The organism is Pseudomonas lalucatii (assembly GCF_018398425.1).
Taxonomy (GTDB): domain Bacteria; phylum Pseudomonadota; class Gammaproteobacteria; order Pseudomonadales; family Pseudomonadaceae; genus Aquipseudomonas; species Aquipseudomonas lalucatii.
Map to the genome: position 1 here is coordinate 798,701 of NZ_JADPMV010000001.1, position 115,343 is coordinate 914,043.

Genomic DNA, 115,343 nt, shown 5'->3' on the forward strand with positions numbered 1-115,343 from the left:
GCGGGCCAGGTAGTCGTCGTCCGGCACCGAGGACTTGAGCAGGGCCTCCTTGAGGTCGATCTTGCTGTAGGAGATCAGCACCGACAGCTCGGCTCGGGTCAGGCCGTTGCCGCTGGCCGCGCGTTCGGCCAGCTGCTCGTCGCTGGGCAGGTACTCCAGGGCGCGGTCCAGCTTGCCGGCCATCTCCAGCGCGCCGATCAGCCGGCGGTACTCGCCGATCCGCTCGCGCGCCCGGCGCTGGGCCAGGGACAGCGCCTGGGTCTGCTTATAGTTGTTGCCCAGCACCAGGTTGCCGACCGCATCGGTCATCTCGGCCAGCAGCTTGTTGCGCTGCTTGCCGGTCATGTCGCCGGCGGTGACCACCTCGTTGACCAGGATCTTGATGTTGACCTCGTGGTCGGAGCAGTCCACCCCACCGGCGTTGTCGATGAAGTCGGTGTTGCTGGCGCCGCCACTGAGGCCGAACTCGACGCGGCCGAGCTGGCTCATGCCGAGGTTGCCGCCCTCGCCCACCACCTTGGCGCGCAGTTCGTTGCCGTTGACCCGCAGGGCGTCGTTGGCCTTGTCGCCGACATCGGCGTGGCTCTCGCTGCTGGCCTTGACGTAGGTGCCGATGCCGCCGTTCCAGATCAGGTCGACCGGTGCCTTGAGCAGGGCATTGAGCAGCTCGGTCGGGGTCAGCTTGTCGGCCTGGATGGCGAAGCGCTCCTTCATCTGCGGGCTGATGGCGATGCTCTTGGCGCTGCGCAGGAAGATGCCGCCGCCGGCGGAGATCAGGCCGGTGTCGTAATCGGCCCAGGACGAGCGCGGCAGGTTGAACAGGCGCTGGCGTTCGACGAAGCTGCTGGCGGCATCCGGATTGGGGTCGATGAAGATGTGCTGGTGGTTGAAGGCCGCCACCACCTGCAGCTGTTCGGACAGCAGCATGCCGTTGCCGAACACGTCGCCGGCCATGTCGCCGATGCCGATGACCGTGATGTTGTCCTTCTGCACGTTGATGCCGCGCTCGCGGAAATGTCGCTGCACCGAGACCCAGGCGCCCTTGGCGGTGATGCCCATGCCCTTGTGGTCGTAACCGGCGGAGCCGCCGGAGGCGAAGGCGTCGCCGAGCCAGAAGCCGTAGTCGGCGGCGATACCGTTGGCGATGTCGGAGAAGGTCGCGGTGCCCTTGTCCGCGGCGACCACCAGGTAGGGGTCGTCCTCGTCGTGGCGTACCACGTGGGCCGGCGGCACCAGGGCACCCTCCTTGAGGTTGTCGGTGACATCCAGCAGGCCGCTGATGAAGATGCGGTAGCAGGCGATGGCCTCGGCCTGGACCTCGTCGCGGCTGCCGCCCAGGGGCAGGCGCCGCGGAATGAAGCCGCCCTTGGCGCCGACCGGCACGATCACCGCGTTCTTCACCTGCTGCGCCTTGACCAGGCCGAGCACCTCGGTGCGGTAGTCCTCCTCGCGATCCGACCAGCGCAGGCCGCCACGCGCCACCTTGCCGCCACGCAGGTGCACGCCCTCGACCCGCGGCGAGTAGACGAATATCTCGTACTTGGGCACCGGCTTGGGCATCTCCGGGATGGCCCGCGGGTTGAGCTTGAAGCTGAAGTAGTCCTTGGCCTTGCCCTTGGCGCCCGGCTGGTAGTAGTTGGTGCGCAGGGTCGCCTTGATCAGGTCCAGATAGCGCCGCAGGATGCGGTCTTCGTTGAGCACCGCGACACCGTCCAGAGCGGTGAGGATGGCCTGCTCGAGCTTCTGCTGCTTGTCTTCCAGGTCCTCGGCGCTGAGCTTGCGCGCCAGGTAGAAGCGGGTCTTGAACAGGCGCACCAGCTCGCGGGCGATGTCCACGTGGTTGACCAGGGTGCTGGCGATGTAGCCGAGGTCGAAGCCCAGGCGGATCTGCTTGAGGTAGCGGGCATAGGCCCGCAGCAGCGCCACGTCGCGCCAGGCCAGGCCGGCGGTCAGCACCAGGCGGTTGAAGGCGTCGTTCTCCGCCGCGCCCTGGCTGATGCTGACGAAGGCGTCCTGCAGGTTGTCGTTGAGCTCCTGGATATTGACGTCCAGGTCCTCGGCATGGGTGAAGGAGAAATCGTGAATCCAGTACTCGCGGCCGTCCCGGTTGCGCATATGGAAGGGAAACTCGCCCAGCACGCGCAGGCCGAGGTTCTCCAGGATCGGCAGCACATCCGACAGCGGCAGCGGCGTATCGGCATGGTAGAGCTTACAGTGCAGCTGCCGGTGCCCCTGGGCCAGGGGCTGGTAGAAGCTCATCACCAGGGGCCGCTGCGCGCTGAGGTTGAGCAGATGCTCCATGTCCACCACCGCCGAATGCGGGGCGAAACGCTCGCGGTAGCCGGCCGGGAAGCCGCTGGGGAAGGCGGCCAGGACGTTGGTGCCCTGGGCCTCGCCGAAGTTCTCGACGATCAGGCTGGCATAGTCGTCCTTCCAGGAACGGCACGCCTGCACCACCTCCTGCTCGAGGCGCTGCGGATCGATCTGCACCTTGCTCTTGGGGTCGACCCGCAGGATGAACTGCACCCGCGCCAGCACCGACTCGGAGAAGAAGGTCCAGAACTCGCAGTCGCTGGCCTGCAGGCGCTCCATCAGCACCTGCTGGATCTTCTGGCGGATCTCGGTGGAATAGACGTCGCGCGGCACATAGGCCAGGCAGTAGCAGAAGCGGCCGTAGGGGTCCTTGCGCACGAACACCCGCAGCTTGTTGCGCTCCTGGATCTGCACGATGCTCATGGTGGTGTTGAACAGGTCGTCCACCGGGGTCTGGAACAGGTCGTCGCGCGGCAGCACTTCCAGCACCTGCTCGAGTTCCTTGCCCTGGTGCCCCTTCTTGTCGAAGCCCGAGCGCTGAATGATCTCGGCAACCTTGTGGCGGATATAGGGGATGCGATTGACGCTGGCGGCGTACACCGAGGAGGTGTACAGGCCCATGAAGCGGCACTCCTTGACCACCTGCCCCTTGTTGTTCAGGGCGCGGATGGAGACGAAGTCCGGATAGGCCGGGCGATGCACGCGGCTCGGCTGCGAGGCCTTGGCGAAGGACAGCAGCAAGGGCTCGCGCAGGTAGCTGACCGCCTCCTGCTCGATATGCAGCTCGTCGCTCTTGAGCCCGCTGCGCAGGGTCTTGGACAGGCCCAGCAGGGACTTCTCGTCATACACCAGGGCGCCGCCACCGGCCTGGTCGACGACGGTGAACTCCTCGTAGCCGAGGAAGGTGAAGTTGTTGTCCAACAGCCAGCTCAGGAATACCTTGACCTCCTCCACCTCGCCGGCGTCCACCTTGAGCTTGGCCTTGTCCAGCCAGGCCAGCAGCTCGTGGGCCTTGGCCTTCATCGGCTCGAAGTCGGCCACCGCCAGGCGCACGTCGCCGAGCACCTCCTGCAGGGCGGCCTCCAGGGTATGCAGCTCGGCCTGGCTGGCGCAGCGATCGATCTCCAGATACATCAGCGCTTCCAGGCCCATGTCGTCGGCCTGGGCGCCCTTGGGCAGCAGTTCCAGCAATTCGCCGGCGGCATTGCGGCGCACGTTGAGCACGCTGTTCTGCAGGGTGTGGATGCTGTAACCGCGGCGATTGAGTTCCATGCGCACCGAGTCGACCAGGAACGGCTGGTCGCGGTGCAGGACCTCGACGGCGGAGTGAGTCGACTGCCAGCCGTGGCGCTCGTAGTCGGGGTTGAACACCCGCACTTCGGTCTGCGCGGGTTCGAAGCGCTCCAGCAGGCGCCAGGCAGACAGCGTGCAACCGACCAGGTCGGAGAGGCGTCGCTCGGTGAGTTCCTCGAGAGAGATGATGCCGAAGAATCTTTCGGCGAACAGGCTGATCTGAGGCAGGGCTTGCTCGCTGACGTGCTGCGCCAAGGCCGCTTGCAGTTGTTGCTGGAAGTCGGCTTTGCTGGCAGCCGTGAAGAACGCCATGGTTGTGCTCCATTTGGCTTGTGATTCGACTAGGGCAGCCGTGGGCCGTGACTGACGCCGCAACGCTGTAGTTCAACGTTAGTTCATGAAGCGCCCACGACCCCAACCGGGCGACTTCGGAACACTGGCCAGACCCAAGACTTACTGGTCACATTTGCCCGACGAGCTTAACGAGGCAGGCCCGTGCAGCGCTTCTGGCGCTGCGACATTTTCTTTCACGGCTGCCCCCGACCAGGGCCATTCCGGCCCTGGCGGCGCAGGCGGGCGCCGAGTGCGCGTCGAGGCCCAGGGCTCGCCCCGCCTCGCCAGGCTCAGATACCGCGCATGGCCTGGGGAAGCAGCAGCACGATCTGCGGGAATGCGGTGATCAGAATCGCCGCCAGCACCAGCAACAGGAAGAACGGGAAGCTGGCCTTGGCCACTTTCCACATGTCGTACCCGGTCAGGTTCTGAATGACGAACAGATTGAAGCCCACCGGCGGGGTGATCTGCGCCATCTCGACCACCAGGATGACGAAGATGCCGAACCACAGCAGGTCGATGCCCGCGGCCTGCACGGCCGGCAGCACCACCGCGGTGGTCAGCAGGATGATCGAAATGCCGTCGAGAAAGCAGCCCAGCACGATAAACAGCAGGGTCAGAGCCAGCAGCAGCAGATAGGGCGACAGTTGCTTGGCGATGATCCAGTCGGCCAGCGCCGAAGGCAGCCCGGTGAAGCTCATGGCCGAGGTCAGGTAAGCGGCGCCCAGCAGAATGAAGAAGATCATGCATGAGGTGCATACCGCCCCCATCAGGCTGGCCATGAAGGTCTCGCGCGACAGCGAGCCCGAGCACAGGGCGATCAGCAGCGCCCCGACCACCCCGACCGCCGCAGCTTCGGTGGCCGTGGCGAAGCCGGCGTAGATCGAACCTATCACCGCGACGATCAACAGCACCACCGGAATCAGCAGCTTGGAACCACGCAGCTTTTCCAGGAACGGCAGGGCCTGCGTTTCTTCCGGCAGCTTGTCGCGATTGAACATGGCCCAGAGCATCAGAAAGCCGCTGAAGATGGCCAGCAGCAGCAGGCCCGGCAGAATGCCGGCGATGAACAACCGGGAGATGGACACCTGCGCGGCCACGCCATAGACGATCATCATGATCGACGGCGGGATCAACAACCCGAGCGTTCCGGCGCCCGCCAGCGAGCCCATGGCGATCTTGTCCGGATAGCCGCGTGACTTCAGTTCCGGCAGGGAGATCCGGCCGATGGTCGCCGCCGTGGCGGCCGAGGAGCCGCTGACCGCGGCAAAGATGCCGCAACCGAACACATTGACGTGCAGTAGCCGCCCCGGCAGGCCACGCATCCACGGCGACAGGCCCTTGAACATATCCTCGGAAAGCCGCGTGCGATAGAGGATCTCGCCCATCCAGATGAACAGCGGCAATGCCGTCAACGTCCAGCTGGCGCTGGATGCCCAGCTGGTGGAGGCGAGAATCGAGCCTGCGGGGGCGCCGCCGAACAGCTCCATGCCGATGATACCGACGCCGATCAGCGACAGTGCGACCCAGACGCCCCCACCGAGCAGCGCGAACAGCGCCAGCAGCAGGGTGATTGTAATTATCGTGTGTTCCATGACTGTCTCACTGATGCGCAGCGGCAGGACCGCAGGAAAGAAGGGGGGCCCGGACGCCGGTCACTCACTCAGCGCGGTGCTGACCTCGGCGACCTCGAAGCGGCGGCCCAGACAGACCAGCACCAGTCGCTCGAGCATCGCCACGACCAGGATCAGGGTGCCGAGCAGCATCGGCAGCTGCGGCAACCACATCGGAATGGGCAGCAGACCGGAGGACACCTCCTGGAACTCGTAAGACTCGATCACGAACAGCGCGCAGTACCAGGCCAGGTAGGCGGCGATCAGCAGGCCGACCAAGGTGCTCAGCCCATCGGCGAACCGACGTCCGCGCGCCGGCAACAGCCGCCACAGCAGTTCGACACGCACATGTGCCCCCCGCTGCAGGGCATAGGGCAGCGCCAGGAACCCCGAGGAGGCCATGGCGTAAGCGGCGAATTCATCCGCCGAGGGCACCATGGTGCCCAGCTGGCGCGAGACGATCTGCGCCACCACCAGCAGGCAGATCAGGACGAGAAATACGCCGGACAGCCATCCGGATAAGGTGTAGAGCTTATGCAGCGGCGTCATGGTCGACGGACTCCCCTGATCGCGAGTGAATACCGGGAACGACGCACACTGGCGCACAGCTGCGCGTCACCCCCGACGACATGAGAGGAAGACGTCAGTTTCTGTAGGCGTCGATGATCGCCCGGCCATCGGCGCCGGACTTCTCCAGCCACTCGTCGACCATGGCTTGCCCGATCGTCTCGAAACCGGCCTCGACCGCCTCGGGGGCGCTGTCGGCGACCTGCATGCCGTTATCGGCGAGGGTCTGTACCAGGGCGCTGGTCTCCTCCTGGGCGATCGCCCAGCCGCGGGTCTCGGCCCGAACAGCGGCGTCCAGCAGCGCCTTCTGCGAGGCCTCGGGCAGGCGCTTGAAGGCGCGTGCGTTGACGATCACGAAGTTCTTCGGGATGAACGCCTTGACGTCGTAGTAGTAAGAGGCGAAGTCCCAGGCCTGGGAGTCCACCCCAGTGGTCGGCGAAGTCAGCATGCCGCTGATCATGCTGGTACTGAAGGCCTGGGGGATTTCACCGGTCTGGATCACCGTCGGAATGGCCCCCATCAGCTCGACCATGCGCGAGGTCGCCGGGTTGTAGGCACGAAACTTCATGCCCTTGAAGTCGTCCATGCTGGCGATCGGCGTCTTGCTGTAGATGCTTTGCGGCGACCACGGCATGGCGTACAGCAGCTTGATGCCCTGCTTGGCCAGGCGCGCCTCCACCGCCGCGCGGCTGACTTCCCAGAGCTTCTGTGCCTGCGCGTAATTGCGCACCAGAAAGGGCACGCTGTCCACTTCGTAGATCGGGTCTTCGTTGCCCAATACCGACATCAGCACGTCGCCGACCTGAACCTGGCCGGTCTGCACCGCGCGCTTGACCTCGGGGCGCTTGAACAGCACCGAATTGGCATGGATGCGGATCTGCAACTCACCGGCGGTGGCCGCTTCGACGTCCCTGGAGAACTCGTGGGCCACCGTGGTGATGAAGTTGCCGTCGGGCTGTTCGACCGTCATGTTCCAGCGCTCGGCGGCCTGCACGGAAAACGCACTGATGCCCAAGACACAGGTCATAGCCGACAGGGCGACGCGAATGGAAGTGTTCTTCATGAGCTTCTCCGGATTGTTGTTGTAGGCGCTATGGTCTGTGCCGGCGCTAGAGGGAAAACACCCCGAGTCTTGTTTAACGGGCAAAGCCTGTCCAACTAGAAAAACCGGGAGCGCATGATCGGAAATTGTTATGGGGCGAAACACTGCGAAAGCCGGACGCACCATCGATCTGGATGAACCACACAGCAGCGTGCAACCGCACTGCCCGAGACAACGCGCGGATATCCGCGCAACGGCGCTTCGCAATTGACGACGCCGGCCTCGTCGACTCAGTCGGCGTCCTGCTCCACAACGGGGATCATCAGCGTCACCATGGCCTCCCCCATCTGTCCGGCGTACTCGCAGAGCACCTCGCAGGCGAGTGAGACTATGTCTTCGCTGAGCTCAAGGCCGGCGCCGGTGCGCCACGTGGCAACCATGCCCAGAGGGGTAGGCTGCGGCACATCATCGAGGATGGTCAGCACCCCCTGTTTCAACTCTTCGCTAACCAAGGCCGCCGGGAGGGCGCCTATGCCGAAACCGTCGCGAACCAGACGCGTCATCGCCGCCACGGAGTTCACGCAACTGATCCGTGGCGCACTGACATTGCCGGCGTGCAGCAGGTTGAGGATGTCCTGATGCGGACGGGAATTCTTCGAGAAGGTGATGATGCGCTCCTTGGCCAACTCGTCCATGGATGCATAGCCGCGGTGGTACAGCGAGCCGGTCGGCACTATCCATTGCACCGGGAAGTTCGCCAGTTCCAGATTGCGCACGCTGTCGCCGTGGACCATCTCGGTCTGCAAGATGATATCCAGATAGCCCTTGTGCAACTGATCGCAGAGATTACGCGCGGTATCGGCGGTCAACTCGATTTCCACCGCCGGGTAGCGCTCCATGATCCTGGTGACGAAGGGACTCAGCCAGGTGTGGATCACCGTGTCCATCGCCCCCACCCGGATACGCCCCTGGACCTTTCCGCTATCGCCGATGGATTGCTTCAGCGCCTGCATGGTGTCGATCATGCGTTCGGCGTACTCGAGCACCTTCTGCCCTTCCGGCGTCAGCGAAACCCCCTTCGAGTCGCGCAGAAACAGGCGCACCCCAACTCGTCCTCCAGCGCGGCAATTCGACTCGAGACAGAGGCCTGGGTGCTGAACAACTTTTCCGCAGTGAGACGAAAGCTCTTCAGTCGCGCCACCCATACGAAGGTCTCGAGAAATCTCAGGTTCATGGCCGACAGGACCCTCTTTGCAATGAAGTTCATCTACGGATAAAGCCAAACGCAATCATGCACTTGGTGCAGTGCCACATGCCAGTTTCGCGCCATTCCCAAAATGGCGTATCGAATTTTCTTATCGCCCGCCCCCTGCTTTTTCTCGTTGGACGCATGTGCCTTCGCCTCCCAAGAATGCCCCGGCGGTATCGCAAGCCCCAATAAAAACAAGCATAGAACTGCGCCCTGCCCAGCAACCGCCGCCCAGCTGCGTGCATGGCGTCCAGGAGATACTCCGGATGAGCCCGAACACTCGTATCGCCGTCCTGCTGCTAGCCGGCAGCCTCCCCGCGCTGGCCAACGCCGAGTTCGTCGGCGACAGCACAGGCAGCCTCGAGCTGCGCAACTTTTACTTCAACCGTGACTTTCGCCAACCCGACGCACGCGACAAGGCGGAAGAATGGGCCCAGGGTTTTCTCCTGCGCCTGGAGTCGGGCTATACCGACGGCACTGTGGGTGTGGGCCTCGACGCCACCGGCCTGATGGGCCTGAAACTCGACTCGGGCGGCGGCACCGCGGGCAGCGGCCTGTTGCCGGCCGACCGTTCCGGCGGCTCGCAGGAGGAGTACTCCAAGCTCGACCCGACCGCGAAATTCAGAGTCTCCCGGAGCACCCTGCGGATTGGCTCCCTGGCCTTTCGCAGCCCGATCGTCTCGTCGAACGACTCGCGCCTGCTGCCCGCATCGTTCCGCGGCGCACTGCTGAATGTGCAGGAAATCGACCGGCTCAGCCTGCAAGGCGGCAAGATCGATCGCATCAAGGCCAACAACTCCAGTGACTACACCGAGCTGAGCGCCAACCGTATCGGCGGCAACAGCGATTCGTTCACCTTCGCTGGCGGCGATTACAAACTAACGCCAGAGCTGAGCCTGGGCCTGCACTACGGCCGTTTGCAGGACATCTACCGGCAGCACTACGGCACCCTGGCCTACCTCAAGCCCCTGGGCGCAGGCCAGTCGCTGAAAGCCGACCTGCGCTTCGCCAAGAGCCAGGAAGACGGCAACTTCCGCGACATCGACAACCAGGCCTTCGGCGCCATGTTCACCTACACCCTGGGCGGCCACGCCTTCGGCGCCGGCTACCAGCGCATGAGCGGCGACGATCCATTCCCGTACATCGCCAGCAGCGACCCCTACCTGGTCAACTTCGTCCAGATCAACGACTTCGCCAACATCGACGAACGCTCCTGGCAGGCCCGCTACGACTACAACTTCGCCGCCATCGGCATACCCGGCCTGACCTTCATGAGCCGCTACGTCTCCGGCGACAACGTACAGCTTGGCGCCAGCAACGCCGGCAAGGAGTGGGAGCGCAACACCGACATCGCCTACGTCGTGCAACGAGGCGCTCTGAAAAATCTCGGGGTGAAATGGCGTAATGCGACCGTGCGCTCGAACTTCGGTAACGACCTGAACGAGAACCGCCTGATTCTCAGCTACAGCCTGGCGCTCTGGTAACGCGCTGCACGGCCGCCGGTCAGGCACCGTCGGCCCTTGGCCCTGCCCTTTTCAGCCGTTACCCGCAACCACCTGCAAGCCACAAGCTAAAAGGTGCGGCCTGTACCCATTGGCCACTCAATCGTTACCGCAACACCGCGTGCGCGAGCCTACGGGGCAGTCGACGGGCCATGCCCCCATCGACTTTTCCTATCTCCGGTGCACGTTTTTATTAGTTGGACGTGCCCAGTACGCCGTTCAAGAATGCTGCACGGCCCATTTTCCATGAACAAGCCCGTGCAGTGGCCACTCAACAGCCGTCGTAGCCTGCGTCTGACAGACCAGAGCATGACGCTCCGCCCAGAGGAACACTTCCGTGAATAGCCTGCTTCTCAACTGCGATATCGGCGAAAGCTTTGGCCCCTGGAAAATGGGCATGGACGCCGAGGTCATGCCCTATATCGACTGTGCCAACATCGCCTGCGGCTTCCACGCCTCGGACCCCAGCACCATGCGCAAGACCGTGGCCCTGGCCGTCAGCCATGGCGTGCGCATCGGCGCCCACCCGGGCTATCAAGACCTGGTCGGCTTCGGCCGTCGCTCGATGGACTGCTCGACGCAGGAGGTCGAGGACCTGCTGCTCTACCAGATCGGTGCCCTCGAAGCCCTCTGCCGCAGCCAGGGCACCCGCGTCAGCTACGTCAAACCGCACGGCGCGCTGTACCAGGACATGATGCGCAAGCCGGACATCCTGCGCGCGGTCATGCGCGCCGTGGCCAGCTACGACAAGAGCCTGCCGGTGATGCTGATGAGCACCCGCGACAATCGCCAGGCGCAAGCCATCGGCGACGAATTCGGCATCACCCTGTGGTTCGAGGCCTTCGCCGACCGGGCCTATGACGCGGCCGGCTTTCTGGTCGCGCGCAGCCAGCCCGGCGCGGTGCACCACGACAGCGACGTCATAGTCAACCAGGCCACCACACTGGCCAAAGGCGCTGCGCTGGTCGCCAGCGATGGCAGCGCCCTGACGCTGACGGCGCACACCCTCTGCGTGCATGGCGACAACGCCGGCTCGATCGCCGCGGTGCGGCGCATCCGCCAGGCCTTCGACGGGCTGGTCCAGGCATGACAGCCCGCGCGCCCGTGCTGCGGCTCGAAGTGGCCGGCATCGACAGCCTGATCCTGCGCCTGTTCGACCGCATCGAAGAAAGCAACATGCCCTGGCTGCTCGCCGCCAGCCAGCGCCTGCGCGACGTTTTCGGCGCCGCCCTGATCGACCTGGTGCCGTCCTACACCACTCTGCTGCTGCACTACGACCTGGAACGCGTCTGCGCGTCCCAGGCCCGCGAGCTGATCACTCAGGCATTCGCCGACCTGCAACCGGCCGATACCACTGGTGGCCGCTGCCACGTCTTGCCGACCTGGTACGACCGTAGCGTCGGGCCGGAGCTGGCGTTGCTGGCGCGTCGCAGTGGCCTCAGCGAAACCGAGGTCATCCGCCGCCACAGCAGCCACGAGTACAAGGTCTTCGCCCTCGGCTTCGCCCCCGGATTCGCCTTCATGGGACTGGTCGAGGAAGCCCTGGCCACGCCCCGCCTGAGCACTCCGCGCAAACGCATCGCACCCGGCAGCGTCGGCATTGCCGAACGCCAGACCGCAGTCTATCCGGTGGTCTCGCCGGGCGGCTGGAACCTGCTCGGACGCAGTCCAGCCGTGCTCTTCGGCCAGGCCATCGACGGCTACAGCCTGCTGCAACCGGGCGACCGGGTACGTTTCGAACCCATCGACCGGGCCGAGTTCATCCGTCTCGGCGGCGACGACAGCCCACTGGAGACGACCCCATGAGCCCTTCCACCACGAGTGGCGGACTGCGCGTCGAACGCAGCACGCCCTTTGTCCAGCTGCAGGATGCCGGCCGCTACGGTGTGCGCCACCTGGGTGTGACCCAGAGCGGCGCCCTGGACTGGATATCCATGTACTGGGCCAACTGGCTGCTGGGCAACGCGCTCGGTGCCGCGGTGCTGGAGATCACCCTGGGCAACCTCGAGCTGCTCTGCGACCAGGACGGCTGCCTGGCCCTGGCCGGCGCCGACCTCGGCGCCAGCCTCGATGGTCAGCCCCTGGCGCCCTGGCGCAGCTTCAGGGTGCGCCGGGGTCAGCAGCTCAGGTTCGCCCAGCCCCGTCATGGCGCCCGCGCCTACCTGGCCGCTCCCGGCGGCTTCGCCGCCCCGCACGTGCTCGGCAGCTGCGCCTGCATCGCCCGCGAGCAGCTGGGCGGCCTGCAGGGCAACGGTAAGCCGCTTTCGGCCGGTGAGCGGTTGACCTGGTCCTCGGCCGAGCCTCGGCAGCGCACGATGGATGAACGCCTGATTCCTGAATTCAGTCCTGCGCCGCGCCTGCAACTGGTCATGGGCGCGCAGATCGGCGATTTCAGCGGACAGAGCCTGTTCGATGCATTCAACACCAGTTGGAAGATCGACTCGCGCTCCGATCGCATGGGCATGCGCCTGCTCGGCCCCAGGCTGCAATGCCGACGCACCAGCATGGTTTCCGAAGGGATTCCACTGGGCGCCGTGCAGGTGCCGCCGGATGGCCAGCCGATCGCCCTGCTCAACGATCGCCAGACCATCGGCGGCTACCCGCGGCTCGGCGCCCTCAGCCCTCAAGCGGTGGCACGCCTGGCGCAGTGCCTGCCCGGGGAGGAGCTGCGCCTGGCGCCCGTGCCGCAGGAGTCGGCGCAGGAGGCGCACCTGCGCCTGCTCGACCAGTGGCGTCGGGGCTGACCCCGACTCGCCCACTCGTTTGGTATACCTCGCCTCGACGCGCCAGCCAGATTACTATCCGTGCGCGATTTCCGCGCCGCGCCGGATTCAGGCGCGGGCGGCGCAGACAGCACTCAAGTTGTCAGATGACCGGCCGATGTCAGCAGCAGATGCCCGAAGGAGGTGAGGAGTACCATGCAGTTCTTCCTGTCCTGGAAACAGAAGTTTCGCTTGCTTATCGTGATTATGCTGCTCAGCCTGGCGCTGATGGCAGCCTCATCATTCTGGGCGAGCCAGCGCCTGAGCAACGCACTGCAGGCCCGCGAGAATGCCACCGCCTACGCCGGCGCCTCCTTCGCGCTGATGAACGATTGGCTGAAGCTGACCCCGCAGCGCCAGGCACTCACTCCCGAAACCAAGGATATCTTCCCCCAGCGCCTGAGCGCCCTCGACCAACGCACCGGACAGTTCGTCGCCCAGGCGCAGGCGCTGGGACACGGCGAGATCGCCGAGCGCGCCCTGCAAATCGAGCAGTTGCTGCGCAGCGACACTGAGTTGCAGCGGCAATGGCTGGCGCTGAGCGAACAACTCGGACTGAGCCCGCTCGAAGGCAAGCGCCTCGCCCTGGCGAGCGCCGCGGAGAAGCTCGAGTCGATCAACATCAGTCTGATCCGCCCTTTCATTGCCACCGCGCTCAACAACCAGCGCGACTACCTGGCCACCTTCGACAACAGCTACGCAGCCAAGACCGAGACGGCCATCGACGAGCTGCAGGCCGAGATTGACGAGCTGGACTGGCGCGATAACCAGATCGGCCAGTCCGTCGCCAGCTTCGCTGAGGCCTTCGCCCAGGCGCATGCGCTGATCCAGGAGATCAGCGATATAGGCACGCAACTGACCAGCCTGGGCTGGCAGATCGAACAGCAGGTCGAGGAGCAGAACCTCGAGCTGCAGGATGGCCTGCTCGCCAGCACGTCCCTCAAGGCGCAGCAGGTGCGCCGCTCCTCACACTGGATCATGGGCCTGAGCTTCGCCGGCGTCGCGCTGTTCCTGCTGCTGACCCTGAGCCAGGCCTCGCGCGCCCTGATGGCGCAGCTGAACGGCGTCACCCGCCTGCTCAGCCAGGTCGCTTCCGGCAACCTCACCGGCGCCCTGCCGGTCGGGCGCAACCCCAAGGATGAGTTCAACCAGCTGGGCGAGGCCTGCAACCGGATGATCCAGGGCATCGGTCAGATCGTCCGCCAGGTGATCGAGGCCAATCGCGAACTGGCGCAACTGCACAGCTACCTCAGCGAGGCCATGCGCCACCTGGGCGAGAACAGCAGCCAGGTGGAAGCACAGACCGAGCAGGCCGCCTCGGCCTCCCAGCAAATCTCGGCGACCGTCAACGAGATGGCGCAGCGCAGCTCGGACGTCGGCGGTGCCACCCAGGCTGCCTACGAATCGGCGCGCCAGGGCAGCCAAATCATCGGCGCCAGCGTCGCCAGCATGGGTCGGTTGTCGCAGCTGATCCAGGCGACCCACGCCCAGGTCGTCCAGCTCACCCAGTCCAGCGGCAAGGTGACCAGCATCATCGACGTGATCAACAGCCTGGCCGACCAAACCAACCTGCTCGCCCTGAACGCCGCCATCGAGGCCGCCCGCGCCGGCGACGCCGGCCGCGGCTTCTCGGTGGTGGCTGACGAGGTACGCTCGCTGGCGCAGAAGACCGTGGCGGCGACCACCGATATCGCGCGCATCGTCGACGAATTCAAGCAGCAGACCCAGAGCATGGACGAGCTGATGACCCGCGGGCTGTCCCTGGCCGCGGAGAGCGAGGGGCATGCCGGTCAGGTGGCCGGGGCCATCGAGAAGATCACCCAGTCGATGGAGCGGCTGACCGGCGAGATGAACCAGGTGGTGGTGGCCATCGAGGAGGTTTCCGCCACCACCGAGGACATCGCCGACAAGATGGAGGAGATCAACGTCCACACCGGTCAGACCAAGGGCCTGCGCCTGACACTGGCGCAGCACACCCAGGGCCTGTCCACCCAGGTCGACACGCTGAGTCGTAGCGCCCAACAGTTCCAGGTCGGCTGAGCGCATTCGCCGCGGACGCGCTCGCACGCTGGCGACGGCGGCGGTGCTGCCTGAATCCCCGCCCATGGCGGGCGGGTGGCGGGGCGCATAGCCGGCGCCTCGGCAAATGCATTAAAGTCTAGGCCGTCGCTGCGCCCGGCACGACGCGCCCCCTCCAGCAAAGAGCCCGACGATGGAACACCGTGAAGCGCTCGTCGCCCTGCGACACTTTCTTGCGAGCCAGATCCTCGGCCAGGAAAAACTCATCGAACGCCTGCTTATCGCCCTGCTCGCCGACGGCCACCTGTTGGTCGAGGGCGCCCCGGGCCTGGCCAAGACCAAGGCGATCAAGGAGCTGGCCGAAGGCATAGAGGCCGAGTTCCACCGCATCCAGTTCACCCCCGACCTGCTGCCCGCGGACATCACCGGCACCGAGATCTACCGCCCGGAAACCGGCAGCTTCGCCTTCCAGCAGGGACCGATCTTCCACAACCTGGTGCTGGCCGACGAGATCAACCGTGCCCCGGCCAAGGTGCAGTCGGCGCTGCTCGAGGCCATGGCCGAGCGCCAGGTCAGCGTCGGCCGCAGCACCTACGAGCTGTCGCCGCTGTTCCTGGTCATGGCCACGCAGAATCCGATCGAGCAGGAAGGCACCTACCCGCTGCCCGAAGCCCAGCTCGACCGCTTCCTGATGCATGTGCGCATCGGTTTCCCGGACGCCGCGGTGGAGCGCAAGATCCTCCTGCAGGCGCGCGGCGAGGCCCTGCACGGCGAGACCAAGCCGGAACAGCGGGTCAGCCAGCAGGCGATCTTCGTCGCCCGCCGCGAGATCCTCGGGCTGTACATGGCCGACGCCGTGGAGGAATACCTGGTACAGCTGGTGATGGCCTCGCGCACCCCGGCCAAGTACGACCTGGAGCTGGCCGAGTGGATCGCCTACGGCGCCAGCCCGCGCGGCACCATCGCCCTGGACCGCTGCGCGCGGGCCCACGCCTGGCTGGCCGGGCGCGACTTCGTCAGCCCGGAAGACATCCAGGCGGTATTGTTCGACGTGCTGCGCCACCGCATCATCCTGTCGTTCGAGGCGGAGGCCGCGGGCGTCGACCAGGATCGCGTGGTACAGCGTATTCTCGATGTGGTCGCCGTCGCTTGAGTCCCATGCAGGTCCTGCCGACGCAACCCGGGGTGCGGGTCAATCTCGCCGAGCTGATCGAGATGCGCCACCGCGTGCGCGAGGTCCAGCTGTTCTCCACCCCGGCGCGGCGCAGCCCGCTGATCGGCCTGCACCACTCGAAGCTGCGCGGCCGCGGCGTGGACTTCGACCAGGTGCGTGTCTACCAGTCCGGCGACGACGTGCGCAGCATCGACTGGCGGGTCACCGCGCGCACCCAGGAGCCGCACACCAAGCTGTTCCACGAGGAGCGCGAACGCCCCATCTATATTCTGGTGGAACAGAGCCCGCGGCTGTTCTTCGGCTCCGCGCTGGTGTTCAAGTCGGTGCTCGCCGCCCAGGCCGCCAGCCTGATCGGCTGGGCCGCGCTGGCCAACAACGACCGCATCGGCGGCCTGGTGTTCGGCAATCACGAACAGCACGAAATCAAGCCGCGGCGCAGCAAGCAGAGCCTGCTGCAACTGCTCAACCGCCTGGCGCGGGCCAACCAGGCGCTGCACGGCGATCAGCTGCCGCGCCGCGATGACCTCGCCCTGGCCCTGCGCCGTGCCCGTGAGGTGCTGCGCCCCGGCAGCCTGGTGGCGCTGCTGTGCGACGAGCGCAGCCTGAACGACAGCGGCGAGCAACAGCTGCAGCTGCTGGCCCGGCACACCGACCTGCTGCTGCTGCCGCTGTCCGACCCCCTCGACCACGCCCTGCCGGCCGCCGGTCTGCTGCGTTTCGCCGCGCAGGATGCGCAACTGGAACTCGACACCCACGACGCCGAGCTGCGCCAGAGCTATCGCGCCCTGGGCGAAGCCCGCCAGGCGCGCTGGCAGCGCCTGGCGCAGAAGCTCGGCGTGCCCCTGTTGCCGCTCAGCACCCAGAGCGAGCTGATCGAACAGCTGCGCCACCTGCTCAATGTGCACCAGCCGAGGAAGCAGCCTTGAACCCGCTGGACCAGCTCGAGCCGCTGATCGCCCCGGCCCCGGTCGGCTGGTGGCCGCCGGCCCCCGGCTGGTGGCTGCTCGCCCTGCTCCTGCCGCTGTTGCTCTGGGGCCTGGCGCGCCTGCTCAAACGCCTTGCACGCAACGGCGGCGCGCCGCGCACGGAGCAGCTCGACCCGCTGCGCCAGGCCGCCCTGGCCGAGCTGGAAGGGTTAGCCAAGCCCTACTACGGCGCCGAGGCCGGCCCCTGGCTGCAGCAGCTCAACGCCCTGCTCAAACGCCTGTGCCGCCAGCGCTACCCGGACAGCCACAGCCATACCCTGAGCAGCCGCGCCTGGCTGGCGTTTCTCGACAACCGTTGCCCGGCGGCCGGGCTGACCCGCTGGATGATCCTGGTCGAAGGCGCCTACCGCCCCCACTGCCGCCTCGACGACAAGGCCATCGACGGCCTCAACCAGGCCGTCGCCACCTGGATTCGCAAGCATGTTTGAATTCGCCTGGCCCTGGCTGTTCCTGCTTGCGCCGCTGCCCTGGCTGCTGCGCCTGGTGCTGCCGGCGGCCGACAGCGGTGAGGCGGCGCTCAAGGTCGGCTTTCTCGACGAACTCGAGGCCCTCGCCGGGCGCCGCGCCCGCGCACGCCTGCCGGCCTGGCGCCAGCAGGCGCCGTTCGCCCTGCTGTGGCTGCTCCTGCTCGGCGCCGCGGCCCGCCCGGAATGGGTCGGCGAGCCGCTGCCATTGCCGGCCAGCGGTCGCGACCTGCTGCTGGCGGTGGATGTGTCGGGGTCGATGGACTACGCCGACATGCGCTGGGAAGACCAGGAGGTCAGTCGCCTGACCCTGGTCAAGCAGTTGCTCGGCGATTTCATCGAAGGCCGCCGCGGCGACCGGGTCGGCCTGATCCTGTTCGGCAGCCAGGCCTACCTGCACGCCCCGCTGACCTTCGACCGCCGCACCGTGCGCATCTGGCTGGAGGAGGCGGTGATCGGCATCGCCGGCAAGAACACCGCCATCGGCGATGCCATCGGCCTGGCCGTCAAGCGCCTGCGCCAGCGCCCGGCCGACAGCCGCGTGCTGGTGCTGATCACCGACGGCGCCAATACCGGCGGCGAGATCGAGCCGATGACCGCCGCACGCCTGGCCGCCGAGGAAGGGGTGCGGATCTACCCCATCGGCATCGGTGCCGACCCGCAGCAAGGCGGCGTGCTCGGCCTGTTCGGCTTCAATCCGGGCCTGGACCTGGACGAGCCGACCCTGCACGCCATAGCCGAGGTCAGCGGCGGTGAATATTTCCGCGCGCGCAGCGCCGACGACCTGCGCCGCATCGAAGCCAGCCTCGACCGCCTCGAACCGGTCAGCCAGCAACCGACCCTGGCCCGTCCGGCACTGGCCCTGTACCCCTGGCCGCTGGGCGCTGCCCTGCTGTTCAGTCTGGCGTTGGTCATCGGCGAACAGGGCGCCGCCCTGGGCCGGCGGCTGCAATCACTGACGCCACGCCGCTGGCGGAAACAACCATGATCGAACTGTCGCCCACCGCCCTGTGGCCGCACTGGCTGCGGCCCTTCTGGTTGCTGCTGGTACCCCTGCTGGCCTGGCTGCTCTGGCGGCTCTGGCACCGCGAGAAACGCGCCGGCCGCTGGCAGCTGCTGCTGCCGGCGGCCTTCCACGCCGCCCTGCTCAGTGGCGGCCAGAGCCGCGCCAGCCGCCTACCCTGGGTGGCCCTCGGCCTGGCCTGGCTGCTGGCCGTGCTGGCGCTGCTCGGGCCGAGCTGGCAGCGCCTGGAGCAGGACACGCTGAAGCCGGCCGACCCGCTGGTGGTGCTGCTGGAGCTGACGCCGGCGATGCTCGCCGGCGACGCCTCGCCCACTCGCCTGGAACAAGCCAGGCGCAAGATTCTCGACCTGCTCGAAGCCCGCCAGGATGCGCAGACCGCGCTCGTGGTCTACGCCGGCAGCGCCCACACCCTGGTGCCCCTGTCCGACGACCTGGCCACCAGTCGCAACCTGCTGGAAGCGCTCAAGCCCTCGATCATGCCCGAACCGGGCCGGCGGGCCGACCTGGCCGTGGCGAAGGCCCTGACGCTGCTCGAGCAAGGCGGCCAGGGTCAGGGCCGCCTGCTGCTGATCGGCAGCGCCCTGGATGAGCGGGAGCGCCAGGGCATCGGCGAGGCACTCGAGGACCGCCGCGAGCGCTTGCACATACTCGGGGTCGGCACACCCCAGGGTGCCCCCATCGTTCAGCAAGACGGCAGCTTCCTCAAGGATGCCCAGGGCGCCATCCTCATCCCGCGCCTGGACAGCGCCGCCTTCAGCCGCCTGGCCCGGGAGGTCGGCGGCGCCTACCGCAGGCTCCGCCTGGACGACGGCGACCTGCGCAGCCTCGGCCTGCTCGACGCCCCCCGGCAGTTGCGCGACGATGGCGATTCGGTACCGCTGCAGGCCTGGGCCGACCAGGGACACTGGCTGCTGCTGCCGCTGCTGCTGCTGGCCGCCTGCGCCGGACGGCGCGGCTGGCTGTTCTGCTTGCCGCTGTTGCTGCTGGCAGTGCCCCAGAGCGGCCTGGCGGCGCCCCTGGACGACCTCTGGCTGCGTCCCGACCAGCAGGGCCGGCGCCTGCTCGAGGCCCAGCGCCCGGCCGAGGCCGCCCAGCGTTTCGACGACCCGCAGTGGCAGGGCCTGGCCCTGTACCAGGCCGGCGACTACGCCGCCGCCGCCGAGCGCTTCGCCCAGGGCGATAGCGCCGCCGCCCATTACAATCGCGGCAACGCCCTGGCCCGCAGCAACGAACTGGAAGCCGCGCTGGACGCCTACGAGCGGGCCCTGGAGCTACAGCCGGAACTGCCCCAGGCGCAGAAGAACAAGGCGCTGGTCGAGCAACTGCTGTCCCAGGGACAAGAGCCGGCGCGCGCCGAAGAGCCGGACAACTCCGCGCCCCAGGACGAGCAGGACGCGACCGCGCCCTCCGGGGCCACCCCGCCCGAGGAGCGCCCCGGCAACCCGTCCCCCGGACAAGCACCCCCGGCGCTCCCCAGGAGCCCGCGGGCGAGGAACGGCCCGGCCCCGGAGACGACGGCGCGCCGCCCCCGGAGCCACCCGCCGCGCCGGGCGCCGACGAGCAGCTGATCGCCGCCGAGCAGGCCCTCGACGGCGAGCGCCGCCAGGCCCTGGAACAATGGCTGCGGCAGATTCCCGACGACCCGGCGGAACTGCTCAAGCGTAAATTCTGGTATCAACAGCAACAGCGTCAGGAACAGATCCGATGACCCGCCTGCTCTGCACCCTGCTCCTCGCCCTGCTCGCCCTCCAGGCCCGCGCCGAGGGCCTGAGCGCCAGCGTCGACCGCACCCGCCTGAGTGCCGGCGAGAGCGTCGAGCTGACCCTGGAATCGAGCGACGTGACCCAGTTCGGCAAGCCCGAGCTGGCGCCGCTCGAGGAGCTCTTCGAGGTCCTCGGCACCCGCCAGTTCAACCGCTTGAGCACCCTGGACGGCGAGTCGCGGGCGACCACCCGCTGGGTCATCACCCTGCAGCCCAAGCGCAGCGGTTACGTGGTGGTGCCGCCTCTGCGCCTGGGCGAGATGCGCAGCCAGCCGATCACCCTGCACGTGCAGGAACCCGCTGCCGACACGGGCGGCAGCCAGATGGCGCCGGTGTTCATCGACGCCAGCCTGGACCAGGAAAGCGTCTATGTGCAGGCCCAGAGCGTGCTGACCCTGCGCATCTACCATTCCGTGTCGCTGTACGACGACAGCAGCCTGACCCCGCTGGAAATGGCCGAGGCCCGGGTCGAAGCCCTGGGCAAGCCGCAGACCTACGAGAAGGACATCAACGGCATCCGCCATGGCGTGATCGAATTGCGCTACGCGATCTTCCCGCAGCGTAGCGGCGAGCTCAGCATTCCCTCGCAGGTGTTCACCGCCACCCTGGTCGACCGCTCGCGCAGCGGCGACTACCAGCCGTTCGGCCCGCGCCCGGGCAAGGTGACGCGGGTGCGGTCGCCGCAGATCCCCCTGCAGGTCAAGGCCAAACCGGCCGGCTATCCGAGCGATGCGCCCTGGCTGCCCGCCCGGGCGCTGAGCCTTCGCGAGGCATGGAGCCCCGAGCCGCAAGGCGCCAAGAGCGGCGACTCGCTGACCCGCAGCCTGACGCTCAAGGTCGATGGCCTGTCCAGCGCCCAGCTGCCGCCCCTGCCGGCCACCAGTGTCGAGGGCCTGCGGCGCTACCCGGATCAACCCCAGCTGGACAATAAGGCCAGCGAACGCGGCCTGCTCGGCAGCCGCGAAGAGCGCGAAGCATTGGTCCCCAGTCGCAGCGGGCAGTTCGCCCTGCCCGCGGTGGAGGTGGTCTGGTGGAACACCCAGGAGGACCGCCTGGAACGCAGCAGCCTGCCGCCCCGTACCCTGGAGATCGCCAAGGACCCCGGCCTGGAGGTCGAACCGCTGCCCTCCGAGGTAGCGGCCCAGCCCCTGGAAGACGGCGCCGCGCTCTGGCCCTGGCAGCTGAGCAGCGCGCTGCTCGGCCTGACCACCCTGCTCGGCTTCGCGCTGTGGTGGCACGCCCGGCGCCAGCCCGCGGTGCTGCGCGGCAGCCAGGCCGGCCCCAGCCCCCGCACCCTGCTCGACGACCTCAAGCGTGCCTGCCTGGCCAACGACCCCCACGCCAGCCGCCATGCCCTCGACGCCTGGGCGCGCCAGCAACCCGAGACCCTGGCCGAGATGACCGCCCGCTTCGTGCCGCTGTCCGATGCCCTGGACGGCCTGAACAGCGCGCTGTACAGCGAAGCCGGCGAGCATTGGCAGGGCGAGGGGCTCTGGCAGGCCATCGGCAGCCTGCCCACGCCGCCGGGCAATGGCGGCCCGGCGGCGGCGGAAGCCGGTCCCCTGCCGCCGCTGTACCCGCGCTAGCCGAACGAGGGCGTCTGGGCGAACGCCCACGCACGCCACGCAGTCGCCCACCGCCCAGCAACCGCCAGTGCACGTGGCCCCTCCAGCGGCAGCAACGGCAGCCTGGCTCCGAAACACGCCAGCGGACCGACACTTACCAGGCAAAAAAAACGCGGCCCGTGGGCCGCGTCTCGCTCTGCTTGCCGGGATCAGGCCGGGGCCACTGCCAGTGCCTTGGCCCGCAGCTTCTCCGGGTTGATCAGGAAGCGTGCCAGGGCCGGCAGCAGCCAGACCGCACCGAGCATGTTCCAGAGGAACATGAAGGTCAGCATCAGGCCCATGTCGGCCTGGAACTTGATCGCCGAGAAGATCCAGGTGGCCACGCCGATCGCCAGGCACACGCCGGTGAACAGCACCGCCTTGCCGGTCGACTTGAGGGTCTCGTAGTAGGCTTCCTGCAGCGACATGCCCTGGCGCAGGTAGGCCTCCAGGCGGCTGTAGATGTAGATGCCGTAGTCGACCCCGATACCCACGCCGAGGGCGATCACCGGCAGCGTGGCGACCTTCACGCCGATGTCCATGTAGGCCATCAGCGCGTTGCCCAGCACCGAGGTCAGCACCAGCGGCAGGATCACGCAGAGGGTGGCGGCGATGGAGCGGAAGGTCAGCAGGCACATGAAACTCACCGCCGCGTACACCGCGACCAGCATGGTGGTCTCGGAGGCGGCGATCACCTCGTTGGTGGCCGCCTCGATGCCGGCGTTGCCGGCGGCGAGCACGAACTGCAGGTTATCCGAGCTGTTCTCCTTGGCGAACGCCTCGGCCACCTTGACCACCCGCTCCAGGGTTTCGGCCTTGTGGTCGTTGAGGAACACCAGTACCGGCGCCACCGAGCAGTCGGCGTTGTACAGGCCTTCGGCCCGGGCGATGGAGTTGTTCAGCACGTCCTGGTTGCGCGACAGGGTTTCCCATTTCAGGTTGCCCTCGTTCATGCCCTTGATCACCTGGCGCGACACCGTGACCATGGAAATCGCCGACTGCACGCCCTCGGTGTTCTCCATCTGCCACATCAACTCGTCCATGGCGGCCATGGCCGGGTAGGTCGAGCAGCGCTCCGTGGCGGTCTTGGCCATCACCACCAGCACGTCGGAGCTGGTCGAGTAGTTGCGGATGACGAAGTCGTTGTCCAGGTTGTAGCGCGAGTCCGGGTGCAACTCCGGGGCGCCCTGGTCGAGGTCGCCGATCTTCAGGTTCTGGCCGTACCAGATGCCGCCGCCGAAGGCGCCGAGGGCGATGACCACGGAGATCGGCGCGACCATCGGGTGGGCGAAGTTGGAGATCAGGCGCCACAGAGGGTGATCCTTGGCGGCCTCCTCGCGACTCTTCTTCACCGCGCGCTGGCCGATGCCGACATAGGAGATCAGCACCGGCAGCAGGATCAGGTTGGTCAGGATGATCACCGCCACGCCCATGGACGCGCCGATGGCCAGCTCGCGGATCACGCCGATGTCGATCAGCAGCAGGGTGACGAAGCCCACGGCGTCGGACAGCAGCGCCACCAGCCCGGGAATGAACAGTTGGCGGAAGGCCATGCGCGCCGCCGACAGGGCATCGGTCGCCTCGCCCGAGGCCATGGCGATGCCGTTGATCTTCTGCACCCCGTGGGAGATGCCGATGGCGAACACCAGGAAGGGCACCAGCATCGAATAGGGGTCCAGGCCGAAGCCCAGGGTGTGCAGCAGGCCGAGCTGCCAGATCACCGCGACCAGGGTGGTCACCACCACCGCCAGGGTGCTCTTCACGCAGTGGGTGAACCACAGCAGCAGGACGAAGGTGATGCCGATGGCCACGGCGAAGAACAGCGCCACGCCGATCAGGCCATCGATCAGGTCGCCGACCTTCTTGGCGAAGCCGATGATGTGCACCTTGACGTCGGGGTTCTGCGCCTGGAACTTCTCGCGGATCTTTTCCTCCAGTTCATGGGAGAACTGCTGGTAGTCCAGGCGCACCAGACGGCTCTGGTCTTCGGGGTCCGGATAGGACTCGAGCAGCGGCACGTCGACGATGCTCGACTTGAAGTTGTTCGCCACCAGGCGGCCGATCTGCCCGGACTTGAGGATGTTGCTGCGCAGCTCCTCCAGGCTCTCGCCGGAGCCATCGTAGGTCTGCGGAATCACCTCGCCGCCGGCGAAACCTTCCTCGGTGACCTCGGTCCAGCGCACGCTGGGGCTCCACAGCGACTTCAGGCCGGAGCGGTCGACCCCGGGGATGTAGAAGACCTCGTCATGGATCTGCCGCAGGGTCTCCATGTACTCCTTGCTGAAGATGTCGCCCTCGACCGCTTCCACCGAGATGCGCACGGTGTTGCCCAGGTTGGCCAGGTCGTTGCGGTGCTCGAGCATCTTCTGGATGTAGGGATGGCCCAGCGGGATCATCTTCTCGAAGCTGGTCTGCGGACGCACCTGCGCCGCCTGGTAGAACAGGAACAGGCTGATCAACAGGCACAGCAGAATCACCGCCGGGCGGTTGTTGAAGATCAGGCGTTCGAGGAGCGACGCAGGTTGGTGTTGATGCTTACTCATGCGGAGGCTCCCGGCTTATTGTTGTGGACCCAGTTCGGCACCGGTCGGCGTGGCGGCATGCACGCCGCCCTGCCCCACCAGCACCAGATTGCCGTTGTCCAGTGCGGTGACCCCGGCCAGGGACAAGCGGTCGGGGCGGTTGGTCAGGCTGAAACTGCGGCCGCTGTCGCTGCTCTTGAGCACGGTGCCGCCATGCCCGACCACCACGATCGAGCCGTCGGCCAGGCGGCCGCCGTCGGCCAGGCCGAATTCCAGCGGACCGTTGTTCGGAGTGTCGATTTCGATCTGCTGCCAGCTGTCGCCGAAGTCGACGGAGCGGAACAGGTGACCGCGCAGGCCGTAGACCAGCAGGCCGCCCGCCTCGCCGGTGTCCAGGGCGCCGAACAGCGAACCCTCGTACGGCCCCTGCAGGGTCTCCCAGCTCTGCCCCCCGTCGCGCGAGCGGAACATCGCGCCCAGCTCGCCGACGATGAACAGGCCGGAATCCTTGACCTCGACGATGGCGTTGAGGTGATAGCCGTCCTCGTTGTCCATGCGCTCGCTGACGTCCTCCCAGCTCGCTCCGCCATCGCGGGTTTCCAGCAGCGCGCCGTAGGCGCCGATGGCCAGCCCCTGGTTGCGGTCCTTGAACCAGAGGTCGAGCAGCGGCGCCTCGCGCTCGCGGTCCTCGAACTGCTTGACCCAGGTCGCACCGCCATCGCGGCTGGCGAGGATCAGGGCGTCGTGGCCGACGGCCCAGCCGTTCTGCTCATCGACGAAGAACACCGCGGTGAGCATCTGCCGCGTCGGCACCTTGGCCTGGACCCAGCTGCTCGCATTGTCATCGGAATAGAGGATGTGGCCGCGGTCACCCACCGCGACCAGGCGCTTGCCGGCCCGGACCACATCCAGCAGCAGGCGCTGCGCGGCCTTCGCCGACTCGATGGCGTAGCGGGTAGCGGGTTCGGCGGCCTGCGCCGGCGCAGGCAAGGTGGAAAGCGTCAGAATGGACAGCACACTGCACAGCGAGAGCACTCTGGCCAGCGGCGAGTGGACGCGCAGCGCCGACATAGACGACAGCCGCGCAACATGTCCGGTGTGGGTGCGCCGCATGACGGGCTCACTCATAAACCTTCCCCCTTGTTGTTATAGGTGGTCCTGCCTGTTGGCAGGCGCCTATGCTACTGAGCTTTGGAAAGGCCTGACAATCGGCGCGTCGTTATGTTTTGTTAAGGGAAACCCCCGTGATTGACGGCCCACTCGACCCGCTGATGCAAAAAGGCCGCTACTTTTGTAGCGGCCTTCGCCTGACACTACGGGAGATTAGCGGGTACCGCGCCGACGCAGGGCGGCCGGCTTGAAGTAGCCGTCGTCCGGAATCGGCTGGCTGAAGTCGATGGTGCTCGACTCCTCGTTGTCCAGGTTCTGCACGTGGTAACGACGCGCCTGCAGGTCATGGAACACATCCAGCGCGGACCAGGTGGTCGGCAGGTCGTAGTAGTTCTTCAGGTAGGCCAGCGATACGCGCCACAGCTCGCCGCGACCGTCGTACTGGTCGACCACGGCGGCCTGCCAGCTGTCCTCGTCGAGGTACAGGGTGCGCTTGGAGTAGATGTGCCGCGCGCCGGACTTGAGCGTACCCTCGACCACCCAGACGCGGTGCAGTTCGTTGCGGGTCAGCGCCGGATTGAGGTGGCCCACCTGCAGCAGGTCGGCGTACTTCACGTCCGGGCTGGTGACGGTGTAGTTGTTGTAGGGGATGTAGATTTCCTTCTTGCCCACCAGCTTCCAGTCGTAGCGGTCCGGCGCACCGTTGAACATGTCGGTGTCGTCGGCGGTGCGCAGGCCATCGGCGGCGGCGATCGGCGTGTCATAGGCCAGGTTCGGGGCACGGCGCACGCGGCGCTGACCGGCGTTGTAGCCCCAGGCCTGGCGCGGCTCCTTGACCTGGTCCAGGGTCTCGTGCACCAGCACCGCGCCACCGGCCAGGCGCGCCGGGCTCTTGGTGAAGGACAGGTAGTAGAACATGATGTTGTTCAGGTCGGCGTACGAACCCTGGGGGGCGTAGAACTTGAACATGGCCTCCTGCTGCGAGGTCACCAGGGAGTAGCTGCCGTTGCGCTGCACCGCCACTTCCGAGGCACGACGCACGATGTAGCTGCCACGGTAGCGGGCGATATGGTTCCACAGCGCCTCGACGCCATTCTGCGGAATCGGGAAGGGGATGCCGCCGTAGGCATCGGAGAAACCGTTGCCGCCGTCCAGCAGCTTGGCGCTGGCGGCGTTCTTGATGCTGTTGTCGTACACCCACTGCGGCGCGGAGCCGGAGCGACGGCTCTGGTACACCGGCATCTGGTAGCTGCTCGGGTAGGCGTTGAACAGGGCGATCTGACCCGGGGTCAGGTTGTCCTTGTACTGTTCCAGGTTGGACTTGCTGATGGTGAACAGCGGCTTGTCGCCGGCGAAGGGGTCGACATGGTGCTGGCCCGGCTTGCTGTAGCCGGCCGGGGCCTGGGTGATCCCGCCGGTCCACTCGGGAATGGTGCCGGCGGCATTGCCCGCCTTCTCGGCGCCGAAAGGCGTCAGGCTGGCGCCCAGCTTGGCCGCCTCCTGCGGCGCCACTGCCGCCAGCGCGCTGCCGGCGGACAGCGCCAGGACAACGGCGGCGCCCATCAAGGTGTGCTTGTTCAGCATCGTATTTCTCCGTAATCAGATTGCGCCGGGCACCTGGCGGCACCCGTAAAATTTCTCGTTAGGCCTAGAAGGAGTACTTGACGTTGACGCCGATGTTGTCGCGGTCGCGCGTCGAGTTGTTCTGCCCGGCGCCATAGAACTCGGTGTACTGCAGCTCGGCCTCCAGGCTGTTGAGGTAGCTGGCGCGCAGGCCGAGGGTGTAGGCCTTGCGCCCCTCGATGAAGTTGCCGGTCTGGTGCGAGTTGCCCTCGAAGTCGTGCTTGTACACGGCGAATGGCGACAGGTTGACCCCGGCGTAGACGTCGTTCCAGGTGCCCGACAGCATCAGGGTGTAGCCATAGGCGTTCTTGTTGACCTGGTCGTCGCGGTCGAAGCCCGAGACATAGGCGCTGTTGGGGCGGCCGGAGTAGTAGCGGGTGCCGTTGCGCGAGTTGTACTGCAGGTCGCTGCCGCGCAGGTGCTCGGAGGCCAGCTCGGCGACGCCGAACAGCGAGTCGAAGCCCAGGGTCGGGCCGAAGTTGTAGATGCTGCCCAGGGAGGCGTTGAAGGCCTCGACGCGCTCGGCGTTGCTGATGGTGTCAGTCAGCACCACGCTCTGCCCGCCGATGTTCACCGTCTGCCCGGCCGCCATGAAGGCCGCCTGGCTCAGCAGGTCGCCGAGCAGGTCGTTGGTGGTGGCGATGCCCACCGGCAGGTTCGGCCGGTAGGACAGCTCGCCGAACACCGAGGCCTCGCCGACCGTGGTGTTGAAGCTCATGCCATACATGCGGATGTCTTCGGCGTATTCCCGACGGCCGATGACGTTGTTGGCCAGATCGACCGCGGCAGCGCCGCCCACCGCGCTGTTCACCGCGCCGCTCAGGGCGCCGGCATAGGCGGCGGCCAGCGCGGGGTTGAGTGCGGGGTTGGCGATCACCGCCTGCAGGGTGGCCAGCGGCACGCCGGCCTGGGCGGCGACCGCCTGCTGGACCTGCGGCGTCAGCGCCGGTGTCACCGCGGCACCGATCGCCGCCGGATTCAGGCCGGCGAAGCTGTCGTCCACCTCGGCGAAGATGGTCGGCTCCTTGGCGTGGTAGTTGACGAAATAGAACCCGAACTCGGTGGAGTTCAGCTCCTCGGCGATATAGCGGAAGGCCACGCCGAACTGGCCGTCGTTGCGCGCGTTGATGTCGCCGCCGATGCTGGCCACCTTAAAGGTGCCGTTGCTGTCGAAGAACTCCGTGCCGCCCAGACCGCCGACGTTGCCCGCTACCAGCCCCTGGTACAGCGGCTGCAGCGAAGCCAGCGCGGGCTGCTCGGTGTAGGCGGTATTGCCGCCATCGGCGAACAGGTCGGTCTCGGAGAAGTAGGTGCCCACCGGATCGATGGCCGATTCCTTCCAGTTGAACTGGTAGAAGGTCTCCATCGACAGGTTGTCGGTCAGGCCGATGTTGAAGTTCAGCGCCTCCACCGGCACCAGCACTTCCTTCAGTTCCGAGCCCGGCAGGCGGAACTTGGCGGCGTCCACCGGGTTGGTGGTGTTGATGCCGCCGCGGTAGAAGATGCCTTCGCCCCAGTTGAACACCTGACGGCCCAGGCGCGCGGTCAACGGCATCTCGCCGATATCCCAGTTGCCGTACACGTAGGCGTCGAGGATCTGCGCGTCGCGACCGGCCTTGTGACGGGTCGCGGAGGTGAAGTGATCGTCGTGCGGGAAGCTCTGGCTCGGCTGCACCGGATCGTTGGCGCCGAGATAGTCGTTGCGCTTGTCCATGATCTGGGTGTCATAGAACGCGCTGCCGCGGATGAAGGCCCCGTAGTTCTGGTAGGTCACTTCCAGGTCCGAGGTGATCTTGAACACCTCGGAGACCAGGCCGGTGTCGAAGTTGCGATTGCCGTCGTTGGTGTTGATGTCGTTGTTGCTCTTGTCCTGCCCTTGCACGCGCCAGAGCTGGCCATAGGAGACGGTGGTATCGATGGAGCCGGCGATCTCGTTGTCGGCGAAGCTGAACTCCACCGCCTGGGCCTGGGCGGCGACCAGCAGCGGCAGGATGCCGGCAAAGGCGAAGCCGGCCTTGGCCGGCGCAAAACGCAACAGGGGCTTGCGGGCATTGATTTCCATCGAGACTTCACTCCGTGGGCAGATCGTTGTTCTTTTCGCACCCCTTCAGCGGGGCACGGCACGGCCGTACTGACGACGGCCTCGGTCGGTTGGCAGGAAACTCCCCCGCGCGCTCACGCGCTGCCCAGCGCACGACATGCACCAATACGGGGGCAAAACCTCGGCGGTTATTGCAACCATGGTGCCAAATCAAACGGTCGTATAAAGATCAGGAAGCACCCCGCACACGATCCGCGCGAGCCACTTTGTGACTGGTCAGCCACTGATCGATGACAATGAGTCTCATCGAGAAACGCGCGATCCTGTCCTACGATCCGACAGCATCTGTCACTCCTTCTTGCGATAGACAGGCGCCATGCACCCGCCCTTGCGGGCAGAGTCAAGGCCCCCTGCGCTATCTAAAGTGAGAAAGCGCATAAGAAAGGCGGTTTAAATTTCTACAGGTAACAAAAAAGTGTTACCCGCCTGGACAGGTAACACTTTTAGGGTGGCGCTGTAGTAGTCGAGCCTCTGGGGCCCTCTCAAACGCTGCAAATACCAGATTCAGCTCATTCAGTGCCGGTCGGCGTTCGCGTTCGCGTTCGCGACTCTTCAGCCTGTAACCCAACTTGGTCAGCACTTTCCGTGCATCCGCCATCGCATGCGGGTCGATCTCGCCCCCCAAGCAGGACGGGTTACGGATAGCACAGCGCCAAGATGAGCCAGGTCGTTGCCTGCAGTCCGAGGCCGGACGCCACCACCCTCGTCACTCATACGCCATAGGGCATAGTCCACCAGCACCTGAGCGCTCACCCGGCGATCCTCGCACTCGCCCAGATAGGTCTTGGCGATAGCCTCGAGAGTCGCCTTCTTGGTCTTGCCGATAGGCCTGGCTTTGCCTCACGATCATAGAGGCCACAGTGGTGCCCGAGCGATTCGCCCGCTCGATAGCACCTGGCGCGTCTCGGTCGCGCGACGCCTGGCCCAGGCTTGCGCGGCCTGCTTGCGGGCGAAAGTCCGCGCTCTTTCGGGCTCGAATGGTTGCCACAGTGGTACGCCCTCCTGGCCGGTGGCACAAGCGATCCTAGCGGTGGTATCGCCGGCTCGAGAAAAACGTTATGCCCCCCCCCGAAAACACGGCGGAAACGCGACCAGCCCAATGCCTCTAGAATCAGCCTCAACACCAGAAACCACGCGCCCTTCCCTGTCTCGCCGCTTCTCCGTAGCGCCGATGATGGACTGGAAGGATCAAAGCCTCTAAGGGCTGGAAATACTGGGCTGCAGGCTTATCCTCTGCCGGCCTCGTACCACCCTTGTACCACCGAGCTGAGATTCCCGCCCTTTACCGCTATTGGCTCCAGCGAAGTATCACTACAGTTACACTGCCTATAGATGTGCTAACCCGCCCCCCGAGGCCGAGCGAGGGACGAGTTAGCGACATGTCAGGCCTTAATCGCCAGTCCGAACTCGGCGCACGCATCCTGCAGCCACAACCAGATGTAATCGGCGAAGCTGCGGCGCACCAAGAGCTCCCAGGTGTCCTCGCCGGTTCGGCGGATCACCAGCTGGGACTTGGCAAAGACAGTACCGACGGCCTTGCCCACCGGGAAGTTGCGCGGGTGCACGTCGTAGGAGCTGGACTTCATCAGCACTTCGCGAGCCTTGGGGCCGCTCAGCTCGACAATGGTCTGGCCGCCACTGACGTTGACCACCTGGTGATGGTGCCCTGCCAGGCCAGCACGCAGCTTGCTCTCCACTTCGAACTCGGAGCCGCCGGGCACGATCAGCAGCCACTCGTCCGGGCCCAGCCATTGCAGCGAGGTCTCGCCGTCGGCCACCAGGGTCAGCGCGCTCGGCAGCTCCAGGCCCAGGGCCTTGTGCACGGCAGCGGAGAACGTGGAATCGTGGCCGTCGCCACGCAGGATCAGGTGGCCGAGCAGTTTCTTCTCGCGCAGGATCACCCCGGCGCTGCTCTTGCCCTTGCGTGCCAGCTCGTCGAGACCGGCGTGGAACAGCGGGGACTCGGCCTTGCCGGCATCGGGGCGCTGCTTGTAGACGTTGATCGCGGTCATGTTGTTAACCTGTCGCTAATGTCTGTTGACCTGGAGGAGCCGGTTGCCCGGCTCCTCGGGTTGGGTGCCGAAGGCTCAGATGTTCTGACGATCGCCTTTCGGGTCGTAGAACACCGGGCTGCAGATCTCCGCCTCGATCACGCTGCCATCGACCAGCGGTGCGTAGACCTTCTCGCCCATGCGCTTGAGACCGCCCTTGACCAGGGCCATGGCGAAGGAGTAGCCCATCGCCGCGCTCATGTAGCTGGAGGTCACGTGACCGACCATGGTCATGGGGATCGCCTGCTTCGGATCGAACACCAGCTGCGCGCCTTCCGGCAGCACCTTGTTCGGATCGACCGGCTTGAGGCCGACCAGCTGCTTGCGGTCTTCGCGCAGGCAGTCCTCGCGGTTCATGCCGCGCCAGCCGATCCAGGAGAACGGCTTGGTGCGACCGACGCACCAGCCCATGCCCAGATCGTCCGGGGTCACCGAACCGTCGGTGTCCTGGCCGACGATGATGAAGCCCTTCTCGGCGCGCAGCACGTGCATGGTCTCGGTGCCGTAGGGGGTCAGGTTGTACTTCTTGCCCGCCTCGGCGATCTGCTCCAGCACGCCCATGGCGTAGTCGGCCTGGACGTTGACCTCGTAGCTCAGCTCGCCGGTGAAGGAGATGCGGAACACCCGGGCCGGCACGCCGCCGACCTTGCCTTCCTTCCAGGTCATGAACGGGAAGGCGTCCTTGTCCAGGTCGATGTCGGTGACCTCGGCCAGCAGCTTGCGGCTGTTGGGGCCGGACAGGGTCAGGGTCGCCCAGTGGTCGGTGACCGAGGTGAAGTACACCTTCAGCTCCGGCCATTCGGTCTGGTGGTAGATCTCCAGCCATTCCATCACCCGACCGGCGCCACCGGTGGTGGTGGTCATGACGAAATGGTTGTCGGCCAGGCAGGCGGTCACACCGTCGTCGAAGACCATGCCGTCTTCCTTGCACATCAGGCCGTAGCGCGCCTTGCCAACATCCAGCTTGGTCCAGGCGTTGCTGTACACACGGTTGAGGAACTCGCGCGCATCCGGGCCCTGGATGTCGATCTTGCCCAGGGTCGAGGCATCGAGGATGCCGACGCTGTCGCGCACGGCCTTGCACTCGCGGGCCACGGCGGCGTGCAGGTCCTCGCCGTTCTTCGGGAAGTACCAGGGACGCTTCCACTGGCCGACGTCCTCGAACTCGGCGCCGTGCTTCAGGTGCCAGGCATGCAGCGCGGTGTAGCGCTTGGCGTCGAACAGCTCGCCGCAGTTGCGCCCGGCCACGGCACCGAAGGTCACCGGGGTGTAGTTCGGGCGGAACATGGTGGTGCCCATCTGCGGGATGCTGATGCCCATGGAACGGGCGGCGATGGCCAGACCGTTGATGTTGCCCAGCTTGCCCTGGTCGGTGCCGAAGCCCAGCGCGGTGTAGCGCTTGACGTGCTCGACCGACTCGAAGCCCTCGCGGGTGGCCAGTTCGATGCCGGCCGCGGTGACGTCGTTCTGCAGGTCGACGAACTGCTTCGGCGCCCGCGCGGTGGACTTGTCGTGGGGCACCTGGAACAGCGCGACGGCCGGCTCCTCGGTGCGCTTCTCGGTCTTCGGCAGGCTGCCGCTGACGGCCTTGAAGCCCGCTTCGGCGGCGGCCGAGGCGCCGGCCTCGAAGCCGTCGGCCAGGGCGTCGCCGAGGGCGAATACGCCGTTGACGGCGCCGGCGCACAGGCGCTTCTGGAAACCTTCACCCGGGACGAAGGCGAGGATGTCTTCGCGCCAGGTCGGCTTGCCGCCCAGGTGCGAGGCCAGGTGCACCACCGGGCTGTAGCCGCCGGAGCTGACGATCAGGTCGCAGTCCAGCACCTCACCGGGGCTGGTGACCTTGTGCTTGTTCAGGTCGATGGCGCAGATGCGCGCACCGGTCACCCGCTTGCTGCCGCGGGCCTCGACCACGGCACTGCCGGTGAGGATACGCACGCCACGCTTGCGCGCTTCCTCGACCCAGGCACCGCGCGGGTTGGGCCGCGCATCGGCGACGGCGACCACCTGCTGGCCGGCGTCCAGCCAGTCGAGCACCACGCGGTAGGCGTAGTCGTTGTTGGTCGACAGCACCAGCTGGCGGCCCGGCGCCACGCCGTAACGGCGCACGTAGGTGGACACCGCGTCGGCCAGCATGTTGCCCGGCACGTCGTTGTTGGCGTACACCAGCGGGCGCTCGTGGGCGCCGGTAGCCAGCACCACGCGCTTGGCCCGCACGCGGTGCATGCGCTGACGCACCTGGCCCATGGGGGCGATCTCGCCGAGGTGGTCGGTGAGGCGCTGGTGGATGGTGAGGAAGTTGTGGTCGTGGTAACCGTTGACCGTGGCCCGCGGCAGCAGGGTGACTTCGCTCATGCCCTGCAGCTCGGCGATGGCCGCGGCGGCCCAGTCGGCGGCCGGCTTGCCGTCGAGGGTCTCGCGGGTGGCCAGCAGGCTGCCGCCGAACTCTTCCTGCTCGTCGGCGAGGATCACCCGGGCGCCGCTGCGCCCGGCGGCCAGGGCCGCGGCCAGGCCGGCGGGGCCGGAGCCGACCACCAGCACGTCGCAGTGCTGGTTCATGTAGTCGTAGCTGTCCGGGTCGTTCTCCCGCGGCGCACGGCCCAGGCCGGCGGCCTTGCGGATGTACTTCTCGTAGGTCAGCCAGAGGTTCTGCGGGTACATGAAGGTCTTGTAGTAGAACCCCGGCGGCATCATCTTGCCGCCGACCTTGCCGAGAATCCCCATCAGGTCGTTGTTGACGTTCGGCCAGCCGTTGGTGCTGGTCGCCACCAGGCCGCTGTACAGCGCCTGCTGGGTGGCGCGCACGTTGGGGATCTGCGCCGCCTCGGTGGAGCCGATCTGCAGCACGGCGTTGGGCTCTTCGGCGCCGGCGGCGACGATGCCGCGCGGACGCGAGTACTTGAAGCTGCGGCCGACGATGTCGACGCCGTTGGCCAGCAGCGCGGCGGCCAGGGTGTCGCCGGCGAAGCCCTGGTAGCTCTGGCCGTTGAACGTGAAGGTCAAAGGCTGGCTGCGATCGACGCGCCCGCCCTGGGAGAGACGATTGACCTGGCTCATACGGTTGCTCCTTGGCCGGCAGTCTTCTTCGCGGCGACGCTGGCCTCAGTCACGCTGGGGCGCTCGCCGATCTTGTAGGTCTCGAGGATTTCGTAGCTCACCGTGTGGCGAGTGACGTTGAAGTACTTGCGGCAGCCGGCGGCGTGCACCCACAGCTCGTGGTGGATGCCGCGCGGGTTGTCGCGGAAGAACAGGTACTCGCCCCACTCCTCGTCGGTGCAGGCATTGGGGTCCAACGGGCGCGCGATGTGCGCCTGGCCGCCGGCGTGATATTCCTCTTCGGAACGCAGCTCGCCACAGTGGGGGCAGAAGATATGCAGCATGGTCGGTACCTCCAGAAAACATTCCTCCCTCTCCCACCGGGAGAGGGGGCCAATATCAGTGCGCCACCCCGGCCGCGCCGTGTTCGTCGATCAGCGCGCCATTGTGGAAGCGCTCGATGGCGAACGGCTTGGCCAGCGGGTGCATCTCGCCCTTGGCCAGGCTCGCGGCGAACACGTGGCCCGAGCCCGGCGTCGCCTTGAAGCCGCCGGTGCCCCAACCGCAGTTGAAGAACAGGTTCGGCACCGGGGTCTTGGCGATGATCGGGCAGGCGTCCGGCGTGGTGTCGACGATGCCGCCCCACTGGCGGTTCATGCGCACCCGCGAGAGGATCGGGAACAGCTCGACGATGGCCTGCAGGGTGTGCTCGATGGTCGGGTAGGAACCGCGCTGGCCGTAGCCGTTGTAGCCGTCGATGCCGGCGCCGATGACCAGGTCGCCCTTGTCCGACTGGCTGATGTAGCCGTGCACGGCGTTGGACATGATCACGCTGTCGATGATCGGCTTGATCGGCTCGGACACCAGCGCCTGCAGCGGGTGGGATTCGAGCGGCAGGCGGAAGCCGGCCAGCTTGGCCATGTGCCCGGAGTTACCGGCGGTGACCACGCCGACGCGCTTGCCGCCGATGAAGCCGCGGCTGGTCTCGACGCCGATGCACACACCGTTTTCCTTGCGGAAGCCGATCACTTCGGTCTGCTGGATCAGGTCCACGCCCAGGGCGTCGGCGGCGCGGGCATAGCCCCAGGCCACCGCATCGTGACGGGCGACGCCGCCGCGACGCTGCAGCGAGGCGCCCATCACCGGGTAACGGGTGTTCTTGCTGCAGTCCATGAAGGGAATCAGTTCCTCGACCTGCTTGGCGTTGAGCACCTCGCCGTCGATGCCGTTGAGGCGGTTGGCGCTGACCCGGCGCTCGATGTCGCGCATGTCCTGCAGGGTGTGGCCGAGGTTGAAGACGCCGCGCTGGGAGAACATGACGTTGTAGTTGAGGTCCTGGGACAGGCCTTCCCACAGCTTCATGGCATGCTCGTACAGCTGCGCCGACTCGTCCCACAGGTAGTTGGAGCGCACGATGGTGGTGTTGCGCGCGGTGTTGCCGCCGCCCAGCCAGCCCTTCTCGATGACCGCGACGTTCTTCACGCCGAACTCTTTGGCCAGGTAGTAGGCGGTGGCCAGGCCGTGGCCGCCACCGCCGACGATGATCACGTCGTAGACCGGCTTGGGCGTCGGGTTGCGCCACATGCGCTGCCAGTTCTCGTGGTGGCTGAAGGAATGCTTGAGCAGGCCGAAGCCGGAATAACGTTGCATAGGGATGCTCCTGAAATCTGTTCCCCGGGCCCTCCGCGAGGAGGGCTAGGGTTGAGGGAACGCTTGCGGGCCTTGGCGTGGCTGCTGCCCGCCGCCTCCCTCATCCGCCCGGCGGACTCGGCGCCCGCCGGGAAAGGGAAAACTCAACGATAGACCGGGTAGTCCGCGCACAGGCCAGCGGCCAGCTTGGCGACCTGGGCCTCGACGTCGGCGTCGCCGAGGTGGTCGAGGACGTCGCAGATCCAGCCGGCCAGGGCGACGCACTGGGCCTCCTTGAAGCCGCGGGTGGTCACCGCCGGGGTGCCGATGCGCAGGCCCGAGGTGACGAACGGCGACTGCGGGTCGTTCGGCACCGAGTTCTTGTTCACCGTGATGCCGACGCGGCCCAGGGCGGCGTCGGCGTCCTTGCCGGTCAGGCCCTGCTTGATCAGGCTGAGCAGGAACAGGTGGTTGTCGGTGCCGCCGGAGACCACGTCGAAGCCGCGCTCGATGAACACCTTGGCCATGGCCTGGGCGTTCTTGATCACCTGGGCCTGGTACTCCTTGAACTCGGGCTCCAGGGCCTCCTTGAAGCACACCGCCTTGGCGGCGATCACGTGCATCAGCGGGCCGCCCTGGGCGCCGGGGAACACCGCGGCGTTGAGCTTCTTCTCGATCTCCGGGTTGCTCTTGGCCAGGATCAGGCCGCCACGGGGGCCGCGCAGGGTCTTGTGGGTGGTGGTGGTGACCACGTCGGCGTAGGGCAGCGGGTTCGGGTACAGGCCGGCGGCGACCAGGCCGGCGACGTGGGCCATGTCGACGAACAGCAGCGCGCCGACCTTGTCGGCGATCTCGCGGAAGCGCGGGAAGTCCAGGGTCTTGGAGTAGGCGCTGAAGCCGGCGACGATCATCTTCGGCTGGTGCTCCACGGCCAGGCGCTCGACTTCGTCGTAGTCGATCAGCCCGGTGGCGGTGTCCAGGCCGTACTGCACGGCGTTGTACAGCTTGCCGGAGGAGCTGACCTTGGAACCGTGGGTCAGGTGGCCGCCGTGGGCCAGGCTCATGCCCAGAATGCTGTCGCCCGCATTGAGCAGGGCCAGGTACACGGCGCTGTTGGCCGAGGAGCCGGAGTGCGGCTGGACGTTGGCGAAATCGGCGCCGAACAGCTGCTTGGCGCGGTCGATGGCCAGCTGCTCGACCACGTCGACGTGCTCGCAGCCGCCGTAGTAGCGCTTGCCCGGGTAGCCTTCGGCGTACTTGTTGGTCAGGCCGCTGCCCTGGGCCTGCATGACGCGCTTGCTGGTGTAGTTTTCCGAGGCGATCAGCTCGATGTGGTGCTCCTGACGCGCTTCTTCGGCGTTCATCGCCGCCAGCAGTTCGTCGTCGTAGCCTTGGATTTGATCTTGTTTGCTGAACATCGCTGATCTCCTGCGACAGAGTGAAGTCGCTCTTGTTGGTATAGGGCCGCCCTGCGCCCGCACGGATTAACTCCCGTCCCCTGCCCCGACGCCCAAGGTGCCTTATAGGGCGCGGCTAGGCGGGGAGCTGGATGGCTAGGACTTGCTGCGATGGATTGTGCGAAATGGCCCGGGGCGCCGTTTGTTCATTTCCGACGCGAAAATGTTCGGCTTGCCCGGCCGATGCGTGCACCACCGATTGCCGAAACAGCCGCTGCAGACGGCTCAAAGTAGCGCCTTGGGAATGATCGATAGGCGCTGGAATGAGTGTAAAATCGACCGCTGGCTGGCCGTTTCAGGCAGCCCAAGAACAACAAGAGCCTCAGTAGACTCCCTTGCGCCTGCGTGCATTGCGCGAAAGGGCGACAGCTACTGCAGTGGAGGTTTTTCAAGTGGCGCAAACGTCAAATACATTGAAGCCGGTCGAAAGCCCGCTCAGGGGGGCGCCGGAACCTCGAGTGAAAACCTTTGGCTTCCTGCTTACCCCCAACTTCACCACCATCGGCTTCGCCTGTGCGATAGAGACCCTGCGCATGGCCAACCTGGCCGCCCGACGCACCCTCTACCGATCGCTGCTGATCGCCACTGACCACGAACTGGTGCGCGCCAGCAACGGCATGTGCGTGGTACCCGATCACTCGATCGCCGATGCGCCGGAATTGGACGCACTGTTCGTGGTGGGCTCCAACCCGATTCCGAGCAAGCACGACCGCAACCTGCTCAACTGGCTGCGCAAGCTGGCCCACCAGGACGTGCCGCTGGGCGGCATCTGCACCGGCAGTCACCTGCTGGCCAGCGCCGACCTGCTGAAGGGCCACCGCTGCACCATTCACTGGGAAGACATCGAGCAGCTCAAGGAGAAGTTTCCCGGGATCATCATCTCCAACCAGCTGTTCGAGTTGGACCGCAACCGCTACACCTGCTCCGGCGGCACCGCCTCCATGGACATGACCCTGCAGCTGATCGCCCGCGAACCCGGTGGCGCGGAGATTGCCGAGCATGCTGCGGAGCTGCTGCTGTGCGATCGCATGCGTGGCTCCCGCGAGCAGCAGCGGGTGCCGCTGCGGCAAAAACTCGGACACGCCCAGCCCAAGCTCAGTCAGATAGTCGCGATCATGGAGGCCAACCTGGAAGAGCCTCTGGAGCTGGAAGAGCTCGCCCAGCTCAACGAGGTGTCGGTGCGCCAACTGGAGCGACTGTTCCACAAGTACCTGGAGCGCAAGCCCAGCCAGTACTACCTGGAGCTACGCCTGAACCGCGCCCGTGATCTGCTGCTGCGCACTGACGCTCAGGTGCGCGACATCTCCCTGTCCTGTGGCTTCGCTTCACCGGCGCACTTCTCCAAGTGCTACAGCCGCCTGTTTGGCCATTCTCCGCGTGACGAACGCAAACAGAGCGCACTGGGATAGCTCTTGAGGCAGCGGATAGCGCCGAGTCATATCTCGCTCACCAAACCTAATTCCTCGCCCCAACCTCGCCTTCATGGCCGGCGCCCTTGCGCAGAGACCGCAAAACGCAAAAGGGCCACTGACTGCGCCGAGTCAGTGGCCACTCCTGGAACTGATGGTTTATCGCGCCCGTTGCGGTAGCGACACCCGAGTCCGGGTCAACATGGAGACGGCGACATAGATGATGGATGAGGCCAGGCAGCCGATCAGCGGCCCCTCGACCCAACCGATATCGGTGCTCAGCAGCAGGCCACCGCTGGTGAAGAAGCCCACCAGCATCGCCACCAGGGCGCCGGCCACGTTGCCCTGCCAAAAGGTGGAGATGAACACCGGGCCGATCATCGCCGCCAGCAGGGTGCCGGAGCCGAGAATACCCAGCCAGGACAGCATGAACGGCGGCGCATACATCATCATCAGCAGCCCCAGCAGCCCGAGCGCCACGACGGCCACACGGTTGACGGTCAGGGCATGGGGCGAGTCCACCTCGGCGTGCTTGTTCAGCGCCAGGCGCAGGTCATGGGAGGTTGCCGACGCCACGGTGTGTAGCATCGAGTTGGCGGTGGACTTCATGGCGAAGATGATGAACAGGGTGATGATCCCCTGCAGAGCCGGATGCATGAACGTCTGCAGGTACATCGGCATGGCGCTGTCCGGGTCGGCCAGTTGCGGACCGAAGGCGCGCATGTACAGGCCAACCAGCGGGATCAGGCTGAGCAGCGCGCCGAGAATCGCCACGTAGATGCCGACCTTGTGCATCTTCACGTTCGGCTTGAAGGCGAGGAAACGGATCGCCATGTACGGCAGCACCGCGGCAAACAGGAAGGCATAGGGCAGAACCAGGAATACCGAACCCTTGCTGGTCCCATAGGGCGCCGCAGTCTCCGGATTGAGCAGGTTGGGATTGATGGTGTTGAGGTTGGCCTGCCACTGGCCCAGGTCGACGCTGGTGAACATCTGGACCATGATCACGATCGCCGCCAACGCCATGCCGCAGACCATCACGGTATCGGTCCAGGCCACGGCGGCCAGGCCGCCGAGCATGGTGTAAAGGATGATCACCGAGATCATCAACCAGGCGCTGCTGGTCATCTCGATATTCAACCAGGACGCGCCGAGCATGCCGACCGCCTTGATCTGGCTGACCAGAAACACCATCAGCAGGATGATGGTCATGAACGCCGCCACGCCCTGCAGCAGGCGCCCACCGGCACCGCCGCCGTGAATCTGGCCGATGTACTCGGGGATGGTATTGCTGCCCATGTGGATGGCGCGATTCTGCATGTGATTGGCGAAGAACAGCACCGCGATCATGATCGCAGGGGCGAAGAAGAAGTTGCCCAGCAACTCGATGGCACCGAACTCGTAAGCCACCGCCGGCGACCCCATGAAACCCCAGCCGCTGAAGCCGGTGGCCACTATGGTGCTCGCACCGACAAAAGCGCCGAGACTCCTGCCCGCAAGCAGGAAGCCACCCTCGTCGCTGTCCTTGACCTTGCGCGAGGAGAGGAAGCCGATCCCGATCATCACCGCGAAGGTGAGGATCAGCAGGCCCCAGTTGAACAGTTCATAGAAGTCCATCGCGCTCACCCTCGCTGCCTGGCTTGTTTTTTGGCAGAGCGGCACAGATAGGTTCCGGCCGCAATCAGGAACATGAGAATGTTGAGCGCTACGAAGAGCGTAATTACCCAGGAATTCATAACAAATGCCTCATTATTGTATTTGTAATAACTGCTGAAGCAGCAACGAAACAACGCAGCGCACTTAACTCGGCCAATGCGTTTCATCACAACTTCACACACTGAGCGCCGTCCGGATGGACGCGATAAAGCCTTCCCTTCGAATTCGTCCTTAAGACTGCTGATCGGCGCCGTATCGAGGCGCTGGTTGAGTCAACTCAGCCGTGGCGCAGCCGTGCCCCGCGTGGAGGGCACGGCTGCGACCGAGCATCACTTGCGAATGATGTTTTTCTCCGGCCCGTACGGGAATTTGGTGATGTTCTCCGCGCCTTGCTCGTTGACGATCAGGATGTCGTGCTCGCGGTAGCCACCGGCACCCGGACGGCCTTCCGGCAGCATGATCATCGGCTCCATGGACACCACCATGCCCGGCTCCAGCACCGTGTCGATGTCCTCGCGCAGTTCCAGCCCGGCCTCGCGGCCGTAGTAGTGGCTGAGGGTGCCGAAGGAGTGGCCGTAGCCGAAGGTGCGGTACTGCAGCAGGTCGTGCTTGAGGAAGATCTCGTTCAGCTCGCGGGCGATATCGCTGCAACGCATGCCCGGCTTGATCAGCTTGAGCCCGGCCTCGTGCACCTCGACGTTGGCCAGCCACAGGCGCAGATGGTCGTCGGAGCAGTGGTCGAGGAACAGGGTGCGCTCCAGCGCGGTGTAGTAGCCGGCGATCATCGGAAAGCAGTTCAGGCTGAGGATGTCGCCCTTGTTCACCTTGCGCGTGGTGACCGGGTTGTGCGCGCCGTCGGTGTTGATGCCGGACTGGAACCAGGTCCAGGTGTCCATCAGCTCGACGTCCGGGAAGGTGCGGGCAATCTCGCGCACCATGGCCTGGGTGGCGTGCAGGGCCACTTCGTATTCCGGCACCTGGTCACGCAGCGCCTCGACCACCGCGGCGCCACCGATGTCGGCGATGCGCGCGCCATGGCGGATCATCTCGTGCTCTTCGGCGGACTTGATCATGCGCATGCCCATGCACGGCGCGGCGATGTCGACCAGCTCGGCGTCCGGGTAGCGGGCGGCCAGCTTGGCGCGGTTCTGCAGGTTGATATGGTCGTACTCGATGCCGATGCGGCGCGCCTTCGGCAGCGCCTGCTGGATGGCAACGAAGTAGTTGTCGCGCTGCCAGTCGGTGTAGACGATGTTGTCGGTACCGGCGGTGCGACGCCACGGCTGGCCACCGTCGATGTTGGCGCTGATGCTGACCACGTCGTCCTGGGTCACCACCAGGGCATAGGGACGACCGAACGAGCAGAACAGGAAGTCGCTGTAGTAGTTGATGTTGTGGTACGAGGTGAAGACTGCGGCGTCGATGTCCTGGGCGGCCATATGGGCGCGCAGCTTGGCCTGGCGGTTGACATACTCCTGGGCGGAGAAAGTGGATTTGACCTTTTCGCCGTTCTGAATCCGGATCGTCTGGGGCATCTGCATGGCGTGAATCCTTTTTGTTTTCCAGTGACTCGACCCGCCGGTTTGGCGAGCCGTTGGAAAGCATTGCACCAGATGCCCCCATGCCTTTTTTGTACATTCCCGACCCGAAATTGGTCAGATCCGCTTCCCTTCTCTGGGCATTTCCAGGCCTGAGCGTTCCTTGGCCTGTCGCGCCTGTCCTGACGCCCTGCCATCAGCCCACACGGTCTCTGTTGCCACAACAAGAAGCACAGACAGCACAAAGCCACGGACTTCTCCAGGTCCGTGGCTTTGTTCTTATGGGCGTTTCACTTTCGGTACCCGAGTGGGTGCCAGTATGGGCACCGTCCTTTTCTGACTCAGTCCTTGGCGATGCTCTCTTGCCGCAATGCCCGCACCAAACTCAGGCACATCAGCAGCATGATCACAGAGAACGGCAGCGCACTGGCGATGGCGGCAGTCTGCAGGGTCGCCAACGAAGCCGCGCCTCCCGCCACCAGCAGCACGCCCGCTACCACGCCCTGCTGCACGCCCCAGAACACACGATGGCGGGTGGCGGTATGCACAGCACCATGGGACATGATGGTGGTCATCACCAGGGTTGCCGAGTCCGAAGAGGTGATGAAGTAGGTGGCAACCAGTACCGCGCCCAACCAGAGTGCCATGGTGCCCAGGCCGCCCAGCGACATGGAGTCGACAGTGGCGAAGAAGGCATTGGCCACATCCTTGGAAACCGCGGCACTGATGCCCCCGTCGGCGAAAAGTTCATTGCTCACCGCGGTGCCACCAAAGGCGACGACCCAGACGAAGGTCAACAGAGAGGACACGCCTATTACGCCGAGAATGAACTCGCGGATGGTGCGGCCACGGGAAACGCGGGCGATGAACACGCCAACAAAAGGCGCCCAGGACAACCACCAGCCCCAATAGAACACCGTCCACCAACCCTGCCAGCTCGATTTCCAGCCTTCCCACTTGGCCGGGTCCTGATGGCTGGCGTCGGTCCAGAAACTCATTTCGATGAAGCTTGCCAGATAATCGCCAGTGGCATCGACCAGCGACATGATCAGGTAACGCGACGGTCCCCAGATGAAGAAGAACAACACGAGCGCCACGGTCAGCCAGATGTTCAGCTCGCTGAGGCGTTTGACTCCTCGATCCACGCCAGACACCGCGGAGACCATCGCCACCAGGGTGATCACGGCGATTATCGCCAGTTGCACCACTACCGAACTGTCCAGCCCGACCAGGCGGCTCAGACCCGCGTTGATCTGCTGCGCACCAAGGCCCAGAGAAGTTGCGACGCCGAAGATGGTGGCAAGAATGGCCATGATGTCCACGGTATGGCCGAGGGCACCATCCATGCGTTTGCCGAACAGTGGCCGCAGCGTGGAGCGGATGGTCAGCGGCAATCCCTTTCTGTATGCGGCATAGGCCAGGGCCAACGCCACGATGCAGTAGATCGACCAGGCATGCAGCCCCCAGTGGAAAAAGGTGATACGCATGGCACTTTCCGCCGCCTCTGCGCTCATGCCCTCGGCCGCAAACGGGTTGCTCTGCAAGTGAAAGATGGGCTCGGCGATGCTCCAGAAGATCAGCCCGATGCCCTGGCCGGCGGAAAACACCATGGCGAACCAGGAGAAATAGCCATATTGCGGTCTCTCGTCGACGCCCCCGAGGCGGATGCTGCCGAAGCGGCTGAACGCCAGCCACCCATTAAAGAACAGGAACAAGGCGGCGATCAGCACGTAGTACCAGGTGAAGTAGTAGGTGATGCCGCTGCGCACCCGGTCGAAGAACGCCGCGGCCTCCTCCTGAAAGCCCAGTACCGCGAAAATCACGCCGACGATAATCGCCAGTGAGCCAAGGGTGACGACTGGGTTCAGGCCCTTGAGCCAGGGACTCTGCGAGATCGCTACACTGGCCTCGTGCAAGTCACTCTTGAAGTCGTGACTCAACAGCCTGGGCGCGGCCTCGACCGCGCATTCTTCTGGTTTCATCTTTCAGCCCTCTGATTGTTGTTGTGGGTGCTGGTCAAACGTATGCGGCGGCCGAATCAGGGAATCGGTTCGAATGCCTCCTGCAGCGCGGCGGCGATTCCCGCGACGCAGACCTCAAGGATCAGTTCCCCCTTTTCCCGGCTGGCGCCGCGCGCGGAGGACAGGGTGCCGGACGCAGGCGTTCGCTGCGGCACAATGGGGAAGACGTCATAGGGGGGGAAACTTGCAGGGGGATGATCGACGACACGGGTCATGTCGACGAGCTCGGGGTACAACGCCAACATCAGCGAGGTCTCGAATACACCGCCATGCTCGATGTCCCAGCCGAGGAAGCCCTCAGGGTAGAGCTGGGCGATAACCTGCGGATCGTTCACGAAGTCCCAGTAGGAGAGCAGTACCACTTTGAAATCGTCGATGCCCGCGTAACGCAGTTCGCGCAGGGCTAGGTCGATACCCTCAACCACGAACATCGAGTTCTCATAGTGCCCGTTCATCAGCACCAGCCTGCGCGCACCATGGCGTGCGAGCTCACGGATGATGTCCTGCACCGTGCCGGTGAGGGTGGCGCCATCCAGGCTGGTAGTGCCTGGAAAGTGATTTCCGCCTCCGGACTTCTGTTGTGACTTGTATCCGTACTGCAGCCCCGGCAGGACCAACGCACCAATACGCTCGGCGACCCGCTGGCATACGGCAGTAGGCAGCAGCACATCGACGTTCATGCACATATGGTGACCGTGCTGCTCCAATGCACCTACCGGCAACATCAGCACGCAATCGCCTCGACTGACCCTGGATTCGTATTCCTTCCAGGTCAGTTCGCCTACAAAAACGCTTCTAGTCATCGATTCATCTCCTGAGAGTGCAGGCACAGATGGCCTCTCACTGCCTGGCATTGCAGCAGAAGCAGCAGTGCCGTTTTTGTACATATCCGACCCTAAGTTGGTCACACTCGCCAGGATGCGGGTCAGCGCGCGCCTATGTGCCGCCTCGTTGATCATCCGCCCGCCCTCCACGGCGCGGCAGCGGCGGCCAGCACCTCCAGCTAATGCCCGTGCTTTAGCTGCCTGTGCGAACAACCGAGTGGCGGCGATGGGGGTAGAACCGCCAACCATTGAGTTGGCAGTACTGACGTAGGCGGCCAAGATGCGGGATCAGGATCAGGCTCCCGCTGCCCGGTTTGCCCCAGACTCACTGCAACCTAACTCGGGATACTGATGAGTCTTACGCCGCCACGACTTCATCGCGGAGTAATTGGGTAGATTGAGAGCGAACCTCTTCATGAACCGATAATAGGATTCGCAGCGCCCTGCATCAGACAGTATTTTTTCCGGGGTGACGCCCAAAATGAATCATGCGCCCCTTGCGCGCACAACACCTGAAACGGGCAAGAAGGCACGGAGGTCTTGGCTCCTCCGCACCTTGTGAGCCAGGAACATCGTAATCAGGCAGCGTTGCACCGCCTGTGACGAACGTTACTTGCGAATGATGTTTTTCTCCGGCCCGTACGGGAATTTGGTGATGTTCTCCGCGCCCTGCTCGTTGACGATCAGGATGTCGTGCTCGCGGTAGCCACCGGCACCCGGCAGACCTTCCGGCAGCATGATCATCGGCTCCATGGACACCACCATGCCCGGCTCGAGCACCGTGTCGATGTCCTCGCGCAGCTCCAGCCCGGCTTCGCGGCCGTAGTAGTGGCTGAGGGTGCCGAAGGAGTGGCCGTAGCCGAAGGTGCGGTACTGCAGCAGGTCGTGCTTGAGGAAGATCTCGTTCAGCTCACGGGCGATATCGCTGCAGCGCATGCCCGGCTTGATCAGCTTGAGACCCGCCTCGTGCACTTCGACGTTGGCCAGCCACAGACGCAGGTGGTCGTCGGAGCAGTGGTCGAGGAACAGGGTGCGCTCCAGCGCGGTGTAGTAGCCGGCGATCATCGGGAAGCAGTTCAGGCTGAGGATGTCGCCCTTGTTCACCTTGCGGGTGGTGACCGGGTTGTGCGCGCCGTCGGTGTTGATGCCGGACTGGAACCAGGTCCAGGTGTCCATCAGCTCGACGTCCGGGAAGGTGCGGGCGATCTCGCGCACCATGGCCTGGGTGGCATGCAGGGCCACTTCGTACTCCGGCACCTGGTCACGCAGCGCCTCGACCACCGCGGCGCCGCCGATGTCGGCGATACGCGCACCGTGACGGATCATCTCGTGCTCTTCGGCGGACTTGATCATGCGCATGCCCATGCACGGGGCGGCGATGTCGACCAGCTCGGCATCCGGGTAGCGGTCGGCCAGCTTGACGCGGTTCTGCAGGTTGATGTGGTCGTATTCGATGCCGATGCGGCGCGCCTTCGGCAGCGCCTGCTGGATGGCGACGAAGTAGTTGTCGCGCTGCCAGTCGGTGTAGACGATGTTGTCGGTGCCGGCGGTGCGGCGCCACGGCTGGCCACCGTCGATGTTGGCGCTGATGCTGACCACCGCGTCCTGGGTCACCACCAGGGCGTAGGGACGACCGAAGGAGCAGAACAGGAAGTCGCTGTAGTAGTTGATGTTGTGGTACGAGGTGAAGACCGCGGCGTCGATGTCCTGGGCGGCCATGTGGGCGCGCAGTTTGGCCTGGCGGTTGGCATACTCCTGGGCGGAGAAGGTGGAGTTGACCTTGTCGCCGTTCTGAATCCGGATCGTCTTGGGCATCTGCATGGCGTGAATCCTTTTTGTTTTCCAGTGACTCGATTCGCCGGTTTGGCGAGCCGTTGGAAAGCATTGCACCAGATGCACTTCTGCCATTTTTGTACGTTTCCGACCCGAAATTGGTCAGATCCGCTGCGCCTGCCTGGCTCGGTTTATTTGTGCAAGGCGCTCCCAAGCCCGGCCTTGGCGATCAGGGCGCTGGCGAGCTTCTCAGCTCGTCCACGCCACTTCCGGGCTCTGTTTAGGCGCCAGCAGGAAAGCCAAGGGCCACAGGTTTCCACTCCCCTTCCCGATTTCCACACGCGCAAAAAAAACCCGTCCTGAGCTGGGACAGGACGGGCAAAAAGGATCGGTTGTCGAGTAGCTCAGTGCACGACCGCGCGCAAGCGTTGCGCACGACCTTGGCGCTCAATGCTGGGAGCTGACCCGAAGTGCTCGCGATAGCACTTGGAAAAATGCTGCGCCGAAACGAAGCCACAACTGGAGGCGATGTCCAGGATCGAAAGGGTCGTCTGCTTCAGCAGCTGGCGTGCCTGCAGCAGTCGCAACTTCAGGTAGTAACGAGACGGCGAACACTGCACGTGCTGGCAGAAGATGCGCTCGAGCTGTCGCCTGGACAGGCCGACAAAGCTGGCCAGCTTTACCAGCTCGATGGGCTCCTCGAGATTCGCTTCCATCAGCCCGATCGCCTCCTGCAACTTCGGTTGGGAGCTGCCCATGGTCTGCCGCAGCGTCAGTCTTTGTGGCACTTGCTCACTGCGAATGCGCTCCAGCACCAGCGTATCGCTGATCGCCTCGGCCAAGACAGGACCATGACTGCGCATGATCAGCTGCAGCATCATGTCTGCCCCGTCGCTGCCGTTCCCCGCGGTGTAGCGGTCACGATCCAGTACGAAATGCCGGGTACTGAGTACGATGCCGGGAAAGGCTTCCTGCATATCGACCCGGTACTCCCAGCTGGTGCAGCATTCATAGCCATCCAGCAGACCGGCGTTGGCCAGAAGCCAACTGCCAGACCCCAGGCTACCCAGGTGGGTGCCTTGATCGGCGTGCCGCTGCAGCAGGCGAATCTGTTCTGGATCGCAGCAGCGCTGGATGTTCTCCGCGCCACAGATGATCAACGCATCCAGATCGTCCTCGGACGTGGCGGCGCCATCCGGCGATACCAGCATGCCGCTGTTGGCGCGCACCGGTCGGCCATCCATCGTCAGGGTTCGCCAGCGATACAGGTCGCTGCCGGAAAACTGATTGGCCCGGCGCAACGGTTCCAGCACCGCGGCCAGCGTGATGAGGCTGAAATTGTCGGTGAGCAAGAAGCCGATCGACTGGATCGCAACCTCTGCCGGCTGCTTCAGCGCCTGGTAAGCGGACATGGGGAAATCTCCTCGGCAACGGCCTGGCAATGGAGCGTCAATCGGCTCACTAACGAATGAATAGCGGGGCTCAGCACTCGACCGCGCTGACCGCCAGGCCACCGCGCGAGGTTTCCTTGTACTTGTCGTGCATGTCGGCACCGGTATCGCGCATGGTGCGGATCACCCGGTCGAGGGAGATAAAGTGCTCGCCATCGCCGCGCAGGGCCATCTGCGCCGCGTTGATCGCCTTCACCGCGGCGATCGCGTTGCGCTCGATGCACGGCACCTGGACCAGGCCGCCGACCGGGTCGCAGGTCAGTCCGAGGTTGTGCTCCAGGCCGATCTCGGCGGCGTTTTCCAGCTGCTCCGGGGTGGCGCCGAGGATCTCGGCCAGGCCCGCGGCAGCCATCGCACAGGCCGACCCGACCTCGCCCTGGCAGCCCACTTCGGCACCGGAGATCGAGGCGTTCTTCTTGCACAGGATGCCCACGGCGGCGGCCGCCAGCAGGTAGTCGACCACGTCGGCCTCGCTCACCGCCGGGCTGAAGCGCACGTAGTAGTGCAGCACCGCCGGGATGATGCCGGCCGCGCCGTTGGTCGGCGCCGTCACCATGCGCCCGCCGGCGGCGTTCTCCTCGTTCACCGCCAGGGCGAACAGGTTGACCCACTCCATGCCGCTCAGGGTCGAGCCGATCACGTTGGGCTTGCTCATCTCCTGCAGGCTGCGGTGCAGCTTGGCGGCGCGGCGCTTGACGTTGAGGCCGCCGGGCAGGATGCCTTCGTGCTTGAGGCCGTTGTCCACGCAGTCGCGCATGGCCTGCCACAGGCGCATCAGGCCGGCGCGGATCTCCGCCTCGCTGCGCCAGGCCTTCTCGTTCTCCATCATCAGCTGGGACACGCGCAGGCCGTGCTGCTTGCACAGGCGCAGCAGCTCGGCGGCGCTGGAGAAGTCATAGGGCAGGCGCGTGCCGTCCTGGTCCAGCTGGCCGGCGGCGGCCTGCTCGGCGTCGACCACGAAGCCGCCACCGATCGAGTAGTAGGTGTCGCCGTGCAGTTCGCGGCCTTCGCCGCAGAACGCGGTCAGGGTCATGGCGTTGGGGTGATAGGGCAGGTTCTCCTCCAGCAGCAGCATGTCGCGCTGCCAGTCGAACGCCACGGCCAGGCGGCCGTCCAGCTGCAGCTGACCGCTGGCGCGCAGCGCCTCGATGCGCGGGGCGATCTGGCTCGGGTCGATGCTGTCCGGCCATTCGCCCATCAGCCCCATGATCACCGCGGTGTCGCTGCAATGGCCGACGCCGGTGGCCGACAGCGAGCCGTACAGCCGTACCTCGACACGCGCGACCCGCTCGAGCAGGCGGCGCTCGCGCAGGGCACCGACGAACAGGGCGGCGGCGCGCATGGGGCCAACGGTATGGGAGCTGGACGGCCCGATACCGATCTTGAACAGGTCGAACACACTAATGGCCAAAGCCGAATCCTCTGCCGCTTGCACACCCTCAGGTGCGTGTAGTGCGGAAGATTGTTGACTGTGGCAGGGAAGCAAAACTGTCTAGCCTCGACCCGAAATTGTTCGAAGTCGTCGCCTCTCACTAGAATCCAGAGCCATGCCAAGCCACCCGCTCGTTTCTATAGCTTTGACTGTCTCGAGCACCCCGCGGCGGCCATTTCCCGCACTACAGACGCAGCTCTCCTGCAGACGCCAGCAAGTACCGACGCGCCGTCCACAGATTCGATAGTGCGAACAGCGTCATCAGCGGCGCGGTATTCCTGTGCCAGTACGTCTGTTATTGGCGTTCCTCAGCAGGGCCAGTGCTTTGGGTAAACCTGGGCTTACCGCCAAAATCCGGTCAGCGTAGCCGGCTGCCGCGTCAGGACGACCTTGCGCCAGGCTATAGACGCCTGCCAACCATAGAAGGTCGAGGTCTTGCGGGTTTTTGCCCAAAGCCTCCTCGACAGTCGAGAGTGCTCGCTCTGGAAAGCGTGACTGGAGGGCCAAGGCTAGGGCAAAAGCATAGCGTGGGTCGTCGGGCGCCAAAATATTCGCGTGCCGTAAGTGTTTGAGCGCTTCTTTGCTGCGCTGCTGCCGCACCAGACCAAGGCCCAGCGAGTAATGCAGCAGCGCCCCCTGCGGACGCATCGCAAGTCCCTGGCGGAGCACGGCCTCGGCCTGCGATTCGCGCCCTGCGCTACGGTGCAGATCGGCAATCTCTAGGTATGCAGGCTGATACAGGGCGTCGAGGCGAATGGCTGCCTCGAGCTGTTCGACGGCCTCCTCCTCACGACCCTGCCGACGACGCAAGCGGGCAAGTTCGCTGCGTGCCTCTGCACGATCGGCGTTCAACCGCAGCTGTGCTTCGTATTCGCCCAGTGCGCGCTCAAAGGTCTTCTTTTGAGCTTGCGGCAGAGGCACGTCCGCGAGCAGGCGCGCCGCCTCGCTGCGCACGCTGCGCACCGGGTCGCTAAGTAACGGCGCCAGCCACTCGCCACGCTCGCCGGCCGGCAACCATTCGAGGGAGCTAATGACCGCCCGGCGAACCAACGGGCTTGAATCGCCAAGACTCTCGCGCAGAGCTAGCCTGTCTACATGGCGGGCCTGAGCGCCCAGGCGCGCGGCTGAGCTGGCGCGCACCAAGGCAGGTTGCGCCGGATCGGTCAGAAGCCTTGCCAGTGCGGCAGCGGCCCCCGGCACGTTTTTCTCGGCCGCCGACCAGGCGACTGCGAAGCGCTGGTTGCCTTCGGCCGGCTGTGGATGGTGCCTGCGTATTGCCTGCGCGGCCCACTCGGCCGAGCGTTCCTTGTGGCAGTCGTTGCAGGCATTGGGCGTCCCCAAGCTGACGCTCAGGTCAGGGCGTGGGATACGCAGGCTGTGGTCGCGCCGCGGGTCGATGACCATGTAGGTAGTCTGCGGCATGTGGCAGTCGACACACTGCACGCCGGCCGAGCCGGCCGGATGGAAGTGGTGAGCAGCGCTGTCGAAATAGTCAGGCGAATGGCACTGCCCGCATAAGGCGTTACCCTGCACGCGCAGTTTTTGCCCATGGGGCTCGTGGCAGTCGGAGCAGGTCACCCCAGCCGCGTGCATCCGGCTCTGTTCGAAGGAAGCAGAGATGAACACCTCTTCGCGCTGCTGGCCGTCGACATGATAAAGGCCTGACTCCAAAAGCGCTGGGCTGTAGTGATCGAGCAGCTGTTTGCCGGCATGATAGCCCTCGGCGAGCTGGCTTCGCCGCGAGTGGCATTGCGCGCAGACCTGCTGCTCCTTGCTCTCCCGTAGAGGCGTGTCGCGGCTGGCGGTGAGCTGCTCGATGGTTCTGCGCCAACCGACGCCTCGGCGTTCGTCGAGCAGCAGCGCCAGACCTTTGTGCGTAGTTTCACCCTCCCCGCGCGCCCATTGCAGGTGATTCGACCCAGGACCATGGCAGGCCTCGCAGCCGACACTGATCTCCGACCAGCTGCTGGCGAAGCGGTCCGCCTCGGCCTCGTAGCCCTTCCGCAGGTTGGTCGAATGGCAGTCGGCGCACATGAAATTCCAGTTCTGCGCCGGCCGGGTCCAGTGCAGCTCGTCCCGATAGCCGACCTGCTCATCCGGATAGAGGTGAAACCAGCGTTGCCCGCCCGCGCTGGCCGGCCGGCCGTCCCAGGCGATGGACAGCGCCTGCAGACGACCGTCGGGGAACTCCACCAGATACTGCTGCAGCGGCTCTACACCGAAGGTGTACCGGATCTCGAACTCGTCCAGCCGACCGTCAGGACCGTCGGTGTGCACGAAGAATTTCCCGTCTCGGCGGTAGAAGCGCGACTCGACTCCGGCATAGCTGAAGGTCGCGCCGGTGAAATCCCCGAGCACCGTCTCGGTCGTGGCGTGCTGCATGGCGCGCGCATGCTGCGAGCCCTGCCAGGCCTGGAACTGCTCCCGATGGCAGCCAGCGCAAGCCTGGCTGCCGACGAAGCCGGGCGTGTCGGCTGGCGGATCGTCGGCCATGGCAGAACGGGGCCCAGCGGCCAGCCCTCTACTCAGCGCCAGGACGGCAGCCAGCAGGAGCAGGCCCAACAACTGTAGAGAGGCGTGTGACGGGCGTGGCGCATTCGGCATGGCAATCATCCAGGCGGGCCTGTCGAGGCAAATGACGCCGCTATGCTGCCGCCACGCCGAAGCAGCGAACAGACCTCACGATCAATAGCTGCGCTGTCACGATACGCATTGCGCGCAGCGGATAACGCCGTGCGTAACGGCTTGGAAATACTGGCCCTGGGGAAACAACAACAAACACCCCCTAAGGAGATTTCCATGGCAGTTACTGTCACGACATCAGTCGCCACTGCACCTGTCGACGCCTCGCGTGCCGCCCCCCCGGCCGGGCTTCGCCGGGCGCAGCGCCCGGGGGCCCTGGCGCCCTGCATCCAGGCCGCCAGCCTATTCGTCTTACTCGCCCCTCTGGCCGCACACGCCGATCTCATAGGCGACAGCCAGCTCAACCTGGGTCTGCGCAACTTCTATCTGGATCGCGACTTTCGCGGCGACGCCGCACCGATCTCCCGCGCGGGCAGCTGGAGCCAGGGCTTCGACCTGCGCTTTACCTCCGGCTATACCGAGGGGCCGCTGCAGTTCGGCCTGGATGCCTCGGCGCAGTATGCCTATCGTCTCGACGGCGGCGGTGGGCGCGGCCCGGACACCGTCCTGCCCTACGATCGCAGCGAAGGTGAACAGGTCCGGGATTACGGTCGCGCCGCGCTGACCGCCAAGGTCCGCCATTCGAAAACCGAACTCACGGTCGGAGAGCATCGACCGATGCTGCCAGTCGCCTTCTTCGACGACAGCCGTCAGTTGGCCAGTACCTTCCACGGCATCCAGATCACCTCCAAGGAGATCGACAGCCTGAGCCTGACGGCCGGGCGCTTCAACGAGATTGCCACGCGCGAATCTGCCGATCACGAGAAGCCCTATCTGTTCACGCGCCCCTTCGGGCCGCGTCATCCCAGCGATGGGCTGAATTTCGCCGGGGGGACCTACACCTTCAGTCCGAAGCTGTCGGCCACCTATTTCTACGGCCAACTGGAAGATATCTATCAGCAGCACTACCTGGGCCTGACCCACAACGCCTCGCTGGCTAACGGCTACAGCCTGAAGACTGACCTGCGTTACTACGACAACAGCACCGATGGCGATGCGCTGTACGGCGAAATCGACAATCACACCTATGGACTCCTCAGCTCGCTCAAGAAGGGCGCACACACCTTCAGCCTGGGCTATCAACGCATGCTCGGCGATAGCGGCTTCCCAACCCTCAATGGCTTCACCCCACAACCCCATTTGGTCAACTGGTCGGCCCTGGCCTTCATCAGGCCGAACGAAAGCTCCTGGCAGCTGCGCTACGACTACGACTTTGCGGCGCAGGGCTTGCCGGGCTTGCGGCTCATGACCCGTTACCTGCGCGGCAGCGGCATCAAGCGTGCCGGGAACCTGAGCGACTCAAGCGAGAGCGAGCGCGACCTGTACCTGAGTTATGTCGTGCAGAGCGGCCCGCTGAAGGGGCTCGGCTTCGGCTGGCTCAATATCGATGCCAAGGTCCAGCACGGCAGTGACTTCAACGAGAACCGGCTGATCACCACCTACACCTGGAAGCTCTGGTAGGGCGGACCACGATAGGCAACCGGACACATCCGATAGACACCCGGAATTCCGCAGGAATCCGGACTATGACCAGGCCGCAATGGCCATCAATAACAACAAGAGGGACTTCACCATGAACCTGAGGCAACTGAGCCTGGCGTTCTGCATTACCAGCCTTGTCAGCCTTTCCTGTCAGGCCGTCGAGAAACCAAACTTCCTGATCATAATCGCCGACGACCTGGGCTATAGCGACTTGGGCAGCTTCGGTGGCGAAATTCAAACACCCAACCTTGACTCCTTGGCACGCGAAGGCGTGCGCCTGACCAACTTCCAGGCCGCACCGACCTGTTCGCCGACCCGCTCGATGCTGCTCAGTGGAACAGACAGCCACCAGGCAGGCCTCGGCAACATGGGGGAATTGCTACAAGAGGACCAGAAAGGCAAACCGGGTTACGAAGGCTACCTCAACCAGCGCGTTGCCAACTTGGCGGAAGTCATGCAAGAGGCCGGCTACAGCACCTATACAACCGGCAAGTGGCATCTGGGCCGGACAGAGGAACTGAGTCCCAAGGCGCGCGGCTTTGACCGCTCGTACATCCTGGTACAGGGCGGCGCCAGCCACTTCGACGACCAGAAGGCGATCATCAGCGTCGACCCCAAAGCCATCTACCGCGAAGACGGCAAGCAGGTGGAGGTCCCCGAGGGCTTCTTCTCCAGCGAGTTCTATACCGATCGTATGATCCAGTACATCGAGGCCGACAAAGCCAAGGGCAAACCATTCCTCGGCGTACTCTCCTACACCGCGCCGCACTGGCCCCTGCATGCTCCGGATCAATGGATCGACAAGTACAAGGGCCGCTACGCCGAAGGCTACGAGGCACTGCGCCAGCAGCGACTGAAGCGTATGCAGGAGCAGGGTATTGTGCCTGCTGGAATCAGTGCCAATACCCCGATGGAAAGCGGGCTGCCGACCTGGGAACAGCTCACCGAGGAGCAACGCCAGCGCGAGGCACGCAGCATGGAGGTGTACGCCGCCATGGTCGACAACATGGATCACCATATCGGCCGCATGCTCGATTATCTGCGCCAGAGCGGCCAGCTGGACAATACCTTCGTGTTGTTCATGTCGGACAACGGCGCCGACGGCAACAGCCCGATCGACCTACCGGGCAACCGTGAATGGATGGCCTCAGACTTTGACAACAGCCTGGAAAACATGGGCCGCAAAGGCTCCTACATCGACTACGGCGCCCAGTGGGCACAGGTAGGCGCTACCCCTTATCCGTTCTTCAAGGGCTTCACCAGTCAGGGCGGCACCACGGTTCCGGTCATCGTCAAGTATCCGAGCCTGGAGAAGCAGGCCGGCCAGATCAACGGCGGTTTCTTCCATGTAATGGACGTTATGCCGACCATTCTTGAACTGGCCGGGATCAAGCACCCGGGCAACCGCTTCAAAGGACGCAGCGTTCAACCCATGCAAGGGCGCTCCATGCTACCCGGGCTGCTCGGCGAGGCCATGCCCGAGCGGGCTGTCGGCTGGGAGCTCTTTGGCCGCCGCGCCGTGCGCAAGGGTGACTGGAAGATGACCTGGATGACCGCGCCCTACGGGAGTGCAGCATGGAAACTGTACAACCTGGCGCAGGACCCGGTGGAAGCGAACGACCTGGCCGAACAGGAACCAGCCAAACTTGCAGAGCTCACCCAAGAATGGGATGACTATGTAAAGCGAAACAATGTGCTACTGGGTCCCGTGAAGATCAAATATGGCTTCGAAACCTGCCTGTACGAGCACTGCTTCGAGTAGCACCAACAACCAATAGCCCCGGAGGAAACTCTGGGGCTTCTTTGTATCACTTAGTTCGTCCTCCCACGCCGAAAAGCCAAGTCATAGATCCACGAATCCGCAATGAGGTCGCGATATGTCTGGCCGTTTAGGACTGCCGTGACAAAGTATGGGACGGCAGTTCGCCGAAGGCCTTCTTATAGGCCGTAGTGAAATGGCTGGGCTGGGCGAAACCCCACCGGAAAGCCAGCTCGGACAGCTGCACCTCGCCCTGACGGTGATGCTGCAACAGTTCGCGTATGGCGCGCAGCCGACAATTCTGGATATAGCGTTGCGGGCTGATGCCCAGGTAACGCCGGAACGCCTGCTCCAGACTGCGTCTGCTGGCGCCACTCACACTCACCAACTGGCTGATACTCAGCGGCTGATCGAGGTGGGCCTGGATGAAGTCCACCACCCGTTTAACCGTACCCGGCAGCAGGCTGCGCTGCGGCAAAGCGCTGAGAGACGGGATGAGGTGCACCAGGTTCTCGCAAAACAGATACTGCATATGCACTTGACCGACAGGGCTGGTGAGCAATCCCGACGGGTTTCCCGTGTCGCTGTCCACCAGGCGCAGAAGGTTGCCGAGACTCACCACAGCAGGGTGCTGGCGACCCATGAGCTGGGCCTGGGCCGGCAAGCGCGTCACCTCGGTCTGATGGTGTTGCATGACATGATCGACTAGCAGCGAGGCATCCAGCGCGAGCACGATCGCCTGAGTCCCCTCATGCCACACAACGTCCACTTCATGCCCCGGCGTGAACATAAGTAGCTCTCCTGCACAGGCCCGTTGTCCGTCCGGGTGACTGCTCACAGCCCCGCGCAGCGGCAGTATGCCGTGCCAGCAGGCGAGCGGCGATGAACTGACACGCACCGCGCGACCGAAGCCGGCGCCGAATAACTTCAGCTGCGGCAGGGATTGCAGGGTGAAATGGATGTCCGTCTGGCCGCGCCCACAAGGCTGCAAGCGGCGCTCCTCGATATGGCTATTGAGCAGCCCTTCGGCCTCATCCAGATCGTGGGAGCGTAACAGTGGAGACGCGGAAAACGGCAGCCGGATGCCCAATTTGGCACTCATTGGCAAAGCAGTCAGTCCGCCGACGGCGGGAATGGAAAGGGCGTTCAGCATCGGCCGCCTCTTATTGATAGGTTGATCCGTACCCTGCACTAGTCGAGGCTCGGCTGCGGGCTGCGGTCATCGGCGGCAGCAGCCAAGTTTACCAGCCTAAATATTGAAATGAGCGACGACTCGACAATGGCGAGGGGCGGCAAAAGACGCCGCCAACATTCGAGAGTGACTGGGGGACAGGAAATTAGCGCCGCATCTTGCTCGCCGGCTCACCGCCGATACCGAAATGGTTCTTCGGCATCTCGGTGATGATTACCCGCACCCGTTCGATCGGCGCGTCCAGCGAACGTGACATGGCTTCACTGACTTCGCGGATCAGGGTTTCCTTCTGCTCGTCGCTGCGACCTTCGAGGATATACAGCTGGGCGATAGGCATGGACTAACTCCTACGATGAACGGCCGGCCCAGGGGCCGGCCGTATAAGGCTTAGATGAAGCGCGCAGACACCGAGCCGAGGCCCTGGTAGCGCACGGTGATGTTGTCGCCCGGCGCCACCGGCACGGCAGCGGTGATGCCGCCGGTCATGATGAAGGTGCCGGCCGGGATGTGTTCGCCGCGCTCGGCCAGCAGGTTGGCCAGCATCGCCACGCTGGACAGGGGATGGCCGAGCACCGCCGCGCCGGCGCCGAGCTCCACCACTTCGCCGTTCTTCTCCATGACCACCCCGAGGGTGCGCAGGTCGACCTCCTCCAGGCTGGCCATGCGCCCGCCGCTGATGAAGCGGGTCGAGGAGGCGTTGTCGGCGACCACGCTGATCAGGTCAAACTTGAAGTTCTCGTAGCGTGAGTCGATCACCTCGACAGTGGGAATCACGTAGTCGATCGCCGCAATCACGTCGCCAAGATGGCAGCCCGGGCCGTGCAGCGGCGCCTTGGTCACTACCGATATTTCTGCCTCGATCTTCGGGTGGATCAGCTTTGAGCAATCCACCACGCCGCCGTCCGGCACGCTGAAGTAGTCGGCGAGGAAGCCATAGATCGGCGTTTCCACCCCCATCTGCGCCATCTTCGCCCAAGAGGTCAGGCCCATCTTCAGGCCGACGATCTTGTTACCGCGAGCCTCCTTGCGCCTACGGATTTCCCACTGCACGTCGTAGGCGTCGGCGAAGGTCATCTCCGGGTAGTCGTTGGTCACCTTGCCGATGTCGTAGGCCTGCAGCTCGGCACTTTCGATGTGCTCGGCCAGGGCCAGCACCTGTTCGTGGGTCAGGGTACGGTTCATGCGCTCACCTTCTGTTGCTGACGGGCCCGGGCCATATCCAGGGCGAGGTCTTCGATCATGTCTTCCTGGCCACCGACGGTGCCGCGCCGTCCCAGTTCGACCAGGATGTCGCGGGCCGACACACCGTATTGCTTCTCGGCGCGCTGGGCGAACAGCAGGAACGAGCTGTAGACCCCGGCATAGCCCAGGGTCAGGGCATCGCGGTCGACGCGAATCGGCTGATCCATCATCGGCACCACCAGGTCCTCGGCGACGTCCATGATCTGGTACAGGTCGATGCCGGTCTCCACGCCCATGCGTTTGCACACCGCGACGAACACCTCCAGCGGCGTGTTGCCGGCGCCGGCGCCGAGGCCAGCGACCGAGCCGTCGATGCGCACGGCACCGGCCTCGATGGCGGCCAGCGAGTTGGCGATGGCCATGCCCATGTTGTGGTGGCCGTGGAAGCCAACCTCGGTGGCCGGGTTCAGTTCGGCGCGCAGCAGACCGATCTTCTCGCCGACTTCATCGGGCAGCATGTAACCGGCCGAGTCGGTGCAGTAAATGCAGTTGGCCCCATAGCTTTCCATCAGCTTGGCCTGTTCGAGAATTTTCTCGGCGCTGAGCATGTGCGCCATCATCAGGAAGCCGACGGTATCGACCCCCAGCTTGCGCGCCATGCCGATGTGTTGTTCGGATACGTCGGCCTCTGTGCAGTGGGTGGCGACGCGGATGGTCGAGACGCCGCAGTCCAGGGCCATCTTCAGGTGGTCGACGGTACCGATGCCAGGCAGCAGCAGAGCCGAGACCTTGGCCTGCTTGAGCTGCGGGATCACCGCGCGCAGGTACTCCTCGTCGCTGTGCGCCGGGAAGCCGTAGTTGATCGAACGACCACCGAGTCCGTCGCCGTGGGTGATTTCGATCAGCGGCATGCCGGCTCGATCGAGGCCGGTGGCGACCGCGACCATCTGGTCCAGGCTGATCTGGTGGCGCTTGGCGTGCATGCCGTCGCGCAGGCTCATGTCGTGCAGGATGACGTTCTTGCCGTGCAGGTTCATGGTGCTACTCCTCAGGCCAGCGCTAGGTCGCGACGGGGCAGTTGAATGGTGCCGGCGGCGATTTCCTCGGCGAACATCTCGCCGGTGCGCAGCGCGGCGGCAGTCATGATGTCGAGGTTGCCGGCGTACTTGGGCAGGTAGTCGCCCAGGCCTTCGACTTCCATGAAGATCGACACGCGGTTGCCGTCGAATACCGGACCGTTCTTCAGACGGTAGCCGGGCACGTACTTCTGCACCTCGGCGATCATCGCCTGGACCGAGGCAGTAATCGCGTCACGGTCCGGCTCGCCCTCGGTCAGGCAGTGAATGGTGTCGCGCATCATCAGCGGCGGCTCCGCCGGGTTGATGACGATGATCGCCTTGCCCTCCTTGGCCCCGCCAACCTGCTCGATGGCTCCGGCGGTGGTGCGGGTGAACTCGTCGATGTTCTTGCGGGTACCCGGGCCAACCGAGCGCGAGGAGACGGTGGCGACGATCTCGGCGTAGGCCACCGGCTGCACGCGGGATACCGCGGCCACCATGGGTATGGTGGCCTGGCCGCCGCAGGTGACCATGTTGACGTTCATCTCCAACTGACCAACGTGCTGCTTGAGATTGACCGGTGGCACGCAGTAGGGGCCGATAGCCGCCGGGGTCAGGTCGACCATCAACACGCCCAGCTCGTTGAGCTTGCGGCTGTTTTCGGCATGCACATAGGCCGAGGTGGCGTCGAAGGCGATGCGGATGTCGTCGTCCAGCACGTGGGGCAGCAGGCCGTCGACGCCTTCGGCTGTGGTTTTCATGCCGAATTCGCGGGCGCGCTTAAGGCCGTCGGAGGCAGGATCGATGCCGACCATCCACACCGGCTCGATCCACTCCGAGCGCAGCATCTTCATCACCAGATCGGTACCGATATTGCCGGGGCCGATAATGGCCGCCTTGAGTTTCTTGCTCATGGGTTCGTCCTCTGCTCGATCAGATGAAGCGCACCGAGGCGCTGCCGATGCCGCCGATCTCGACGCGCATGAAATCGCCGGCCTTGACCGGCTCCAGGGGTACCAGCGAACCGGAGAGGATCACTTCGCCGGCCTTCAGCGGGATGCCGAAACGACCCAGGGTGTTGGCCAGCCAGGCCACGCAGTTGACCGGCGACCCCAGGGCCGCGGCGCCGGCGCCGGTGCTGAGCAGCTGGCCGTTCTTCTCCACCAGCATGCCGCAGGTGACCAGGTCGACCTGGCGTGGCGACACCGCCGTGTCACCGAGCACGAACAGGCCGCAGGAGGCGTTGTCCGCCACGGTGTCCTCGATCTTGATTTTCCAGTCGCGGATGCGCGAATCGACTATCTCGAAGCAGGGCATCACGCACTCGGTGGCGGCCAGCACGTCGGCGTTGGTCACCCCGGGGCCGATCAGGTCCTTCTTGAGGATGAAGGCTATCTCGCCCTCGGCCTTGGGCTGCATCAGCCGCTGGCTGATCGGCATGGCTTCGCCGCTGTTGAACACCATGGCGTCGGTCAAGTAACCGAAGTCCGGCTGGTGCACGCCCAGCATGTTCTGCACCGCCTTGCTGGTGACGCCGATCTTCTTGCCGATGATCTTCTCGCCAGCGGCCAGCCGGCGTTCGAGCATGCGCAGGGAGATGTGGTAGGCGTCGTCGATGCCGATGGCGAAACCGCGTTCGGTCAGTGGCGCGACCGCCTCGCGGTTGAGCATCGCCTGGTACAGCTCGTCGCCGAGCTCGTTGATCAATATCTGGTCCATGCGTGTCTCTCTCTCAGGAAAGGGTGGGCGCCTCGGCGAGGAAATCCTCAACCAGGCGGGCGAAGCGGCCGGCGTGTTCGATCTGGGTCCAGTGGCCGCAGTGGCCGTAGATGTGCAATTGGGCGTTGGGAATCCAGTGGGCCAGGGTCAGCGAAGTCTCCAGCGGGATGATCCGGTCTTCGCGGCCATGCACCACCAGGGTCTGCTGGGACAATGCACGGATCGCCTGCTCGTCGCTACACAGCGCCTCGATCCAGCGCTGGCGCGGGGCCGGGAACATGGCGGCGAAGGACTCCTGGAACCCCGGGCGGATGCTCGCCTGGTAGCGCAGCTCGGCGAGGTCGTCGTTGACCAGGCCACGGTCACAGGCAAACAGGTCGAGCAGCGCACGCATGTTGGCCAGCGTCGGCGTGTAACCCCAGGCCGCGTCCAGGCCCGGAGTCAGCTCGAAGGGCACGCCGACGCTGCCCATCAGCACCAGCCGGCGTACCCGCTCTGGGTGCCGCACGGCCAGGGCCAGGGCAATGGCGCCGCCGAAGGAGTTGCCGACCAGATCGGCCTGGGCGATGCCCAGGGCATCCAGCACACCGAGGGCATGCAGCACCCAGGTGTCGAGGTTGTAGTGCGCATCCGCCGGGCGCTCGCTGTAGCCGAAGCCGAGCATGTCCGGCGCTAGCACCCGCCGCGTCTTGGCCAGCTCGGGCATGACCAGGCGCCAGTTGGCCCAGGCGGTGACGCCGGGGCCGGAGCCGTGGATCAGCAGCAGCGGAAAGCCACTGCCCTGCTCCAGCAGGTTGGTGCGCCAGCCGGCGGCGAGGATCTCGCGGCCCAGCTCGGGGCTAGGTTCCGGCGCCTGCGGGGGGGGCTTCAGGGATGCAGTCATGGCCACCTCAGAGTTTCACGCAGACGTTTTTCAGCTCGGTGTAGAACTCCAGCGAGTGCACACCCCCTTCACGGCCGATGCCCGACTGCTTGCTGCCGCCGAAGGCGGTGCGCAGGTCGCGCAGGAACCAGCTGTTGACCCAGACGATGCCGGCCTCGATCTGCCCGGCGACGCGGTGGGCGCGCGAGCCGTTCTCGGTCCAGATCGCCGATGCCAGGCCGTAGGGCAGGCTGTTGGCCAGTTCGATGGCCTCCTCTTCCGTGTCGAACGGGCGGATATGGCAGCAGGGCCCGAAGATCTCCTCGGTGACTACCGGCGAATCGTCGGCCAGTCCGGTCCAGATGGTCGGCTGCACCCAGGCGCCGCCGGCCAGGTGCGCCGGCATGTCCGGCACACCGCCGCCGGTGACGACAGTGGCGCCGTCATCGACTGCCTGCTGGTAATAGCTGAGGACTTTTTCGCGGTGCTTGAGGCTCACCAGCGGACCGAAGTTGCTGCTCGCATCGTCCGGCGGGCCGATCACCAGGCTCTCGGCGCCGGCCTTGAGTCGGGCGACGAACGCGTCGAAGATCGGCCGCTCGACAAACACCCGCTCGGTGCCCAGGCAGACCTGGCCGCAGTTGGCGAAGGCCGAGCGCAGGGTACCCTCGATGGCCTTGTCCAGATCGCAGTCGGCAAAGACGATGCCCGCGTTCTTGCCGCCCAGCTCCAGCGACACCTGACGCACGCCCTTGGCCGCGGCGCGCATGATCACCTCACCCGTGCCGGTCTCACCGGTGAAGGTGTAGGCGTCGACATCCGGATGCTCGGTGAGGAAGGCGCCGGCCGAGTCACCACCGAAGCCATGCACCACGTTGTACACGCCCGCCGGCACGCCAGCGGCCTGCATCACCTCGCCGAGCAGGGTGGCGGTCAGCGGGGTTTCCTCGGACGGCTTGACCACCACGGTATTGCCGCAGGCCAGGGCCGGGCCGACCTTCCAGGTCATCAGCAGCAGAGGCAGATTCCACGGGCTGATCACGCCGATCACCCCCTTGGGACGGCGCACCGCGTAGTTGAGCGCCCCAGCACCGTCCGGAGTGGCCATCTCGAAAGCTTCGTTGGCGACATTCTTCAGCAGGTCGGCGAACACCTTGAAGTTGGCCGCACCGCGCGGAATGTCGATGTGGCTGGCCAGGGATTTGGGCTTGCCGGTGTCCAGGCATTCGGCCTGGAGAAATTCGTCGAAGCGCGCCGTGATGCCATCGGCCACACGGTGCAGGATCTCCGCGCGCTCGGCCACGTTCATCTTGCCCCAAGGACCCTTGAGCGCGGCGCGGGCAGCCTTGACCGCGGCGTCGACCTCGGCACGCCCGGCCTCGTGGACATGCCCGATCAGCTGGCCGTCGGCTGGGTTGACGTCCTCGAAGGTGCGGCCGCTGGCCGAACCGACGAAGGCACCGTTAATGAAATGCTTGATCTCTTTCATATGCGCAATCTCTGCAATAAGTCGGGCCGGGCCTTCAGGTCAGCACGGTCAGGAAACGTTCGTTGAGTGCTCGGTCGTGGTAGAAAATGGCCTTGCCCAGGTCCTTGGCCAACCAGGTCACCGGCTTGTGATCGGAGTAGTTGTAATCACCACCGCAGAACACCTCGTTCCGGTTACCGGACGGGTCGAAGAAGTAGATGGTCTTGCCGTGGGTCAGGCCGTGACGGGTCGGCCCGATATCAATCGAGGTGTCGGTCATGGAGATCAGGTCGGCGGCACGCAGCACATCCTCCCAGGTCTCGAGGAAGAACGAGGCATGGTGGAACTTGCCCTTCTCGGCATGCTGGATGAAGGCCACGTCGTGGGCCTTGGTCGACAGGCTGAGAAACTGAGCGATCCGTGTGCCGTCGTCGTCGAGCACCTGCTCGGCCAGGTAGAAACCCAGCACCTCGGTGAACAGTTTGTAGGTCGCCTCCAGCTCGTCGCCGTACATCAGGCAGTGGTCGAAGCGCACCGCGCGCATGCCCTTGAGGTTACGTGGCCAAGCCTCGGGATTGACCTCCTCGATGCCCCACTTGCCGGTGTACTCCTTCTCGGCATAGAGCTCGAAGAAATGTCCGGACGGTGCCTGGAAGCGCACCCGCCGACCACAGCCTTTGAGTTCGCCAGCGGCGATGTTCTCGACTAGACAGCCAAAGTTGAGCAGGTCCTCGGTGAGGCGATTCAGGCTGTCCTCGTCGACCACCTTGAAACCCATGAAATCCATACCCGGCTCGGCGGCCTCGCGCAGCACCACCGAGAACTTGTCGACCTCGGTCCAGGCCTTCAGGTAGATGCGGCCCTGCTCGTCGCGATCCATCTCGATCAGGCCGAGCAGATCGCGGTAGTGGGCCAATGCACTCTCCAGGTTGAGCACCCGCAGTTGCACGTGACCGGGGCGTAGTACGCCTTTGTTCATGACGACACCTCTTGCTGGTTCTTGTTGTTGTGGTCGCCGGCGCCAGTTTGGCGCAGGCACTCGATGTTCAAGTCGGACCGCGGAAACACCTGGCAGGCCAAGGCCACCCCCTGGCTCGCCGCTTCATCCGGCACGTGTTTGCAGCTCATCTGGCCGCGCTGGTAGCTACCGCTGAGCACGCGCACCTTGCACAGACCGCAACCGCCGCCACGGCACCCCACCGGCACACAGCGCTTGCCTTGCTGCTCCATGGCCTGCAGCACCGATTGGCCTTCGGCACAGTGGAAGCGCTGGCCGCTGAACACTTCTTGCACCTCGTAGCTGGCGCTGTTCATCGCTCACCTCAGATGCGCTTGAACAGCGCCGAGCGCTGGCTATCCGCGGCGCCGTCGGCCGCAGTGAGAAAGCGCTCCATGAAAATGTCGCGCTCGAACAGGCGGCCCTGCATCAAGGTGCTGATGGCCGCGTCGATCATCGGCGGCGGCCCGCACAGGTAGGCCTTGTGCCCGCCGAAACGGCCATCGAAATGAGCCTTGGCGGCGTCATGCACGAAGCCCTTGAAGCCGCGCCAGCTGGGCTCGTCGTTGGCCTGGCTGAGCGCCGGCACATAGGTGAAATTGGCGTGCTCGCGGGCCAGGCCCTCGAACAGTTCGCGGTTGTACAGTTCGGCGACGTTGCGCGCGCCCTGGAACAGGGTGATCTGGCGGCTGTCGCCTCGTTCGAGCAAGTCGAGGATCATCGACTGCGGGCTGGACAAGCCCGAGCCGCCGGCGATGAAAATCAGGTCGCCCGGCTGCGAGCCGCGCACGAAGAACTGCCCATAGGGGCCGGACAGCTTCAGCCGCTCGCCGACCTTGAGCTGCTGATGGATATAGCCGGTGGCGGCTCCGCCCTCGACCAGGCGCACATGCAGTTCAACTTCGTCGGCTCGGCCCGGCGGGTTGGCCAGGGAGAAAGCCCGGCTGCCGTCGATGCCCGGCAGCTCGAGGTTGACGTATTGTCCGGACTGGAAGGCCATGGGCCGATCCAGGCGCAAATGCACGCCTTTGATGGTCGGCGACAGCTCGACGATGGCAGTGACGGTGGCGTGGAAATCCGCCACCGGATGGCCAAGGAAGTCGGGGTCGACATCGATGTCGGCCTCGATGGTCACGTCGCTTTGCACGGTGGCGCAGCAGGCCAACACCTTGCCCTCCTCGCGCTCGATGTCCATCAGGGCGAAGGGCGACGCGGCGCCAACCTCGACGTCGCCGTCCAGTACCTGCACCTTGCAGGTGGCACAGGTGCCATGGCCGCAGGCGAAGGGCAGCCACACGCCCTGACGCAGGGCAGCCTGAAGAATGGTCTGGCCCTCCTCCACTTCGATCACTTCGCCGGTCGGCTCGATGGTGACGTTGTAAGTCATGGTGCTCACCTCAACTCGCGGAGTTGCCCAAGCCATTCAGGCCGGGTGTTTGCAGTCGCAGCATGTCCTTGTGGCGCAGGCCGTTGGCGTCCAGGCTCGCGGTGAAATCCGGCACCCAGGGCTCATCGTTGAGCAACCAGACGCTGGCCGTGAAATCGACCCGGGCGGTATCCGGGTGAGCGGCCAAGGCTGGCCGCAGCACTTGCTCGCAGAACTCGGCGAAGCCCATGGCCGGGTTCACCGCCATGGCGAGCGGCGAACAGAACATCAGGTGGCGATCCCAGCCCAGGTACAGCAGGCGGTTGCCGTGGAAGTTGGCTTCGCGGTCGAGCGGGGCAAATTCATAAGCCCCGATGGCATTCACAGTCATGTCAGGTTCCTCTTGTTCTTGGTATGGGAAAGCGCGGGACGGTGCGGCCGTCCCGCGCCGGCTCAGCTCGCCTTGGGCAGGGGGGAGACGGCCGGACTCAGACCCTTCCACTGCAGCCAGCGCTGGTGCTCAGGCGAGCCGAGGTACTCGAAGTTGTCCTCGCCGATGTTGATGTTGTAGTAGTCGCGTACCACCGACTCGACGTCGCTACCGCCGCAGTTGCCCTGGTAGATCTGGTGCACCGGCAGCCAGGCCTGGACATACTTCTGCGGCTGGTTCTTGAAGATGTCGCAGCAGCCATCCGAGCAGAAGTGGTAGCGCTCGCCCTCGTGCACATGGCTGCGATGGCTGAGCTTGGTGGCGTCATCCGGCTCGGTGAAGATGGCCGGGATCTGGCACACCTGACACAGCTGCGGCAGGGTGTTGTTGTAGAAGCGCTCGCCCTTTTCCTGCTGCTCGCGCCAGAAGGTGAAACGCTCGCGGTAGTACCGGTCGAAGGTGTTCGGGTACTTGGCCGACAGCCAGTCCATCTCCTCGTCGCTGGGCATCCAGGTGTGGAAATTGGTGGCCTGGCTGTACTGGTAGAAGGTCGCCCAGGTCTGGTGGGAGACGTGCTCCTTGCCGATGGTCGTCTGCTCGACGTACTTCGGCGCGCGGATGCCGTAGCGCTCCAGGTCCTTGAACAGCGCGCCGCCCGCCTCCTCGAAGTAGACCTCCCAGGCTTCGGCCCAGGACATCACCTTGTTCGGCAGCATGTAGTCCATCATCATCCCGACCAGCGACAGCAGGCGGTTGCCACGCCAGAACCACTTGTCGATCCAGCCCTGAATGATCGGCACGTTGTCCTCGTGCTGCTCGAGCATGAACTTGATCACTTCCAGGCCCAGGGTCATGTGCCGGGCCTCGTCGGACTGCGCCGAGAAGCCGAAGGTGACGGTGGCCATGTCGCCGTTGTAGGCCGCGCCGGACATGAAAGGCACGAACAGCAGGTTGGTCAGCACGTACTCGAAGGAGAACGAGATGGCGGTTAGGAACTCGAACGGTCCGGCCGTGCGCGCATCGTCGAAGAACGACTTGGGCACCGAGTTGAACCACACGCGATCGTGCATGTGGGCAAAGTCATGCATGCCGTTGAAGTGCTTGTTGTAGTGACTCATCGCATGCACTTGCGTCTGCACGTGACGCAGCTCGTCGATCGCCTGCATCTGGCAGGCGACCCGCGCTCCGGCGCCGCTGAAATCCCGACCAACCCGAGCGAAGCCCTGGAACGCCTGGTATTCGCAGGGGCTGATGCCACCGAGGAAGAGTTTCAGCGCATTGACGTAGCGGGCATCGGAGATGGTCTGCTGGCCGTTGTTCTGGGCGAAGGCGTCGAGAATGGCGTAGAGCTTCTTCTCCTTCTCGGCCTGGTACTTCCAGTAGGCATCCATGGTCAGGCGGAAGGGGTCCTCCCACTTGTCCCAGTCGGTGATCTTGATGCCCTCGAAATCCTCGTGGGGGAAGATGTCCTTCTTGTCCTGGTAGCTAGGCTCCCAGTCGAGGTCGCGGGTGAGGTAGCGGTACTTTTCTTTGAGGCCGAGTTTTTTCTTGTTCGCGGTCATGGCTTGGCTCCTAGTTTTTCCACTCGAGAACGAAGGCGTCATCGTCCTCGTCGACGTTGCCGCCGATGGTGATCACGTCCAGCAGCATCTCCTGCACGTCCCAGGCGCGGCCGAGCCGCTCTTCCATGGTCTCGCGGCGGATCTGCAGACGGCCTTCTGCCTCGATGCGGATCATCGCCGGCTGGTGCTCGACCACCGCATGGGGGTTGTCATGGGTGATGCCATCCACCAGGTAGTGGGCGTTGTCGTTGTCCTGCAGGACGAGGTAAACGAGCGACATGGTCTGGATCCTTATTGAATGTTCAGGCCGAGCTTGCTCAGCCGGGCGAGGAAGTCCTGATGCACGCTGGCAAGTGCCTCGCCGCCGGCGCTGATCTCGGCCAGCGGTGCCTGCGCCTCGAGGGCACGGGCCAGCCAGTGGCCGATCCAGGCCTCGATCTGCAGACGATTGTTCTCGCTCTCGGCGGCCACGGTCTTGACCATGGCATCGACCCAGCGGCTGCTCTCGGCGTGCCACTGGCGCATGAACTCGGTGAGCATGCCGACATCGCCGGCGCCTTCGGCGCTCAGGGTCTCGTCGAACTTCTGGTAAATCAGCGGAAACAGCAGGCCATCGCTGACCAGGTTCTGGGCCAGGCTCAGCTCGAACCAGTCTTTGATCACGAAACTGTCCTCGACATAGCGGCGCAGGCCCTGCCAGACGGGATCGTCGAGCCATAGCTGTTTGCCCTGTTCCAGCGCCGCAGTGCCGCCGCCATCGAGTAACAGACCGATGCGCGACAGGTACTGGGCGATGCCCAGGCGGTCCATGGCGGTGTAGATATGCATCTGCACCACGGTGGTCGCGCAGCCGTCGGCGGCGATGCCGCTGTTATTCATGTTGGCGCCCAGCTCGGCATGGCGCAGCGGCACCAGCACCCGCAGGATGCGCGCCCGCTGTTCGTCGCTTAGGCGCGCCAGCAGCTCGCGCTTCTCGCAGAATGCATATTCGTGCTCGGTGGTTTCCTGCATGCGTGCGCGGGTCTGCACGTAACTGCCGTAGTAGTACTGGCGCGGATCGCTGACCGCATACCAGTCGCGCATCACCAGGCAGGTGCGGCTGACATCATTGAGCTGCTTGTCCGGCTGCCACTGCGGGCGGTAATGGAAGTTGCTGGTGGCGGCAATGTCGTAGCTGGCCTCCTGATAGCGGCTGGCCGGCTTGTCACCGAAGCGTCTGCGGATATGGCTGAACGTCTGGCGGATCGGTGCCACCGTGTTCGTTTTGATTTCTATGCTCATTTCGACCGTACCTGTTGTTGTTGTGTGTGGCTGCCGTGGGCAATGCCTTAGTCCTGTCGACTCGGCATGCGGCCGCCTGCCTCACCGAAACGCCACTTGACCATGTCGTCATCGACCGCTTGGGCCATCGCCTGGTCCATCACCACCACGCGGTTGTGCTGGCAGAACTGGGTGAACGCCGCTTGCGGCAGAACCAGCTCGACGAACAGATCTGGGCAACCGATGGCGAAGTCGAACTCGACGAAGCGCGCACCTGGCTCGCTGCGCACCCGGATGTAACGCGTCATGTCTTCAAAGCGGGGTTCAAGCGTGTTCATGTTCGGGCCATCTCCCTTGGTGGCGGGTGACAGGCCTATCGCAACGGCTGTGCCAAGTCCTCCATAAAAATTACAAGCTATTGTTTTATAAGACTTTATTCTTAAATACAGGCAATGAAAGGCGCACGCCAGAGAGGGTGATGGCCAAGCCGACGAGGGATCTATTGATGATTTGATCAAACGCCACGGGCCGGCTTGAGCAAATGCTCAGGCACCCGACAGGAGACAATGGGGAGCGGGCCAGGCGAGGCCCATTTCATCAATTGGTGACTTCCACCAGCGCCAGGATCTGGCTATGGTGACTGTCGAGTCGAGCCACGAGGCGCTGGCCTAGAGCCCGCCCGCCAACCATCCAGGCCTTTGCATCGCAGAAGGATGCAGGGGTACGCAGCTTGCTAACCGGCAACCTCAACCCCGTCAGAAATTGGATGGAAACCTGGTCACCGCTTCGACGTGGTTCTCCCCATACAAAAACAATCAGGGGCCTTTGGCCATGGCAATCAGCTACAAGCCACAACTGCAACAATCGGACTTTCAGGACCTGAGCAAACAGATCCGCTTTCAAAGCATGGAAGGCAAGATCTGGCTCGGCGAGCAGCGCATGTTGCTGCTACAGGTCTCGGCCATGGCCGGCTTTCGCCGCGAGCTGGTAAGCATCCTCGGCGTCGAGCGGGCCAAGGGTTTCTTCCTGCGCCTGGGTTACCAGTCTGGCCTGCGCGATGCCGAGCTGGCGCGCAAGCTGCGACCGCATTGCAGCGAGCTGGATATCTTTCTCGCTGGCCCACAGCTGCATTCGCTCAAGGGCATGGTCAAGGCGGTCCCCACCGAGGTGGATGTCGATATCGAGGCCGGACGCTTCCACGTCGAGGTGGAGTGGGTCGACTCCTTCGAGGTGGAAATTTGCCAGAACGAACTGGGAACTATGGACGGTCCGGTGTGCTGGACCCTGCTCGGCTATGCCTGCAGCTACTCGTCCTCGTTCATGGGGCGCGAGGTGATCTTCAAGGAGATCACCTGCCGTGGTTGTGGCCACGACAAGTGCCGGATCGTCGGTAAGCTGGCCGAAGATTGGGACGACGCCGAGACGTTCAAGCAGTATTTCAAGAGCGATCCGATCATCGAGGAACTCTACGAGCTGCAGTCGCAACTGGCCTCGCTGCGCACCAGCCTGCAGCGCCAGGAAGGCCAGTACTACGGCATCGGCCAGTCCCTGGCCTACACCAAGGTCTGCCAGATGATCGACAAGGCCGCCCAAGGCAAGGTCTCGGTGCTGTTACTCGGCGAAAGCGGTGTCGGCAAGGAGGTGATTGCGCGCAGCGTGCACCTGCGCAGCGCCCGCGCCGAGCAGCCGTTCGTCGCAGTCAACTGTGCCGCCATTGCACCGGACCTGATCGAGGCCGAGCTGTTCGGCGTCGAGAAAGGCGCCTTTACCGGTGCACTGCAGTCGCGCATGGGCCGTTTCGAACGGGCCAACCAGGGCACCATCTTCCTCGACGAAGTGATCGAGCTGAGTGCGCGGGCCCAGGCCACCCTGCTGCGCGTGCTGCAGGAGGGCGAGCTGGAGCGGGTCGGCGACAACCGCACGCGCAAGGTCGACGTACGGGTAATCGCCGCCACCAACGAAAGCCTCAGCGAAGCGGTCAAGGCGGGCAAGTTCCGCGCCGACCTGTACTACCGGCTCAATGTGTTCCCGGTGAGTATCCCGCCCCTGCGCGAACGCCTGGAGGATATCCCGCTGCTGGTGGAGCATTTCCTCAAGCGCTTCCACAGCGAATACAGCAAGAAGACCCTGGGACTTTCCGATAAAGCCATGGAGGCCTGCATGCACTACCCCTGGCCGGGAAATATCCGCGAACTGGAGAACGTCATAGAGCGCGGCATCATCCTCACCGAAAGCAACGAGAGCATCGGCCTCGAGGCACTGTTTCCGCAGTTGCAGCTGGAAGAATTGATGGAGAGCCGACTTGCGAGCGACGGCACCTTGCTGCAACCGGCGGCCGAACAGAGCTGGATCGAGCAGGTGTTGGGTTCGGGCCTGAGCCTGGACGCCATTGAAGAGCAGTTGATGCGCGAAGCCATGCAGCGTTCGGGCAACAATGTTTCCGGCGCGGCGCGCACACTCGGACTGACCCGCCCTGCCCTGGCTTACCGATTGAAGAAGATCGGCATCGAGGCCTGAGACGCGGGGAAAGACTCGCGGCAACCGCGCCAATCACGGCTACCGCCAGGCGCCTCGACGCCTCAATCCTTCAGCTTTTCCAGACGATAGGCCAACTGAGCGCGGCTCAGGCCAAGGAGCCGCGCAGCTTTCGAGACGTTACCCGAGGTTTTGCTTATCGCCGTACGCAGCAACCTGATCTCAAATTGTTCGAGATCGAAATCCTCACTGAGTAGCGCTTCGCATAAAGCATCCGAGTCGTTCTCCGGGCTCGTCGAGACTGGTTTCAAGTGACCCGTCGGGTCGATCCGCTCCAGCGGCTGGCCGGCCTCTGCCAGCGACGGGAACAGCGCCGGTAGATCGATCAACTGGTTGTTGTCGGTGAGGATGACGCCGCGCTCGACCATGTTCTCCAGCTCGCGGATATTACCCGGCCAGTTGTATTCCATCAGCGCGCGCATGGCCTTGTCCGACGTCCCCGGGATACGCTTGTTGTAGAGCGCTTGGTATTTGCCGAGAAAATGCTCGATCAACAGCGGGATATCGTCCTTGCGCTCACGCAACGCCGGGATATGCACCGGATAGATATTCAGGCGGTAGAACAAATCGGCGCGGAACTTGCCCGTCTTGACCGCCTCGCCGAGGTTCTCGTTGCTGGCAGCGACCACCCGGACATCCACGCGCCGCACTTCACTGCCGCCGACGCGCTCCAGCTCGCCCTCCTGTAGCACCCGCAACAGACTGGCCTGGGCACGCGGCGTCAGCTCCACCACCTCATCAAGAAACAAGGTGCCGCCGTGGGCCCGCTCGAACTTGCCCTCGCGGCTGGCATGCGCACCGGTAAAGGCGCCCTTCTCCACCCCGAACAGTTCCGCCTCGATCAAATCGGCTGGAATACAGGCGCAATTCACCGCGATAAACGGCTGCCGCGCCCGCGCCGAACTCAGGTGCAGCCCCTTGGCGAAGATCTCCTTGCCCACCCCGGTTTCGCCCTGCAGCAGCACGGTAACCGGGCCTTGGGCCGCACGCTGAAGCAACTGGCAGGCATGCCGGAAACTGGTCGAGCGCCCCACCGAATTGGCAACCAGATCGTCATGCTCAGCGGTCTGCCGCACGCTGTCCTGTAGCTGGCTAAACTGACTCTGCAGCGACAGCAACTCGTCGGCCATGGCGTCCGGCAGCAAAACCCGCTCGAGCTCTTCGCGATCGTCCCATTGCTCGGCAGGTTTGCCGACGATGCGACAGCGCTGGGCGCCGCAGCCCAGGCACTCGACCTCCTTGTAGAAGATCTTGTGGCCCATGTAGTAGGTGGTGAAGCCACTGGCATAGCCGGTCAACAACCAGCACACGGGCTCACTGACCGGGCCGAACTCCTGCAGATGGAGTTCCGCCTCATAGGCATCGAACCACTCGAACTCGGCGTAAAACGCGCCGCTGCCGACGTCGAAGTCCAGCTGCAAGGGTTTGACGTTGACCATCCCCTTGATCAGCGCCAGTTGCGGGCCAGCAAAGAAGGCATCGGCGGTGGACAGTTCGGGGCGCAACTTGCGGGCCAACTCGGCGTCCCGCCATCCTGAGAGGTAGCCGAGGCGCGTCAACAGGCTACGCGCACGGTTGCTACCCAGCGTCTTGATCAGCTCCCTGCGCAAGTTGGCGAACAGGCTGCTGTGCGTCAACAACATGCGCTGCTCATGCAGCCAGATCTTACCGTGCTCGGTATCGAAGCTGATCTGGTCGATCAGGTCCCGGTTGGTCGGGAAATGGGGGTCAGCATTACGGGCCATTTTTATCCTTTCTTATCGTGGCCGAACAAAGGAACTGCAGCTGTACTCAATATCGTGTACCCCATCATGCCGCAGTCCTTTCGGCAGTGCCAATAGCGCGACTGGTACCCGTCGGCGACTTGCTCATTTGCGCTAGTGACTTACGAAAATCATGAAATCGGCTCGCTTTGAAGTCCCTTCCAGATCTCCTAGAACCCTCCTCTCTTCATTTATTTCACATTAGTTATCAATGATTTGAAGTCAATCTCCAGCGCCTTGTAAAGGCTGGCATAGGCGTTGCTCTTGCCCTGCCAACAACAATAAAAAACCCAGAGGTGAAACCATGGCTATCGATGCCGCCAGCACAGCTTTCCTCGGCCAACTGGCCGAGCAGAACACCAAGCCCTTTCATAAGATGGAGCCAGACGAGGCGCGCCAGTTCATGGCCGGGCTGCGCGAGGTGATCGGCAGCGGACCGGACATGCACAGGATCGAGGAAACCATCCTCGGGCAAGGAGCCCAGCGTTTTCGTGTCCGCGTACTCATCCCCGATGCCAGCCCGAGGGGCGTGATCGTCTACTACCACGGCGGCGGTTGGGTGTTGATGTCGATAGACGACCACGACACCTTGGGTCGCTGCATCGCCGCGGAAACCGGCTGCAGCGTGGTGTTGGTGGATTACCGGCTGGCCCCCGAGCATCGCTATCCCGCCGCCGTCGAGGATGCCTGGCTGGCGCTGAACTGGGCCGCAGCCCAGCGCCAGGCGCTGACGGGTGCTGCCGATGCCCCACTGATCGTGGCCGGCGACAGTGCCGGCGGTAACCTTGCCGCGGTGGTCGCCCAGCGCGCAGCACGCAGCGGAGAACCGCAACTGGCACAGCAGGTGCTGATCTACCCGGTCACCCAGCCCGATCTGCACGCCCCGGGTTATCTCGACCCTGGCAACCAAGGCCTGCTCAGCCAGAAAGACATGCAATGGTTCTGGGATCACTACCTGCCGGATCGCAGCCGCCGCCAGGAGACGGATGCCTCCCCCCTGCTGACGGGCGATCTGCGCCGACTGCCGCCGACTGTACTGATCACTGCCGAGCACGACGTCTTGCGCGATGAAGGCGAAGCCTATGCCCTGAAGCTGTCGGAGGCTGGTGTAGCCGTCAGCTGGAAACGCTTTGCCGGGCAAATACATGGCTTCTTCACCCTGCTCAATATCTTGCCGGCCAGCCTGTCCGGGCGTGCTTTCGTCGTCGAGCAGATTATCCGTCAACTGCAAGCGAATGACTCGACATCCGCACCGCTGATGGCGCAGCCACCCTCCGCAAGCGCCGAACACGGCGCTCAATCGTCTCGCGCCGCAGACCGCAGCAACTGAACCCAGGCCCACTACAAGGACAATAAAAATGAGCTCACTCACCGTTACCTTGCACCGCCTCAGCCTTGCCGTGCTCTGCAGCTTCGCCCCCTTGCTGGCGTTGGCCAGCGAAAACGGCGCAACCAACTGGCCGCTGGGGGTCAATACGGTAATTCCGGGGCTGCTGCCGCCACCAGGCGCCACCGAACTGTATGGCTATACCGTTTACTATTCGGCAGACACCCTCAAGGGCAACGATGGCGAATCCGTGCCCATCGATTTCGATCTGGAGGTGTTTGCCCAGGCTTTTCGCGTGGTGCATACCTGGGACATACAGACCGACGCCGGGGTGAAATTCAGCAGCGGCGCCATCCTCTCAGGCGGCCGAAACTCACTGAAAATAGCCGACTTCGGTATCGACGAGCACAAGACCGGCTTCAACCAGCTGTATCTCACCCCGTTGTACCTGACGTGGTCACCGACCCCCGAGTTGCACCTGTTGACGGGGTTCAGTGCCTTCATTCCGCTGGGTGACTACGATCGCAATGACCCGATCAATACCACCAGCAACTATGCCTCCTACGTTCAGGAGTTTGGCCTCACCTGGTTTCCGACCCCGCAATGGGAGTTCTCGGTGTCACCCACGCTGAGCTTCAATGCCGAGAACAGCGACACCGATTACCAATCTGGCAACCTGTTCAATGTCGATTACAACATCGGCTACCGCTTCCCTGCAGCACCGCAATGGCAAGTAGGGCTCGCAGGCCACTACACCAAGCAGTTCAGTGACGACCAACTGGACGGGCACGACATACCGGGAGGCAACCGCCTGAGCAAGTTCGCCATCGGCCCGCAAGTGTTCTACTCATTCGACCAGGCGACTGGTGTTGCCTTCAAGTGGTTGCATGAGACCTCGGTGAAGAACGGGCCCAAGGGCCATTCACTGTGGTTTCAGTTCGCCATCCCCCTCTGACGTCTGCCGGGTCGCTAGCGCCAGGCGGCATGGTGCGGAGTGCTGCAGCCTGGCCGCGGCGTAACCCCTCACTGGTCGTGCGCTTGCGCACGCTGCTTTGGGTTACGCCGCGCTCGGCAAACGCGCCGTTGGCCGACACACGGCCTGCGCCGCTCCCCCAACTGCCTGCCGACGGCACAGCCTTCGCGCCAGCCCTGCGAATAAGCCACTGCCGCAGCCAGTGCAGTCAGGTGACCGTCGTCGAGACACAGGTCATCCTCTCGCTCGAGCATCCGTTAGCCGATCCTCAAGCGCCCTCCCCGAGCGCTCGTCCATAGGCCAACGCCCATTTGCTGCAACGCTTCAGGCAACCAGCCGTCCCGAGTCACCACGCGCCAGCAGCCTCGACAGCAAACGCAGGCCCATGTTCAGTGCCGCCAATGGATGCACAAGATAGCTGCGCACCTGGTCGCTACGGTGCTCGCCATACCGGCACCAGTTGCAGAAATGCTCGCAGTTATTGGTCAGCAGCCGATAACGGCATTCGCCAATCCGCGACCGAGCCCTGCCAACTGCTTCTTTGCCGTCGAAGCGGGGAGCCGCGCGATAGCGAATCCAGACCGGATTGTCCGCGGCGAACTGTGTGAGCGACACTTCCTCGACCGGCCCCGCATGCAGCGACCCACTGAGCCCGGCGTAATGCACCACCCGGCGATTCCCCACGTAGATACCGTGGTGAAAATAGCCCGTACGCGAGGTTATCAAATGGGCACCCAGCGGCGGCTCCGCACCACCATTGCAATCCCAACGTGCATGCAGCACAGCCTGCGGTGCATTTTTCTGTGGTTGTGGGTGAGTGCTGTTCATGACCGCCTCCAACTTGCCACCTCCTTGCCTGTGCGGTTGAGCAAGAATGTGGCCTGTGTTGCCAAAGTCCGTGCATCAACCGCGCCAGATGCGCCAATGGCCTGTTTATGCGGGGTTGGCGCATGGGCGACGGCACGGTCGCGGGGCAGCGTTAGGCAAATGATGAAAGCGCCCTGCGGCGTTGGCGAAAATCATCAAGCGCGGCTTGAGTGGCAGTGACTGGCTCCAGCGAGCGAAGACAAAAAACCCGTTGCCGGTTAACCGGCAACGGGTTTGGGTGGTGCCCTGGTGACGCGTTGTTAATCGACTAACGCGGCGTCCGACTTCTGCCGGGCGCTGTTGTGCGCATGCCCCGCCGTCAGGGTGAAACCCTGGTAACCCTTGGCCACTACCTCATTGCAGATCTGCTTGTACTGTTTTCCTCCCCCCAGATAGACCAGAAAGACCCGCGGTTTCCCCGGAATATTTGCCCCGAGGTACCAGGAGTCGGCCTTGGGCAACAGGGTCGAATCGGCAATCTCCTTGACGTGGGCAATCCACTGATCCTCGTACTCGGTGTTGGCCTCGATAGTCTGCAAACCGTTGCGGTTCATGTGCTCGATGCAGTCGGAAATCCATTCGCAATGCTGTTCGATGCCCAGCGGCATGTTGAACAGCACCGAGGGACTTTGCGGGCCGGTAATCATGAACATGTTGGGGAATCCGTGGGTCGCCAGCCCCAGATAGGTACGCGGTCCGGCAGACCAGCGATCCTGCAGCGACTGACCATTGCGCCCGCGAATATCCATCTTGAACATCGAGCCGGTAAAGGCATCGAAGCCAGTGGCATAGACCAGGCAGTCGAGCTCGTATTCAGCGCTGGCAGTACGCAGGCCGGTCGCGGTGATCTCCTCGATAGGCGCCCGCTTGATATCCGCCAAGGTGACGTTGTCGCGATTAAAGGTCTCGTAATAACCCGTCTCGCAAGGCTGACGTTTGGTGCCATAGGCCTGCCCGACCGGTGGGCACAGCAACTCGGCCACAGCAGGATCGCGCACTTTCTCACGGATCTTGGCGCGGACGAATTCGGCAGCCGTTTCGTTGGCCTCCCGATTGAACAGGATGTCCCCGTAACTGCCGATCCACAGACTGAAACCGCCATCGTTCCAACAGGTAGCGTAGTGCGCCTCACGTTGCGCCTGGCTGTCGTCGAGCGCCGAGGGCTTCAACTTGTCGAAGGGAACACCGGCAAATGATTCCCAGGCCGCGTCCCTGACCTCACGATAGTTGGCCTTGACCTGACGATCGATGTCGGCATTCATGGGCTCATTGACCAGGGGCGCGGCATAGTTCGGGGTGCGCTGGAAGACCGTGAGATGGGCCGCTTCCTCGGCGATCAGCGGTATGGCCTGCATGGCGGTGGCGCCAGTGCCGATGATGCCGACGCGCTTACCAGTGAAGTCGACCCCGTCCTTGGGCCAGTGGCCGGTGAAGTACGTCTTGCCCTTGAAGCTGCCGTGGCCCTTGAACTGCGGGATATTCGCCGAGGACAGGGTCCCCACCGCCAGCACCAAGTACTTGGCCCGTACCCGCCGGCCGGTATCGGTTTCGACATCCCAGCACTGGCTGGCTTCGTCATACACCGCAGCAGTCACTCGGGTCTTGAACTGGATGTCGCGCAGCAGATCGAACTTGTTGGCCACGTAATTGAGGTAGCTGAGGATTTCCGGCTGGGCTGCGTACTTCTCAGACCAGGTCCACTCCTGCTGCAGCTCCTCGGAAAACGAATAGGAATAATGGTGGCTGGGAATATCGCAGCGCGCGCCAGGATAGCGATTCCAATACCAGGTACCCCCCACGCCGTCCGCAGATTCGAAAACCTCTGCTTTAAGGCCGAGCTGGTCACGCAGGCGATGCAACATGTAGAGCCCGGCGAAGCCGGCGCCAACAACGATGGCGTCGACTTGGTTAAGCGATCCGGTGTCAGTATTTACTTGTGTATTTAAGGACATGCTCACTACCTCTTATTGTTGTTAGCCGTTTGTTTGCTTGCTGCTTGATACGCGATATCACTCGCCTATTAGCTATCTGGTTTTCCACCATTACTCAGGCGCTTGCAGATACCATCGGCAAGCTCTGAGGCTGAGCGGCCAAAGGCATCTTCTGGCGGATCGACTTGGCTATAACAAGCTTCATGCCAAGACCCAAAAACAAAAAAAACCTATACAAGTCAACCAATTACAAAAAAACAAACAACAGCTTCACGCGCCCTGATGTGTCCGCAGTGCTTAAAATGATTAATTTTCTCGGATGAATTTACGGAAATCATGAATCCGCTTGCACGACAAACCTAGAGCCTTGGTTTTATCTCAAAGCGGATTCATAGGGCGCCAAGGAGGTGCTGACTTTTTCAGTCATCAAGCAAACGCTCAGTGGTAAAGCCAAAGCACTAGAGCAAGAAAAGCATGTCGCCCAGACCTGTTAAAAAATTGCGAATTTAATAAAGCGCCATGTGCGCAGTTAACCAACAACCGCCCCCAAATGACCGCAAGGATGCGCCCCCAGCAGCCAGGCGAATATGTGCCCAACAACCGCGCCAAGCCAATGCCACGGGGCTGCCGCGGCCCATCAATAAGGCCAGGTGATGCGCAAGCGGCGTACGCCCTGCGGCCCCATCGACTGACACTTCACCAAATGGACAAGCCGCCTGGCAGTTTTACTATTTGCTCAATCGCAGCTCATACAGCACGAGGCTGTTACACGGCCACGTCGCGCTGACGGATTTTTATAAAAATAAATATTAATCAATAACTTAACCTAGAAAATATTCGCGCATCCGGAGTTGGCACAGGCGTTGCTCTAGGGTCATCAACCGCTGCAAGACAACAACAATCCAAGTGGTGACCCGCAATGAGCTTCACTCCCAAGCCGCGTAACGGCCTTACCCGCGCTATTGCCATTCCATGTCCAGCACGCTCCACCCTCGCACTGTTTCTGCTACCCGTGCTGTTGGCCGGCTGCGAGGCCGAACTGAATCTCGCGGGGGTCGGCGAGGCCACCCGCCACGCCAACCTGCGCACCGACCACTACCAGGCGCTGGCCAGCAACTCGACAGCAAGCGTGTTGGTTGGCAACGATGGCGTGATCCTGATCAGCCAGGATCAGGGCTCCACCTGGCAGCGCCGACAATTGCCCGGGCAGCCAGCCCTGATCGATGTGGATGCCTGCCCGGATGGCAGCTTCATCGCCCTCAGCTTCGACAATCAGCTTTGGCACAGCGCCGATCAGGGATTGAGCTGGAATGCCAGGGCGCTGCCAACCCAGGAGCAGATGCTCACCGCGACATGCGCGCCCGACGGTGCCTGGTGGGCGGCTGGCGGCTTCACCACCTTGCTCGAAAGCCGGGACCAGGGCACCAACTGGGATGAAACCAGCCTGGACGAAGACGCCATGCTGACCACCCTGCAGTTCCTCGACGCCGAGCAGGCCGTGGTCACCGGCGAGTTCGGCCTGGTCTTCAGCAGCCGCGACGGCGGGCAGAGCTGGCAAGCCGGCGGCAACCTGCCGGACGAGTTCTACCCTCACGCCAGTCACTTCGTCAGTCTCAACGAGGGCTGGGTCGGCGGCCTCAATGGTTTTATCTACCACACCGTCGACGGCGGGCAAAACTGGAAACGCCAGGCCACCCCATCCGCCGCGCCGATCTTCAACCTCAGCGCCAACCGCGACGGTCTGTTCGCCATCGGCGATCACAGCAGCGTGCTGCGTTTATCCGGCGAGCGCTGGCAGGCACTGCCCACGCCGAGTGCGCCGGTTTACCTGCGTGCCGCCAGCAGCAGCGACGACCATCGCCTGACCGTGGCCGGCGGCCGCGGCCTGCTGCTCAACCTCGACACCCGTCCGGCCCTGGCCGTCCAGGCTCAGTGAGGCTTTGCCCATGTCCATGCATCCTTTCACCCACTTCTTTTACCTGAGCAAGCTCTGGCTGTTCGACCACCCACGCCGGGTGCTGGCACTGATCGTCGCACTGACCCTGTTCTTCGCCCTACAGATCCCGGCGCTCAAGGTCTATACCGACTTCGCCGACCTGCTGCCGCAGCAACACCCCTACATCCAGTTGCACAACAGCATCAAGGACACCTTCGGCGGCGCCAACGTGTTGGTGATCGGCGTCGAGTTCACCGAAGGCGATCTGTTCAGTAATGCCAACCTGGCCACCCTCGACCGGGTCACCCAGGCGGTGGACAGCCTCCCGGGAGTCAACCACAACCTGGTCAGCAGCCTGACCCACCGCAATTCGCGCAAGATCTGGCTGACCGAGGTCGGCAGCATCAACTCCGAGCCCTACTACCAGCCCGAGTTCGGCAAGCTCGATGCCGCTCAGCTGGCGGCGATGAAGGCCGACGTGGTAGCCAACCCGCGGGTCTACGGACCGCTGGTGTCGCCGGACCTCAAGGTGGCGCTGGTCAAGGCGCAGCTGATCGAAGGCCAACTCGACTACGAGCAGACCTTCACCCAACTTCAGGCCCTGCGCCAGGCTGAGGTGCGTGACGGCGTGCGCCTCTACGCCACCGGCCAGCCAGTGCTGGTCGGCTGGGCCTACACCTACATGGAGCAGATCCTGCAGATCTTCGTGTTCACCGTGTTGGCCATGCTGGCTTTGCTGGTGTTCCATTTCCGCAAGGCCTACGGCGTGCTGATCCCGCTCGGCGGAGTACTGATCTCGACCGTCTGGGGCCTGGGCATCATCAGCCTGCTGGGCTACAACCTCGATCCGCTGGGCCTGGTGATCCCCTTCTTGATCGCCGCACGGGCCATGAGCCACGGCGTGCAACTGGTAGAACGCTACTACGCCGAGGTGCGCGAGCGCGGCGACGGTCGGCTGGCCGCGCGTGTCACCTTCGACAGCCTGTTCCGCCCCGGCACCCTGGGTATCGCCTCGGATGCCATCGGCCTGTCACTGATCGCTATCGGATCGATTGCGCTGAACACCAAGCTGGGCATCTATGCCTCGCTGTGGGCGACCACGGTGATCTTCACAGTTCTGATCGGCGTACCACTGCTGCTGTCGATCCTGCCGCAGCCGAAAAACCCCGAAATCAAGGAAACCTTCCTGCGCCACATCGGCGCCAGCTGCGCCGCAACAGTGTCACGTCCCGGCGCCGCCGGAAAGCTGCTGGCAATGGCCGCCCTGGCGATTGGCGCCGGCCTGTGGGCTTCGTCGCAGGTGCGCATCGGTGATTCCGAACCCGGCTCGCCGATCCTCTATCCCGAGCACGACTACAACCTGTCGTCCAAGGAGATCAACGACCGCTTCCCCGGCTCAGAGGAGCTGTACATCATCGCCGAACACGCCGAAAACGGCGGGATCAAGCGCCCGGAAGTACTGCGCGCCCTGCAGTCGCTGCAGGCACACATGCTCGGCGACCCGTCGGTCGGTGGCAGCAAGGGCCTGCCGGACCTGGTCAAGCAGGTCAACCGGCTGATGCACAACGACGACCCGCGCTGGTTCCAGATCCCCCACGACGCCGATTACGTCGGCGGGCTGATGTTCACCTACATGGCCTCCAGCCCGATTCCAGGGGCGCTGGACGAGTTCAACGACACCGACGACCGCATCGCCAACCTGGTGTTCTATTACAAGGACCGCCAGGGCGAGACCATCCGCCGCGCCATGCACATGGCCAAGCAATGGATCGCCGAACATGGCGAGGACGTACCGGGCCTAAGCATCCGCCTGGCCGGCGGCACCCTCGGCGTCGCCGCGGCGATGAACGAGTCGGCGTTCGAGACCAACCTGCTGGTGCTGCCGCTGGTGTTCCTGCTGATCTTCGCCTTCGTCATGGTCTTCTACACCAGCTGGCATGCCGGCCTGATGATGCTGATGGCGATGCTGTTCGCCACCGTGCTGACCTACGCGTACATGGGCCTGGCCGGGATGAGCATCGACATCAATACGGTGCCGGTGATCGCCGTGGGCATCGGCGTGGGCATCGACTACTCGATCTACATGATGGACCGCATCCGCGAAGAGATGGTCAAGAGCGGCAAGCTGTCCGTAGCGGTGCACCGTGCCATCGCCACCACCGGGATGGCGATCAGCTTCACCGCGCTGACCCTGATGGCCGGCATCGTCATGTGGGTACTGCTCTCCGATCTGCGCTTCCAGGCCGACGCCGCCAAGCTGCTGTGCGTGATGATCGTGATCAATGGCATCGCCGCCATGTTGCTGGCCCCGGCCTGGGTGCTGGTGTTCAAGCCGCGATTCATCACCGACGCCTATGTCGACGAAGACGGCGTGATCCACGCCGACCACAACGCCGACCCGTCTACGCCCATTGCCACCGCCCCACTGCCTGACGCCCTTCGGGAGCCAGGCAGCGGACTGCTGTCCCAGACGCGCCAACCGGCCTGAGCCGAAGAGCGCCATCCACCACCACAAGAGGTTCTGCCATGCAGAGAAGAATAAGAAAAAGCCTGAGACACTGGACCCTGGCCACGCTGGCGGGCGCGGGCTGCGGCCTGACCCCGCTGGCCAGCGCCATGGCCGAGGAAGAGATGCAGGTCACCGGTTATGTCGAGAACGCCACCTTCGCCCGCGATAGCGTCGGCTTGTCGAAATTCCGCAACACGCTGCAGGTCAACGCCGATCGCAAGTTCGGCGACCTGGGTCAGCTGAATTTCAAGAACACCGCGTTCCACGCCACCTTCCGCGGCACCTATGACGGCGTCTACGACCTCAACAGCAGCGAATACGGCAGCGGCGCCGGCGGGGCCATCCAGCTGGAGGACACGGGCTCGATCAACCCCGCCGGTTCGGTGCCGCATGGCGGCGGTTTGAAGCTGCCGCACACCTTCAGCGTGGCCAACAATCCCAACGAAGGCATGATCGTGCTCGGCGAGAACCTGCACAAGACCCGCGGCGGAGTGGCCTTCGGCGTGCCGGTGCGGCCCTGTGACAAGGACAGCCGCGGCTGCATCGACGATTACCTGGACGCCAGCAGCAACGACCTGCGCTTCCCCGAGTTCAACGAGCGCCTGGACTTCATTCGCGAGCTGTATGTCGACTTCGACAACGAACTGCCCAACGGCGACATCCTTAGCTGGCGCCTGGGCAAGCAGCAGGTGATCTGGGGGCGTACCGACCTGTTCCGGGTACTCGACGTGATCAACCCGGTCGATTATTCGCGCAATAACATCTATGACGAACTGGAAGACATCCGCATCCCGATGTGGATAGCCAAGGCCGACTGGCGCATGGGCGCCGGCGAGCTGTTCGACGATCTCAACCTGTCGTTCGTGTGGAACGTCGACAAGTTTCGCCCGCACAACCTCGGTCAATGCGGCGGCCCCAACTCGATCCTCGATGCAGCCTGCTTCTTCCGCGGCATGAACAACCTGTGGGAAAACGGCGGCACCGTTTCCAACTTCGCCTTCGGCGACACCGCCACCGACTTCGGCCCCGGCCAGATCGGTATCCGCAAGGCGCACATGCCGTCCTGGAGCCTGTCCAACAGCCAGTTCGGGATCAAGCTGGAAGGCGTCTATGGCGACTTCGGCTTCAGCCTCAACGCCCTGACCTACCGCTCCCAGCTACCTTCGCTGCGCGGCGGCGTGCCGGGGCAGAACGGTTTCACCGGCGAGGTCGCCCCCTGGCCGAGCCTGATCGCCTTCGATATCCACTTCCCGCGGGTCAACCTGCTCGGTGGCTCGATGGACTACTACTCGCAGGCGATCGACACGGTGTTCCGCGTCGAGGTAGCGCATACCGAAGGTGAGGAGTTCGCCAACACCCTGCAGTCGCGGCTGTTCTCCGAGTCCAACGTGACCCGCTACGTGATCGGCGCGGACAAGAACATCTTCATTCCTCTACTCAACCCGGGCCGTGCCTTCTTGTTCTCCGGCCAGCTGTTCGGCCAGCACATCCACGAACATCAGGAGGAGAAACGCGCATTGGGCAAGGTCGGCATGCCGGACTGGCAGCAGAACTGGATCGCCACCCTGCTGGTCAAGGGCTGGTGGATGAACGATCGCCTCAGTCCGCAGCTGCTCGCCGCGCATGACTTCAAGGCCCAGGCCACGGCCATCGCACCGAGTGTCGAGTACCTGTTCAGCGACAACCTGAAGATCACCGCCGGCGCCAACATCAAGGTCGGGCGCGGCGCCCGCGAGTACGACGACTGCCGTAGCTGCAACCCCTGGGACCCCTTCACCGCCGCCGGCCCCGACCACCCCGCGGGCATGAGCCTCGGCCTGTCCGGCTATGAACCCCTAGGTCGCTTCCGCGCCGGCCCTATAGGTATGGCGCAAAAGGAAGACGAACTGCAACTAACCCTGCGCTACAGCTTCTGATCACCACGAGGAAGACCCATGAACAAGCCTTTCCGTTTCGCCGCCCTCGCCCTGGCCATGAGTGCAGGTGTCGCCCAGGCCGACCCGGCCATGATTGATCGTTCCTTCTATCCCTACCAGGCCGAGAAACCAGCCTTTGCCGGACTCGGTGCCGGCCTGACCATTAACAAGGCCAACGTCGCCCAGTTCAAGGACATCATCGATCCGGCCTTCTACGGCTTTATCGAGAATGGCTGGCTGGACATGCAGGTCGGCGAGACCACCTCCTTCGACCTGCACCCCAGCTATGTCGAGGCCACCCGTCAAGGCCATGACAAGGTCAAGCTAGGCGCAAAACCTGGCGAGATCGACGGCTGGGTCGCCGGTCGGCCCTTCCCCCAGGAGCCGGATGCCAATGATCCGCGCGCCGGCGAAAAACTGGCCTGGAACTACAAGTACGGCTACAACTGGGGCGACAGCGCCGCCATCTCGCCGTTCTACTGGAAGTACCGCGACATGAACTCGGCCAAGGTCGAACGCACCATCAAGTTCGACTTTCACTTCCTCAACTTCACCGGCCGGGTCAACCAGCAGCCGCTGCCGGCAATCACCCCTAACCCCTCGCAGCTGTTTCGCGGCATCTACGTCAAGGTGCTCGAGCCCTATGACGTGCGTAACACCCAGTTGCTGATCCACCGCGCCGAGGACGACCTCAAGCGCGACAACTCCTGGCTCTACCTGGGCTTCCAGCGCCGCGTGCGGCGCCTGGCCACCGGCCAGGTGACCGACGCCTTCCTCGGCTCAGACCTGATGATCGAGGACTTCGAAGGCTACAACGGACGTATCTCCGACATGAACTGGAGCTACAAGGGCACCCGGTTCATGCTGATGCCCTTCTACAACCACAACGATCTGGCGCTAGACAGCGAAACCCACCAGGACAGCGACGGATACCGGGTGGTCGCCTTCGGAGGCAAGGGCGGATGTTTCCCGGAGATCACCTGGCAGCTGCGCAAGGTCTACGAGGTCGAAGCCGCGCCGGTGGACGCCAGCCACCCGCTGACCAAGCGCGTGCACTACATCGACGCCCAGACCTTCACCGTTCCGCGCACCATCTCCTATGACCGCAAGGGCTCGCTGTGGAAGACCTTCACCATCGGTCAGGCTCACCCAGACCATCACTTGGCGAAGAACAAGGGCAGCGGCGTGTCGATCGACGACAGCTTCAGCATGATCGACGTGCAGGCAATGCACTGCACCACCGGCCAGTTCAAGGGTCAGGTCGATCCGGAAATGAGCAAGCCGGAAATGTTCAGCGTGCAGCACATGCGCGCTACCGGTAACTGAAGTCCCTCCGCTACGGCCAGCCCTCGGGCTGGTCTTTTGCTCAATCATCCTTTCAACGTCTGCTCCTCTCGATGGCCTTTCGTCGATGGCGGCAGACCGTATGCAGCCGCCCCCATAAGGAAGTGCATCGATGACGCGCGCCACGCCTTCCATCGCAGCGGATCAGCTCCTGCTGCTGACCGACAGCCAGGCCAACATCCTCTATGCCAGCCCGGCCTTGTGCCGTCAGGCTGGTTTCAGCGAAAGCGCCCTGATCGGCCGCCCCGCCTCCTGCCTGCGTCACCCGGACATGCCACTGGGACCGATCAAGGATCTCTGGGCAACCCTCGGCCGCGGCCAGTCCTGGATGGGCATGCTGAAAAACCGCCGGGCCGATGGACAGCCGTTCTGGGTCGACGCCTTCATCAGCCCGGTCCTGGAAGACGGCAAGATACGCGAATACCAGGCCATCTATCGCCAAGCCCAAGACCAGGCGATCCAGCGCGCCGCCGCCATCTACCGGACACGCAGCCAGGGCAGACAGCCGTCGGCATTGCGCTGGCAATGGCTGACCCGCAACCGCGCCCAGACTCTGCTGGCATTAGTGGCCTTCAGCCCGCTCGGCCTGCTCGCGCTGAGCCAGAGCCCGCAGCTTGGCGGCGCCGTACTGTTCGCGTGCGTCAGTCTCTGCTGGCTGCTATTGAGCCTGCATGCCAAGCCCTTTGCCGTGCTGGTGGCGCACAGTCGGCACATCGTTGAGCACCCGATCAAACAGCTGATCTACACCGGACGGATCGACGAAATCGGCCAGTTGCAGCTGAGCAACCGTCTACAGGAGGCGCGTTTGGCGTCCATGGTGGCGCGCATCGGCGATAGCAGCCGCCGGGTCAGCGCCCATTCCGACCACACCAGGCAACTGCTCAGCACCAGCAATCAGGCGGCCGAGCAGCAGCAACAGGCCCTGGATGGCATCAGCGCCGCGGTTGAACAACTCAGCGCGACCATTCAGGAGGTGGCGGGCAACACGCGCAATGCCGCCGAACAGACCCACCAGGCGCAAGCCTTGAGCAACGACGGCCAGCGCCAGGTGGGCAATGCGCACCAGAGCATGGCCGCCCTGGCCGCCACCCTCGAGCAATCGGCCGCGGCGGTCACCGCCCTGAGCCGGCACAGCCAGACCATTGGCGGCATTCTCGAAGTGATCCGCAGCATCGCCGAACAGACCAACCTGCTGGCCCTGAATGCGGCCATCGAAGCGGCGCGGGCCGGTGAGAATGGCCGCGGCTTTGCCGTGGTGGCCGACGAGGTGCGTTCCCTGGCCCAGCGCACCCAGGCTTCCACCGACGAGATCCAGGGCATGATCGCAGCCCTGCGCCAAGGTACGGCGCAGGTGGTCGGGGCCATGCAGCAGGGCCTGCAACAATCGCGGGCCAGCGTCGAACAGGTCGACGCCACCGCCCAGGCCCTGGCGCACATCACCCTGCGCATCGGTGAGATCGCCGACAGCAGCAGCCAGATCGCCGCCGCCGGCCACCAGCAGAGCCAAGCCGCCGAGGAGATCAACCAGAAGATCCACGCCCTGCAAGGACTGGCCAGCCACAGCCTGCAACTGCAGCGCGACACCCTCGAGATCGCCGACCAGGTCAGCAGCCAAGCCAGCCGACAGCGTGCACTGATCGAGCATATGTATGGGCACTGATACGTCGCACACGTATCTGCCTGCAGCACTTCGGCGTGGGAGCGCGGAGCGGGCCGCACAGGTGGTGGCGCAGGCAGGATTATAAAATGGCTATGTACCTGGTAACTGTTGAGCCACCGCAACGCCTTGATTTACCGAGTTTCTGATTTTTCTCTGGCGTCAGTCGTGAGGCTGGTTTGCGAGTCACGCGGAGAAAAGGATAAGGGCAGCGTACGAGCCTGCGGAATATCTAGAGTCGCGTCGCGGGAGGCTGCAGGACTGCGCGGATTGTCTAGACCTGTGGGGGAGTCCGGATCAACTGGATGCGGCAGCGGCTTGCGTACATGCAGTCACTATTGCACAGGGGTCAGTAGGGACAATCTTCACCATGACGCAGGTAGGTCAGGGTATGGGTTTCGCCCTTCGAGTCCTTGTAGATCATGCTGGTTTCCACGACCTGGCAGCCCTGCGGAACGCTTGTCGACAGCACCTCGGCGACATCCAGCGGCATACCGTAGTGGTAGGTCTGTGGCTCATCGGCCATCACCAATGGCGATAGCAACACCCAACTCAACAGCCAAGCCTTGTTCTTCATTTTGCACCTCTAGCCAATGGTTCATGCAGCGATCATAGGCAGGCGTCCGGCTTGGATAAACTGCAACATTGGCAAGGTACTGTTGTATTCAATGTAACAATACCCACGCGGGCATTGGCCGAGCGCGGCCAGGTGATGCCTCAGGGAGTGATTTCAGGCCCAGTAGGACGGGGTTTCCAGGATGGTCTGGTAACCGCTGAAGGCCTTGGGGATTTCCTCCTTGAGAAACTCGACCCAGGTCCTGACCTTGGCATCGAGGAATCGACGCGAAGGGTATAGGGCATATATACCTCGCTCATGCAGGCGGTGCTGGGGCAGTACGCGTACCAGCTTGCCCTGCTGGAACGCCTTGGCTGCAATCAGGTCAGGCAGCAGGCACACGCCCATACCGGCACCTGCGGCCTGGGCCATGGCCTCCGCCACGTTGACCTGAAAGGTCTCGCTCGGGCGTACCTGACGCTCGATGCCCTTGTCGCTGAAGGTCCAGCTGTCGCCAAATACCGGATCGACCAGGCGCAGGCAACGGTGCCCGCTGAGGTCGTTGAGGTGCTGCGGTATTCCATGCTGCTCGAGGTAGGCCGGGGCGGCGCAGACCACGCTGTAGGTGCTGCCCAAGTGCTGGCCGACCAGCTCGGAGTCGGGTAGCACGCGAGCCAGGGTGATCACCACATCGTGCCCTTCTTCGAGCAGGTCGGGGTGGCGCTGGGAAAGGCTGAGGTCCAAATTGACCTCGGGATAAAGTTCGCTAAACCGGGACGCCAGGGGCGCCAGCAGTTGGGTACCTAGACCGGTGATCGAGTGCACACGCAAGCACCCCTTGGGCTTGAGGCGGGCGCCGCTGGCTTCGGCGCTGGCAGCGTCCAGTTCGTGCAGCAGCTGCCGGCAACGCTCCACGTAACGACTGCCGACCCCGGTTAGACTCAATCGTCGCGTGGTGCGCTGTAACAAACGTGCCTGTAGATGATTTTCCAGTTCCGAGACCAGCCGTGAGACCTGCGCAGTGGACAGATCCAATGCCTGAGCGGCAGCGGTGAAACTGCCGGCATCGACCACGCGTGTGAACACCCGCATCGCCTGAAACATATCCATTTCATTATTACTCTTTAAGTAACTGTTATTTGCGCAACCAGCATATTCTTACATCCATTTCAAACAAATATACTCTACCGACGCTGAGGCGGCAGCCTCGCTCTGCACGCACCACCCAGTACACTTCCGCTCCGTGGACGCTCGAGGTTTTCATGACAGCCGATCAACGATTTGCCCGCTGGGTTAAAATCGCTAGCGCGGCCTTGGCCTGTTTTTTCATCTATTACCTCACGGCCGACCTGAGCATGCCGTTGACACCCCAGGCGCAACTGCTAAGGCCGGTATTGAAGATTGCGCCGCGGGTTGCCGGTCAAGTCCACGCGCTGGCAGTCAGCAACAACCAGCGGGTGCAGGTCGGTCGGCTGCTGTTTCGCCTTGACCCGCAACCGTTCGAGCTGGCCGTGCAGCAGGCCGAACTGGCGGTCGAGCAGGCCAGTCAAGACAACGCCGAACTGGATGCTCAACTCGGCGCGGCGCAGGCCAGTGTCAGGGCGGCACGCGCCAGGGCACGGGAGTCCAACGCGCACGCCGAGCGCCTGCGCGCGCTGCTCGGCAGGCAGTACGTGTCGCGCCAGGCCTATGACGCCGCCGACGCCGAGCGCCTGATGGCCCAGGCACAGCTGGCTGAGGCACAGGCCACAGTGCATGAACTCCAGGCGCGGCGCGGCGCTCCGGCGAGTGACAACCTGCGCCTGCGCCAGGCGCGCAATGCCTTGCAGCAGGCCCGTCTGCGCCTCGCCTACAGCGAAGTACGCAGCGCGCGCGGGCGTCGTCAGCAACCTGCAGCTCAGTCCGGGCGCCTACCTGGCGGCCGGCGCGCCGGTGGCGGCGTTGGTGACGGACGAGGTGGACATCATTGCCGACTTCCGAGAAAAGGCCCTGCGTTTCGTCGAGGTCGGCACCCTGGCCGAGGTGGTGTTCGATGGCCGCCCTGGCGAACTGTTCAGCGCCCGGGTCAGCCACTTCGATGCCGGGGTGAGTGAAGGGCAGATCGAAGCCAACGGCGAACTGGCGGCACCGGTGCAATCGGAGCGCTGGGTGCGTGATGCGCAACGCCAGCGGGTCCATCTGGCGCTGGATCGGCCGCTGCCAGCCATGTTGCCGACGGGTGCCAAGGCGACCGTGCAGCTGCGGCCGTTCGACAATCTACCCGTGCGCCTGTTGGCCATGGCACAGATTCGCCTACTGAGCCTGCTGCACTATGTCTACTGAGGGCGCCACCGGGCCGGCCAATGTGCCGGCCAGCGCTGCGCACAAGCGCCGGTTGAACGAAAACGACCTGCGCCAGTGCCTGCGTATCGCCAGTGGTGGCACGCTGGCCTTCTTCCTGTGCAAGCTGTTCGACCAGGAATACGGCGCCTTCTTCTGCGTCTATCCGATGCTGCTACTGGGCCTGGTGCCGAACCTGAATGCCAGCCTGGTGCGCCAGTTCCTGGCCCAGGGCCTGGTGGTGAGCCTGGAAGTGGCCCTGCTCTACGGCCTGTTCGGCGGCCGGCCGAGCCTGATGATCCCTATCGTGTTTCTGCTGTTTCTCTACCGTTTCGCACTGATGGTGCAGGGCGAAGTGTTCCTGTTTGGCGCGCTGGGCTCGGTGTTCCTGTCGACCCTGCTGAACTTCGCCAGCTACCCCCATACCGACGTGATCGAACTGCTCGGCTACAACAGCTGGGCGATTGTCCAGTCCGCGGCGATCGCCGCGCTGATGTTCTACCTGTTTCCGGATGTCCAGCCGCGCCCGTCGCGCACGCCGCGGCAGAAGGATGCCGCCAGCCGCCGCCACGAGACGCTGCTGGGCGCTAGCGTGGCGACTCTGTCGTTCATCCTGTTCCAAACCCTGGACCTGCACGACTCGCTGTCGGCCCAGGTCGCCAGCATCCTGCTGCTATTCCCCATGCACTGGAAAGGCTCGCATTTCGCCGGGCGTATTCGCGCGGTCGGCACCTTGCTCGGGTGCGTGATCGCCCTGTTGATCATGCTGCTGCTGTACAACCACCATGACCTGTTACCGCCGGTGACCCTGCTGTTGTGGCTCGCGGCGATGGTCTGCGCCCGCTGGCACATGCTGGAGAACGGCATGCCCGGCGTCGGTTTCGGCGCCCTGACCACCCTGGCGATCCTCTTCGGCCAGTCGCTGACGCCCAGCCAGGACATCATCTTCGCCATCATGTACCGCCTGAGCTCGGTCACGGTCTCGGTGCTCCTGACCCTGCTCGCGGTATTTCTGGTGCACCGTTTTCTCAACCGCTTCCCGGCCACCCGCCATCACAGCCATTGATCCTGCCCAGGTGCAGTGTGTGCCGAGGCTGTTGCGGCCAGCTCAACGGCTGCGCGCCATCAGTCGCAAGCCTCGCTTGGCGGGTGCTGGCGCGGTGTGCAAGGCGCTGTTCTGCCGGAACGGGCAGGCGGCCGAGCAGCCGGCTTAGAACACTGCAATCGGGTAGTCGATGATCACCCGCAGCTCGTCGATGTATTGGTCCACGGCACTGTAACCTTGGCTAGCTGTGATCTCTCAGTAGGTTGTTCATCTGGGGCATTCCCGGAATTCTGGAAGTGCGACCAACCTAGCCTTCCAGGAGCCCCGGATGAACCTGCATAAACATGCCCGTCTTACCCCTCGCGGTCGAGCCCTTTTGGTTCGGCGCATCCAGCACGGCTTGCGGGTCGAAGAAGCCGCCCAGGCGGCCGGTGTGAGCGTGCGAACCGCCTACAAATGGTTGCGGCGCTTTCGCGAGGAAGGCGAGGCCGGGTTGATGGATCGTTCATCACGTCCGCAACACTGCCCGCATGCCACACCCGGCACCGTGGTCGAGTGCCTGATCGAGCATCGACGCAGCCGCAAGACCTACCGGCAAATCGCGGGAGAATTGGGCTTGGCCGTCAGCACTGTTGCGCGCCGCCTGCGGCGGGCCGGCTTTCATCGACTGGCTGAGCTGGAGCCGGCGCCACCGGTGGTTCGCTACGAGTACCCGACACCCGGAGATCTGCTGCATCTGGATATCAAAAAGCTGGGCCGTTTCTGGCGACCTGGCCATCGGGTCACCGGCGACCGGCAACAGAACTCCGACGGCGCGGGCTGGGAATTCGTCCATGTGGCCATCGACGATGCCAGCCGCATCGCCTTCAGCAGCCTGCATCCTGACGAGCGTGGTCGCAGTGCTTGCCAAGCCCTGCTCCAGGCGCTGCGCTACTACCGCAGCCTGGGCATCCGCTGCACCCGCATCATGACCGACAACGGCAGCTGCTATCGCTCTCACAAGTTTCGGCGCCTGCTCAGACGATTGGGGCTGCGCCATCTGCGCACCAAGCCTTACACGCCACGCACCAACGGCAAGGCCGAGCGCTTCATCCAGACCAGTCTGCGCGAGTGGGCTTATGCCCGTAGCTATGAAAGTTCGGCACAGCGAGCACAGCACCTGACACCCTGGCTACATCACTACAATTGGCACCGGCCACACGCCAGCCTCGGCTACCAGCCACCAATCAGTCGCGTTCCGCTTCCACTGAACAACGTACTGGGTTTACACAGCTAGCGCGGTGAAAGGCTATGCCCCAGTGCCCTGTTCGTCAGGCCAGCATTTTGCCTCGGGCTTGCTTCAGATTCGCAGTCACCTGCGACACCCTTGCCTTCAGCTAACACTTTCCCTTGCCGGGTGTGTAGAGGACTTGCACCTTCAAGTCACCAAGTTAGCCACCACAGCCAAACTGGTTGCGCTTGCGCGCAACGCGCCATGCCTGGCGCACCCAAAAAAAACCGCTCACGAGTGAGCGGCTAAAAAAACGTCGATAAAGGAGCAATCATCCATCAACGTCAAGAGGAGGGGGAGTTGCGTCTATCAGCTATCCCGATGTGCCTGCTTGCTGTGCTCGGCAGCCTGCTGCAGCGATGGCGTAACTGGCTGCTCGGCGACGGCCCGCTCCTGCACGAGGGCCTCACGCTGCTGTTGCAGCGCCATGTTGCGTTCGACGAACGAATGGGATTCCTCGGCCAGGCTGACTTGGGTAAAAAGCAGCGGGAACGCAGAAAAAACCAAGCCAATAATCGAGTTTCTATGCATGTCGTGATCCTCAAGTGGGGAGCTGCTAAAACTTGAGGCCATAGTAGTTAGGGGCTGCCAGTGGAAAAATAGCGGCTCGAGAGAATGACTATTACCTGCCATACAACAATTGACTGAACATTTGACCTGTTGCCCGGCTCGACGTACCGCCGGCGGCTTTTGCCCGCAAACGGCAGCGGCCTCCCAGCCTCCCAGCCTCCCAGCCTCCCAGCCTCCCGGAGGCTTCGCTCATCGTCCTCACGCCGCAAATCGGTAAGCGTAGCGATAGAGGCTCAACGCCCCTCCTGTCGCCCACTCTTCAGGCGAGTGCCCTCGAAAGCTCAATGAAACCTTGTCAGGCTGGAGCAAAGCGGCCGCTCATTGGAATGTTGGAAACTAGGTGCGCTTTATTGCGAGGATGAATACGCCATTCACGACTTCGAGGGCTATCGCCTCGGTGAATACGCAGGCCTGGAGAGCGCCCACGAGATCGCTTGCCTTATCGAGGAATACCCCGAGTTCGGCGGCGCCCTGTTCGTCCACTTCAACGACCTGGAGCAGGCGCGCAAAGCGGCCGAGGAAGACTACTGCGGCTGCTACACGTCGTTGGCCGACTACGCCCAGGACCTCAGAACGCCTGGCTGTAGAACAGTGAATAGGATTCGATGCCTTCGTTCGGCTGGCTAATGCCTGCGTTGGAATAGTGGATCGCGCGCAAGCCGACCTTGCGCTCGCCCGGCAGCTTCATCCCAACCCCCAGCCGGTCCTCGAAGTTGAATGAAGAACCTAGCTGCTGCTCGCCGACGTCCGTCTTGGAGAAGAACGCAACGCCGATCCCCGCTTCGATGTAAGGCGTGTAGCGCAAACCGCTGAATTCGTAGGTTAGTACCGGGCTGAACGACAGTGAGTGCGCGCCCGAAGCTTCGTCTCCACCCTCCCAATAGGTATAGGCGGCATCCCAATAGCCGCCCAGCTGCCCGGTTTCGCTCTGCCACCAGCGCTTGTCCCAGGCTTGCGCCAAGGCAGCTCGAAAGGTCATCTCGCCTTGGCCGGTTGCGCCGATGGCGCCCGAGAATTCGGCTGCCTGAACAGTGGGCCCGGCAAGTCCCAATGCGATTACGCCGGACAGGATGATGTTGCTTCGTTTCAAATCGGACTCCTTCTTTTCCAGTCACGAATATGGCCGCACGGAGCAGCCACTCTTTTCAGTTCGCGAAAGCAACAGGGTCGCCTTGGCGCCAGCCACCACCTAGAGACTTGTACAGCAGGACTTCCCTGTTCAGCTGCAATAGCTGATCACTCAGTAGTTGCCGTTGAGAGGCAAAGAGTTCGCGCTGAGCATCGAGTACGGTCAAGTACGCGTCCACGCCCTCGTCGTATCGCTGGCGCGCGAGCTGATAGTAGGCCTGGTTGTTCTCCACTAGGTCGCGCTGGGCCTTAACCTGCCCCCCAAGATTGTCACGCGCGGCGAGGCCGTCGGCGACTTCGCGAAAAGCGGTCTGGATGCTCTTCTCGTAGTCGGCGACGTTGATGTTCTTCTGCACCTCTGTGTAGTCCAGATTGGCCTTGAGTCGTCCGGCAGTGAAGATCGGAATGTTGATCTGCGGCATCAGGCTCCAGGTCCCCGAGCCTGCGTCGAACAGGCCGCTCAGCTCGCGGCTGGCAGTACCGGCCGCGCCGGTCAGGCCTATGCTCGGGAAGAACGCAGCCCGGGCCGCGCCGATATTGGCGTTGGCGGCGAGCAGGCGGTGTTCGGCGGCGCGAATGTCCGGCCGGCGCAGCAGCAGGTCCGCCGGCAAGCCGGCGGGGAAGTCGGCGAGCAGCTCGATGTTCGGCTTGTCGGCCTCTGGCAGGTCCGCAGGAATGCCGGTGCCGAGCAGCAGCTGCAGGGCGTTGGCGTCTTCGGCGATGCGCCGGGTATACAATGCCTTCTGCGTGCGGGCCTGATCGACTAAGGTGCGCGCCTGGCGCACGTCGAGCTCCGAGGCGGTGCCCGCTTCGGCGCTGGCTCTAATCAGTTCCAGACTCTGCCGGTAACTGTCCAGGGTGGCCTCGGTCAGCTTCAGCAGGGCCTGGTCGGTGCGCCAAGTGAAATAGGCGGTCGCCACATCGCCGACGAGGGCGATTTGCACGCTGCGCTGCGCCTCGGTGGTGGCCATGTATTGCTCCAACGCCGCGCGGCTGAGGCTACGGATGCGGCCGAAGACGTCCAGCTCGTAGGCGACGCCGAGCGACACGTCGTACTGGCTCTGGATGCCCGACTCGCCGGTCCGCGACAGGTCGTCCGGCAGGCGCTGGCGGACGCCGGCGGCGCCAGCGTCGATGGTGGGGAACAGCTCGGAGCGCTGGATGCGATACAGCGCCCGGTAGGCCTCGACGTTGAGGGCTGCATGGCGCAGGTCGCGGTTGTTGTCCAGCGCCACGCCGACCAGCTGGCGCAACGCCGGGTCAAGGAAGAACTGCTGCCAGCCCAGGAGGGCGGCGCTCACGCCGCCCTCCTGGGCCGGGTTGTAGGCCGCGCCCTGCGGCCAGTCGGCCGGAACCGGCGCCGGCGGGCGCTCGTAGTCCGGAATCAGGGTGCAGCCGCCCAGCGCCAGGGCGACCACCACGGTCAGAGCCTTGAGATTCATGCGGTTTCTCCTTCGACAACGACTGGCGACGTCTTGCGGCCTTCGAACAGCTTGACCACCACCACGTAGAACAGCGGCACGAAGAACACCGCGAGCACCGTGGCGGTGAGCATCCCGCCGACCACGCCGGTGGCGACCGAGTGCTGGCTGCCGGCGCCGGCGCCGGCGGCCAGCGCCATGGGCAGCACGCCGAAAGTGAACGCCAGGGAGGTCATGATGATCGGCCGCAGGCGCAGCTTCGCGGCCTCGATCGCGGCCTGCACCAGCGGCAGTCCTTCCTTCTCGTACAGCTCCTTGGCGAACTCGACGATGAGGATCGCGTTTTTCGCCGACAGGCCGACGGTGGTCATTAGGCCGATCTGGAAATACACGTCGGCGGTCAGGTCGCGCCACAGGGTCGCGAGCACCGCACCGAGGATGCCCAGCGGCACCACCAGCATCACCGACACCGGTACCGACCAGCTCTCGTAGAGGGCTGCCAGGCAGAGAAAGACGATCAGCACGGTGAGCGCGTAAAGCATGGGCGCCTGGTCACCGGTCTGGATTTCCTCATAGGAAAGACCGGTGTAGTTCAAACCGATGCCCGGCGGCAGCTCACGCATAATCTCGGAAATGGCGAGCATCGCGTCTCCGGTGCTGTAGCCGGGCGCCGGTTCGCCGAGAATCTCCACCGAGGAAATACCGCCGTAACGCTCCAGCTTCGGCGAGCCGAACACCCACTCGCCGGTGGCGAAGGCCGAGAACGGCACCATCTCGCCGAGAGCGTTGCGCACGTACCACTTGTCGAAGTCTTCCGGCGAGATGCGCGCGGTGTCTTCGCCCTGGATGTAGACGCGCTTGACCCGGCCACGGTCGATGAAGTCGTTGACGTACATGGAGCCCCAGGCCGCTGACATGGTCTCGTTGATCGAGGCGATGCTGACCTGTAGCGCACGGGCCTTCTCATCATTGATGTTGACCTGGAACTGCGGCTCGTCGTCCTTGCCGTTGGGGCGCACCGCGCGCAGCTTCGGATGCTGGTTGGCCAGTTGCAGGAACTGGTTGCGCGCCTCCATTAGTGCCCCGTGACCGCCCCCGGCGTTGTCCTGCAGATACAGGTTGAAGCCCATGGCGTTACCCATTTCCAGGATCGCCGGCGGTACGAAGGCCATTACGGTGGCGTCTTTGATCCCGGCGAAGTGGACGTTGGCGCGCTCGGCAATACTGAATACGTCCTGGCCTTCCTCCGCGCGCTGGTCCCAGTCCTTGAGCATGACCAGGCCCAGGCCGGAGTTCTGCCCGCGGCCAGCGAAGTTGAAACCGTTGACGGTCAGCGCCGAGTTGACCAGTTCGCCTTCTTCTTTCAGCAGGTAGTCACGCACCTGTTCCAGTACCGCTTCGGTGCGCTCGGCCGAAGAGTTCACAGGCATGCGCACCTCGACCATCATCAAGCCCTGGTCTTCGTTGGGTAGGAACGCCTTGGGAATCTGCGTGAACAGGTAGCCAGTGCCGGCAGTGATCAGCGCGAACGCCAACAGGTAGCGCCCGCGGTGCCTGAGCATGCCGCCGACACCGCGCTCGAAGCGGTTGGCGCCACGATCGAAGCTTCGGTTGAACCAGCCGAAGAAGCCTTTCTTCTCGTGGTGACCATCCCCTGTGGGCGCCTTGAGGACCGTGGTGCACAAGGCCGGCGTGAAGATCAATGCAACCAGCACAGACAGACCCATGCAGACCACGATCGTCACGGCGAACTGCTTGTAGATAATCCCGGCCGAGCCCCCAAAGAAGGCCATTGGTAGGAACACCGCCGACAGCACCATGCCAATGCCGATCAGCGCGCCTGAGATCTGCCCCATGGACTTGCGCGTGGCCTCAAGTGGCGAGAGGCCTTCTTCATGCATCAGGCGCTCGACGTTTTCCACCACGACAATGGCGTCATCCACCAGCAGACCGATGGCCAGCACCATGGCGTACATCGTCAGTACGTTGATGCTGAGGCCGAAGTACGGCAGCAGCGCAAAGGCACCGAGCAACACGACAGGCACCGCAAGGGTGGGAATGAGGGTGGCGCGAAAGCTCTGCAGGAACAGGAACATCACCAGGAACACCAGCACGACGGCCTCGACGATGGTGCTGATCACCGAGCTGATCGAGGCTTCCACCACCGGCGTGGTGTCGTAGGGATAGAGCACTTCAATGCCGTCCGGCAAATAAGCCTTCTGCTTCTCCATGACCGCCTTCACCGCTTCCACGGTTTCCAGGAGGTTGCCACCACTGGCCAGCCGCAAGGCCAGCCCGGCCGAGGGCCGGCCGTTGTGCTGGCTGGAGATCGAGAAGTTGTCTGCGCCCAGCTCCACTCTGGCCACGTCCTTCACCCGGATCTGCGCGCCGTCAGCCTTGACCTTGACGAGGATTTCCTCGAACTCGGCCGGCGAGGTCATGCGGGTTTTACCCAGCACGGTGGCGTTGAGCTGCACGCCGCTGCGTGTCGGTAGGCCGCCGAGCTGCCCGGAGGAAACCTGCACGTTCTGTTCGCGTATGGCGGCCGCCACGTCGCCTGGAGTCAACTGGTAGCTGTTGAGCTTGGCCGGATCGAGCCAGATGCGCATGGCGTTGGGCGAGCCGAACAGCAGGTAGTCGCCTACGCCATTGATGCGCGAAATGGGATCCTGCAGCTGCGCGGCGATCAGGTTGCCAAGGTCAAAGTTGCTCATCTTGCCCGTGGTGTCCACCAAGCCAATGATCAGGAAGAAGTTCTTCTGGTACTTCACGACTCGCAGGCCCTGGCGCTGCACTTCCTCGGGAAGCCTGGGTGTGGCCAGTTGCAGCTTGTTCTGCACCTGGACCTGGGCGATGTCCGGGTCGGTACCCTGCTCGAAGGTCACTATGATGGTCATGCTGCCGTCCGAGCTGCTTTCGGCAGACATGTAGCGGAAGCCGTCGAGGCCGCTGAGCTGCTGCTCGATGACCTGCACGACGGTGTCCTGCACGGTCTGCGCGGAGGCGCCGGGATAGGAAACCGCGATGGCAACCGCCGGGGCGGCGATGTTGGGGTACTGGCTGATCGGCATCTTTACCAACGACAGCGCGCCGGCGAGCATGGCGACGATGGCCAGCACCCAGGCGAAGATCGGCCGGTCAATGAAAAAACGGGACATGAACGTTCAGCTCCTCAGTTGAGCACTGCATCGGACTTGGGAGCGAACTCGGCGACCAGATCGACGTTTTCCGCCGCGACCGGCTTCACCGTGACGCCGCTGCGCACCCGATGGATCCCCTCGGTCACCACCTGTTCGCCACTCTGGATGCCCTTGCCGATCAGCCAGGCATTGCCGACAGTGCGCAGGGTCTCGACTTCGCGCAGCTCAACACTATTGTCCACCTTGACCACCCAGACGCTGGGCACACCGCGCGAATCGCGGCTCAACGCCTGCTGGGGCACCAGCAGTGCGTCCTGCTGGGTGCCTTCCTTGAGCAGCGCATGTACGAACATGCCCGGCAGCAGCTTGCGGTCCGGATTGGGGAACTCGGCCCGCAGGGTCACCGAGCCGGTGGTCGGATCGACACTGACCTCGGAGAATTTCAGGGTCCCCGGCAGCGGGTAGGCGCTGCCATCGTCCAGCGTCAGACTGACCTCGGCCTGGTTATCTCCAGAACGTTGCAGACGACCTGATTCCAAGGCGCGACGCAGGTCGAGCAGCTTGGTGATTGGCTGGTTGACGTCGACGTAGATCGGATCGAGCTGGGTAACGGTCGCCAGCTCCTGCGCCTGGCCATTGGTGACCAGCGCGCCCTCGGTGACGACCGAACGGCCGATGCGCCCGGAGATCGGCGCCAGCACCTTGGTGTACTGCACGTCAATGCGCGCGACCTGCACCTCGGCCTGAGCCTGCTTCCACGCCGCCATGGCGTCATCGTATTGCTGGCGGCTGACCGCGCTGGTCTTGAGCAACCGTTCATAGCGCTGGGCCAGGTTCTCGGCAGTGGTCAGGTTGGCCTCGGCGCGCGCCAGTCGCGCCTCGTAGGTGCGCGGATCGATCTGGTACAGCTGCTGCCCCTTCTTCACTTCCGTGCCTTCGGCGAATAGCCGCCGCTGCAGGATGCCCGTGACCTGTGGCCTGACCTCGGCGATGCGGTAGGCGCTGGTGCGCCCCGGCAGATCGGTAGTCAGCATCAACGGCTGCGCCTCGACCCGATAGACCCCCACTTCCGGCGCCGGCGCCGCGGTTTGCGCCTTGTCCGACTCCGCACATCCGGCCAGCAGCAGTGCCGCCAGCGGAACGGAGTGCCATGCGCGCGATTTAGCTTTTCGGTGAATCACCTGTTGTCTCCCCTGATGCACGAAAGGTTGTACCGTATTGCGGTCCAGTGTATCACTATGCGATTCATGACAAACAACTCGGAATATGTAACAGGTCTGAACGAAACGGCCGGCAACTCAGGTCGGCGACCTTGAACAATGCCTGTTCACTCTGGCGAAGCTGCTGGAAAATGCCCGCTGCCCAAGTGGGCGCAGCACATTGAGAGGACGCCATGACACAGACAGACCAGGCCGGTGAAGCCGGCCGGCACGGCGGTATTCAGGTAATCGCCCGCGCAGGAGCGATCATGCGGGCTCTGGGCGACAACCCCCAGGGACTGAGCCTGGCCGCCATCGCGCAGATCGTCGACCTGCCCCGCTCCACGGTGCAGCGCATCATCACCGCGCTGGAGGCCGAGTACCTAGTCGAGACCCTCGGCCCCGTTGGCGGCTTCCGCCTGGGGCCAGCACTCGGGCAACTGATCAGCCAGACCCAGACGGACATCATCACGTTGCTCAAGCCCTACATGCTCGAACTCTCCGAGCAGTTGGACGAGTCGGTTTGTGTCAGCACGCTGGTCGGGAACAAGGCCTACGTGGTCGACCGCGTCGTGGCCGAGCGAGAGCTGCGGGTGGTGTTTCCCATTGGTATCAAGGCGCCGGCCTATGCGACCGCGAGTGGCAAAGCGTTGCTGGCGGCGCTGTCCGATGAATGGATGCAACCGCTGCTGCCCGACCCGCTGCCGATCGTGACCCCCTGCACGCCTGACCGGATTACGCTGCTAGAACAGCTTGGCCAAATCGCTGAGGGCACCGTTGCCGAAGAGCACGGCGAGTTGATCGAAGGTCTCAGTTCGTTTGCGATCACGCTAGAAACCTATCTGGGTCGTTACTCAATTGCAGTCGTCGGACCGACCGCGCGCTTGGTGACTCGTCGTGAGCCATTTCAGCAGGCGCTGCACAGCTGCAAACAGAGCGTCGAGCGGGCCATCGGCCGACGCGCTTCGCATACATCCTGAGGCGAACGCATGGCTAGACGAACCGCTGCTGAGGCGGAACTGACCCGACGCAAGATTCTGATGGCTGCCAATGAAGTGTTCTGGGATGAGGGGGGCGATTCAGATAATGCCGCGCTGGCAACGGTGGTCAAGATGGCGGGCGTGACACGCGGTGCGGTCTATTGGCATTTCAAGGACAAGCACGCCATCTTGGGCGTTGGCGACGGCCGAGCGCATCGGCCACAACAAGGCGGCGGAGGCCCTGGCCAACAAACTGGTCCGCATATGCTGGGCGGTGTGGTGCCACGAACGACGCTTCAGCGGCGACTGGCACAGCGCAAGGCCCGCCTGACGGCGGGGGTAATCAGGAGGGCATGCAGGTTTTCGAGTGGTTGTGGTGAGAGGCGAGACTGTCGGAACAGGCAAGTCATTAATGCAAGAGGATTCGTCACGATGCAGGGGAAACGCTAAATGGGCTACGCGTGACATGGCTACCACCCTCTGGGAACAGGAAGGCACCGGCCGTTTTGGCGACAGTAAACCAGGCTCCCCTAGCGCCTGGTCGCGGGCCCGCCCCCCAGGTCGAGAAGCCGTCAGCGCATTGCCAAGGGATCCACCAAACCAGCGGCGATGGCCATTCCGACCAATTCCGGCAGGGTTTCAGCCTGCATGCGTTTCATCACTCGCGAGCGATACAGGTCGACCGTCTTGACGCTGATATCCAACTGCTCGGCCACCTCTCGATTGGTGTATCCACGCACCAGCGGCACCAGGACATCACGTTCGCGTGGGGTAAGACTGTCCAGGCGAGCCTGCACCTCAGCCAGGCGGGCATCATGGCGGACGGGCTGCGCACTTCTGCTCAACGCCTGCTGCACGCTGTCCAGCAGCAGCTGCTCGTTGTAGGGCTTCTCGATGAAGTCCACCGCCCCCGCTCTGAATGCCCGCACCACGATGGGTACGTCGGCGTGCCCGCTGACGAAGATCAACGGCAACTCGATGCCGCGTTGGCGCAGTTCTTCCTGTACGTTCAGCCCACCCATGCCTGGCATACGCACGTCGAGCAATACACAGGCATTGCGATCAGGCTCGCAGGCGTCGAGAAAGGCGCGGCCACTGGTAAAGGGCAATGCCTTGAGACCGACGGACTCCAGTAGCCAGACGGTGGAGTCAAGCATGCCCTGATCGTCGTCGACCACGTAGACCAGCTGTTCTTGTTGTTGCGGCATCTATCACTCCGGATGTTGTTCTGTTCGGGCCAATGGCAAACGACACTCGAGGCATAGACCGCCACCCTCTCCGGCTAAAGCCTCAAGAGATCCGCCGAAACCCTCGATGATGCTGCGACTCATCGACAGCCCCAGCCCCAGCCCTTCGGCCTTACTGGTGTAGAACGGGGCGAAGATGTGCTCGAGCTCGGCCTCGGCCACCCCACTTCCCTGATCCTGTACCCGAATGCAGAGTTCGCCCGCCACCTCCGCCCCAGACAGCTCAATCCGTGAGGGGTGATCAGGATGGGCCTCGCGGTTGGCCTCGATGGCATTGCGCAACAGGTTAAGCAGGACCTGCTCGAGCAACACCCGGTCAACATAGGCCGGCGGCAGATTGTCCGGGAATTGCTCCTCGATCGCCACCTGACAGCTATTTGCCTCCCATGCGCAGAGCCGCACCGCGCCACGCGCCACCTCACTCAAGTCGAGAGCCTGCATGCGACGCTGGCCCTTGCGCAGAAAAGCGCGCAAACGCTTGATTACCTCGGCCGCGTGATTCGCGTGCTCGGTGATACGGGCCAGCCCCTGGCCTATCCGTTCGCCGGCCTGGGGGTTGTCGCCCAGGCTCTGCAGATAGCGCTGGCTGGCGCAGGCATAATTGACCACCGCCGCCAGCGGCTGATTGATTTCATGAGCAATGCCGGACGCCAGTTCGCCAAGGGTCACCAACCGCGCAGTATGTGCCAGTTCGTCCTGGTGCCGACGCTGCTGAGTCTCGCGCAGTTCACGTTCACTCATGTCCCGCGCGACTAGCGAGTAGTAACGCTCGCCACCGGCAGCACGATGTGCCAGCAGTACCAGCGACACGGGCAATGCAGCACCGCCGCCCGGTGGCTGTAGACGTGAATCGATATTCCACACCCCGCACTGCTCGGCAGTGCTCCAGCCCTCACACGCCAAGCGCGCCCAGTCATCGCGGGGCAGAAACTCGTCCAGCGCAGGTACCGGCTGCTGCTGCTCCAACTGCAGCGCGCGGCGCGCAGCCGGATTAAGGAAGGTGACACGCTTCTGCGAGTCGATGAACAACACCAGATCGGTATTGGCCTCGACCACCTCGGCAAGCCGCCGTCTGTTTTCCTCGGCATGGACCCGCGCGGTGATGTCCCTCGACACGCTGACCACCTCGACAACCGAGCCGGTGTAGGTTTCACGTATGCCCCGGCTGGCAGTCTCGAACCACAGGTAGTGACCGTCTCGGTGACGGATCCGGTAGGTCATGGTGTGGTAGCCGTCTGGTGCGCTGTACCAGGTCTACACCAGCCCCGGTCGGGTCACGGCGATCAACCTGCAGGCCGGCGAAGAGCTGGTCACCGTGGCAGCGGGCGATACCGTGCGCTGGATCGTCGGCGACACCTCCAGCGGCAGCGGCGAAGAACTGCGGGTCAGCGTGCTGATCAAGCCGACCCGAACCGACCTCAAGACCAATCTGGTGATCACCACCACGCGGCGCACCTACCTGATCGAGCTGAGCTCCACCGAGCACGCCTGGATGGCCTCGGTGTCCTGGGACTACCCCAAGGACCGCATGCTCGCACTGCAGCGTCGTGCCAGTGCCGCGCAAGTGGCGGCACCTGTGGGCGCCGGCCTGGCGCTGGAGCAGCTGCGCTTTCGCTATGCCATCAGCGGCGGCAACCCGCCGTGGAAGCCACTGCGCGCCTTCGACGACGGGCGCAAGGTGTATATCCAGTTCCCCGCCGGCATTGCCCAGGGCGAGTTGCCGCCGCTGTTCGTGATCGGCCCGGAAGGTGACGGGCAACTGGTGAACTACCGCTTCCGCTCGCCCTACTACATAGTCGACCGCCTGTTCGGCGCGGCCGAGTTGCGCCTGGGCGCCGACGAGGGCGATGTGGTGCGGATCGAGCGCACCGATGGCGTGGCACGGAGGCCCTGAGCATGAATGCCAAGGACGACAGTCAAACCGCGGCGCCTTCGCCGCTGCCCAAGGAGGCACCGGAGTCGCTGGAGCTGCGGGCGCAACCGCGCCCGGTCACCCGCCTCAATCCGCGCATGCTGGCGGTACTGGTCGGAGGACTGGCCAGCGCGGTGCTGGGCGCCATGCTGTGGTCGCTGCAGCCCCAGCCGCGACGCCAGGGCGCGGAGCAGACCGAGCTGTACAACGTCGAGCGCATCGCCCGCTCCGAGGGCCTGGAGCAGCTGCCCGCCGACTACTCGCAACTGCCTCCCCCCGCCGCACCCGAGGTGCCGCAGCTGGGTCCGCCCCTGCCCGGTGACCTGGGTGGTGCCATTCTCAGGGCCGAGCAGCAGGCGCAGGGCTATGGCTACGGCCAAGCCGGTCCCGACCCGGCCGAGGCCGAACGCCTGGCCAGGCTCAAGGAAGCCGAGGAAGCGGCGCTGTCCTCGGTGTTTTTCCAGACTGGCAGCGCGAGGAAATCGAACGCTGCATCCACTGGGGGCGCCCAACTCGATCCCGAGATCCTGGGTGCAGTGCCGTCAGCCATGGTAGCCGGAGTATCTGGAACACCAGCCCAGCAGGAGCAGAACGAGGCGTTCCTCAGTAAATCCGTAAATGCACAAATCCGTAATTCCGGATTGCTGCAGATGCCCGACTCGCCCTACCAGGTGATGGCCGGCACCGTCATCGCGGCGGCCCTGGTCACCGGGATCAAGTCGGACCTGCCCGGTGATGTGATCGCCACCGTGACCGAGCCGGTCTACGACAGCGCCACCGGCCAGCATGTGCTGATCCCCCAGGGCTCGCGCCTGCTCGGCCGCTACAACAGCCAGGTGAGCTACGGGCAGAGTCGCGTGCAGGTGGTGTGGCAGCGGGTGATCCTGCCGGACACCTCGTCCTTCCAACTCGACAACCTGGTCGGCAGCGACGCCGCCGGCTATGCCGGCCTGGAGGATGGCGTCGACTGGCACTGGGACCGGATCGTCGCCGGCGCAGCCATGACCAGCCTGCTGGGCATCGGTGCCGAGTTAGCGGCGCCTGAAAGTCGCACCGACGGCGACCGCATCATTATCGCCGGACGCGACAGCCTGCAGGACACGGTGAACCAGGTCGGCCAGGAGGTCACCCGCCGCAACCTCGATATCCAACCCACGCTGACCCAGCGCCCCGGCTTGCCCCTGCGCGTGATCGTCAACCGCGACCTGGTGCTGCGCCCCTACCAGTCCTTCTCCACTCAACAGAGGAACCCGCAATGAGCACGCCCAAGCTGCGCCTCGGCCCGCTGCCGAAAACCGAGAGCCTGAAGCTGACCTTCACCTGCCCCGCCAGCCTGAAGGCCGACCTCGAGCGCTACGCCTCGCTGCACTCGCAAGCCTATGGCGAAGAGGTCGATGCCCTGACGCTCATTCCGCACATGCTGGAGGCGTTCATGGCGAGGGATCGGGTATTCAGAAGACGTGGTACCGCGACCTGAAGACCGAGTGTTTTCCCCAGGCAGGCCGCCTGTCACGACTTTCTTCCAGAGAGGCTGATCACAACGATGAGCAGGGCCTTCGCCAGAAAAGCCACTCGGACGAATTTGACCCGAATAAATTAAGAAAAAATCGGTAGAATCGGCATAAGTGAGGATTTTCTTGTCTCAATCAAGAAAATCTGGTGATCCGAGTCAAGCGAAAGGATTTTTGACATGCACCTAGTCGGTTACGCCTGGCTACGCGAAGCCATGCAGTTGTCTGCATTCCCCTTGCGCCTGCCAGCCATTGTGCAACCTGTCACTCGCTTGAAGAAGATAGGCCAGACCTTGGCTGTACCACCTGCCACCGCGCCGGGAGCCGATGATTTGCTCGGCCACATTCTATTTGCCCTGAAGCACGAGGGGATCAATCTTGCCATTCTGGCCCAGGCTCTCCCCAAGATACCAGTCACAACCCTGGAGAATGCCCTGCAAGAGGCGCCCAACGGTATCTACATTCGCAAGGCGTGCTATCTGAGGGAAGCGTTTACTGGCGAGGAGGTTCCTCAGCATGCGCCGGTTCGAGGCGCCTTCGTACCGCTCTTCGATCCCAGGCACTACGTGACCCGCCCGGGAGCGAGAAACTCGCGATGGAGGGTTGAGTTCAACGGCCTCGGCAACATGCACTACTGCGCCACCGTGGAAAGAACCACCAGGCTGAACGAGCTTCAGGAACACGACATTCTTGGCCGGGCAAAAGCCTTCATGGAGTCCCTGCCACCGATCATGATGGATCGGGCGATCAACTGGGCCTATTTACATGAGACCAAGGACTCGTTCGCTATCGAACGCGAAGCGCCGAGCGAGGACAAGTCGCGGCGATTTATTCAACTGCTACGCCAGGCACATGAGCGACAGCCTCTGACCGAGGAGTATCTGGTGGCGTTGCAGAACGCCACAGTATCGAACCCTTATGATCTAGCTGCGGCATTCAGGCACGAACAAAACCACCTCGCAGGAGCGCTTCAGGGGGCTGCGGGGGTAACTTACGTTCCCCCATCACCAGAGCTGTGCCGCGAATTGATGGAAAGCCTCATGCAGTTTGCGAATGAGGCACCCAGCCAGATCGACCCGCTGGTAGCAGCTGGAATCATCTCCTTCGGTTTCGTATTCCTCCACCCCTTCATGGATGGAAACGGACGCCTTTCCCGATTCTTGATCCACCAGGCACTTTGCCGGGCAGGTGCCTTGGAGAACGGCCTTCTACTTCCAGTGTCAGTGGCTATGAAACGTGAGGAGCGCCTGTATCTGGAGGCCTTGCAGGGATTCTCCCGCCCAGCCCGGGATTTTTGGGATGTGCAATGGATCGACTTTGGCAAGTTAACTTTCGACTTCCGAGGCGATGCGGCGATTTACCGCTATTGGGACGCAACTGCCTGCGTCATCTTCACCATGGAAATGGCTCAGCACGCCCTAGAGGTCGAACTCCGGGAAGAAGCCGCTTTCCTAGAGTGCTACGACAAGGTCTACAGGACTGTGGATGAGCGGTTCGACATCCGCGGCAGCGACTTGGCTAATCTGGTGATGATGTGCCTGACCAATGATGGCTTTGTTTCAAAACACCGCCGTAAGCAATACCAGTACACGGTCCCCACTGAAGCCTTCGACTACATCGAACAGATTGCCCAACAAGTACTTTGCGAGCAACGTGCAGCTCAAGAAGAACGCCCATGATCGTATCTACTAAGCCGTAGCTGAGCGGAACAAAAAGTAGACGGAAAAATAACAGTCGGCTCTGCGGAAGCCATCCAGCACTATCTATACGTGGTTTTTAAGAGCTATATTAATAGGATACTACCCACATACGAAAGGAAAGATGCCACATGTCAAAACTTGCCGAATTTCGTGCCCTTGAACAGCAGCTGGCCGCTCAACTGGCAGAACTGGAAGCACTCAAGAAAGACGATGGCCTGAAAAAGGAAATGGAGTTTGAGGAAAAGCTTCGCGCCTTGATGTCGAAATACGACAAGAGCCTGCGCGATATCATCGCCATCCTTGACCCGCAAACCAAAGTTACCAAACCCGCGAAGCAGGATGCCGGGCCGCGCCGACCTCGCCAAGTAAAGCGCTACAAGAATCCCAAGACAGGTGAGGTTGTGGAAACCAAGGGTGGCAACCACAAAATCCTGAAAGCCTGGAAAGAAGAGTTCGGCGCCGACGTGGTTGAGGGCTGGCTGCAGTAGCACCAACACGCCCAAAGGCGCCGTATTTCCTACGGCGCCAATGCCCCGCCTCAGAGACGCCCTTTCCCTCGCCTGCCTGCGACACAGCTGGTTTGCCTCTAGAAACGTTGCCCCTAGGCTGGACCCACTGGAGTTGTGCGGTGGCACGGAGCGATGAAAACACTGTTTTTGCTGATGGCGCAGTACGAAGGGCAGGCAATAGTCCCACTCGATCGAGTTTGTCAGGACTATTTTTCACACCTCAGCCCCGAGATGTTCCAGCGCAAGGCTTTGCAAGGCGCACTGCCCATCCCTATCGTGCGCATGGAACCAAGCCAAAAGTCTGCCAAGGGCGTGCACCTTGAGGATCTAGCCGCTTATCTCGACGCCCAGCGACTAGAGGCGATCAGGGAGCGGGATCAACTCAGCGGCGGCCGCCGCGCCGGGAGAGCCCGTTGAGCGTACGATCACCAAACTTTACGCTTGATGCCAGTACCTTCGGCAACCATTTCCATCCGTTATAGGGATCGCCGCGCCCATTCAGGTGGGTATAGCGTCGCAACGAATTCCAGTCCCTATGACCAGAAACACTTGCCACACGAGGGATATCCCACCCCATTTGGAATAGCCGACTGACGCCGTCGTGGCGAAGGTCGTGAAAGTGCAAGTCCTTAATTCCAGCACACTCGCAAGCTCGACTCCAGGCGGTGGACACCGACTCACTGTTGTAAGGGAAAATTTCGTCGCATAAACGCGGCATGCTCTGCACGATTGACCAGGCTTCGTCAGGCAGATGACACCAGACGTTGTTGCCGATCTTGTCGCCCGGGTTCTTCATGTCCCGCACCATCACCGACTGCCGAGACCCATCGAGATCATCCCAGCGGATACGACAGATTTCCTCCTGTCGCCTAGTGGAAAATATGGCGAAGCATGACACCTTCAACATATTGATAGACGTTGGTCGAGCCTCGAGAACCCTCTCAAACTCTGCAAATATCAAATTCAGCTCATTCAGCGTCGGTCGGCGATCGCGTTCGCGACTCTTCAGCTTGTAGCCCAACTTGGTCAGCACTTTCCGCGCATCCGCCATCGCATGCGGGTCGATCTCGCACCCCCAAGCAGGACGGGCTACGGATAGCACGGCGCCGAGATGGGCAAGGTCATTGCCCGCGGTCTGCGGCCGGACGCCACCACCCTCGTCACTCATGCGCCATAGGGCGTAGTCCACCAGCACCTGAGCGCTCACCCGGCGATCCTCGCACTCACCCAGATAGGTCTTGGCGATGGCCTCGAGAGTCGCCTTCTTGGTCTTGCCGATAGGCCTGGCTTTGCCGTATTCCTCAAGATATCTCTCGATCATAGAGGCCACAGTGGTGCCCGAGAAATTCGCCCGCTCGATAGCACCTGGCTCATCCAATTCGGTCTCGCGACGCTTGGCCCAGGCTTGCGCGGCCTGCTTGCGGGCGAAAGTCTGGCTCTCTTGGTAGACTTGCATGCCGTTTTTCTTGATACGGATCTGCGCGGTATAGCGGAGCGAGCCGTCCGCGCTCTTTCGGGCTCGAATGGTTGCCACAGTGGTACGCCCTCCTGGCCGGTGGTACAAACGAACTTTGCGGTGGTACATTTTACCACCACCTCAAGAAAAACGCTCTGAAAGCCCCGAAAACCCGGCGGAAACGCGACCAGCCCAATGCCTCTAGAATCAGCCTCAACACCAGCAACCACGCGCCCTTCCCTGTCTCGCCGCTTCTCCGTGGCGCCGATGATGGATTGGACCGACCGGCACTGCCGGTTCTTCCTGCGGCAACTGTCCACGCACACCCTGCTCTATACCGAGATGGTCACCACCGGCGCCTTGCTGCACGGCGACAGTGCGCGCTTCCTGCGCCACGACGAGGCGGAATATCCCCTGGCCCTGCAGCTGGGCGGCAGCGTGCCGGCGGAACTGGCGGCCTGCGCCAGGCTGGCCGAGGCCGCCGGCTACGACGAGGTCAACCTGAACGTCGGCTGCCCCAGTGACCGGGTGCAGAACAACATGATCGGTGCCTGCCTGATGGCCCACCCGGCGCTGGTCGCCGAGTGCGTCAAGGCCATGCGCGATGCGGTGAGCATTCCGGTCACGGTCAAGCACCGTATCGGCATCGACGGGCGCGACAGTTATGCCGAGCTATGCGACTTCGTCGGCCAAGTATGCGAAGCCGGCTGCGAGAGCTTCACCGTGCACGCGCGCATCGCCATCCTCTCCGGCCTGTCGCCGAAGGAGAACCGCGAGGTGCCACCGCTGCGCTACGAGGTGGCGGCGCAAATCAAACGCGACTTCCCGGATCTGGAGATCATCCTCAACGGCGGCATCAAGACGCTGGATGAGTGCCGGAGCCACCTGCAGACCTTCGACGGTGTGATGCTCGGCCGCGAGGCCTACCACAACCCCTACCTGCTGGCGCAGGTGGATCGACAGCTGTTCGGCTCAGAGGCGCCGGCACTGAGCCGCTTCGAGGCCATGCAATCGATGCGCGACTATATCGCCGCGCACCTGGCCGAAGGCGGCAGCATGCACCACATCACCCGCCACATGCTCGGCCTGGCCCAGGGCTTCAAGGGCGCACGGCGCTTCCGCCAGCTGCTATCGGTGGACATCCACAAGACCGCCGAGCCCCTGGCGCTGTTCGATCAGGCCGCGCTCTTGCTGCAAGGCCACTAGTCGCCGTTGAGCCGCTCAAGCGGCTCGGGTAAGGTCATGGCATCTGCAACGACAAGGCCGCGTCATGACCTCCAAGCTGGATCAACTCAAGCAGTTCACTACCGTAGTCGCCGACACCGGCGACCTCGATGCCATCGCCCGACTGAAGCCGGTCGACGCCACCACCAACCCTTCCCTGCTGCTCAAGGCCGCGGGCATGCCGCGCTACGCCGAGCTGCTGCGCAGCGCCGTCTCCGCCAGCGATGGCGACCTCGACCTGGCCTGCGACCGCTTCGCCGTGGCGGTCGGCCAGGAGATTCTCAAGGTGATTCCCGGGCGCATCTCCACCGAGGTGGATGCGCGCCTGTCGTTCGACACCCAGGCCACCCTGCGCCGCGCCGAACGCCTGATCGAACTGTACGAACAGGCCGGCATCGGCCGCGAGCGGGTGCTGATCAAGATCGCAGCGACCTGGGAGGGCATCCGCGCCGCCGAGCAGCTGGAGAAGGCCGGCATCCAGTGCAACCTGACCCTGCTGTTCGCCTTCGCCCAGGCCCAGGCCTGCGCCGAAGCCGGAGTATTCCTGATCTCGCCCTTTGTGGGGCGCATCTACGACTGGTACAAGAAGGCCGAGGGCCGCGACTTCGTCGGCGCGGAAGATCCCGGCGTACAGTCGGTCACGCGCATCTACGACTACTACAAGGCCAACGGCTACTCGACCGTGGTAATGGGCGCCAGCTTCCGCAACCTCGGCCAGATCGAGCAGCTGGCCGGCTGCGATCGCCTGACCATCAGCCCGGAACTGCTGCAGCAACTGGCCGACGACCAGGCCCCGCTGCAGCGCATGCTGGGCAGCGACAGCGCCGCCGAGCCCCGCGATTCAATGGACGAGGCCCGGTTCCGCTGGGCACTCAACGAGGACGCCATGGCCACGGAAAAACTCGCCGAGGGCATTCGTCTGTTCGCCCGCGACCAGGAGAAACTGGAAAGCCTGCTGGCCGGCCTGGCCTGAACGTACTGCGGGGCGCCGACTCGCATCGGACGCCCCGCCACAGTGTGCAGAGGGCTCGCGCTCAGCGATGTTCGAGGGCGCTGACCAAGTCGTGGAAGGCTTCGCGATTGGACTCGTTCAGCCCCATGAGGATGCGGTGCGCCTCCAGCACCTTGGCCCGCACGACCTCCTCCGACTGATCCTGCGACGGCAGGTCGGCCAGGCATTCCGGACAGGGGATCGGCTTGTTGACGATATTGAACACCTGATCGAAGCCCATCGACTGCAGCAGGCGGGTGATGTCCGCGTGGGTGGTGACCACGGTCGGCAGCAGGCCGATCTTCTGCCGCGAGAGGATCGACAGCTTCGCCAGCAGGCCCAGGGTCGTACTGTCGATGCTGCGGGTTTCCGTCAGGTCGATGACGATGGCGGAGAAATTCAGCGCGCTGAAGATCTTCTCGATGGTGGCGTCCAGCGCCGAGCAGAGGGTCAAACGCACCTCGCCGACAAACTTCAGGACGAAGGTGCCGTCCTGTTCGGCGAATTGGATTCTACCGGGGCTCATCCCAGGATTCATGCAAGGTTCCTGCTTAACACCAGCAAGGCGATATCATCCGGCATATCCTCCAGATTGGCCAGCCCGAGCACTTGGCGCAACCCGTCCAGGGTGCCCCCCGCCGAGGCGACCAGTTCCGGCAGAGCGGTTTCCTTTTCCTTCAGGGTATCGCCCGGCAACAGATCGAGAATTCCGTCCGACAGCAGCGTCAGGCTGAACGACTCGGGCAGCTCGAGCACATGGTCGCTGTAGTCGGCCTCCTCGAACAGGCCTACCGGCAGGCCGCGGCCGTTCAGGTACTGCGCCTTGCCCTCGCTGAACAGCACCGGCAGCGGCAGATGGCCGCCGATGCTGTAATGCAGCTGGCCGCTCTGCTCGTCGATCACCCCGCCGAGCATGGTCACATGCTTGCCCAGCTTGCAGTTGATCAAGCCGCGGTTGATATGACCAAGTACCTCGGACGGCTTGAACTGGCGCAAGCGCCCACCGCGCCGCGACTCGTAGAGCAGCCGCGTGGTCATGAACTTCAGCAGCACGGTGACGAAGGCCGAGGATGCTCCGTGACCGGAAACATCGGCGAGATAGAAGGCCACGCGTCGCTCATCGACCCGGAAGTAGTCGACGAAATCACCGGACAGATAGAGCGACGGGATGATCTGGTGGGCGAACTGCAGGCCATCGACCTGCCATGGGGTGACCGGCAGCATGTTGATCTGCACCTGGCGCCCGGCGTTCTGGTCCTCCTGCAGCAGGTGCAGGCTGGCTTCCAGCTCGCGGTTGGCGGCCTCCAGCTTCTCGCGGTAGCGCTGGTTCTCCTGACGCAGGTGCGCACGATCCAGGGCGCGGCGCACCGAATGTTCCAGCACCGCGAGGTCTTCCAGGGGCTTGATCAGGTAGTCGGCGGCGCCCAGGCGCAGGGCCTCGACCGCATCGGTCATGACCCCCGCGCCGGAGACCACGATGACCGGCGTCTCCACGCCCAGCGCATTGATGCGGCGGATCAACTCCAGACCATCGACCTGGGGCATGCGCAGGTCGCAGACCACCACATCCGGCTGCTCGCGCTGAAACACTTCGAGGCCCTGAAGGCCATTGGCGGCCTGCAGGACGTTGAAACCACTGTCTTCCAAATAGGCCGCGAGGCTCGCGCGCACTACTTCGTCGTCATCGATGATCAGCAGTGTGGCACTGGTTTTGTGCATGGGATATCCAGGCAAACTGCGCCGGGGATGGAGGTAAACGTCAGGTCGAAACCTGCCCGCGCATACTCGGTTCGCGTTAAGGCGCTGACGGTACTCCCATCCTCTGCCCGATTCAAGCGCGCTCCGATCATCGCCCCGCGACTTTACACCCGAAATCGGCCGAGGTTATAAGGGCGGCAGGAGAGCGCCACAATAAGAGGACGGGCCCATGAGCCAAAGTGATCGTGACTACAGCGAAAAACGCGACTACATCCGCATGCGCCTGGAGGCGCCGGTCACCCTGCATGGCCCCGACGGGGAGATCCCGGCGCTGTGTCTCGACCTGTCGAGCACAGGCATGCAACTCGAGGCCGCGTCGGCGCTGAAGATGGGCGATCAGGTCCGGGTACACATCGCCTCCGAGCACAACGCACTCAAGGGGCTGGATGCCCAGGCCGAGGTCGTCAGGGTCAGCGAGCTGGACAACGGCCGCCAAGCCCTCGGCCTGGCGATCATCTCGATGAACTGAAGAAGAGTCTTTGGCGAGCAAGCAAAAGGCGGCCCAGGGCCGCCTTTTTCAATGCATCCGTACCAGCAAGCTACTCAGAAGTCGTCCTCGACCTGGCCGTCCTGCACCCGGAACTCGCGATTCTGCAGGTAGGCGTTGCGCACGAACAGGTACTTGTCGCCGCTGATCAGTCTCTCGGCGGACAGCAGGCTGGCGCGGGTGTCGATGACGTCCACGCCACGGGTGAGGTTGCGCGTCGGCACATGCCCCATGTAGGGATAGGGCTCCAGGAAGGCGTCCGGCACCTTGCCGGCCGCGTCGCGGATGGTGCTCGGGCCGAGCAGCGGCAGCACTACATAGGGTCCGCTACCCAGCCCCCAGGCGCCGAGGGTCTGGCCGAAGTCCTCGTCGTTTCTCTGCAGCCCCATCTGGCTGGCGACGTCGAAGAAGCCGAGCAGGCCGAAGGTGGTGTTGAAGATCACCCGGCCGGTGTCCACACCGGCATCGTGGAACTTGCCCTGCAACAGGTCGTTGGCCAGGTTGCCGATATCGCCGAGGTTGCCGAAGACGTTATGCACACCGTCCTCGAGAAAGTCCGGGGTCACCGCCTGGTAACCCTGGGCCAAGGGCTTGAGCGCGTAGGTGTCGACAGTGTCGTTGAAGCGGAAGATGGCCCGGTTGAACCCTTCCCAGGGATCCTCCTCGGCCGCTTGCGCCGCCAGCGGAAGCAGCACCAGGCCGGCACACAGCATCAGGCGGCCCAGACGCTCAATCCAGTTCACTCCGAATACACACATCGCAGTCGCTCCTTGAGTACAAAACAGTGGGCAGCCCGCAGGCGGCCATCGAGGCCGCGCAGTATAAGGCCTACACCACCCTATAGGCAGCATAGCGGACCGCGGCCAGGCGAAATCCAGTACCGCCCACCACAGCGGCACGAGACGTCCGGCTCACGCGCTCGCCCACTCGGCGCCGAATGGCACGTCGCAAACCGGTCATCGCCTCGTCATCTTCGGCCGCTAACCTGGACTAGACCATCATCATGGATGACAGCCATGCCTACATCCGCCACCCCTCCCGCCTTCTCCGCCCTGTTGTTCGGCCTGTCCGGCTGCCTGGTCGACTTCGGTGCGCGCACCCTGCCCCTGAGCCTGCAACGCCTGTATCCAGAGGGCGGCGACGGCCAGACGAATCTCGAACAAGTGCTCCGCCGCACGCCGCAGCCCCCTGAGCGCCGAGCCCTTGAGCAGGCGCTCGGCGAAGCGGCCGGCGAACATGCCGAGCCCACGCCCGGGGCGAGTGCGCTGCTCGACGACCTGTACCGACGGAACCTGCCATGCGCCTGGCTCGACGAACTGCCACACGAGGCCAGCATCCGCCTGGCCGAGCCCCTGCCCGGCTGGCTGCCGGGCATCCCGAGGAATGAGGTGATTCGCCCCTGGCCCGCGCCGGATGCCTGCTGGCACGCCTTGATGCGCCTGCAGGTGACGCAACTGGACGGCTGCGTGCTGATCAGCGGCGAGCCGCGCCTGCTGCAGGCCGGCCTGAATGCCGGGCTCTGGACCATCGGCCTGGCTGCCTGCGGCCCCCTCTGCGGCCAGGCCCCGGCGGACTGGCGCGCGCTCGACCCGGTCGAGCGCGACAGGTTGCGCACCCAGGCGACCCTGACGCTGTATCGCCTGGGCGTGCATTCGGTGATCGACCAGCTCACCGAACTGGGTCCCTGCCTGGCGGACCTCAGTGCCCGCCGGCAGAAAGGCGAGAAACCATGACCTTCGTCGCCGCGCACTTCATCGACCAGCTCGACGAGCTCTTCGGCAGACATGGGCATGAGCCCTACGGCGA

General features: G+C 63.9%; 87 protein-coding genes and 8 pseudogenes (2 of these 95 running past the window's edge). 40 read left to right on the forward strand and 55 right to left on the reverse strand.

Annotated elements, in window-relative coordinates; all coding sequences use genetic code 11:
- The 5 genes and pseudogenes from I0D00_RS03450 to I0D00_RS03470 all read right to left on the reverse strand — a co-directional run.
- Positions 1-3,918, reverse strand: partial view of an NAD-glutamate dehydrogenase gene (locus tag I0D00_RS03450; RefSeq protein ID WP_213638359.1) — the 5' portion only. It extends 948 nt beyond the left edge of the window; the window shows 3,918 of its 4,866 coding nt (coding positions 1-3,918); the start codon lies at positions 3,916-3,918; its stop codon lies off the left edge, out of view.
- A gap of 311 nt (positions 3,919-4,229) precedes the next feature.
- On the reverse strand, positions 4,230-5,534 hold the full coding sequence (locus I0D00_RS03455) for a TRAP transporter large permease (protein ID WP_213638360.1): 1,305 nt from the start codon (positions 5,532-5,534) through the stop codon (positions 4,230-4,232).
- A gap of 60 nt (positions 5,535-5,594) precedes the next feature.
- A complete protein-coding gene (locus I0D00_RS03460) occupies positions 5,595-6,101 on the reverse strand; it encodes a TRAP transporter small permease (RefSeq protein WP_213638361.1) in 507 nt (168 codons plus the stop codon).
- Between the two features lie 94 nt (positions 6,102-6,195).
- Complete coding sequence (locus tag I0D00_RS03465; RefSeq protein WP_213638362.1) at positions 6,196-7,182, reverse strand: TRAP transporter substrate-binding protein; 987 nt, start codon at positions 7,180-7,182, stop codon at positions 6,196-6,198.
- A gap of 269 nt (positions 7,183-7,451) precedes the next feature.
- Positions 7,452-8,395: pseudogene (locus I0D00_RS03470) on the reverse strand (LysR family transcriptional regulator).
- 281 nt (positions 8,396-8,676) lie between these two features.
- Here I0D00_RS03470 and I0D00_RS03475 point away from each other — a divergent pair.
- The 11 genes and pseudogenes from I0D00_RS03475 (at position 8,677) to I0D00_RS03525 (ending at position 21,689) form a co-directional block, all read left to right on the forward strand.
- Entirely contained in the window at positions 8,677-9,894 is a 1,218-nt protein-coding gene (locus I0D00_RS03475) for an OprD family porin (RefSeq protein WP_213638363.1), read from the forward strand.
- 355 nt (positions 9,895-10,249) lie between these two features.
- Entirely contained in the window at positions 10,250-11,002 is a 753-nt protein-coding gene (locus I0D00_RS03480; RefSeq protein ID WP_213638364.1) for a 5-oxoprolinase subunit PxpA, read from the forward strand.
- A complete protein-coding gene (gene pxpB / locus I0D00_RS03485) occupies positions 10,999-11,718 on the forward strand; it encodes a 5-oxoprolinase subunit PxpB (RefSeq protein ID WP_213638365.1) in 720 nt (239 codons plus the stop codon). Before I0D00_RS03480 ends, pxpB begins: the two co-directional genes overlap by 4 nt.
- Complete coding sequence (locus I0D00_RS03490) at positions 11,715-12,656, forward strand: 5-oxoprolinase subunit C family protein (RefSeq protein WP_213638366.1); 942 nt, start codon at positions 11,715-11,717, stop codon at positions 12,654-12,656. The genes pxpB and I0D00_RS03490 overlap by 4 nt, the downstream gene beginning before the upstream one ends.
- A gap of 174 nt (positions 12,657-12,830) precedes the next feature.
- The gene (locus I0D00_RS03495) at positions 12,831-14,714 is read left to right on the forward strand and encodes a methyl-accepting chemotaxis protein (RefSeq protein WP_213638367.1); all 1,884 of its coding nucleotides are present in this window, start codon (positions 12,831-12,833) and stop codon (positions 14,712-14,714) included.
- A gap of 172 nt (positions 14,715-14,886) precedes the next feature.
- Positions 14,887-15,846, forward strand: a complete 960-nt coding sequence (locus I0D00_RS03500) for an AAA family ATPase (protein ID WP_213638368.1) — start codon at positions 14,887-14,889, stop codon at positions 15,844-15,846.
- Between the two features lie 5 nt (positions 15,847-15,851).
- On the forward strand, positions 15,852-16,793 hold the full coding sequence (locus I0D00_RS03505; RefSeq protein ID WP_213640209.1) for a DUF58 domain-containing protein: 942 nt from the start codon (positions 15,852-15,854) through the stop codon (positions 16,791-16,793).
- The gene (locus I0D00_RS03510; protein WP_213638369.1) at positions 16,790-17,281 is read left to right on the forward strand and encodes a DUF4381 domain-containing protein; all 492 of its coding nucleotides are present in this window, start codon (positions 16,790-16,792) and stop codon (positions 17,279-17,281) included. The genes I0D00_RS03505 and I0D00_RS03510 overlap by 4 nt, the downstream gene beginning before the upstream one ends.
- A complete protein-coding gene (locus I0D00_RS03515) occupies positions 17,274-18,305 on the forward strand; it encodes a vWA domain-containing protein (RefSeq protein ID WP_213638370.1) in 1,032 nt (343 codons plus the stop codon). The genes I0D00_RS03510 and I0D00_RS03515 overlap by 8 nt, the downstream gene beginning before the upstream one ends.
- Positions 18,302-20,049: pseudogene (locus I0D00_RS03520) on the forward strand (VWA domain-containing protein). Before I0D00_RS03515 ends, I0D00_RS03520 begins: the two are co-directional and overlap by 4 nt.
- Positions 20,046-21,689, forward strand: a complete 1,644-nt coding sequence (locus I0D00_RS03525; protein WP_213638371.1) for a BatD family protein — start codon at positions 20,046-20,048, stop codon at positions 21,687-21,689. Before I0D00_RS03520 ends, I0D00_RS03525 begins: the two are co-directional and overlap by 4 nt.
- Positions 21,690-21,877: 188 nt before the next feature.
- Here the strand turns inward: I0D00_RS03525 and I0D00_RS03530 are convergent, their stop codons facing one another.
- The 10 genes and pseudogenes from I0D00_RS03530 to glyA all read right to left on the reverse strand — a co-directional run bounded on the left by I0D00_RS03530 (position 21,878) and on the right by glyA (position 37,194).
- Positions 21,878-24,250, reverse strand: coding sequence for an efflux RND transporter permease subunit (locus I0D00_RS03530; protein ID WP_213638372.1), 2,373 nt, complete (start codon positions 24,248-24,250; stop codon positions 21,878-21,880).
- Positions 24,251-24,265: 15 nt separating this feature from the next.
- A complete protein-coding gene (locus tag I0D00_RS03535) occupies positions 24,266-25,357 on the reverse strand; it encodes a WD40/YVTN/BNR-like repeat-containing protein (RefSeq protein ID WP_246533166.1) in 1,092 nt (363 codons plus the stop codon).
- Positions 25,358-25,552: 195 nt separating this feature from the next.
- Positions 25,553-26,923 (reverse strand): DUF1329 domain-containing protein, encoded by a 1,371-nt coding sequence (locus I0D00_RS03540; RefSeq protein ID WP_213638373.1) that lies wholly within the window; start codon positions 26,921-26,923, stop codon positions 25,553-25,555.
- A gap of 64 nt (positions 26,924-26,987) precedes the next feature.
- The gene (locus tag I0D00_RS03545; RefSeq protein ID WP_213638374.1) at positions 26,988-29,024 is read right to left on the reverse strand and encodes a DUF1302 domain-containing protein; all 2,037 of its coding nucleotides are present in this window, start codon (positions 29,022-29,024) and stop codon (positions 26,988-26,990) included.
- Positions 29,025-29,526: 502 nt separating this feature from the next.
- Positions 29,527-30,053: pseudogene (locus I0D00_RS21420) on the reverse strand (site-specific integrase); the annotation flags it as partial.
- Between the two features lie 392 nt (positions 30,054-30,445).
- On the reverse strand, positions 30,446-31,075 hold the full coding sequence (locus tag I0D00_RS03550) for a sarcosine oxidase subunit gamma (RefSeq protein ID WP_213638375.1): 630 nt from the start codon (positions 31,073-31,075) through the stop codon (positions 30,446-30,448).
- Between the two features lie 75 nt (positions 31,076-31,150).
- Complete coding sequence (locus I0D00_RS03555) at positions 31,151-34,168, reverse strand: sarcosine oxidase subunit alpha (RefSeq protein ID WP_213638376.1); 3,018 nt, start codon at positions 34,166-34,168, stop codon at positions 31,151-31,153.
- Positions 34,165-34,491, reverse strand: coding sequence for a sarcosine oxidase subunit delta (locus I0D00_RS03560; RefSeq protein WP_213638377.1), 327 nt, complete (start codon positions 34,489-34,491; stop codon positions 34,165-34,167). Before I0D00_RS03560 ends, I0D00_RS03555 begins: the two co-directional genes overlap by 4 nt.
- Positions 34,492-34,546: 55 nt before the next feature.
- Positions 34,547-35,797, reverse strand: a complete 1,251-nt coding sequence (locus tag I0D00_RS03565; protein ID WP_213638378.1) for a sarcosine oxidase subunit beta — start codon at positions 35,795-35,797, stop codon at positions 34,547-34,549.
- 143 nt (positions 35,798-35,940) lie between these two features.
- A complete protein-coding gene (glyA, locus tag I0D00_RS03570; protein WP_213638379.1) occupies positions 35,941-37,194 on the reverse strand; it encodes a serine hydroxymethyltransferase in 1,254 nt (417 codons plus the stop codon).
- 497 nt (positions 37,195-37,691) lie between these two features.
- Between glyA and I0D00_RS03575 the strand changes: the two genes are divergently transcribed.
- Complete coding sequence (locus I0D00_RS03575; RefSeq protein WP_338050383.1) at positions 37,692-38,642, forward strand: GlxA family transcriptional regulator; 951 nt, start codon at positions 37,692-37,694, stop codon at positions 38,640-38,642.
- A gap of 159 nt (positions 38,643-38,801) precedes the next feature.
- Here I0D00_RS03575 and I0D00_RS03580 read toward each other — a convergent pair whose 3' ends face one another.
- From I0D00_RS03580 to I0D00_RS03615, 8 genes are all read right to left on the reverse strand, one after another.
- Entirely contained in the window at positions 38,802-40,259 is a 1,458-nt protein-coding gene (locus tag I0D00_RS03580) for a sodium:solute symporter family protein (RefSeq protein WP_213638381.1), read from the reverse strand.
- A gap of 368 nt (positions 40,260-40,627) precedes the next feature.
- Positions 40,628-41,839, reverse strand: a complete 1,212-nt coding sequence (locus I0D00_RS03585; RefSeq protein ID WP_213638382.1) for a M24 family metallopeptidase — start codon at positions 41,837-41,839, stop codon at positions 40,628-40,630.
- A 338-nt stretch (positions 41,840-42,177) separates the two neighbouring features.
- Positions 42,178-43,818, reverse strand: a complete 1,641-nt coding sequence (locus I0D00_RS03590) for a BCCT family transporter (RefSeq protein ID WP_213638383.1) — start codon at positions 43,816-43,818, stop codon at positions 42,178-42,180.
- Positions 43,819-43,874: 56 nt separating this feature from the next.
- A complete protein-coding gene (locus I0D00_RS03595; RefSeq protein WP_213640211.1) occupies positions 43,875-44,660 on the reverse strand; it encodes a creatininase in 786 nt (261 codons plus the stop codon).
- A 630-nt stretch (positions 44,661-45,290) separates the two neighbouring features.
- Positions 45,291-46,502, reverse strand: a complete 1,212-nt coding sequence (locus tag I0D00_RS03600) for a M24 family metallopeptidase (protein ID WP_213638384.1) — start codon at positions 46,500-46,502, stop codon at positions 45,291-45,293.
- Between the two features lie 356 nt (positions 46,503-46,858).
- On the reverse strand, positions 46,859-47,866 hold the full coding sequence (locus I0D00_RS03605; protein WP_213638385.1) for a GlxA family transcriptional regulator: 1,008 nt from the start codon (positions 47,864-47,866) through the stop codon (positions 46,859-46,861).
- A 70-nt stretch (positions 47,867-47,936) separates the two neighbouring features.
- Complete coding sequence (locus I0D00_RS03610) at positions 47,937-49,316, reverse strand: L-serine ammonia-lyase (protein WP_213638386.1); 1,380 nt, start codon at positions 49,314-49,316, stop codon at positions 47,937-47,939.
- A gap of 282 nt (positions 49,317-49,598) precedes the next feature.
- Positions 49,599-51,830: an ammonia-forming cytochrome c nitrite reductase subunit c552 gene (locus I0D00_RS03615; RefSeq protein WP_246533167.1), complete on the reverse strand. Its 2,232-nt coding sequence runs from the start codon at positions 51,828-51,830 to the stop codon at positions 49,599-49,601.
- Between the two features lie 153 nt (positions 51,831-51,983).
- Here I0D00_RS03615 and I0D00_RS03620 point away from each other — a divergent pair, with 153 nt between their 5' ends.
- On the forward strand, positions 51,984-53,480 hold the full coding sequence (locus tag I0D00_RS03620) for an OprD family porin (RefSeq protein WP_246533168.1): 1,497 nt from the start codon (positions 51,984-51,986) through the stop codon (positions 53,478-53,480).
- A 79-nt stretch (positions 53,481-53,559) separates the two neighbouring features.
- Positions 53,560-55,263 carry an arylsulfatase gene (locus I0D00_RS03625; RefSeq protein WP_246533169.1) on the forward strand — a complete coding sequence of 568 codons (1,704 nt, stop codon included), beginning with the start codon at positions 53,560-53,562 and terminating at the stop codon, positions 55,261-55,263.
- A gap of 127 nt (positions 55,264-55,390) precedes the next feature.
- Here I0D00_RS03625 and I0D00_RS03630 read toward each other — a convergent pair whose 3' ends face one another.
- The 16 genes from I0D00_RS03630 to I0D00_RS03705 all read right to left on the reverse strand — a co-directional run bounded on the left by I0D00_RS03630 (position 55,391) and on the right by I0D00_RS03705 (position 68,694).
- On the reverse strand, positions 55,391-56,413 hold the full coding sequence (locus I0D00_RS03630; protein WP_246533170.1) for a helix-turn-helix transcriptional regulator: 1,023 nt from the start codon (positions 56,411-56,413) through the stop codon (positions 55,391-55,393).
- Positions 56,414-56,597: 184 nt separating this feature from the next.
- Positions 56,598-56,789, reverse strand: coding sequence for a 2-hydroxymuconate tautomerase (locus tag I0D00_RS03635; RefSeq protein WP_213638388.1), 192 nt, complete (start codon positions 56,787-56,789; stop codon positions 56,598-56,600).
- Positions 56,790-56,839: 50 nt separating this feature from the next.
- Complete coding sequence (dmpH, locus tag I0D00_RS03640; RefSeq protein WP_213638389.1) at positions 56,840-57,634, reverse strand: 2-oxo-3-hexenedioate decarboxylase; 795 nt, start codon at positions 57,632-57,634, stop codon at positions 56,840-56,842.
- Complete coding sequence (dmpG, locus tag I0D00_RS03645) at positions 57,631-58,671, reverse strand: 4-hydroxy-2-oxovalerate aldolase (RefSeq protein ID WP_213638390.1); 1,041 nt, start codon at positions 58,669-58,671, stop codon at positions 57,631-57,633. Before dmpG ends, dmpH begins: the two co-directional genes overlap by 4 nt.
- An 11-nt stretch (positions 58,672-58,682) precedes the next feature.
- Positions 58,683-59,606, reverse strand: coding sequence for an acetaldehyde dehydrogenase (acetylating) (locus I0D00_RS03650; RefSeq protein WP_213638391.1), 924 nt, complete (start codon positions 59,604-59,606; stop codon positions 58,683-58,685).
- A 19-nt stretch (positions 59,607-59,625) separates the two neighbouring features.
- Positions 59,626-60,411: a 2-oxopent-4-enoate hydratase gene (gene dmpE, locus I0D00_RS03655; RefSeq protein WP_213638392.1), complete on the reverse strand. Its 786-nt coding sequence runs from the start codon at positions 60,409-60,411 to the stop codon at positions 59,626-59,628.
- Between the two features lie 13 nt (positions 60,412-60,424).
- The gene (locus I0D00_RS03660) at positions 60,425-61,294 is read right to left on the reverse strand and encodes an alpha/beta fold hydrolase (RefSeq protein WP_213638393.1); all 870 of its coding nucleotides are present in this window, start codon (positions 61,292-61,294) and stop codon (positions 60,425-60,427) included.
- A gap of 7 nt (positions 61,295-61,301) precedes the next feature.
- A complete protein-coding gene (locus I0D00_RS03665; RefSeq protein ID WP_213638394.1) occupies positions 61,302-62,762 on the reverse strand; it encodes a 2-hydroxymuconic semialdehyde dehydrogenase in 1,461 nt (486 codons plus the stop codon).
- Positions 62,763-62,796: 34 nt separating this feature from the next.
- Positions 62,797-63,720, reverse strand: coding sequence for a catechol 2,3-dioxygenase (locus I0D00_RS03670; RefSeq protein ID WP_213638395.1), 924 nt, complete (start codon positions 63,718-63,720; stop codon positions 62,797-62,799).
- Positions 63,717-64,055, reverse strand: coding sequence for a 2Fe-2S iron-sulfur cluster binding domain-containing protein (locus tag I0D00_RS03675; RefSeq protein WP_213638396.1), 339 nt, complete (start codon positions 64,053-64,055; stop codon positions 63,717-63,719). Before I0D00_RS03675 ends, I0D00_RS03670 begins: the two co-directional genes overlap by 4 nt.
- Positions 64,056-64,063: 8 nt before the next feature.
- Positions 64,064-65,125, reverse strand: coding sequence for an NADH:ubiquinone reductase (Na(+)-transporting) subunit F (locus I0D00_RS03680; protein ID WP_213638397.1), 1,062 nt, complete (start codon positions 65,123-65,125; stop codon positions 64,064-64,066).
- A 10-nt stretch (positions 65,126-65,135) separates the two neighbouring features.
- Positions 65,136-65,495: a phenol hydroxylase subunit P4 gene (locus I0D00_RS03685; protein WP_213638398.1), complete on the reverse strand. Its 360-nt coding sequence runs from the start codon at positions 65,493-65,495 to the stop codon at positions 65,136-65,138.
- 62 nt (positions 65,496-65,557) lie between these two features.
- Positions 65,558-67,096, reverse strand: coding sequence for an aromatic/alkene/methane monooxygenase hydroxylase/oxygenase subunit alpha (locus tag I0D00_RS03690; RefSeq protein ID WP_213638399.1), 1,539 nt, complete (start codon positions 67,094-67,096; stop codon positions 65,558-65,560).
- A 10-nt stretch (positions 67,097-67,106) separates the two neighbouring features.
- A complete protein-coding gene (locus I0D00_RS03695; RefSeq protein ID WP_213638400.1) occupies positions 67,107-67,376 on the reverse strand; it encodes an MmoB/DmpM family protein in 270 nt (89 codons plus the stop codon).
- 11 nt (positions 67,377-67,387) lie between these two features.
- Entirely contained in the window at positions 67,388-68,377 is a 990-nt protein-coding gene (locus I0D00_RS03700; protein ID WP_213638401.1) for an aromatic/alkene monooxygenase hydroxylase subunit beta, read from the reverse strand.
- A gap of 47 nt (positions 68,378-68,424) precedes the next feature.
- Complete coding sequence (locus I0D00_RS03705; RefSeq protein WP_213638402.1) at positions 68,425-68,694, reverse strand: phenol hydroxylase subunit; 270 nt, start codon at positions 68,692-68,694, stop codon at positions 68,425-68,427.
- 493 nt (positions 68,695-69,187) lie between these two features.
- Here I0D00_RS03705 and I0D00_RS03710 point away from each other — a divergent pair, with 493 nt between their 5' ends.
- Positions 69,188-70,873: a sigma-54-dependent Fis family transcriptional regulator gene (locus I0D00_RS03710; protein WP_213638403.1), complete on the forward strand. Its 1,686-nt coding sequence runs from the start codon at positions 69,188-69,190 to the stop codon at positions 70,871-70,873.
- Between the two features lie 62 nt (positions 70,874-70,935).
- Here the strand turns inward: I0D00_RS03710 and I0D00_RS03715 are convergent, their stop codons facing one another.
- Positions 70,936-72,636, reverse strand: a complete 1,701-nt coding sequence (locus I0D00_RS03715) for a sigma-54-dependent Fis family transcriptional regulator (RefSeq protein ID WP_213638404.1) — start codon at positions 72,634-72,636, stop codon at positions 70,936-70,938.
- Positions 72,637-72,958: 322 nt separating this feature from the next.
- On the opposite strand from I0D00_RS03715, the gene I0D00_RS03720 reads away from it, so the two are divergent.
- Both I0D00_RS03720 and I0D00_RS03725 read left to right on the forward strand, forming a co-directional pair.
- On the forward strand, positions 72,959-73,984 hold the full coding sequence (locus I0D00_RS03720) for an alpha/beta hydrolase (RefSeq protein ID WP_213638405.1): 1,026 nt from the start codon (positions 72,959-72,961) through the stop codon (positions 73,982-73,984).
- A gap of 28 nt (positions 73,985-74,012) precedes the next feature.
- A complete protein-coding gene (locus I0D00_RS03725) occupies positions 74,013-74,936 on the forward strand; it encodes a SphA family protein (protein ID WP_213638406.1) in 924 nt (307 codons plus the stop codon).
- Between the two features lie 342 nt (positions 74,937-75,278).
- On the opposite strand, the gene I0D00_RS03730 is transcribed toward I0D00_RS03725, so the two are convergent.
- Entirely contained in the window at positions 75,279-75,782 is a 504-nt protein-coding gene (locus I0D00_RS03730; protein ID WP_213638407.1) for a lecithin retinol acyltransferase family protein, read from the reverse strand.
- A 299-nt stretch (positions 75,783-76,081) separates the two neighbouring features.
- Positions 76,082-77,773 (reverse strand): flavin-containing monooxygenase, encoded by a 1,692-nt coding sequence (locus tag I0D00_RS03735; protein WP_213638408.1) that lies wholly within the window; start codon positions 77,771-77,773, stop codon positions 76,082-76,084.
- Between the two features lie 898 nt (positions 77,774-78,671).
- On the opposite strand from I0D00_RS03735, the gene I0D00_RS03740 reads away from it, so the two are divergent.
- The 5 genes from I0D00_RS03740 (at position 78,672) to I0D00_RS03760 (ending at position 87,117) form a co-directional block, all read left to right on the forward strand.
- Positions 78,672-79,688: a WD40/YVTN/BNR-like repeat-containing protein gene (locus tag I0D00_RS03740; protein ID WP_213638409.1), complete on the forward strand. Its 1,017-nt coding sequence runs from the start codon at positions 78,672-78,674 to the stop codon at positions 79,686-79,688.
- 10 nt (positions 79,689-79,698) lie between these two features.
- Positions 79,699-82,176: an efflux RND transporter permease subunit gene (locus I0D00_RS03745; protein WP_213638410.1), complete on the forward strand. Its 2,478-nt coding sequence runs from the start codon at positions 79,699-79,701 to the stop codon at positions 82,174-82,176.
- Between the two features lie 38 nt (positions 82,177-82,214).
- Entirely contained in the window at positions 82,215-84,113 is a 1,899-nt protein-coding gene (locus I0D00_RS03750; protein WP_213638411.1) for a DUF1302 family protein, read from the forward strand.
- Positions 84,114-84,131: 18 nt separating this feature from the next.
- Complete coding sequence (locus I0D00_RS03755; protein ID WP_213638412.1) at positions 84,132-85,439, forward strand: DUF1329 domain-containing protein; 1,308 nt, start codon at positions 84,132-84,134, stop codon at positions 85,437-85,439.
- A gap of 130 nt (positions 85,440-85,569) precedes the next feature.
- On the forward strand, positions 85,570-87,117 hold the full coding sequence (locus I0D00_RS03760) for a methyl-accepting chemotaxis protein (protein ID WP_213638413.1): 1,548 nt from the start codon (positions 85,570-85,572) through the stop codon (positions 87,115-87,117).
- Between the two features lie 346 nt (positions 87,118-87,463).
- On the opposite strand, the gene I0D00_RS03765 is transcribed toward I0D00_RS03760, so the two are convergent.
- Positions 87,464-87,691, reverse strand: a complete 228-nt coding sequence (locus tag I0D00_RS03765; protein ID WP_213638414.1) for a DUF2790 domain-containing protein — start codon at positions 87,689-87,691, stop codon at positions 87,464-87,466.
- A gap of 153 nt (positions 87,692-87,844) precedes the next feature.
- Positions 87,845-88,780, reverse strand: a complete 936-nt coding sequence (locus I0D00_RS03770; protein ID WP_213638415.1) for a LysR family transcriptional regulator — start codon at positions 88,778-88,780, stop codon at positions 87,845-87,847.
- 152 nt (positions 88,781-88,932) lie between these two features.
- Here I0D00_RS03770 and I0D00_RS03775 point away from each other — a divergent pair.
- The 3 genes and pseudogenes from I0D00_RS03775 (at position 88,933) to I0D00_RS03785 (ending at position 92,310) form a co-directional block, all read left to right on the forward strand.
- Positions 88,933-89,992: pseudogene (locus I0D00_RS03775) on the forward strand (HlyD family secretion protein).
- Complete coding sequence (locus I0D00_RS03780) at positions 89,982-91,055, forward strand: DUF2955 domain-containing protein (protein WP_213638416.1); 1,074 nt, start codon at positions 89,982-89,984, stop codon at positions 91,053-91,055. The pseudogene I0D00_RS03775 and the gene I0D00_RS03780 overlap by 11 nt, the downstream one beginning before the upstream one ends.
- A gap of 307 nt (positions 91,056-91,362) precedes the next feature.
- A complete protein-coding gene (locus I0D00_RS03785) occupies positions 91,363-92,310 on the forward strand; it encodes an IS481 family transposase (RefSeq protein WP_213638417.1) in 948 nt (315 codons plus the stop codon).
- A gap of 303 nt (positions 92,311-92,613) precedes the next feature.
- Here I0D00_RS03785 and I0D00_RS03790 read toward each other — a convergent pair whose 3' ends face one another.
- Positions 92,614-92,835: a hypothetical protein gene (locus tag I0D00_RS03790; protein WP_213638418.1), complete on the reverse strand. Its 222-nt coding sequence runs from the start codon at positions 92,833-92,835 to the stop codon at positions 92,614-92,616.
- Between the two features lie 360 nt (positions 92,836-93,195).
- Between I0D00_RS03790 and I0D00_RS03795 the strand changes: the two genes are divergently transcribed.
- Positions 93,196-93,501: an antirestriction protein ArdA gene (locus tag I0D00_RS03795; protein ID WP_246533171.1), complete on the forward strand. Its 306-nt coding sequence runs from the start codon at positions 93,196-93,198 to the stop codon at positions 93,499-93,501.
- Here the strand turns inward: I0D00_RS03795 and I0D00_RS03800 are convergent.
- Genes I0D00_RS03800 through I0D00_RS03815 form a run of 4 tightly spaced genes read right to left on the reverse strand, consistent with a single transcriptional unit; the run spans position 93,443 to position 99,741 of the window.
- Positions 93,443-93,964: an acyloxyacyl hydrolase gene (locus tag I0D00_RS03800; protein WP_213638419.1), complete on the reverse strand. Its 522-nt coding sequence runs from the start codon at positions 93,962-93,964 to the stop codon at positions 93,443-93,445. The two genes, I0D00_RS03795 and I0D00_RS03800, sit on opposite strands and share 59 nt — an antisense overlap.
- A gap of 55 nt (positions 93,965-94,019) precedes the next feature.
- Positions 94,020-95,444, reverse strand: a complete 1,425-nt coding sequence (gene adeC / locus I0D00_RS03805; RefSeq protein WP_213638420.1) for an AdeC/AdeK/OprM family multidrug efflux complex outer membrane factor — start codon at positions 95,442-95,444, stop codon at positions 94,020-94,022.
- Positions 95,441-98,581: an efflux RND transporter permease subunit gene (locus I0D00_RS03810; RefSeq protein ID WP_213638421.1), complete on the reverse strand. Its 3,141-nt coding sequence runs from the start codon at positions 98,579-98,581 to the stop codon at positions 95,441-95,443. Before I0D00_RS03810 ends, adeC begins: the two co-directional genes overlap by 4 nt.
- A 14-nt stretch (positions 98,582-98,595) precedes the next feature.
- Complete coding sequence (locus I0D00_RS03815) at positions 98,596-99,741, reverse strand: efflux RND transporter periplasmic adaptor subunit (RefSeq protein WP_420850794.1); 1,146 nt, start codon at positions 99,739-99,741, stop codon at positions 98,596-98,598.
- 215 nt (positions 99,742-99,956) lie between these two features.
- Between I0D00_RS03815 and I0D00_RS03820 the strand changes: the two genes are divergently transcribed.
- The 3 genes and pseudogenes from I0D00_RS03820 to I0D00_RS03830 form a co-directional block, all read left to right on the forward strand.
- Positions 99,957-100,742 carry an IclR family transcriptional regulator gene (locus I0D00_RS03820; protein ID WP_213638423.1) on the forward strand — a complete coding sequence of 262 codons (786 nt, stop codon included), beginning with the start codon at positions 99,957-99,959 and terminating at the stop codon, positions 100,740-100,742.
- 60 nt (positions 100,743-100,802) lie between these two features.
- Positions 100,803-100,874: pseudogene (locus I0D00_RS21810) on the forward strand (hypothetical protein); the annotation flags it as partial.
- A gap of 58 nt (positions 100,875-100,932) precedes the next feature.
- A pseudogene (locus I0D00_RS03830) lies at positions 100,933-101,073 on the forward strand (IS110 family transposase); the annotation flags it as partial.
- A 241-nt stretch (positions 101,074-101,314) separates the two neighbouring features.
- Here the strand turns inward: I0D00_RS03830 and I0D00_RS03835 are convergent.
- Together I0D00_RS03835 and I0D00_RS03840 are read right to left on the reverse strand one after the other, a co-directional pair.
- Positions 101,315-101,950 (reverse strand): response regulator transcription factor, encoded by a 636-nt coding sequence (locus I0D00_RS03835; protein ID WP_213638424.1) that lies wholly within the window; start codon positions 101,948-101,950, stop codon positions 101,315-101,317.
- A 3-nt stretch (positions 101,951-101,953) separates the two neighbouring features.
- Positions 101,954-103,225 (reverse strand): annotated as a pseudogene (locus I0D00_RS03840) (PAS domain-containing sensor histidine kinase); the annotation flags it as partial.
- A 1-nt stretch (position 103,226) separates the two neighbouring features.
- Between I0D00_RS03840 and trbG the strand changes: the two are divergent.
- From trbG to I0D00_RS03870, 6 genes and pseudogenes are all read left to right on the forward strand, one after another.
- Positions 103,227-103,883 (forward strand): annotated as a pseudogene (trbG, locus tag I0D00_RS03845) (P-type conjugative transfer protein TrbG); the annotation flags it as partial.
- A 2-nt stretch (positions 103,884-103,885) separates the two neighbouring features.
- Positions 103,886-105,160: a TraB/TrbI/VirB10 family type IV secretion system protein gene (locus I0D00_RS03850; protein WP_213638426.1), complete on the forward strand. Its 1,275-nt coding sequence runs from the start codon at positions 103,886-103,888 to the stop codon at positions 105,158-105,160.
- Positions 105,157-105,378: a DUF2274 domain-containing protein gene (locus I0D00_RS03855; protein WP_213638427.1), complete on the forward strand. Its 222-nt coding sequence runs from the start codon at positions 105,157-105,159 to the stop codon at positions 105,376-105,378. Before I0D00_RS03850 ends, I0D00_RS03855 begins: the two co-directional genes overlap by 4 nt.
- A gap of 213 nt (positions 105,379-105,591) precedes the next feature.
- Positions 105,592-107,091, forward strand: coding sequence for a Fic family protein (locus I0D00_RS03860; RefSeq protein WP_213638428.1), 1,500 nt, complete (start codon positions 105,592-105,594; stop codon positions 107,089-107,091).
- 149 nt (positions 107,092-107,240) lie between these two features.
- Positions 107,241-107,600 carry a histone-like nucleoid-structuring protein, MvaT/MvaU family gene (locus tag I0D00_RS03865; RefSeq protein WP_213638429.1) on the forward strand — a complete coding sequence of 120 codons (360 nt, stop codon included), beginning with the start codon at positions 107,241-107,243 and terminating at the stop codon, positions 107,598-107,600.
- Positions 107,601-107,753: 153 nt separating this feature from the next.
- A complete protein-coding gene (locus I0D00_RS03870) occupies positions 107,754-108,038 on the forward strand; it encodes a pyocin activator PrtN family protein (RefSeq protein WP_213638430.1) in 285 nt (94 codons plus the stop codon).
- Here the strand turns inward: I0D00_RS03870 and I0D00_RS03875 are convergent.
- Complete coding sequence (locus tag I0D00_RS03875; RefSeq protein ID WP_213638431.1) at positions 108,004-109,155, reverse strand: tyrosine-type recombinase/integrase; 1,152 nt, start codon at positions 109,153-109,155, stop codon at positions 108,004-108,006. The two genes, I0D00_RS03870 and I0D00_RS03875, sit on opposite strands and share 35 nt — an antisense overlap.
- A 117-nt stretch (positions 109,156-109,272) precedes the next feature.
- On the opposite strand from I0D00_RS03875, the gene dusA reads away from it, so the two are divergent.
- Entirely contained in the window at positions 109,273-110,283 is a 1,011-nt protein-coding gene (gene dusA, locus I0D00_RS03880) for a tRNA dihydrouridine(20/20a) synthase DusA (RefSeq protein ID WP_213638432.1), read from the forward strand.
- Between the two features lie 64 nt (positions 110,284-110,347).
- Positions 110,348-111,274, forward strand: coding sequence for a transaldolase (gene tal / locus I0D00_RS03885; protein ID WP_213638433.1), 927 nt, complete (start codon positions 110,348-110,350; stop codon positions 111,272-111,274).
- Positions 111,275-111,335: 61 nt separating this feature from the next.
- Here tal and rssC read toward each other — a convergent pair whose 3' ends face one another.
- Both rssC and rssB read right to left on the reverse strand, forming a co-directional pair.
- Entirely contained in the window at positions 111,336-111,818 is a 483-nt protein-coding gene (gene rssC / locus I0D00_RS03890) for an anti-sigma factor antagonist RssC (protein ID WP_213640216.1), read from the reverse strand.
- An 8-nt stretch (positions 111,819-111,826) separates the two neighbouring features.
- A complete protein-coding gene (gene rssB, locus I0D00_RS03895; protein ID WP_213638434.1) occupies positions 111,827-113,011 on the reverse strand; it encodes a two-component system response regulator RssB in 1,185 nt (394 codons plus the stop codon).
- 208 nt (positions 113,012-113,219) lie between these two features.
- On the opposite strand from rssB, the gene I0D00_RS03900 reads away from it, so the two are divergent.
- Positions 113,220-113,519 carry a PilZ domain-containing protein gene (locus I0D00_RS03900; RefSeq protein ID WP_213638435.1) on the forward strand — a complete coding sequence of 100 codons (300 nt, stop codon included), beginning with the start codon at positions 113,220-113,222 and terminating at the stop codon, positions 113,517-113,519.
- A gap of 74 nt (positions 113,520-113,593) precedes the next feature.
- On the opposite strand, the gene I0D00_RS03905 is transcribed toward I0D00_RS03900, so the two are convergent.
- Positions 113,594-114,250, reverse strand: coding sequence for an MlaA family lipoprotein (locus tag I0D00_RS03905; protein ID WP_246533229.1), 657 nt, complete (start codon positions 114,248-114,250; stop codon positions 113,594-113,596).
- Positions 114,251-114,553: 303 nt separating this feature from the next.
- On the opposite strand from I0D00_RS03905, the gene I0D00_RS03910 reads away from it, so the two are divergent.
- Positions 114,554-115,270: an HAD superfamily inactivated hydrolase PcrP gene (locus tag I0D00_RS03910; RefSeq protein WP_213638437.1), complete on the forward strand. Its 717-nt coding sequence runs from the start codon at positions 114,554-114,556 to the stop codon at positions 115,268-115,270.
- Between the two features lie 57 nt (positions 115,271-115,327).
- Positions 115,328-115,343 carry the start of a hypothetical protein gene (locus I0D00_RS03915; protein WP_213638438.1) on the forward strand. 149 nt of this gene lie beyond the right edge of the window, so the window shows 16 of its 165 coding nt (coding positions 1-16); the start codon lies at positions 115,328-115,330; its stop codon lies off the right edge, out of view.

Excerpts from the sequence above, each read along its gene's own strand:
- I0D00_RS03770 (WP_213638415.1), bottom strand. The coding sequence starts at position 88,780 with ATGGATATGTTTCAGGCGATGCGGGTGTTCACACGCGTGGTCGATGCC.
- I0D00_RS03545 (WP_213638374.1), bottom strand. The coding sequence starts at position 29,024 with ATGGAAATCAATGCCCGCAAGCCCCTGTTGCGTTTTGCGCCGGCCAAG.
- I0D00_RS03680 (WP_213638397.1), bottom strand. The coding sequence starts at position 65,125 with ATGACTTACAACGTCACCATCGAGCCGACCGGCGAAGTGATCGAAGTG.
- I0D00_RS03650 (WP_213638391.1), bottom strand. The coding sequence starts at position 59,606 with ATGAGCAAGAAACTCAAGGCGGCCATTATCGGCCCCGGCAATATCGGT.
- I0D00_RS03475 (WP_213638363.1), top strand. The coding sequence starts at position 8,677 with ATGAGCCCGAACACTCGTATCGCCGTCCTGCTGCTAGCCGGCAGCCTC.
- I0D00_RS03540 (WP_213638373.1), bottom strand. The coding sequence starts at position 26,923 with ATGCTGAACAAGCACACCTTGATGGGCGCCGCCGTTGTCCTGGCGCTG.
- I0D00_RS03740 (WP_213638409.1), top strand. The coding sequence starts at position 78,672 with ATGAGCTTCACTCCCAAGCCGCGTAACGGCCTTACCCGCGCTATTGCC.
- I0D00_RS03525 (WP_213638371.1), top strand. The coding sequence starts at position 20,046 with ATGACCCGCCTGCTCTGCACCCTGCTCCTCGCCCTGCTCGCCCTCCAG.
- I0D00_RS03595 (WP_213640211.1), bottom strand. The coding sequence starts at position 44,660 with ATGACTAGAAGCGTTTTTGTAGGCGAACTGACCTGGAAGGAATACGAA.
- I0D00_RS03500 (WP_213638368.1), top strand. The coding sequence starts at position 14,887 with ATGGAACACCGTGAAGCGCTCGTCGCCCTGCGACACTTTCTTGCGAGC.
- I0D00_RS03900 (WP_213638435.1), top strand. The coding sequence starts at position 113,220 with ATGAGCCAAAGTGATCGTGACTACAGCGAAAAACGCGACTACATCCGC.
- I0D00_RS03620 (WP_246533168.1), top strand. The coding sequence starts at position 51,984 with ATGCTGCCGCCACGCCGAAGCAGCGAACAGACCTCACGATCAATAGCT.
- I0D00_RS03495 (WP_213638367.1), top strand. The coding sequence starts at position 12,831 with ATGCAGTTCTTCCTGTCCTGGAAACAGAAGTTTCGCTTGCTTATCGTG.
- I0D00_RS03835 (WP_213638424.1), bottom strand. The coding sequence starts at position 101,950 with ATGCCGCAACAACAAGAACAGCTGGTCTACGTGGTCGACGACGATCAG.
- I0D00_RS03710 (WP_213638403.1), top strand. The coding sequence starts at position 69,188 with ATGGCAATCAGCTACAAGCCACAACTGCAACAATCGGACTTTCAGGAC.
- I0D00_RS03625 (WP_246533169.1), top strand. The coding sequence starts at position 53,560 with ATGGCCATCAATAACAACAAGAGGGACTTCACCATGAACCTGAGGCAA.
- I0D00_RS03660 (WP_213638393.1), bottom strand. The coding sequence starts at position 61,294 with ATGACTGCATCCCTGAAGCCCCCCCCGCAGGCGCCGGAACCTAGCCCC.
- I0D00_RS03715 (WP_213638404.1), bottom strand. The coding sequence starts at position 72,636 with ATGGCCCGTAATGCTGACCCCCATTTCCCGACCAACCGGGACCTGATC.
- I0D00_RS03555 (WP_213638376.1), bottom strand. The coding sequence starts at position 34,168 with ATGAGCCAGGTCAATCGTCTCTCCCAGGGCGGGCGCGTCGATCGCAGC.
- I0D00_RS03730 (WP_213638407.1), bottom strand. The coding sequence starts at position 75,782 with ATGAACAGCACTCACCCACAACCACAGAAAAATGCACCGCAGGCTGTG.
- I0D00_RS03685 (WP_213638398.1), bottom strand. The coding sequence starts at position 65,495 with ATGACTGTGAATGCCATCGGGGCTTATGAATTTGCCCCGCTCGACCGC.
- I0D00_RS03505 (WP_213640209.1), top strand. The coding sequence starts at position 15,852 with ATGCAGGTCCTGCCGACGCAACCCGGGGTGCGGGTCAATCTCGCCGAG.
- I0D00_RS03580 (WP_213638381.1), bottom strand. The coding sequence starts at position 40,259 with ATGGACTTCTATGAACTGTTCAACTGGGGCCTGCTGATCCTCACCTTC.
- I0D00_RS03735 (WP_213638408.1), bottom strand. The coding sequence starts at position 77,773 with ATGTCCTTAAATACACAAGTAAATACTGACACCGGATCGCTTAACCAA.
- I0D00_RS03665 (WP_213638394.1), bottom strand. The coding sequence starts at position 62,762 with ATGAAAGAGATCAAGCATTTCATTAACGGTGCCTTCGTCGGTTCGGCC.
- I0D00_RS03690 (WP_213638399.1), bottom strand. The coding sequence starts at position 67,096 with ATGACCGCGAACAAGAAAAAACTCGGCCTCAAAGAAAAGTACCGCTAC.
- I0D00_RS03455 (WP_213638360.1), bottom strand. The coding sequence starts at position 5,534 with ATGGAACACACGATAATTACAATCACCCTGCTGCTGGCGCTGTTCGCG.
- I0D00_RS03755 (WP_213638412.1), top strand. The coding sequence starts at position 84,132 with ATGAACAAGCCTTTCCGTTTCGCCGCCCTCGCCCTGGCCATGAGTGCA.
- rssB (WP_213638434.1), bottom strand. The coding sequence starts at position 113,011 with ATGCACAAAACCAGTGCCACACTGCTGATCATCGATGACGACGAAGTA.
- I0D00_RS03865 (WP_213638429.1), top strand. The coding sequence starts at position 107,241 with ATGTCAAAACTTGCCGAATTTCGTGCCCTTGAACAGCAGCTGGCCGCT.
- I0D00_RS03560 (WP_213638377.1), bottom strand. The coding sequence starts at position 34,491 with ATGCTGCATATCTTCTGCCCCCACTGTGGCGAGCTGCGTTCCGAAGAG.
- I0D00_RS03745 (WP_213638410.1), top strand. The coding sequence starts at position 79,699 with ATGTCCATGCATCCTTTCACCCACTTCTTTTACCTGAGCAAGCTCTGG.
- I0D00_RS03695 (WP_213638400.1), bottom strand. The coding sequence starts at position 67,376 with ATGTCGCTCGTTTACCTCGTCCTGCAGGACAACGACAACGCCCACTAC.
- I0D00_RS03760 (WP_213638413.1), top strand. The coding sequence starts at position 85,570 with ATGACGCGCGCCACGCCTTCCATCGCAGCGGATCAGCTCCTGCTGCTG.
- I0D00_RS03465 (WP_213638362.1), bottom strand. The coding sequence starts at position 7,182 with ATGAAGAACACTTCCATTCGCGTCGCCCTGTCGGCTATGACCTGTGTC.
- I0D00_RS03490 (WP_213638366.1), top strand. The coding sequence starts at position 11,715 with ATGAGCCCTTCCACCACGAGTGGCGGACTGCGCGTCGAACGCAGCACG.
- I0D00_RS03705 (WP_213638402.1), bottom strand. The coding sequence starts at position 68,694 with ATGAACACGCTTGAACCCCGCTTTGAAGACATGACGCGTTACATCCGG.
- dmpE (WP_213638392.1), bottom strand. The coding sequence starts at position 60,411 with ATGGACCAGATATTGATCAACGAGCTCGGCGACGAGCTGTACCAGGCG.
- pxpB (WP_213638365.1), top strand. The coding sequence starts at position 10,999 with ATGACAGCCCGCGCGCCCGTGCTGCGGCTCGAAGTGGCCGGCATCGAC.
- I0D00_RS03725 (WP_213638406.1), top strand. The coding sequence starts at position 74,013 with ATGAGCTCACTCACCGTTACCTTGCACCGCCTCAGCCTTGCCGTGCTC.
- I0D00_RS03790 (WP_213638418.1), bottom strand. The coding sequence starts at position 92,835 with ATGCATAGAAACTCGATTATTGGCTTGGTTTTTTCTGCGTTCCCGCTG.
- I0D00_RS03860 (WP_213638428.1), top strand. The coding sequence starts at position 105,592 with ATGCACCTAGTCGGTTACGCCTGGCTACGCGAAGCCATGCAGTTGTCT.
- I0D00_RS03615 (WP_246533167.1), bottom strand. The coding sequence starts at position 51,830 with ATGGCCGACGATCCGCCAGCCGACACGCCCGGCTTCGTCGGCAGCCAG.
- I0D00_RS03635 (WP_213638388.1), bottom strand. The coding sequence starts at position 56,789 with ATGCCTATCGCCCAGCTGTATATCCTCGAAGGTCGCAGCGACGAGCAG.
- I0D00_RS03700 (WP_213638401.1), bottom strand. The coding sequence starts at position 68,377 with ATGAGCATAGAAATCAAAACGAACACGGTGGCACCGATCCGCCAGACG.
- I0D00_RS03585 (WP_213638382.1), bottom strand. The coding sequence starts at position 41,839 with ATGCAGATGCCCCAGACGATCCGGATTCAGAACGGCGAAAAGGTCAAA.
- I0D00_RS03780 (WP_213638416.1), top strand. The coding sequence starts at position 89,982 with ATGTCTACTGAGGGCGCCACCGGGCCGGCCAATGTGCCGGCCAGCGCT.
- I0D00_RS03535 (WP_246533166.1), bottom strand. The coding sequence starts at position 25,357 with ATGAGTGAGCCCGTCATGCGGCGCACCCACACCGGACATGTTGCGCGG.
- I0D00_RS03565 (WP_213638378.1), bottom strand. The coding sequence starts at position 35,797 with ATGCAACGTTATTCCGGCTTCGGCCTGCTCAAGCATTCCTTCAGCCAC.
- I0D00_RS03870 (WP_213638430.1), top strand. The coding sequence starts at position 107,754 with ATGAAAACACTGTTTTTGCTGATGGCGCAGTACGAAGGGCAGGCAATA.
- adeC (WP_213638420.1), bottom strand. The coding sequence starts at position 95,444 with ATGAATCTCAAGGCTCTGACCGTGGTGGTCGCCCTGGCGCTGGGCGGC.
- tal (WP_213638433.1), top strand. The coding sequence starts at position 110,348 with ATGACCTCCAAGCTGGATCAACTCAAGCAGTTCACTACCGTAGTCGCC.
- I0D00_RS03675 (WP_213638396.1), bottom strand. The coding sequence starts at position 64,055 with ATGAACAGCGCCAGCTACGAGGTGCAAGAAGTGTTCAGCGGCCAGCGC.
- I0D00_RS03750 (WP_213638411.1), top strand. The coding sequence starts at position 82,215 with ATGCAGAGAAGAATAAGAAAAAGCCTGAGACACTGGACCCTGGCCACG.
- I0D00_RS03590 (WP_213638383.1), bottom strand. The coding sequence starts at position 43,818 with ATGAAACCAGAAGAATGCGCGGTCGAGGCCGCGCCCAGGCTGTTGAGT.
- I0D00_RS03850 (WP_213638426.1), top strand. The coding sequence starts at position 103,886 with ATGAATGCCAAGGACGACAGTCAAACCGCGGCGCCTTCGCCGCTGCCC.
- dmpG (WP_213638390.1), bottom strand. The coding sequence starts at position 58,671 with ATGAACCTGCACGGCAAGAACGTCATCCTGCACGACATGAGCCTGCGC.
- I0D00_RS03765 (WP_213638414.1), bottom strand. The coding sequence starts at position 87,691 with ATGAAGAACAAGGCTTGGCTGTTGAGTTGGGTGTTGCTATCGCCATTG.
- I0D00_RS03855 (WP_213638427.1), top strand. The coding sequence starts at position 105,157 with ATGAGCACGCCCAAGCTGCGCCTCGGCCCGCTGCCGAAAACCGAGAGC.
- I0D00_RS03605 (WP_213638385.1), bottom strand. The coding sequence starts at position 47,866 with ATGTCCGCTTACCAGGCGCTGAAGCAGCCGGCAGAGGTTGCGATCCAG.
- I0D00_RS03530 (WP_213638372.1), bottom strand. The coding sequence starts at position 24,250 with ATGAGTAAGCATCAACACCAACCTGCGTCGCTCCTCGAACGCCTGATC.
- I0D00_RS03600 (WP_213638384.1), bottom strand. The coding sequence starts at position 46,502 with ATGCAGATGCCCAAGACGATCCGGATTCAGAACGGCGACAAGGTCAAC.
- dusA (WP_213638432.1), top strand. The coding sequence starts at position 109,273 with ATGCCTCTAGAATCAGCCTCAACACCAGCAACCACGCGCCCTTCCCTG.
- I0D00_RS03905 (WP_246533229.1), bottom strand. The coding sequence starts at position 114,250 with ATGCTGTGTGCCGGCCTGGTGCTGCTTCCGCTGGCGGCGCAAGCGGCC.
- I0D00_RS03810 (WP_213638421.1), bottom strand. The coding sequence starts at position 98,581 with ATGTCCCGTTTTTTCATTGACCGGCCGATCTTCGCCTGGGTGCTGGCC.
- I0D00_RS03820 (WP_213638423.1), top strand. The coding sequence starts at position 99,957 with ATGACACAGACAGACCAGGCCGGTGAAGCCGGCCGGCACGGCGGTATT.
- rssC (WP_213640216.1), bottom strand. The coding sequence starts at position 111,818 with ATGAGCCCCGGTAGAATCCAATTCGCCGAACAGGACGGCACCTTCGTC.
- dmpH (WP_213638389.1), bottom strand. The coding sequence starts at position 57,634 with ATGAACCGTACCCTGACCCACGAACAGGTGCTGGCCCTGGCCGAGCAC.
- I0D00_RS03785 (WP_213638417.1), top strand. The coding sequence starts at position 91,363 with ATGAACCTGCATAAACATGCCCGTCTTACCCCTCGCGGTCGAGCCCTT.
- I0D00_RS03550 (WP_213638375.1), bottom strand. The coding sequence starts at position 31,075 with ATGACCGCGATCAACGTCTACAAGCAGCGCCCCGATGCCGGCAAGGCC.
- I0D00_RS03460 (WP_213638361.1), bottom strand. The coding sequence starts at position 6,101 with ATGACGCCGCTGCATAAGCTCTACACCTTATCCGGATGGCTGTCCGGC.
- I0D00_RS03515 (WP_213638370.1), top strand. The coding sequence starts at position 17,274 with ATGTTTGAATTCGCCTGGCCCTGGCTGTTCCTGCTTGCGCCGCTGCCC.
- I0D00_RS03670 (WP_213638395.1), bottom strand. The coding sequence starts at position 63,720 with ATGAACAAAGGCGTACTACGCCCCGGTCACGTGCAACTGCGGGTGCTC.
- I0D00_RS03910 (WP_213638437.1), top strand. The coding sequence starts at position 114,554 with ATGCCTACATCCGCCACCCCTCCCGCCTTCTCCGCCCTGTTGTTCGGC.
- glyA (WP_213638379.1), bottom strand. The coding sequence starts at position 37,194 with ATGTTCAGCAAACAAGATCAAATCCAAGGCTACGACGACGAACTGCTG.
- I0D00_RS03630 (WP_246533170.1), bottom strand. The coding sequence starts at position 56,413 with ATGCTGAACGCCCTTTCCATTCCCGCCGTCGGCGGACTGACTGCTTTG.
- I0D00_RS03720 (WP_213638405.1), top strand. The coding sequence starts at position 72,959 with ATGGCTATCGATGCCGCCAGCACAGCTTTCCTCGGCCAACTGGCCGAG.